Below are 112561 nucleotides of genomic sequence, written 5' to 3'. Positions count from 1 at the left end.
CACGGGCTAAAGTCGCGGCCATCTCGGCCGATGCAGTGGTGAAACGAATCGGCAGCAGCCTTCGTGCCTCACCACTAGAGAAAGCCCACGCATGTTCAACTCGCGTTTGAAGCAGGAGCTGGCCGCCCTGCGTGAAGAACTCGCCTCCGTAGAGGAGATCCGCGCCAGCCTGGACGAGGAGATGCTCGTGCTGTTCCTCGATCCCCGAGGGCGCATCGAGTCGGTGAACGCCAACTTCGAAAAGGAGATGCTCCACCGCGGCGAACAGCTCAAGGGCCGAGCCCTGCTGGACCTGATTCCCGATCACGTGCGCGGGCTGGACTTCCACCTGAAGGTGAAGCACGCCATCGAGCGCGGCGAACACCTGGCCGGGGTCATCCGCCTGCTGCGCGGGGATGGCGAGGAGGCCTGGCTGCGCTCGATCCTGCAGCCGGTGCACAACAGTGCCGGCGTGATCCAGCGCTTCTCGATCTATGCCAGCGACCTCACCCGCACCATCGAGAACTCCCGCGAGCACGAGAACCTGATCGAGGCGCTGCAGCGCTCTACCGCAGTGATCGAGTTCAACCTGCAGGGCGAGGTGCTCAACGCCAACGACCGCTTCCTCAACGCCATGGGCTACAGCCTGCCACAGATCCAGGGCAAGCATCACCGGATGTTCTGTGAGCCCTCCGAGTACAACTCGTCGCAGTACGAGGCCTTCTGGGCCAAGCTGCGCCACGGCGAGTTCGTCACCGGCCGCTTCAAGCGCATCGACAACCGTGGCCACGAAGTCTGGCTGGAAGCGTCCTACAACCCGATCATCGACGCCCACGACCGTCTCTACAAAGTGGTGAAGTTCGCCACCGTGATTACCGAGCAAGTGCACCGTGAGAACGCCGTCGCCCAGGCAGCGACCATTGCCTTCGATACCTCGCAGACCACCGACGACAGCGCGACCAAGGGTGCAGCCGTCGTGCAGCAGACCGTGGAAGTGATGCGCGAGCTGGCTGACCGGATGCAGGAAGCGGCGCAGGGCATCGAAGCGCTGGATCGCCAGTCCCAGGCCATCGGCGCGCTGGTGCAGAGCATCCGCAGCATTGCCGACCAGACCAACCTGCTCGCCCTCAACGCCGCCATCGAAGCCGCCCGCGCGGGCGATCAGGGGCGCGGTTTCGCGGTGGTCGCCGACGAGGTGCGCCAGCTCGCCTCGCGCACCAGCGCCGCCACCGAGGAGATCACCCGCGTGGTCGAACAGAACCAGCACCTGGCCGGCCAGGCGGTGGCGATGGTCGACCGCGGCAAGCAGCAGGCGGAACTGGGCCTGGAACTATCCGGCCAGGCCGGCACGGTAATCATCGAGATCCAGGACAGCGCCCAGCGCGTGGTCAACGCCGTCGGCCAGTTCGCCAATCAGTTGTCGACCTGAGGTGCTTCCCTGCGGCACGTCAACACGGCGTGCCGCTGCCTTCCCTAGGCTCCCGTCCGGCATTGCAGCTAGGCTCAATGCAGAAGCGCCCTCTCGCCTCTAAGGACGGTCCCATGAGCAATACCCCCCTCCCCGACGTTATCGATTACCTGCGGCTGCTGCCCGAGCGCGGTGGCTCGGACATGTTCTTCAGCGTGGGCGCACCGCCCCACCTGAAGGCCGAGGGCCACAGCCAGCCGGCGGACCAGCGCGTGCTTCAACCGGGAGAGGTGAAGACCCTGGCCAGGCAATTGATGTCGCCAGCCCAGGCCCAGGACTTCGAGCGCGACCTGGAGATGAACCTGGCGCTGAGCGTGCCGGACGTCGGGCGCTTCCGCGCGAACATCTACTTCCAGCGCGGCGAAGTGGCGATGGTGGTCCGCCTGATCAAGCAGGTGATTCCGGACGTCACCGCCCTCGGCCTGCCATCGATCCTCGACAAGCTGGCCATGCAGGACCGCGGGCTGATCCTGGTGATCGGCGCGGCCGGCGCCGGCAAGTCGACGACCCTGGCAAGCATGCTGGACTTCCGCAACCGCCACCGTTCAGGGCACATCGTCTGCATCGAGGACCCCATCGAGTTCCTCCACATGCACAAGAAATCGATCATCGACCAGCGCGAGGTGGGCCTGGATACCCACAGTTACGAGGATGCGCTGCGCAACGTGCTGCGCGAGGCGCCGGACGTGATCATGCTCGGCGAAATCCGCGATGCCGCCACCATGCAGCACGCGCTGCACTACGCCGAAACCGGCCACCTGTGCGTCGCCACCCTGCACGGCACCAGCTGCCGACACGCCATCGAGCGCATCACCCGCTTCTTCCCCGACGAGGCGCGCCCGCAGGTGCTGGCCGACCTGTCGCAGAACCTCCTGGCCCTGATCGGCCAGCGTCTGGTACCCGGCAGCCACCAGCGCCGCGCCGTGGCGGTGGAGCTGGTGCTGGGCACGCCACACATCCGCGGCATCATCCAGCGTGACGAACTGCCCGAACTCAAGGGCGCGGTGGAGCGCGCGCTGGAAAGCGGCATGCAGAGTTTCGACCAGAGCCTCTACAAGCTGGTGGAGGAAGGCCGGGTAAGCGTGGCCGATGCGCTGAAGTTCGCTGATTCGCGCACTGACCTGGCGCTGAAGATCAAGCTGGAGCGCGGCATGGACGACGACAGCGTCGGGCCGGTGTTCGGTAGTTGAGTAGACCCGGCTGCTTTTCGTAGGAGCGAGGGGGGACGCCCAGTTCTTGCTCGCGAACACAGCTCACCGGCGGGCACGGGGTAAAGCGGTTCGCGAGCAAGCTCGCTCCTGCAAGTTGTGGTGCGTGGACCTTGCAGGAGCGGGCCATGCCCGCGATCAGCGTCCGCTGTGACTTTCTACAGGACACCCTTGAGCAACGCCTCGATATCCACGCTCTGCGCCATCGCCCGGTTACCCGCATCGTTGGGATGCAGGTGGTCACCACTGTCGTAGGCCGGCAGCAACCGTAGCGGATGCGCGGGATCGCGCAGGTGCGCATCCAGGTCCACCACCCCGTCGAACTCGCCGCTCTCGCGAATCCACTGGTTCACTCGCTGGCGCAGCACTTCCTTGTTGGCCGCGTGGTAGTTCTCGATGGGCGACCCGGTGAGCGCACGCTCGAATGGCAGGAGGGTCGCGCCGACGATACGCACGCCGCGCACATGGGCCTGGCCGATCAGTTGCCGGTAGCCGGCGATCAGGTCCTCGTACTGCACCAGCGGATTGTTCGGCGCAAAGGTGCTGCCGGGCCAGGAAATGTCGTTGATACCCAGCAGCACGATGGCGACCTTCACGCCCGGCTTGCCCAGCACGTCGCGCTGGAAGCGCACCAGGGCGCTCTGCCCCATGCCGTCGGAGAGCAACCGCGCGCCGGAGATGCCGGCATTGATCACGCCTGTCCCACGGGGCGCCAGGCGCTGCGCCAGCACGTCCGGCCAGCGCTGGTCGCCATCGAGGCTCGCACCACGGCCGTCGGTGATGGAGTCACCCAGTACCGCCACGACCGGGCGCGGCTCGGGAGTTTCCACCAGCACATCGGCGAGGAACAGCCGCGCCTCCATCTTGCCGTCCGCCGGCAGTTGCGCCGCGTCGAGCTGCTCGCCCGACGCTCCGTAGACACGCTGCTTGCCGTCCCAGTGGAAGCTTGCGATGGCGGTCGGTTGCGGCAGATAGATCGACACCGCCAGTTCGCCCAGTGACGGCACGGACAGGTCCAGCGGATCGCTGAGCAGCTCAGCGCCCGGTGCGATGTAGGCCGTGGGCTGGCCGGCGAACGTCAGCCGCCGGCTCGGCCCGGCCAGCCGCCCGGCCGGCGCCGCCAGCGCCACGGCCGCACCGCCGATGGCCACCGGCTGGCTGCCATAGGCGTTGGACAGCACGATGCGCATGCGCTGCCCGCCCAGGCTGACCTTTACGGTTTGCCGCAACGTGTGATCGCCGATCACTGCCGGCACACCCAGCGGCAGCGGCACCTCCGTGCCCCAGGTACGTTGCGGGCTGGCGCTCCAGGTCGCCTGCCAGTGGCCTTCATCGGCCTGCGCCAGCGGCAGGACAAGGGCGATCAGGGCGGCGAGCAGCAGTCGGTTCATGGCATTCCTCGGTTTCGGTGACGGGTTGGTCACAGGCTGGGCCATTCCCATTCACAGCGGTAGACGGCATATTTGAAGACCCGTCATTCGATAAACGAATAGGACATGGATACGCTCAAGGCGTTGCACTGTTTTGTCCGCGCCGTGGAACTGGGCAGCCTTTCCGCCGTGGCCCGCGAGTCCGGCAGCAGCCAGCCGACGGTGAGCAAGACCATGGCCGCGCTGGAACGGCAGGTCGGCGCACAGCTGCTGATCCGCAGCACTACGCGTGTACAGCCCACCGAACAGGGCCGACGCTTCTACGAGCATGCCCGGCAGACCCTGGAAAGCTTCGCCGAAGGCGTCAGCGAGGCGCGTGGCGAGACCGAGCACGTCCGCGGCCGCCTGCGTGTCAGCGCGCCGGTGAGCCTGGGCGTGCTGCGCCTGAATGCGCTGCTGCTGGAGTTCATGCAGCGGCATCCGGACGTCGAGGTGGAACTGCTGCTCAATGACCGCTTCGTCGATCTCGCCGAGGAAGGCATCGACCTCGCCCTGCGCCTGGGCGGCGAGCTACCGGAGCAACTGATCGCCCGTCCGTTGGCCCGCTCGCCACGTTACCTGGTGGCCGCTTCGGCGTGGCTCGCACGCCAGCCCAGACTGAACCAGCCCGAGGACCTGCCACTGGCCGACTACCTGCGTTTCGCCTGGCTCGACGCCGGGCAGAACCTGCTGCTTCGCCACGCCGACGGCCGCGCGCTGAACCTTGCTACCCGCAGTCGCTACACGGTGAACAGCTCCCTGGCGATCCGCGAAAGCTACTGCCTGGGTGCCGGATTCGGGCTGACGCCGGCCTGGCTGGTCGCCGACCTGCTGGCCGACGGCAGCCTGCAGCGTCTGCTCCCGGACTGGCACGGACCTACCCAGGAGGCCAGTCTGCTGTATCCTTCGCGCCTTTTCCTGCCGGCCCGGACCCGCGCGCTGATCGATTTCCTCATCGAGCGCCTGCCGCGCCTGCCCGGTTTCGAGGCCCTGTAAGCCCCTGGTGAAGCGCAGCGACTATGCTGTTCGCCATTGAGCAGAACCGGCGCGCCCACCGACCGGTCGAACCCTGACATTCGCTCCCGAGGGACTTGCATGGGCAAGCAACACCTACCTTACGTGCTGGCCACCCTGGCCCTGCCATTGCTGCTGGCCGGCTGCTCCACGTCCGCCCGCAACCCGTGCGATGAGCCGCTGAGCGGCGAGACCTGCCGCCAGGAGCGCCTGCTCTACCAGAACGACATGCTGCAGGCGAAATTGCTGATCGCCAGTGGCGACCTGGCCAACTACGAGCTGGCCGAGGCGCTGCTCGCCCGCTCCCTCGAGAAGGACGTACGCGGCGAGGCGAGCTTCTACATGGCGCTGCTGAAGATCAAGGAAGGCCCGCAAGTCGACGAGGTGCTGGAGCTGCTGGACAAGGCCGCCGACGCAGGTCAGCCGTACGCCGTGGCGCTGCTCTACAAGATCTGGTCGGAGCCCTTCCTGGTGGAGCAGGCCGACCCGCAGAAAGCGCGGCAGTACCTGGACGACTACGCCAACCTGGACGTCGCCAAGAGCGGTTACCCGTCCTTCGAGAAGGCCACCGCGCTGGTCAACTCGCTGCTCAGCGAACCACCCGCCGTCGCCGGCCAGGCGGTACAGCCCTAGCCCTCGTCCGGCACCGGTGCGGCTGCCGCGAAGGTCTTCTCGCCTTCGTCCTTGCCGTGGGGCAAATGGTGTTCGATCACCGCGTTGAGCTCCGCGCCCAGCAGCAGCACTGCCGACGAAATGTAGAAATACAGCAACAGTACGATGATCGCGCCGACGCTGCCGTACATGGCGTTGTAGTCGGCGAAGTTCTTCACGTAGTAGCCAAAGCCCAGGGACGCGGAGATCCACAGCACCACGGCGAGCACCGAGCCGGGCGTGATGAAGCGGAACTTCTGCTGCACGTTGGGCGTGACGTAGTAGATGATCGCCACCGCCATCATCATCAGCAGCACGATCACCGGCCAGCGCAGGATGCTCCAGAGGATCACCACGAAATCCTCCAGGCCCACCTTGGCGGCAATCCAGCCCATCACCTGCGGCCCCAGGATCATCAGCGCGGCGATCAGCATCAGCATGGCCACCAGGCCGAAGGTGTAGAACAGCGACAGCGGGATGCGCTTCCACGCCGGGCGCGCCTCGCGCACGTCATAGGCGGCATTGAGCGCGATCATCAGCGAGCGCACCGCCGCCGAAGACGACCACAGCGCCACCACGATACCGATGGACAGCAGCCCACCCTGGCGCTGCTGCAACTGGTCGATCACCGGATTGACCTGCTCCAGGGCCTGGGCCGGCAGCACGTAGTCGGCCTGCTGGCGGAGGAAGTCGAAGAACTCCGGCAGGTGCAGGAAACCCAGCAGCGCAATGAGGAACAGCAGGAAGGGGAACAGCGAGAACAACCCCTGGTAGGCCAGCGCGGCAGCGTAGGTGGGCATCTCGTCGTCGAGAAACTCCTTCAGCGTCAGCCTGATCAGTTTCCAGGGCCCCAGACTGAGCCCGCGCATGTCCATGAATCGCATCCCGCACCGTCCTCCCGATGAGCGTCCCGCCCGCCGGCGGCTGCAGGATGGACCCGCGCAACGCCGGCAAAGTTGCAACAAAAGCGCGACGCAGAGCGCCCGCCAGGACAGACCATAGCCGCTGGCGGGGCGTGGAGGCCAGCGTGGGGACGGTTTCAGTCGGCCAGGCGATAGACCTTGGCGAAGCGCTCGGCCTTCACCACGCCGTAGTCGCCGGGGGCGTACTGCATGACCCAGTCGCCGGCCGCGCCGGTCAGACGGTCGCCGCCCATCGAACGCAGGAGGGAGAAGGGTTCATCCATGCGCCGGGCCAGCACCGGGCTCGGGATGTTGCGGTAGACACCCGGCTCACCGTGGGCGACGGATGCGTCAGCGGGCCGGTATTTCGGATCGAAGCGCTCACGGGAGACGACCCAGCGCTCGCCCGTTGCACCGCTGATGATCGCGTCGCCAACGGAATAGCGGTTGGGACCTTCGAGACTCATCAGCTCACCGGGCGCGGCAGCGAATTCGACGGTGACGGTTTCGTCCTTCACCACGCGTTGTGCAGCGGGGTCGGAGCGGAGGTCGAGTTGGGTCAGTTCGATCATGGCGGGAGAGCAAACCTGCGGTGAAAGGGGGGAGATGGCCGTGCGCAAGCCTACTCGCAAAAGAATCGCCGGGCGAGCAGCCAGCGGCCGGCGGTGCTCTACACTCACAGGCCATGAGCGCGCCATCAGCCTGTTCCCGGTCGAACCCGTCCAGGCCCTGGCTGTCGCACCTGCTGAACCCACGCCATCGCAGTACTCCCATCAGCCGTACAGGAACCTCCCATGCCGTTTGCCCGACTCGCCCTGCCCCTCCTGTTGCTCAGCAGCCTTGCCGTCCACGCCGACGACTCCCCTGACGAGGCGAAATTCCTCAAGGAATCGGCGGACTATTTCGACCAGGTGACCAAGTCCAACCTGCCGCGTCAGGTGGACAAGGTGACCACCCTCAACAGCGTGCAGCTCGACCCGGCGAAGAAGATGCTGTATTACCGCTACGCCATCGCCAACCTGCGCCTGGACGCCATGGACCTGGGTGCCCGCGCCAAGTTCGAGAACGGTCTGAAGAAGCAGCTCGAGGACACCACCTGCCAGCAACCCGACTTGCTGCAGCGCTTCCGCGAACACCACCTGAGCGTCACCCATGAATACACGGGCAGCGACACCAAGCCGCTCGCCAGCATCACCATCGACCCGCAGTCCCTGAGCTGCGCCAAGACCTGACACGTCACCGATGAAGAGCCGAGCCAATTACCACCAGGAACACGCCCAGCGCGCCGAGGCCGACGCCCAGCGCCTGCTGGCCGAGCGCGATAGCCTCGGCAGCCGCTGGCTGCCCTGGGTGGCCAGCGAGTTGTACCAGCTGAGCCCGCCGCACTACGCCAACATGGTGCGCCGCGAACTGGAGCGCCTGACCGCCGGCTGAACGGCCGCGCCTGTCGAGACTATGCTGAAGCTGTCAGCTCTCGGCCCGAGGGCATCCCGTTGGAGGAGAGGCTCATGAAAGGTCTCGACGCGAAGAAACAAGCGAAGAAGAAGCCGCTGAAAACCGCGCATGAAAAACGCATGGCCAAGCGGCAGAAGAAAACCGGCAAGTCGCTGCTGGGCACGCCTCAGCAACCGTCCTGAGGGCGCAACCCTCGTCTTGCGGATGGCCTCGGTGAGGGGCTGTCCGCTCACCTCTCTCCCCGAGACGCTGCAGGAGCTGGCCATGCGCGTGACCGCGGGCATGGCCAGCTCCTGCAAGTGTGTTCCAATGCGCCGCCCAGGCAGGTAAACGTGCGCGAAACCGATTCTGGTCAGACCAGCCCGGCGCGCAAATTCAGCAGCATCCGCTCGCCCTGGGCGAGGATCAGACCGCCCGCGCGATAACCGGCGGCGCCAATGCACAGGAAGCGTTCCGCCTCGCCCGGCTCCACCTGCTCGACCGCGCGACTGCCCGGGTGCCAGATGACGCTGCCGGCGCTGGTGTTCTTGTCGATGCGCAGGCGGCGTTGCCAGCCGGCATCTTCCAGGACCAGGGAACCCGTGTTGTAGAGCACCTGCTTGACCGCGCCACGCGGCGCCCAGGTGTTGGGCAGGCCGCTGGCCTTGCCTTCCAGCTCCATCCCGTGGACCACCGAGCGACGCAGCGAGCCTACGCGCCAGTACGGCTGCAGGGCGAAGCTGAACAGACAGTCGCTGTCATCCTCGTGGTAGCTGGAGAGTTCGATGTCCAGGTCCTGGCCCAGGCGCGCTTCCAGGCGCACGTGCCAGTCCTCGATGTCCAGTTGCCAGCTGACCACCACCTTGCTGTCGTCGGCCCAGGCATCGAGCATGCGCCACTCGCGCTGGCGCGCCCAGCCGTGCTGCGGCCAGTCGGCTTCCACCGGGTGGCTGCCGAACCAGGGCCAGCAGACCGGGATGCCGCCGCGGATCGGCGCGGTGCTCAGGCTCGGCCACTGGCTCGAACACCAGAGCAGCGGACGCGCACCGCGCGGCTGGAAGTGCAGCAGTTGCGCGCCCTGGCGGCTGAAGACGGCCTGGCACTGCGGATGATCGATGAGCAGCAGGTCGCGACGCTGGAAGCGCACCCAGTCGAAGGGGCGCTTGCCCCGCATGGAATGAAAAAAGCGCTGCAGCGGATGCTCGAGCATTGTCCGGATGTCCTGATCCAATCCCTGCCCGGACATTCCGGGGCGTGAAGATCTCTGTAGTTTCACTACATAGTATAGAAAAGGCCGCGATTCTAACCGCAAAGCCTAGTCAGACGCAGCGCCCGCGCCAATGAAAAAAGGCCCGTCGCAAGGACGGGCCAGGTTCGCACCCGGGAGCAGTCAGAAGCTGGACTGGATCTTCAGGCCGGCCACCACGGCATTGTTCACCTCGTCCACCCCGCCCGGATGGCGGATGTACTGCAGGTTCGGGCGCACGGTGAGCCAATTGGTCACGTGCACGCCGTAGTACAGCTCGGCGTTGTACTCGGTGTCCTGGATGGGCTGGTACAGCGGGTTGTCGTAGTCGTCGATGCCGTTGACCTGGTTGGCCAGGCGCTGACGATCCTGGACATCGTCATTGACGTGGATGCGCGCCACGCCGAAGCCGATGTCGTCCTTGGGCCGCGCGTCAAACGGGCCTTTGTAGACGACGCCGAGTTGCTGGTAGTTATCGACGGTGTTGGTGGCCTTGTCATGCACGGTGAAGTTGGCGAACAGGCTCAGGCCGCGGGACGCATCACCGTTGTGCGCGGTGACCTGCTGCTGCGCCACTACCCACCAACCGTGCTTGCCACTGTGGCTCTTGGCCGGCTCGCCGGTGAGCGCCTGGGGGTTGCCGTTGACGTCGTCGTACACGTCGTCGGCCTCAGCGGTGCTGTAGTAGTAGCCCAGACGGTATTCGCCGGGCAGTTGCTGGGCGCCGACCCTGGGCATCCACACCAGTTCCACCGGCAGGATGGTGCCCTTGGTGCCGCTGCCGTTGAGCTTGAAGCCGTTGCCGGTCTCAAGATTCGACGGGTTCTGGTTGTAGGCGCCGACCTGGGCGTACCACTGGTCATTGAAGTTCCACTTCACCCGGGCGGCCCACTGGCTGACCGGCCAGTTGTACCAGATGCCGCCGACCCAGTTGCCCACCTGCGAGCCGCAGAAGGCCAGGTTCTGGAAGTCGCAGGGGAAGCTGTTGAAGTCCTCGCCCTCGCCGAAGCGGCCGACCTTCACGTCCAGCGCGCCGTCGAAGTACTGCTGCTTGATCCACATCTGCGTCAGGCGCCAGGTCTGGCCGCGGCCCCAGACTTCCTGCACGGAGCTGAACTGCCCGGCGCGCGGGTCGCTGATGCGGTCGTTGGAGAGGTTGCGGCCGCTGCGCTCGGTGACCGTCAGCTGGAACTCGGTGGCGTCCCAGCCGAGGATTTTCTGCAGGTCCAGGTGGGTGCCCAGGGCGAACTGGTCGGAGTAGCGCGCGGTGGTGTGCTGGTCGTAGCCGCCGCCCAGGTTGCTGGCGGCCTCGCCGACATAGTCGAGCTTGAAGTCGTAGCCCTGCTCCAGCAGTTCGGTGCGCTTGCCGCCCCAGTCACCCAGGCCCCACTTGGACTCGGATGAAAAGGCATCGGCAGCGTGGGCGACGTTGCCCACGCAGCCCAGTGCGAGCAGGCAGCCCAGGGTTCGTGCTGCAGGCCGGTTCTTGTTGTTCTTGTGCATCTCCAGCGTCCTCGTTGTCGTGGTTTCTAGCGTAGTTACAGGCAGGGGTTGTTACAGGCAGGGGTTGCTTCAGGAATGCTTCTGCCGCGCCAGCGGCGTCACCTTGTTCGCACCGTCGCCGCGGGGCTCGGCGCGGAGGCGCTCGCCGCTCTGCGCGTCGAACAGCAACGCCCGGGTTGGATCGAAGCGCAGCTGCAGGGATGAGCCCGGCTGCGGCGCCTGGTCCGGCGCGAGGCGGCAGCAGACCTTGACGCCGTTGAGCGTGACGAAGGCCAGGGTGTCCGGGCCGGTGGGCTCGACCACCTCGACTTCGGCGCGCAGGTCGCTCGGGCCGTTGGCACCATCCAGGGCAAGCTGCACCTGTTCCGGGCGCACGCCGAGGATCAGCTCGCGGCCTTCGATGCCCCCGACATCCAGTTGCAGCGACAGCTCGCAACGGTCCTGGCCGCTGTCCAGCAGGCCAACCAGCCGCCCACCCTGCTGCTGCACCCGGAGCGGGATGAAGTTCATCGGTGGCGAGCCGATGAAGCTGGCGACGAACAGGTTCGCCGGGTCGTTGTAGATCTGCTGCGGCGTGCCGAACTGCTGGACGATGCCGTCCTTCATCACTGCCACCTTGTCGCCCAGGGTCATGGCCTCGATCTGGTCGTGGGTCACGTACACCGTGGTGGTCTTCAGGCGCTGGTGCATCAGCTTGATCTCGGTGCGCATCTCCACGCGCAGCTTGGCGTCGAGGTTCGACAGCGGTTCGTCGAACAGGTAGATCTTCGGCCGCCGCGCCAGCGCCCGGCCCATGGCCACGCGCTGCTGCTGGCCGCCGGAAAGCTGCGAAGGCTTGCGCTCCAGCAGGTGCTCGATCTGCAGCAGCTTGGAAACCCGCGCCACCTCGGCGTCGATCTCGGCCCTGGGCAGCTTGCGGATCTTCAGGCCGAAGGCGATGTTCTCGCGCACGCTCATGGTCGGGTACAGCGCATAGGACTGGAACACCATGGCGATGTCACGATCCTTCGGGCTCATGCCGCTGATGTCCTGGCCATCCACCAGGATGGCGCCGCCGGTCAGGTTCTCGAGCCCGGCGATGCAGTTCATCAGGGTGGATTTGCCGCAGCCGGAGGGGCCGACCAGGATCAGGAACTCGCCCGAATCGATCGACAGGTTGATCGATTTCAGGGTGTCCGCCAGGCCCGCGCCGTAGGACTTGTGCAGGTTGTGCAGTTCAAGGGTGGACATCGGTGCTTACCTCAACCTTTGACGGCGCCGGCAGTGAGCCCGCGCACGAAGTACTTGCCGGCCAGTACGTAGACCACCAGCGTGGGCAGCGCGGCAATCATCGCGGCGGCCATGTCGACGTTGTATTCCTTCACCCCGGTGCTGATATTCACCAGGTTGTTCAGCGCCACGGTGATCGGCTGGGCGTCGCCGCTGGCGAACACCACGCCGAAGAGGAAATCGTTCCAGATCTGGGTGAACTGCCAGATCAGGCAGACCATCACGATGGGCGTGGACATCGGCATCAGGATGCGCAGGAAAATGGTGAAGAAGCCGGCGCCGTCCAGCCGCGCGGCCTTCACCAAGGCATCGGGAATCGCCACGAAGTAGTTGCGGAAGAACAGCGTGGTGAAGGCCAGGCCGTAGATGCAGTGGACCATCACCAGGCCGGTGGTGGTGTTGGCCAGGCCGAGCTTGCCGAGGGTGAAGGACATCGGCAGGAGGATCACCTGGAACGGCAGGAAGCAGCCGAACAGCAACGCGCCGAAGAACAGCTGCGATCCACGGAAGCGCCACATGGACAGCACATAGCCGTTCATGGCGCCGATGAAGGTGGAGATCAGCACGCCCGGCACGGTGATCTTCACCGAGTTCCAGAAGTAGTCGCCCACCGCGCCCCAGGCCTTCACCCAGCCAATCACGGTAAAGACGTCCGGCAGCGCCAGCAGGTTGCTGTTCCTGATGTCCTCGGGCGACTTGAAGCTGGTCAGCAGCATCACCAGCAGCGGGATCACGTACAGCGCCACGGCGCCCCAGAGGGTCGCGTGCACCGCCAGGCGGCTGAAGCTGAGGGCGGGTTTGAGGGTCGCGTTAGTCATGGCGCTTGCCCCGCAGTTCGGAGTACAGGTACGGCACGACGATGGCCAGCACGGCGCCCAGCATCAGCATCGCGCTGGCCGCGCCCAGGCCCATCTGGCCGCGGGTAAAGGTGTGGGCGTACATGAACATCGCCGGCAGGTCGGAGGAGTAGCCGGGCCCGCCGGCTGTCATCGCAGCCACCAGGTCGAAACTCTTGATGGCGATGTGCGCGAGGATCATCAGCGCACTGAAGAACACCGGGCGCAGGCTAGGCAGGACGATGCGCAGGTAGATGGTCGGCAGGCTCGCGCCGTCCACCTGGGCGGCACGCACGATGGCCGGGTCGACTCCGCGCAGGCCAGCGAGGAACAGCGCCATGACGAAGCCCGAGGCCTGCCACACGGCGGCGATCACCAGGCAGTAGACGACCCGCTCCGGGTCCACCAGCCAGTCGAAGCGAAAGCCGGTCCAGCCCCAGTCGCGCAGCAGCTTGTCCAGGCCCAGGCCGGGGTTGAGCAGCCATTTCCAGGCGGTGCCGGTGACGATCATCGACAGCGCCATGGGGTACAGGTACACCGTGCGGATGAAGCCTTCGCGGCGGATGCGCTGGTCCAGCAGCACTGCGAGGAACACCCCGAGCGCCAGGCAGACGCCGATGAACAGGCCGCCGAACAGCAGCAGGTTCTTGCTCGCCACCCACCAGCGGTCGTTGTCCCACAGGCGCAGGTACTGGCTCATACCGGCCCAGGTATAGGCCGGCATGAAACGTGAATTGGTGAAGGACAGCAGCAGCGTCCAGCCGATGTAGCCGTAAACGCAGACCAGCACCACGAGCATGCTCGGGGCCAGCACCAGCTTCGGCAGCCAGGCCTGCAGTGCATCGAGCAGCGAAGTGCGGGGGCTGGCTGCAGGAGTGAAAGTCGGAGATCGGGTCGCCATCTGCTTTCTCGAGGATGAGTGAGCCCACCCGGGCTGCCGTGGCGGCCCGGAGTCGTTCTGTCGGAAGAGAGACCGACTCCGCGACGGAGCCGGCGAGCGCCTTACTGCGCGGCAGCCTGGATGGCGGCGCCCAGTTGCTGCGCGGCCTTCTGCGGGTCGGCGGCGGGGTCGTTGAAGAAGTTGGTGACCACGTCGAAGATCGCGCCCTGCACGTAGCTGGAGGCAGCCATGCTGTGGGCCATGCTCGGCACCAGGTTGTTGCTGGCGGAAGCGGCCTTGAAGTCCTTCATGGACTGCTGGGCGCAGCTGTCGAAGGGCGTCATGTCGACGTCCAGGCGCACCGGGATCGAACCCTTGTTCAGGCTGAAGTCCTTCTGGAAGGACGGGTCGAGCACCGCACGCGCCAGGTCTTCCTGGGCCTTGCGGTTCTCCGCATTGCTCAGCTTGAACATCACCAGGGAGTCGATGTTGTAGTCGAAGGCCTTCTGCGTGCCCGGGAATGGCAGGCACTGGTAGTCCTTGCCCGCCACCTTGCCGGCGGCGGTGAACTCGCTCTTGGCCCAGTCGCCCATGATCTGCATGCCGGCCTTGCCGTTGATGACCATCCCGGTGGCGACGTTCCACTCGCGGCCGGCGGCGTCGGCGTCGACGTAACTGTGCAGCTTCTTCAGCGCGGCGAAGACGTCGGCCATCTGCGCACCGGTGAGGGTTTGCTTGTCCAGCTCGACGAAGGCCTTGCGATAGCCCTCCGGGCCCATCTTGCTGAGCACCAGGTTCTCGAACAGCGTACCGTCCTGCCAGGGCTGGCTGCCATGGGCCAATGGCGTGAAACCGGCGGCCTTGAGCTTGTCGGCGGCGGCGAAGAGTTCATCGAGGGTAGTCGGCGGCGTGGCGCCTGCCTTCTTGAAGACATCCGGGTTGATGTACAGCCAGTTCACCCGGTGGACATTGACCGGCACGGCCACGTAGTCGCCCTTGTACTTCATGATCTGCGCGACTTGCGGGGGCAGCAGCTGATCCCACTTGCCTTCGGCGGCGACATTGTCGAGGTCGGCGAGCAGCCCCAGTTCGCCCCACTCCTGGATATCCGGCCCCTTGATCTGCGCAGCGGCCGGCGGGTTGCCGGAAACGGCGCGGGTCTTCAGCACGGTCATGGCCGCCTCGCCACCGCCACCGGCAACGGCGAAGTCCTTCCAGGTGTGCCCCTTGGCCTCGACGAGTTTCTTCAGGGTTTCGGCGGCGCGCTTTTCACCAGGAGACGTCCACCAGTGCAGTACTTCGACTTCACCGGCGTGAGCCAGCGTTGGGGAGAGACAGAAGGAGGAAAGACAGATGGCGGCCGACAGGCGACGGATCGCATTCATGGGGAGCACCTTGTTCTTGTTATTGGAGGCAAGTCTGCGCTTGCGATGGTCCGAGTCTATCCAAGGCATCTGGCCCTCCGGGTAACGAAGCGATGGTTGATTGTCACGAGGTGGTGACATTGGGGTGGGTTGAGCGTCGGGAAAATTGGGGATTGAAAAGCGTCTTGGAGCATTTTTTAAGCCTCTGCATTTCGGCCCACCACCCTCTCCCCCGCCCTCTCCCAGAAGGGAGAGGGAGTTGTCCTCTGCCGTGCCAGGTGTGCAGTTCGCCTGATGCGGTCGCAGCTTTCAACTACCAACGGGGGCCGGCTGACGCAGAGGCCTCGTCTAACTCCGAGCGGCCCCCTCTCCCTTCAGGGAGAGGGTTGGGGAGAGGGAAAAGCGTCCCCATCGATCGCCAGGCGTATTGCCTCCAGCACCGAATCCATCTTCAACAACACATCATGATTCCAGAACCGGAGCACCGTGAAACCCTTGCTCTTGAGCCAAGCATCACGCTCACGGTCGGTGAAAGAATCCAGATGCTGCCCACCATCCAGTTCGATGATCAACATGCGTTCGTGACAAATGAAATCGACGATGTAAGCCCCGATGACTTTCTGTCGGCGGAATTTGAGACCGAGGAAGCGGTGGGCGCGCAGGTGGTGCCAGAGAGCTCGTTCGGCTTCGGTCTGGTCGGTGCGGAGTTGTTTGGAGAATTGGGTGAGGCGGGATGACATTGGCGGAGCTCCAGAGGGAGTACTGCTGGAGGCTAGTGCCTCGGCCCACCACCCTCTCCCCAGCCCTCTCCCTGAAGGGAGAGGGAGCTTTCCGAGCCGCCTGTAGGCCCATGCGCTTGCGCAGACAACAGTGTCAGGCTGACTCGTTCGTTACCACTTGCTTCGAACAGTCCCCTCTCCCTTCAGGGAGAGGGTTAGGGAGAGGGGCGCAATAACCAGGCACTCCGGAGCGGCCGAGAGAAACCAACCGCCCTATTCCACCGCCAACCGCGGCAACCTCAACGTCACCCGCAATCCACCCTCACGGCGATTCTGCAGAGTGACTTCCCCTCCATGCGTATGCGCAATGTTGCGCGCAATGCCCAGGCCCAGCCCATAACCCTGCCCGCGTTCGGAGAGACGGAAGCGCGGCTCGAAGACTTTTTCCAGGCGCTGCTCCGGCACGCCGGGGCCCTGGTCGTCGACGTGCAGGACCACCGCGTCGGGATCATCCTCGATGCTCAGCTGGGCGCGACCGCCGTATTTCAGGGCGTTGTCCAGCAGGTTGCCGATACAGCGCTTGAGCGCCAACGGCTTGCCCGGATAGGGCTCCAGCGCCGCGCCCAGGACCTCGACGCGGCCATCGGCGATATAGGGCCCGGCGACGTATTGCAGCAACTGGTTGAGGTCCACCGGCTCGACGTTCTCGTGGATGTCGGTGTCCTTCACGCATTGCAGCGCGCCCTTCACCAGCAGCTCGAGTTCGTCGAGGTCGTGGCTGAACTTGTCCTGCGCCTGCTCGTCCTCCAGCAGCTCCACGCGCAGGCGCAGGCGGGTGATCGGCGTGCGCAGGTCATGGGAGATGCCGCTGAACAACTGGGCGCGCTCGTTGACGTAGCGGTCGATGCGCTCGCGCATGGTGTTGAAGGCGCGGGAGACCTCCACCAGTTCGCTCGCCCCGCTCTCTTCCAGCGGTTGTTCCTCGCCGCCCAGGGCGATGTCGCGGGCGGCGCGGGCCAGGCGCTTGAGCGGGCGGCTCTGCCAGTGCACCAGCAGGCCGGTGAACAGCAGCAGCAGGAGGCTGGTGAAGACGATGGAGATGACCTGCTGCGGTGGCAGGCCCTCGGGCTCCAGGGTGACATAGGGCGCCGGCATCAGGCTGGCGATGTACAGCCACTCGCTTTGGCCGATGCGGATCTGCGTGACCAGCACCGGCGGGTTCACCGGCTCCAGGGTCAGCGCGTAGTGCGCCCAGGAGCGCGGCAGTTCCTCCAGCTTCAGTTCGCCGTTGAACAGCCGCAGGTCGTCCGGGCTGACGAATTCGACCTGCAGCTCGACGTCCTTGCCCAGCTTCTGGTGCAGCACGTCCTGCACGATGTCGATCACCGCCTGCTTGTTGGTGGTGTCCGGCAGCGCGCGCAGGTTCAGCGGGCGTTCGTTGAGCGAGACGAAGAAGCGCGTGCCGCCCATGCTGCGCAGCTGGTCGAGCACCAGCGGGCGGTAGCCGATGGGCAACGAGCGGAAGTAGCTGACGCTGGCCGCCATGGAGTAGGCCAGGCTGCGCGAACTGGTGAGCAGGCCATCGCGCTGGCTGGTGCGCAGGTGGGAAATCCAGAACAGGCTCGACAGCCCCTGGGCGATCAGCACCGCCAGCAGGGTGAGCAGCAGCATGCGGCCGAGCAGCGAGCGCGGCACCAGGGCCCGGCGGCGGCGTTCACTCATGGCCGGCGAGGTGTGGGCGAACCTGGGCGGCCAGCAGGTAACCGCTGCCGCGCACGGTCTGGATCAGCCGCGCCGGTTTCTCGGTGTCGCGCAGGCGCTGGCGCAGGCGCGACACGGCCATGTCGACGATACGCTCCAGCGGCATCACCTCGCGGCCTCGGGTGGCGCTGGCGATGGTGTCGCGATCGAGTATCTGCCGGGGATTGTCGAGGAACAGCTTGAGCAGGGCAAAGTCGGCGCCGCTGAGGAAATGTTCCTCGCCGTCCTCGTGGAACAGTCGGTGGCTGATGGTATCCAGCCGCCAGTCGTCGAAGGCGATGACTTCGCCACCGCGGACCTGGGTGAACTGCGCGCGGCGCAACAAGGCCTTGATCCGCGCCAGCAGTTCACGGGGGCTGAAGGGTTTGCCGAGGTAATCGTCGGCGCCCAGCTCCAGGCCTACCACGCGGTCGGCCTCATCGGAACTGGCGGTGAGCATGATCACCGGCATGCAGGCATGGCGCTGGTGCGAGCGAATCCAGCGACACAGGCTGAAGCCATCCTCGTCGGGCAGCATCACATCGAGGATCGCCAGGGCGGCGTCCTCGTCGCACAGCGCGCGGCGGAAGCTCTCACCATCGGCCACGCTGCGCACCTGGAAGCCGGCGCGACTGAGGTAGGTTTCCAGCAGCTCGCGGATTTCCTGGTCATCGTCCACCAGCAGGATGGATCGGGCAGGCTGGTTCACTTCGGGCGTCCTTTGTTTTTGTTGTTTTCAGGGGTGAAACGCTAAGTCAGCCTTCGTTGCGTAGCGCCTGTTCCAAGGCGACGCCGGCGCCGAACAGGCCCGGATGATCCGCCGTCATGACCCACACCGGCACCGGATCGAGGTACGGCCCGCTGGTCTTGCCACGGGTACGGAACGCCTCGGCGAAGCCGCTGCGCTGGAAGCGTTCAAGGAAGCGCGGGACGATGCCGCCGGTGATGTACACGCCACCCAGCGCGCCGACCGTCATCACGGCATTGCCGGCGACCCGCGCCAGCCAGATGAAGAAGTGCTCCAGCACCGAGTCGGCGTAGGCATCGCCGGCCATGGCGCGCTCGCCGATCTCGGCGGCGGTGGCGCATTTCGGCTCCACGCCATCGAGCTGGCAGCTCATGCGGTAGAGGTTTTCCAGGCCGCTCCCGGAGAGCACACGCTCCGCCGAGACGTGGCCGTACTTCTCGCGCAGCAGTTGCCAGAGAGCGAAATCGCGCTCGGAGGTTACCGGCAGGTCGACGTGGCCGCCTTCGCAGGGCAGCACGTCCCAGCCGCCACCCGGCAACGGCATCAGGCTACCGACGCCCAGGCCCGTTCCCGGACCGATGATCAGCTTGGCGCGGCCTTCCAGCGCCTTGCCGGGGCGCACCTGCACCAGGTGCTCTTCCGACAGCCGCGACGCAGCCCAGGCCATGGTGCTGAAGTCGTTCACCAGCAGCAGGTGGCTCAGGCCCAGGTCAGCGCGGAAAGCGTCGCGCTTGATCACCCAGTGGTTGTTGGTGAACTTGAAATCGCCGGCGCCGACCGGCCCGGCACAGGCCAGGCAGACATTCTCGACGGCAGACAACGGCTGGCCTGCGCGCTGCAGGTAGTCGCGCACGGCGTCTTCCGGACGCGGGTAATCGGCGCACGCCAGGACCTGGATGGACTCGAGGACTTCACCGCGCCACAGGGCGAAGCGGGCGTTGGTGCCGCCGATGTCGCCGACCAGGGCGAAACCGTTGGAGGAGGACTGAGCATTGTTGGAGTTCATTGCGGGCTCGGGCCTGGAAGTGGGTTGGAAGGTGGCGGCGCGGGATCATGCCAGCATAGGACAGCGCCGGAAACGCCCCGTGCGACCGGCAGGCAGCCACGTCGCACGGGAGCGGGTCAGTTTGCGCCGTTGAGCTCGGCAGTGAAGCTGCAAGCCCCCTGCTCCGCCGGGCTGAAGGCATTGCGCATGAAGGCGAACAGTTCGCGGCCCATGCCAAGGTTATCAATGGCCGGGGTATCGACGAGCGGACGGGCTTCCCACTCCGCCGCATCCACCAGCACGCGCAGCTCGCCCGTGGTGCCGTCGACACGCACCACGTCGCCGTCACGCAGCCTGGCCAGCGGTCCGCCGTTGAGCGCCTCCGGGGACACGTGGATCGCCGCCGGTACCTTGCCGGAAGCACCGGACATGCGCCCGTCGGTGACCAGCGCCACCTTGAAGCCACGGTCCTGCAGTACGCCGAGGAATGGCGTGAGCTTGTGCAATTCCGGCATACCGTTGGCGCGCGGGCCCTGGAAGCGCACCACGGCGACCAGGTCACGCTCCAGTTCGCCGGCCTTGAAGGCGGCGGCCAGGCTCGACTGGTCGTGGAAGATGCGCACCGGGGCTTCGACGATCTGGTGTTCCGGCGCCACGGCGGACACCTTCATCACGCCGCGACCGAGGTTGCCTTCCATCAGGCGCAGGCCGCCTTCGGGAGAGAACGGCTTGTCGATGGGGCGCAGGATGTTCTCGTCCAGGCTCGCCGCCGGGCCTTCGCGCCAGACCAGCTTGCCACCATCGAGGAAAGGCTCCTGGATATAACGACGCAGCCCTTTGCCGACCACCGTCTGCACGTCTTCATGCAGCAGGCCGCCGTCAAGCAGCTGGCGGATCAGGAAGGACATGCCGCCCGCCGCCTGGAAGTGGTTGATGTCGGCCTGCCCGTTGGGATAGATGCGCGCCAGGGTCGGCACGACTTCGGAAAGGTCCGCCATGTCCTGCCAGGTCAGCTGGATGCCGGCGGCCTGGGCGATGGCCAGCAGGTGCAGGGTGTGGTTGGTCGAACCACCGGTGGCCAGCAGCGCCACCACCGAATTGACCATGGCCTTCTCGTCGATGATCTCCGCCATGGGCACGAACTGGCCGTTCTCCGGCGTCAGGCGCGCGGCCTGGCGTGCGGCTTCGCGGGTCAGCTCGTCGCGCAGCGGGGTGTTCGGGTTGACGAAGGACGCGCCCGGCAGGTGCAGGCCCATCACTTCCACCAGCAACTGGTTGGTGTTGGCGGTGCCATAGAAGGTGCAGGTGCCCGGCGCGTGGTAGGAGGCCATCTCCGAGGCCAGCAGCTCCTCGCGGGTCGCCTTGCCCTCGGCGAACAGCTGGCGTACCGCGGCCTTCTCCTTGTTGGAGATGCCGGTGGGCATCGGGCCGGCGGGCACGAACACCACCGGCAGGTGGCCGAAACGCAGCGAGCCGATCAGCAGGCCGGGGACGATCTTGTCACACACGCCCAGGCACAGCGCCGCATCGAACATGTTGTGAGACAGCGCAATGGCCGTGCCCATGGCGATCACGTCCCGACTCGCCAGGGACAGCTCCATCCCCGGCTCGCCCTGGGTCACGCCGTCACACATGGCCGGCACGCCACCGGCGAACTGTCCGACCGAGCCGATCTGCCGCAGGGCGTCCTTGATCAGTTCCGGGAAGCGCTCCAGCGGCTGGTGCGCGGAGAGCATGTCGTTGTAGGCGGAAACGATGGCGACGTTGGCCTGATTCATCAGCCGCAGCGCCTGTTTGTCGGAATCACCACAGGCCGCGACGCCGTGGGCGAGATTGCCGCAGGGCAGCGTGCCGCGGTGCGGGCCCTTGGTGGCGGCTGCCTTGACCAGGTCGAGGTAGCGCTGTCGCGTGGCCGCGCTGCGGGCCTGGATACGCTGGGTGACTTCAAGCACACGGGCGTGCATGGCAGCATTCTCCTACAGACTAACAGTTGTTGTTTTTACAACATAATCATCGATTACTAGGCGTTTACTTTTCTTCGATGGCGAAATTTAATGATTTTTACCACAACAAGAGAAAAGAGACGATATCCATGACGATACGCCTGGCAATCAACGGTTTTGGCCGCATCGGTCGGAACGTACTCCGCGCGCTCTACACGGGCCCCTACCGCCAGCATCTTCACGTGGTGGCGATCAACGACCTGGGCGACGCCGCGATCAACGCCCACCTGTTCCAGTACGATAGCGTCCATGGTCGATTCCCCGGCCGTGTCGAACACGACGCCGAAAGCCTCAGGGTAGAGGGCGACCGCATCGCCGTCACGGCCATCCGCAACCCGGCCGACTTGCCGTGGAAAGCCCTGGGCGTGGATATCGTGCTGGAGTGCACCGGTTTCTTCACCTCCCGCGACAAGGCCGCCGCGCACCTGCAGGCCGGCGCGCGACAGGTGCTCATCTCCGCGCCCGGGCAGGACGTCGACGCCACGGTGGTATTCGGCGTCAACGACGGCATCCTGTGCGCGGAACAGCGCATCGTCTCCAACGCCTCCTGCACCACCAACTGCCTGGCGCCGGTGGCCCAGGTGCTGCACCGCGCGCTGGGCATCGAGCACGGGCTGATGACTACTATCCACGCCTACACCAACGATCAGAACCTCTCCGATGTCTACCACAGCGACCCGTACCGGGCGCGCTCGGCCACCCAGTCGATGATCCCGACCAGGACCGGCGCCGCCGAGGCGGTGGGCCTGGTATTGCCGGAGCTGGCGGGCAAGCTGACGGGCCTGGCGGTGCGGGTGCCGGTGATCAACGTATCGCTGGTGGACCTCACGGTGCAGGTCGCCCGCGATACCAGCGCCCAGGAGGTCAACGCGCTGCTGGAGCGCGCCAGCGAGGGTTCGGCGGTCCTCGGCTTCAACCGCCAGCCGCTGGTCTCGGTGGACTTCAACCATGACCCGCGCTCGGCCATCGTCGACGCCAGCCACACGCGGGTGAACGGCCGGCTGGTGAAGGTGATGGCCTGGTATGACAACGAGTGGGGGTTCTCCAATCGCATGCTGGATACGGCGCGGGCGATGGTTCTGGCGCGGGGGTGAGGGCTGCGTCCACGTTCTGCCCTATAGAAAGCCAGCGCCGGGACTGCTGCATTTCCCTTTACCCCCCTCTCCCCAGCCCTCTCCCCAGCCCTCTCCCTGAAGGGAGAGGGGGCCATCTGAGTGGGGTCTGGAAACTGAGTCAGCCGGAAACGTCGTTTGCGCAGTGGGCGATGAAGCGACCGCGCTCGCCGAACAGTCCCCTCTCCCTTCAGGGAGAGGGTTAGGGAGAGGGCATACCACGGCGCGGCGCCCCAGGAAATGCCATTCAGCGATACAGCCTTTTCCCCTGCGCCTCCAGCACCAGCAGGCGCATGTCCGCCTCGGCCAGGATCGCCTCCTGGCCCAGGTGGTCGACGCGCTTCCACGCCTTGATTTCCTCGCGACTGCGGCCGCAGCCCAGGCAGATGCCCTCGTCGAACTCGCAGATCTTGATGCACGGACTCTTCACGGACTTCCTCTCGACTCGGTGGGTGAACGTCAGTGGACCTGCACAATGGACACCCGCGCGGCGCCAAGGTCCAACTCGATTTCCCCATCGCCGCCATCGACCCGGCCAATCGACGCGCTAGAATCCGCCGTCCACGCCGTCCACGCCGTCCGGCCTCGCTCATGCTCGCCCTCAAGCTCACCCTGGTTCCGCTGTTCCTGCTGCTGGTGTCCCTCTCCGGACGCTGGTGGGGACCGACTGTCGCCGGCTGCCTCGCCGCCCTGCCCGCCATCGCCGGCCCCATCCTCTACCTGATCACCGTGGAGCACGGCCGCGATTTCGGCGCCCAGGCCGCACTGCTGGCACTGGCAGCGATCTTCGCCTCGGAAGCGTTCAACCTCGCCTATGCCTGGCTGTGCCGGCGCCACGCCTGGCCGCTGGCGCTGAGCGGCGCGATGCTTACCTGGCTACTGGCAGCCTGGGGCCTGACGCAGCTCCCCGCTCAGCCTTTTTCAAGGGCAGCTGTCTGGGCGCTGATCGCCGCTGCACTGGGCGCGCTGACCAGCCAGTTGTTCATGCCCCGCGCCGAGCTGCCCGGCACGGTCGCTGCCTTGGGCCGCTTCGAACTGAGCCTGCGCATGCTCGCCGGTGCGCTGCTCACCCTGGCCGTCACCGCCCTCGCCGGCCGGGCCGGGCCGAGCTGGAGCGGCCTGCTGGCGGTGTTCCCGCTGCTCTCCATCGTGCTCTGCGTGTCGTCGCAGCGGCTGCACGGCGCGGGCTTCGTCATCGCCCTGCTGCGCGGCATGGTCACCGGGCGCCCGGCCTTCGCCGCGTTCTGCCTGTGGCTGGCGCTGCGCCTGCAGGACAACGACACCTTGCCCAGCTTCGCCGAGGCGGCGCTGCTGTCCGTAATGGTGCAAGGGGCGGTGCGCTGGCTGATCGGGCTCCGATCACGCAAGGCAGCCAAGGCCGCCTGAACGAAAAACGCCACGGCTGATCCAGCCGTGGCGTTTTCGTTTGCAGCAGCGCGTGTCGCTTAGAGCAGCGTGAAGCTCTGCTCCTTCACGTTGTCCGAATCCAGGCCGACGTAGACCTTGAACTCGCCCGGCTCCGAGGCGTAGCGCAGCTGGCTGTCGTAGAAGCGCAGGTCTTCCTCGCGGATCGGGAACTGCACCACCTTCGACTCACCCGGCTGCAGCAGGATCTTGCTGAAGCCCTTGAGCTCCTTGACCGGGCGGCTGATGGACGCGGCGACGTCGCGCAGGTAGAGCTGCACGGTGGTCTCGCCGGCGACCTTGCCGGTGTTCTTCACGGTTACGCTGGCGGTCAGCTGGTCACCCTTCTTCATCTTCGCGGCCGACATCTTCACGTCCGAGACGCTGAAGTCGGTGTAGCTCAGGCCGTAACCGAAGGGGTACAGCGGACCGTTCTGCGAATCGAAGTAGCGCGAGGTGTACTTGTTCGGGTGCTCGTGGTCGAACGGACGACCGGTGTTCAGGTGGTTGTAGTAGATCGGCACCTGGCCCACCGAACGCGGGAAGGTCATGGTCAGCTTGCCCGACGGGTTGTAGTCGCCGAACAGCACGTCGGCGATGGCGTTGCCGCCTTCGGTGCCGCTGAACCAGGTTTCCAGCACGGCGTCGGCGTTGGCGCTTTCCCAGCGCAGGTCCATCGGACGGCCGTTCATCAGCACCAGCACCAGCGGCTTGCCGGTAGCCTTGAGGGCCTTGAGCAGCTCGATCTGGCTCTGCGCGATGTGCAGGTTGGTCTTGCTCGACGCCTCGTGGGCCATGCCCTGGGATTCGCCGACCACGGCCACCACCACGTCAGCCATCTTCGCCTTCTCGACCGCTTCGTCGATCATGGCCTTCGGGCTGCGCGAGTCGACCTTCACGTCGTCGCTGTACTCGTTGAGGTATTTGACGATCTCCGGATCGTCGGTGACGTTGGCGCCCTTGGCGTAGAGCAGCGCAGCGTGGCCGCGGGTGGCGGCGCCCATGCCCTCGAGCACGGTCACGGCCTGGAAGGCCTTGCCGGCGGCGGACCAGCTGCCCATCACGTCGCGCTTGCTGTCGGCCAGCGGGCCGATCAGGGCGATCACGCCGTCACGCTTGAGCGGCAGCACGCCGCCCTGGTTCTTCAGCAGGACCATGCCCTTGCGTGCGATCTCGCGGGCGTCGGCGCGGTGCAGGCGCTCCTCGGCGTCGGTATCGACCGGGTCCTTGCCCTGCAGGTAGCGGTACGGGTCCTGGAACAGGCCCATGTCCCATTTGGCGGCGAGCACGTCACGGCAGGCGCGATCGATCTCGTCCTGGCTGATCAGCCCGGCCTTGAGCAGCTCGGGCATGTGCTTGCCGTAGAGGTCGTCGTTCATGTTCATCTCGACGCCGGCGTTGATCGCCGCCTGGGTGGCGTCGCGCTCGGTGGCGGCCACGCCGTGCTTGATCAGTTCCAGCACCGCACCGTGGTCGCTCAGGGTCAGGCCCTTGTAGCCCCACTGGCCGCGCAGCAGGTCCTGCAGCAGCCACTTGTTGGCGGTGGCCGGCACGCCGTTGATGCTGTTCAGCGAGACCATCACCGCGCCGGCACCGGCATCGATGGCGGCGCGGTACGGCGGCAGGTAGTCCTGGAACATGCGCTGCGGGCTCATGTCCACGGTGTTGTAGTCGCGGCCGCCTTCGCCGGCACCGTACAGGGCGAAGTGCTTGACCCCGGCCGTGATGGTGTCCGGCTGGTTCAGGCCCTTGCCCTGGTAGCCCTTGACCACCGCGGCGGCAACCTTGCTGGTCAACCAGGCGTCTTCGCCGAAGCCTTCGGAGACACGGCCCCAGCGCGGATCGCGGGCGATGTCGACGGTGGGCGAATAGGTCAGGTTGAGACCGTCGGCGCTGGCCTCGATGGCCGAGACGCGGGCGCTGCGCTCGATGGCGGCCAGGTCCCAGCTCGCCGCCAGGCCCAGGCCGATGGGGAATACGGTGCGATGACCGTGGACCACGTCATAGGCGAAGAACAGCGGGATCTTCAGGCGGCTCTTCATGGCCGCATCCTGCAGGTCGCGGATGCCCGGACGGACCACGGTGTTGAACACCGCCCCAGTAGTGCCCTCGGCGATTTCCTTCAGCAGTACCGGCTTGGGATGGTCCGGCCCGACGCTGACCAGGCGCAACTGGCCGATCTTCTCTTCCAGCGTCATGCGCTGCATCAGGCTGTCGAGGAAGGCTTCCTTGGACTGGCCGGCCAACGGCACGGCGGGCGCGTCAGCAGGCGCCTGGGCGGCGGAAAGCGAAGCGCTGCTCAGGCCCAGCAGAAGGCCGAGCCAGCAGATACGGCTGATTGGAGTTCTTTTCATATGGGTACTCAGCAGCCTGCGCGAGGCGCCAGGCCACTGTGGAATGTTGTCGAGAGACGTCGTCAGGGCGGTTGATCGGGCGGCATCCCCGGGTGTTGCCGCCGGCGCCTTGCGAACGCGGCACATAAGGTCGTCGCGCCGACGGCGGAAGTCAATCACCGAACGGCTGGAAAGCTTCGGTCAGATGCGCCAAAGGCTGGGCTCAATGGTCGCGATTGCGCGCGTTGAACGCCATTTCCTCGAGCATCGCTTCGCGCAGGGCGCGCTCTTCGTCCCACTCGTCTTCCTCGGGAGCGGACGGTACAGGGACCGGCGGTGGTGCGGCCGCTTCGGGCTCGCCTTGCGTTTCAGGCCGGGCGGACACGTCGGCCTCGCCCTGCAACTCGACCTCCGGCAGCGCATGCACGCCGCTGAAGTCGGCATCCACGCCGGTGTCTTCGTCGTCGCTCGGCGGGCGGTCGATCAGGTCGTCGAAGTCGGTCTTCAGGCCCTGCTCCATCTCGTCCAGCTCAGCGAGCAGGCTGCGGAAGCTGGTCTCTTCCTTCGGTTCCTCCGGCGGCGCGGGCTCCGGCTCCTCGCCGGCATCGCGCACGGCCTGGTCGGCCAGGGCCTGCAGCGACGGCGGCACATAGTCCTCGTCGTACTCCTCGGGGCTCGGCAGGCTGGCCACCGGCGCCATGTCCTCGAGGATCGGCTGCGGCTCGGGCTCCATCAGCTTCAGCTCGGCCAGCGGCGGCAGGTCTTCCAGGCTCTTGAGGTTGAAGTAGTCGAGGAAGGTACGCGTCGTGGCGAGCATCGCCGGGCGGCCGGGGACTTCGCGGTAGCCGACGATGCGGATCCACTCGCGCTCCATCAGCGTCTTGACGATCTGAGTGTTCACCGCGACGCCGCGGATCTCCTCGATCTCGCCGCGGGTGATCGGCTGGCGATAGGCGATCAGCGCCAGGGTCTCCAGCAGCGCGCGGGAATAGCGCTGCGGGCGCTCCTCCCAGAGCCGGCCGACCCAGGAGGCGAACTTCTCGCGCACCTGCAGGCGATAGCCGGTGGCGACTTCCTTCAGCTCGAAGGCCCGCCCGGAACAGGACAGGCTCAGCACCGCCAGGGCATCACGGAACTGCTGCGGCTCGGGGCGCTCGGCCTCCTCGAACAGCTCGCCGAGGCGATCCAGCGACATGGGCTTGCCGGCAGCCAGGAGGATGCCTTCGAGCAGGGTCGCCAGTTCTTGCGGGTCGGAGAGATTCATCGGGAGCTCGGGTCGGGGTTGAAGGTTTCGCCGTTCAGGCGGGAAAGCTACTCAAAGCGTGGCGCCAGGGCAACGCTGGCGGATCAGAGCGGCTCGTCTTCCGCCCCGCCGCCCAGCGCCTGGTCGAGCGCTGCCTCGCCTTCCGGGCCGTCGAAATGGCCGTCCTCGAAGGACAGCTCGGCCGGCGGTTCCTCGCGCGGCTCGAAGACGTCTTCGTCGCCCTCTTCCAGCGCGTCTTCCGACGTTTCCCCGAAGCGTGCGGCGCCCTCCTGCACTTCCGTGCGGGCGCGGACATGAATGGGCGCGAAGGCTTCGTTCTGCACCAGTTCCACCAACTGTTCCTTGACCAGCTCCAGCACCGCCATGAAGGTCACCACCACGCCGAGCTTGCCCTCCTCGACGCGGAACAGGCTGATGAAGGGCACGAAACCCTCACCTTTCAGGCGTTCGAGGATCTCGGTCATGCGCTCGCGGGTGGAGAGCATCTCGCGGGTGACCTGGTGGCTTTCAAACAGGTCGGCGCGGCGCAGCACCTCGGCCATGCACAGCATCAGTTCCTGCATGTCCACTTCCGGCAGCAACCGGCGCGCCCGCGCATCCGGCGCGGCGACGGTGGGCACCACGTAGTCGCGACCCAGGCGCGGCAGCTCGTCGAGGTCCTCGGCAGCCTTCTTGAAGCGCTCGTACTCCTGCAGGCGGCGGATCAGCTCGGCGCGCGGGTCTTCCTCTTCTTCCTCGGCCTCGGCCGAGCGCGGCAGCAGCATGCGCGACTTGATCTCGGCGAGCATGGCGGCCATCACCAGGTACTCGGCAGCCAGTTCCAGGCGCACCGACTTCATCAGTTCGACGTAGCCCATGTACTGGCGGGTGATCTCTGCCACGGGGATGTCGAGGATGTTGATGTTCTGTTTGCGGATCAGGTAGAGCAGCAGGTCGAGCGGGCCCTCGAAGGCTTCGAGGAAGACTTCCAGGGCGTCCGGCGGGATGTACAGGTCCTGCGGCATCTCCGTCAGGGCCTCGCCGTAGACGAGCGCCAGCTGCACCGGCACCTGGTATTCAGGGGCGGCGGAAGGGGCTTCCGGCTCGGTCAGGTCACTCATCGGCCACTCGTCAGGCGCTGGGATTCGAAGGCGGCATTATCCCTGCTTTTGCCGGTGGCGCGAGGGGCTTTTGGCTCAAGGGATGGGCGGTGTCACATCATTGGCAGGCCGTGCTCTAACAGAAAGCATCGCGGCGGAATCGGTTCGGTTCGGCAGCCCCCCATGTGCGGTGCTCCTTGCAGGAGCGCGCCAGGTGCACGATCGCGGGCATGGCCCGCTCCTGCACCATCAGTTGATCCGCACACCCGTCAGCGGTACGACAGCCCCATGGCATGCCGCACTTCCACCAGCGTCTCGCGCGCGGCCTCGCGGGCGCGCTCGGCGCCTTCGGCGAGGATGCTGCGCACCAGCTCGGGGTTGTCCTCGTAATCCAGCGCGCGCTCCTGGATCGGCGCCAGCTCGTGGAGGATCGACTCGATCAGCGGCCGCTTGCAGTCCAGGCAGCCGATCCCGGCACTGCGGCAGCCTTCCTGCACCCACTGGCGGCAGCCGTCGTCGGAGTAGATCAGGTGCCACTGCCACACCGGGCAACGTTCCGGGTCGCCGGGATCGCGGCGGTGCACGCGCGCGGGATCGGTGGGCATGCGCGCGATCTTTTCCTCGATGTCCGCCGGGCTGTCACGCAAGGCAATGGTGTTGTGGTGCGACTTGGACATCTTCTGCCCGTCCAGCCCCGGCATCTTCGGTGCGTGGCTGGTCAGGGTCTGCGGCTCGGGCAGCAACACGCGGCTGCTGCCCTCGAGGTAGCCGAACAGTCGGTCACGGTCGCCCAGGGTCAGGCTCTGCTGCTCCATGAGCAGCGCGCGGGCGGTTTCCAGCGCCTCGGCGTCACCCTGCTCCTGCCAGGCGCGGCGCAGGCTGCTGTAGAGCTTGCCGGTCTTCTTGCCCAGGCGGGCGATGGCGGTCTGGGCGCGGTCCTCGAAATCCACCTCGCCGCCGTAGAGGTGGTTGAAGCGGCGGGCGATCTCGCGAGTGAATTCGACGTGGGCGAACTGGTCCGACCCCACTGGCACCAGGCCTGCCCGGTAGATCAGGATGTCCGCGGCCTGCAGCAGCGGGTAGCCGAGAAAGCCAAAGGTGGAGAGGTCCTTGTGGACCAGTTTTTCCTGCAGCTCCTTGTAGGTCGGCACGCGCTCCAGCCAGGACAGCGGGCAGATCATCGACAGCAGCAGGTTCAGCTCGGCGTGCTCGGGCACCTGAGACTGGATGAACATCGTCGCGGCGCTGGGGCTGACGCCCACCGCCAGCCAGTCGATGGCCATGTCGCGCACGTGCTGGCGGATGCTGGCGGTCTCGTCGTACTCGGTGGTCAGCGCATGCCAGTCGACGATGGAGAAGTAACATTCGTACTCGTGCTGCAGTTTCACCCAGCTCTGCAGCACGCCGTGGTAATGCCCCAGGTGCAGGCGCCCGGTGGGGCGCATGCCGGATAGGACACGGCGCAGGGATTCGACGCTGGTCAAGCGATCAACCTCGCGGATTCAGCGATGGGACGAGGGAGTATAGCCAGCACGCCGGGCGTGTTCAGGCGTTGACCATGAAGGGTTCCGGGTCGCCGCAGCCGACGCGCACCACGACCGGATCTTCGTCGGTCAGGGCGATCACGGTGGAGGCCTCTCCGCCGCCGAAACCGCCGTCGATGATCAGGTCGACCAGGTGCTCCAGCGAATCACGCATCTCGTACGGATCGTTCAACGGCTCGCTCTCGCCGGGCAGGATCAGGCTGACACTCATCAGCGGCTCGCCCAGCTCCTCCAGCAGCGCCAGGGCGATCGGGCAGGCCGGCACGCGCAGGCCGATGGTGCGACGCTTGGGGTGCAGCAGCATGCGCGGCACTTCGCGGGTAGCGTTGAGGATGAAGGTGTACGGGCCGGGCGTGTGCGCCTTGAGCAGGCGGAACAGGCCGGTGTCGACCTTGGCGTAGAGCCCGAGCTCGGACAGGTCGCGGCAGACCAGGGTGAAGTTGTGCTTGTCGTCCAGCCGGCGGATGTGGCGGATGCGCTCCACCGCGGACTTCTCGCCGATGCGGCAGCCCAACGCGTAGGAGGAATCGGTGGGATAGGCGATCACCCCACCCTGCCGGACGATCTCCACCGCCTGCTTGATCAGGCGCGGCTGGGGATTTTCCGGATGGATCTGAAAGAACTGGCTCATGGAGTCTCCTTGATCCCGATGGCGTTCTCGGCGCTGGCAAAGCGCGGCCAGAGCGGCGGAAGGTCGTCCGGCACGCTCCGGTAAAGGCCCAGCTCCGACCAGTCGCTGGGGCCGTGGAAGTCGCTGCCGGCGGTGACCATAAGGCCGAACTCGCGGGCGAGAATGCTCAGCACGCCGACCTGTTCGGCCGGCTGCGGGCCGTTCACGACTTCGAGAGCATGACCGCCGGCGGCGATGAAGTCGGCCACCAGCTTGCGCCGCTTGGTTCGCGTGAAGTCGTACTGGTAGGGATGCGCCAGGCTGATCCAGGCACCCGCCTCGCGCAGCGTGCCGACGGCATCGGCGAGGCTCGGCCAGTGCTGCTTGACGTCACCCAGCTTGCCGGCGCCCAGCCACTTGCGGAAGGCTTCGGCGCGGTCCTTGACGTGACCCTGGCGCAGCAGGAATTCGGCGAAGTGCGGACGTGCCGGGGCGTTCTCGCTGTCACCCAGCTCGGCCTGGATCGCCCGTGCGCCCTCGAAGGCGCCAGGCATGCCCTTGGCTTCCAGGCGCCGGCCGATCTCGTCGGCGCGGGTCCAGCGGGCGCGATGCAGGTCATCCAGCGCCTTCACCAGCGGCTCGGCGGTCACGTCAAAGCCGTAGCCGAGCACGTGAATGGTCGCCCCGCCCCAGGTGCAGGACACCTCGACACCATCCACCAGCTCCAGCCCCAGCGCCTGGGCGGCGCGACGCGCCTCGGGCAGGCCGTCGAGGGTGTCGTGGTCGGTCAGCGCCAGCACGCGCACGCCGCGCCCATGGGCACGCTCGACCAGGGCCGTCGGGCTGAGCTGTCCGTCGGACGCGGTGCTGTGGCAGTGCAGGTCGACTCGCATGGGGCTTCCAGGAAATGCAGGGGATGGCGTTGTGTCGGAATGGATTTCTGTCGGGATAGCTTTCTGTATAGACGCTTCTGTGCCAACGCTCCCGCAGCAACGCATTGAAACCATGATCTGACGCAGCGTTGGGCGGATGACCCTTTCAGTTCATCCGCAGGTTGGTATTATGCCGGCTCTACTGGGCTCTGGCTGCCGTAATGAAGCAATTCATCGATTTCATTCCCCTGATTCTCTTCTTCATCGTCTACAAGCTCGACCCGCGCAACGTCGAACTCGCCGGCCAGAACGTCTCGATCGGCGGAATCTACAGCGCCACGGCCGTGCTGATCGCCGCGTCCGTGGTGGTCTACGGCGCCCTGCTGATCAAGCAGCGCAAGCTGGACAAGGGCCAGTGGGTGACGCTTGCCGCCTGCCTGGTATTCGGCGGCATGACCCTCGCTTTCCACAGCGAGACCTTCCTCAAGTGGAAGGCCCCGGTGGTGAACTGGCTCTTCGCCCTGGCGTTCGCCGGCAGCCACTTCATCGGCGGCCAGCCGCTGATCCAGCGCATCATGGGCCATGCGGTGCACCTGACCGACTCCCTCTGGGCGAAGCTGAACATCGCCTGGGTGCTGTTCTTCCTGATCTGCGGTTGCGTCCAACTGTTCGTCGCCTTCACCTTCCAGGACTACTGGGTGGACTTCAAGGTGTTCGGCAGCCTGGGCATGACCCTGCTGTTCCTGATCGGCCAGGGCGTGTTCCTGGCCCGCCACATGCACGATGAACCCACCGGCGAAAAACCCAAGGACTGACATGCTCTACGCGATCATTGCCCGTGATATCACCGCTTCCCAAGAACGCCGCCTGGCCGCCCGTCCCGCGCACATCGCTCGCCTGGAGCAACTGAAGGAAGAAGGCCGCCTGGTGCTGGCCGGCCCGCATCCGGCCATCGACAGCAACGACCCGGGCGCCGCCGGCTTCACCGGCAGCCTGATCGTCGCCGAGTTCGACTCTTTGGCCGCCGCCCAAGCCTGGGCCGACGCCGACCCGTACCGCGCCGCCGGCGTCTACGCTGACGTCGTGGTCAAGCCGTTCAAGAAAGTCCTGCCGTAACAGCGCGCGAGCTGTTGCACCCCGGGGCACGGAGCGCCGCGGGGCATCGCAGCCGGACAGCGCCGGGATGGCCATGGACGGCGGCACATCATCGAACAAGGAGTCCCGATGCGCCGTTTGCCCCTGCTCGCCTGCCTCGCCCTGCCGCTGCCCGCCCTCGCCGAAGAGCCCGTCACGGAGCAACCGGCGCAATCCGCTGTCCAAGCACCAACGCAAGCGCCGGCCGCCCACGCCGAACTGGAACAGCGCCTGGCCGACAGCGAACGGCAACGTGCCGAGCTGGCTGCGCAGCTTGCCAACCCGGATAACAGCCAGGATGAAGCGCGCATCGCCCGCCTCACCCAGGAGAATCAGCGCCTGAAGCTGCAACTGCGCGAGGCCCAGGCCAACCAGCCGCCGCGCCTGCTCAGCGAGCAGCAGACCTGGTACGCAACCGGTGCCGGCACCGCCCTGCTGGCGTTCGTCCTGGGCATGCTGAGCCGTGGTCGACGCCGCTCCCGACGCGAATGGATCAACTGAAAGAAGCCTCTTCATGAGTGAACTGCTGCTGATCGACGACGATGTCGAACTCTGCGAACTGCTGACCACCTGGTTGACCCAGGAAGGCTTCAGCATCCGCGCCGCCCACGACGGTGCGCAGGCCCGCGCGGCCCTGGGCAGCCGCGCGCCGGACGCCGTCGTGCTCGATGTCATGCTGCCCGACGGCAGCGGCCTGGAGCTGCTCAAGTCGCTGCGCAGCGACCACCCCGACCTGCCCGTGCTGATGCTGTCCGCCCGCGGCGAGCCACTGGACCGCATCCTCGGCCTGGAACTGGGCGCCGACGACTACCTGGCCAAGCCCTGCGATCCCCGCGAGCTGACCGCCCGCCTGCGCGCCGTGCTGCGTCGCAGCCATCCGACGCAACCTGCCGCGCAGCTGGAACTGGGCGACCTGGCGCTGAACCTGTCGCGCGGCGTGGCCAGCATTGGTGCCGAGGAGATCAGCCTGACGCTCTCCGAGAGCCGCATCCTCGAAGCCCTGCTGCGCCAGCCCGGCGAGCCGCTGGACAAGCAGGCCCTGGCGCAGCTCGCGCTGGGCCGCAAGCTGACCCTGTACGACCGCAGCCTGGACATGCACGTCAGCAACCTGCGCAAGAAGCTTGGCGGCCACCCCGACGGTCGCCCGCGCATCCTCGCCCTGCGCGGGCGCGGCTACTTCTACGCCCCCTGACCGATGCGCGCTTTCCGGCCCGGGCCGCTCTGGCCCGGGCTTTGGTAAAGATGCCAGCAGGGCTTCACGCAATCTTTACCGAAGCTTTACGTGGGACTGACCGCCCTTGACCTTGCGGTCCCTAGACTGGGCTCATCCGGTAACGACCGGCCCCAGAAAGGAGAAACACCATGCGCAAGACCCTGACCGCCCTGCTGATCGCCGCTGCCCTGCCGACCGTCGCGCTGGCGGCCACTCCCGCGCCGACCGACGCTCCGCCGCCCGCCCCGTTCATGAAAGACCATGGCCCGGGCATGCACGGCCAGCGTGGCGAACACGGCGGCCTGTTCCGCGAACTGAACCTGACCCAGGACCAGCGCCAGCAAGTCGGCAAGCTGATGGGCGATTCGATGAAGGATCGCCGCGCGATCACCGAGAAGTATTGGAACAAGCTGCCCGAAGCCGATCGCAAGGCCATGCAGGAAGAGCTGAAGGCCAATCGCGAGAAGTCCGAGGCCAGCATCCGCGGCATCCTCACTCCCGAGCAACAGAAGAAGTTCGACGAGCTGAAGAAGCAACGTGAACAGCGCAAGGCCGAGTGGGCGGAGTTCCAGACCTGGAAAGCCCAGAAAGACGGCGCCAAGACCAACTGATCACTCCAGCACGTGCAGGCGCCGGGTTATCCCGGCGTCTTGCCGTGGGGCCCTGACAACGGATAGACCATGCGGCTGAACAGGAAGACCATGCGTTCACTCTTCTGGCGGATCCTCGCTGCCTTCTGGCTTGCCCTGTTGCTGGTGGCCGGACTGTCGATCCTGCTGGGCCGCGCCCTGAACCAGGACACCTGGGTCATCGCCCGCTATCCCGGGCTGCACGACATCGCCAAGCAATGGACCCTGCTCTACGAGACGCAAGGCCCCGCCGCTGCGCAACAACTGCTGGAAAGCCGCCGGCAGCAATACGAGCTCTCGGTCCAGGTGCTCGACGAGACCGGCCAGCGCCTGGTCAACGGCACCTACCTGCCCCGCCCGCCGCGCCCCCGCGACAACAACTTCGACCGCAACGACATGCCGCGCTTCCCCTGGCGCCAGTTGAGCCAGGAATACACCAGCAGCCGAACCGACCAGACCTACCTGTTCATCTACCGCATTCCGCACCCGACACTGCAGGCCTGGCATCGCAGCAGCCTGCTCTGGCCGCTGAGCGCGCTGGGTATCGCCCTGGTGGTGCTGACCGTCTTCAGCCTGCTGCTGACGCTGTCGATCACCCGTCCGCTGAACCGCCTGCGCCGCGCCGTGCACGATCTCGGCCAGACCAGTTATCAACAGGACAGCCTGGCCCGCCTCGCCCGCCGTGGCGACGAACTGGGCGTGCTGGCCCGCGACTTCAACCGCATGGGCGCCCGCCTGCAAGGACTGATCGGCAGCCAGCGCCAACTCCTGCGTGACGTGTCCCACGAACTGCGTTCACCGCTGGCCCGCCTGCGCATCGCCCTGGCCCTGGCCGAACGCGCCGGCCCCGAGCAGCGCGCCGCCATGTGGCCGCGCCTGGAGCAGGAGTGCGACCGTCTCGAAGCGCTGATCGGCGAAATCCTCGCCCTCGCCCGCCTGGATGCCGAGCCGGGCCCGACCAGCCGCATCGAACTGCTGCCGCTGTTCGAGCGCCTGCGCAACGACGCACAACTGCTTTACCCGGAACAGAACGTCCAGCTCGACATCGCTCCGCAACTGGCTATCGACGGCTGGCCGGACATGCTCGAACGCGCCCTCGACAACCTGCTGCGCAACGCCCTGCGGTTCAACCCGGCGGAACAGCCGCTGGACGTGCAGGCCAGGGTCGATGGCGAACGCCTGCACATCAGCATCCGCGACCACGGCCCCGGCGCCAGCGAGGAACACCTGGCGCAATTGGGCGAACCCTTCTTCCGCGCCCCCAACCAGAGCAGCCCCGGCCATGGCCTGGGCCTGGCCATCGCCCGGCGCGCCATCGAGCGCCACCATGGGCGGCTGCGCCTGAGCAATCATCCCGAGGGCGGCTTCCTGGCCCGCATCGACCTGCCGCTGCGCCGCCAGGTCGCCTGAACCGAGCGCACTATCGGAGAGCAACCATGAACCTTCCTGTCTTCGCTGCCCCGATCCCCGCCTTGCAACAGCCCCTGCCGCCGGCCGCCCTGTTGCGCAGCGAGCCTTACGATGATCCGCAGTACCTGGTGCTGGCAGTAGAACTGGCGCGTCTCGCCGAGCAATGGCGTGCACGCTGGCCCGGCTTGCGCCTGAGCCTGCCGCGGAGCGGCACCTGGCCGCTGGAAAGCTGGCCGGATGCGCTGGGGGAAGCCCTCGGTTCCCTGCTGGATGGGGCCCTGGCGCAGCAGCCGCACGCTGCGCTGGAGCTGTCGCTCAGCTCAGCCCACGGTGAATTGCGTCTGGATCTGCAGGGCTATGATCCGCAGGCGCGGGCCTGGCTACCGGAAGCCCTGCCCCCGGCGCGGCGCCTGACTGCCTGGCAGGGCGGGCACCTGCTCTGGCGGGCCCGCAACGGAGGCTGGAAGGTTCGCCTGGAACTGCCGCTCAGCCCCGCCAGGCGCTGACGAACTCGGCCGGGTCCAGCGGTGCCGGGCGGCGCAGCTCGCCGACCGGTGTACCAAGGTAGATGAAGCCGACAATGCGCTCGTTCTCGGTCAGGCCCAGGCCCTCGCGCACCAGCGGATCGAACGCCATGGCGCCGGTGCGCCACATCGCTCCCAATCCTTCCACATAAGCGGCCTGGACGATGCCATGGGCGGCGCACCCCGCCGCCAGCCACTGCTCGATCTCCGGCACCTTGGGGTGATCCTGCAGGCGCGCCACGGCCACCACCAGCAGCGGTGCGCGCAGCGGCATGGCGCGGGCCTTGTCCAGCGCCTCGGGCTTGCCGTTCGGCTCATTGGCCGCCACCGCGCGAGCGAACAACTCACCCAGCGCCTTGCGCGCCTCGCCTTCCACGGTGAGGAAACGCCACGGGCGCAGCTGCCCGTGGTCCGGTGCGCGCAGCGCCGCGCGGAACATGCGGTCCAGTTGCTCGGCGGACGGCGCCGGCTCGCTCAGGCGGGCGTGGGACACACGGTTGAGCAACGCGTCGAGAGCCTCCATGGGCTGCCTCCAGTCAATCTCGAAAGCCGCCATTGTAGACGCAACGGGTTCGCATCTGCCCGGGAAAGACACCGCCCTCGCGCGCTGTCCCACTCGCCAGGAGGTCGGTGTTGCGCGGTTTACTCTCGGCAGACGGCAGGTAAAATGGCCGATTCCCATCGGATTCAGACCTCAGCGCATGGCCCTGCCGACACTACGCACCCTCGGATTCATCATCGGCATCTTCGTGATCACGCTGGCGGTCGCCATGCTGGTCCCCATGGCCACGCTGCTCTACTACGGCCGCGCCAACGAACTGCATCCCTTCATCTGGTCGGCGATCATCACCTTCACCTGCGGGCTGGGCCTGGTCATTCCCGGTCGCCCGGACCAGGTGCACCTGCGCCCGCGGGACATGTACATGCTCACCGTGTCGAGCTGGGTGATCGTCTGCTTCTTCTCCTCCCTGCCCTTCATGTTCGCCCGGCACATCAGCTTCACCGACGCGATCTTCGAGAGCATGTCGGGGATTACCGCCACCGGCTCGACCGTGCTGTCCGGGCTGGACAAGATGTCGCCGGGTATCCTCATCTGGCGCTCGCTGCTGCACTGGCTGGGCGGCATCGGCTTCATCGCGATGGCGGTGGCGATCCTGCCCATGCTGCGCATCGGCGGCATGCGCCTGTTCCAGACCGAATCCTCCGACCGCTCCGATAAAGTCATGCCGCGCTCGCACATGGTGGCCAAGTACATCGTCGGGGTTTACGTGGCCATCACCATCGCCGGCACCCTGGCGTTCTGGTGGGCCGGCATGGGGCTGTTCGACTCGCTCAACCACGCCATGTCGGCGATCTCCACCGGAGGCTTCTCCACCTCCGACCAGTCACTGGCGAAGTGGCACCAGCCGGCAGTGCACTGGGTCGCGGTCGTGGTGATGATCCTGGGCAGCATCCCCTTCGTACTGTATGTGTCCATGCTGCGCGGCAACCGCAAGGCGCTGATCCGCGACCACCAGGTACACGGTTTCCTCGGCCTGCTGGTGGTCACCTGGCTGGTGATGGGGACCTGGTACTCGGTGACCTCCAGCCTGCCCTGGTTCGACGCTTTCCGCATTGTCGCGGTGAACGTGACCTCGGTGGTCACCACCACCGGCTTCGCCCTGGGCGACTACAGCCTGTGGGGCCATTTCTCGATCATGCTGTTCTTCTACCTGGGCTTCATCGGCGGCTGCTCCGGCTCAACGGCCGGCGGCATCAAGATCTTCCGCTTCCAGGTGGCCTTCACCCTGCTGCGCGCCAGCCTCTACCAGCTGATCCACCCGCGCGCCGTGATCCGCCAGAGCTACAACGGCCACCGCCTGGACGAAGAGATCGTGCGCTCGATCCTGACCTTCTCGTTCTTCTTCGGCGCCACCGTCGGCGCCCTGGCGCTGGGCCTGTCGTTCCTCGGCCTGGACTGGATGACCTCGCTCACCGGCGCGGCCAGCACCGTGGCCGGCGTCGGCCCGGGCATGGGCCCGATCATCGGCCCGTCCGGCAACTTCGCCTCGCTGCCGGACGCCGCCAAGTGGCTGCTCTGCGCCGGCATGCTCGCTGGGCGACTGGAGATCATCACCGTGCTGGTGCTGTTCACCCCGGCCTTCTGGCGGCATTGATCGCTCCACCGTGAATGCGTCCTGCAAATCGGCATGCCGGCGGCGTCGACGTCCGGCCCAGCCCGTGCCGGTTACAGCTCCTCGCGATACTCTCCCGGCGTCTTGCCAAACCAGCGGCGAAAGGCGCGGAAGAAGTTACTCGGCTCCGAGAACCCCAGCAGGTAGGCGATCTCCAGCAAGGTCATGCGCGGCGTGGCGAGGTACTGCTGGGCCAGTTCGCGGCGCGTATCGTCGAGCAGTTGCTGGTAACTGGTGCCCTCTTCCTGCAAACGACGCTGCAGGGTGCGTTCGGAGAGATTGAGCGCCTGCGCTACGCTCTCGCGCTTGGGCTCGCCCTGGGGCAACAGGCGGCACAGCACCTGGCGTGTCTGGTGGCTGAAGCGGCTGCTGACGAAGCGCGCCAGGTATTCCCCGGCGAAACGGTCATGCAGGCGCGCCAGCTCTTCGTTGGCAGTAGGCAGCGGCGCACCCATGTCCTCGTGGGAGAACAGCATCGCGCAGTCCGCATGGCCGAAGCTCAGCGGCGCCTGGAACAGCTCGCGGTAGGGTTCGATATTCAGTGGCGCCTCGCCAGCCAGGCGCACTTCCAGCGGCCTGATCGCCCGCCCGGTGATCCAGCGCAGCATCGCAATGAGGCTGGCCAGCGAACACTCCGCGCTCTGCCGTGGCACCGGCAGCCGGTCGCCGTGGACCACGATGCGGTACAGGCAGCCCTCGGGCAGGCGACGGAAGGTCAGGTCGGCACCTTCGGCAATGATCCGCTGGTAACGCTCCAGGCGCTCGAAGCCCTCGCCCAGGTTGCGGCTCGACATCAGCGCATACCCCACCACGGGGAACGCCGGGGTGTGCACGCGGGCGATGTTCAGGCCGATGGCCGGGTTGCCGGAGAGCTCCACAGCACGGTTCCACAATCGGCTCATGGCGTCCTGCGGGAAGCGCGCATCGGGGTCGTCGAGGGCGGTGAAATCAAGCCCCAGTTCGGCGAACAGCGCGCGGCAGTCGAGGCCTTCCAGCGCCAGCGACTGGACGATCCCCCGCACCCAGCTCGACAGGGTCGTACGCTCAGGCATGCAATTTCTTCTGGTTATGGTGGTGATCCGCGCCGAACGGCCGGATAAGCCGGCGGCACAGGGGGATACTAAACTGGCCCCCTATGTCATCCGCAAGTCTGAAGGCACCGGCCTACACTGGCGCCATCACAACAACAGGAGGTGCGCCATGAGCACCCAGACCGCCGATCGGTTCCAGAGCTTTGCCGAGTTCTATCCGTACTACCTGCAGGAACACAGCAACGCCGTCTGCCGCCGCCTGCACTACGTGGGCAGCCTGCTGGTGCTGTCGATCCTCGCCTACGCCCTCGTCAGCGGGCACTGGCTGTGGTTGCTGGCCATGCCGCTGGCCGGCTACGGCTTCGCCTGGGTCGGGCATTTCGTGTTCGAGAAGAACCGCCCGGCCACCTTCAAATACCCGCTGTGGTCGCTGATGGGCGACTGGGTCATGCTCAAGGACGCCTTCACCGGGCGCATCCGCTTCTGAGCCAGTGAGCGATCAGCGCGCGGCGTTACGCAACGACGCGCGCTCGAAGAGCAGCGCCTGCACTTCCCCGCCAGCGTGCTGGGCGACGCGCCGCCAACTCGCGGGCACGTCGGGAATCTCCTGGTCGTTGTAGCGACTCATCACCAGCCACACGCGCCCTTCGTCGCGCGGCAGGTCGGCCAGGCGATCGACGAAACTGTGCTGGCGATCGTCGATCAGCGAACCGAAACCATACGCGCCGGGTCGCCCGGAAGAACCGTCGTCCGCCGGTGCGGTATAGAGCAGCGGCTCGATGCCGGTATGGTTGTAGTAACGGAACGCCAGGTACCAGAGGATATCGTCGACCACCACCCGGTCCCCCGCGCGGTAATGGGCGTTGACGTAGTCGACCATGCCGTCGAACTGCTCGTCCGGATCCGTTTCGAGGGCGCGCTCCAGACCCATGCCCTGCAGGCCGAGCAGTGTTGCCAGCATCACCGCCCCGAGCGCGCGACGCACCTCCATCAAGTGATCCAGCGCCAGTGCGAACAGCAGCGGCAGGCCGAGGGCGAATGCCGTCAGGTAGCGCTCGACGAACACCGGCGAGGCGAACGACACGCCATACAGCACCAGCAGCGGAAGACCGATGTAGAGCGCAACCAGTACGCCGACACGCTGGCGGCTGCGATCCTGGCGCAGCACCAGCAGCATCGCGGCGACCACCAGCAGCGGCACGCCCACCAGCAAGGGCCAGGACAGCTCGTTGCCATCGGACTGCGCCAGCCATTGCCAGAGCATCGAGGGCACGGAGCGGCCATCCACCGGCGGCTCCCATCCCACGTCCCCTCCGGCGACCAGCACCGCCATGTGCCGGACCAGGTCCAGCAACCCGGGCAACCACGGCAGGAACAGCACGAGGATCGCCAGGTTCGCCAGCCACCAGTCGCGGCGGCGCAGCGGACTGCCCGGCAGCGTCGCCAGCCAGGCCCAGTGCACGGCCAGGCCGAACAGGCTGAAATAGTGGGTGTAGAACGCCGCCGCCATCAGCAGCGCATACGCCAGCAGGTGGCGCCGCTTGCCCTCATCCAGCCAGTAGAGCAAGGCCAGGGTCGCCGCCAGCAGCCAGCAACCGAGCAGTGAATACATGCGCACTTCCTGGCTGTAGCGCACCGCGGTGGGCAACAGTGCCAGCAGCAGGACGGCAAGCGCGGTGGCGCGACGACTGGCAGTACGCCAGGTCAGCCAGCCACCGAGGAAGACCGCGAGCGTGCCGAATGCTGCGCTGAACAGGCGCAGCGACAGCACACCCTCGCCAAACAGCCCGACCCACAGGTGCAGCAAGTAGAAATACAGCGGCGGATGCACGTCGCGGGCGGCGTGCTGCCAGAGTTGCAGCGGCGAATAGCGGGCGAGGAACAGGCTGGAGCTTTCATCGCCCCACATGGCCGAGCCAGTCAGTTCATACAGGCGCAGAGACAGGGCGAGCGCCAGCAGCGGGAGGAACCACCACTGGCGCAACAGGGCAGACAGGCTCGGGGAAACGCGGGAAGACATCACAGCCTCGCAGGGAGAAACGTCCGTGCCGCTGAGTGTATGCCAGCCGCGCCCGGCTTACCGCCGGATCAGCAGTTCCCGGGCGCGTGCCTGGTCCTCCGGCGTCAGCTCGGCGAGCAGTTCCACCTCGCCGGCGATCAGCGCCCCCACCGGCACGCCATCGCGATAGAGCACACGGTTGCCGCTCACCGCCGGCACCTTGCGTCCCGGCAGCAGCGTGCCGGCAAGATTCAATGGATCGACCGCCGACACCACCACCCACTCGCCACTCGCCTCCCGCCGGCGCACCTCGCGCAGCAGGCCGACAGCCTCGGGCAGGGCGAACTGCTCGCCGGTCAACCCGGCGACGAAGCGCCCACCGCGGATTTCCCCTCGCGCCTCCAGGCGATGGTAGACCCGCAGCAGGACACGCCACGGCGGCAGCCAATCGGCTTCGCGGTCGAGCAGGCGCCAGCAGATCACGCCGTAGCGGCGCAGCAAGGTCATGGCGACATGTTCGAGGACTTCCGCCGGCAGACGCGCGCCCGGCTCCAGCGTGGAGCGACGCAGCAGCGCCCAGCGCCCGGCATCGGCCATGCCGAACAGCGGCGCTCGCGAACGGCGTTGCGGGTGGCGCCTCGCGGCCGGAATCAACAGGGCGCGCAGGCCGGCAAAGCTATCGGCATTCACCCGCCCTGCCGCCACCAGCTCGCCCAGCACGGTCTCCAGCTCCGTGCGCAGCAGGTGGCTGTCGCTGGCCAGCTCCTCGAAGAAGGAGGCGCCGTGCTCCTTGAGCACTTCCAGCACCTTGCTGGCCTTGGCGGACAGCTCCGTTTCCGCCTGCCCCGCACTCAGCACGCTCCATGGCGCCATCTGCGCGCGCGGCAGCAGCACGATGGGCGAGCTCTTCAGCGGGCCGCCGCGGCCCTTCGCAGCGGTTCGGCCCGGCAGGCGCGCCCAGACGATACGGCCGGCGCGGCACAGGTCGTCCAGCCAGTTGATGCCGTAGTCGGCCACGCGGCTGGGCAGGATGTCGCTTTCCCAGGCGCCGGCGGCGGCCTGGAAGCCTTCCAACTGGCTGAGCACGCCTGCCAGTGACTCCGCCCCGCGCGCCCGCGCTCCGCTGGAGACGCGCTGCCAGTCGAACAGGAAGCGCATGAAGTCCGCCCGCGCCACCGGCTCGATTTCCCGGCGCAGGCGCTTGACCGTGTAGCGATGGATACGCGCCAGCAGGTGACGCTCGCACCACTCTTCCTCGCTCGCGCCCGGGGTGAAGCGGCCGCGCAGCACGTAGCCCTCGCGCTCCAGGCTGGCGAGGGCGAAGCCGGTATCGCCGGTGGCAATGCCCAGGTCATCCGCCAGCTCACGCAGCAGGCGCGGGCCGAAACCGGTCAGGCGCGCCCGCACCAGCTCCACCTGCGCCTCGTCTGCCGCACAGGGCTCCCTCAGGGCCGGCGGCAGGTCGAGCAGCGGTTTCATCGCCACCTGCGGGTGCAGCGCGAGCCATTGACTGAGCCGCTCCGCCGCCACCCACACCGCGCCGGATAACAGCTCCAGGCGCGTTGCCCGGCCCGCCTTGGCCAGCGACTTGAGCAGGAAGGGCCAGCCCTCGTTGGCCCGCGCCTCGCTGTCGCGAATACCTCCCAGAGCGCTCAGTGCCTCGTGCATCTCGTCGGCGTCACGGGCCTCGGGCCAGGCCTCGGCGCGCACCGCCTCGATGGCGTCGGCGTCCAGCGCGCCGAGGTCGTCGGCGCTTTCCGGATCGGTCCAGCGGCGGCGCTGCACGGCCTGGGTGCGACGCTCCTCCAGCGGCGCGTCGTCGAGGAACGCGTACGGGCTGGCGGACAGCACCTCCGCCGCCAGCGGCGACGGCGCCGGCAGGTCCCGTGCCAGCAGGGTCACCGCACCGCTTTCCATGCGCCGCAGCAGGTCGAGCCAGCCTTCACTGTCCATCGCTTCGTGCAGGCAGTCGTCGAGGGTCTGCGCCACCAGCGGGTGGTCGGGAATCTCACGCTCGCCAACGATGTTCTCCAGGCACGCCACCTGGTCGGGGAACACCGAGGCCAGCAGGTCTTCGCTGCGCATGCGCTGCAATTGGGGGGCGACCTTCCGCCCACCGCTGTAGCGCGGCAAGGCCAGCGCGGTGGTGGCGTTCCAGCGCCAGCGCACGCCGAACAGCGGCGCGTCGAGCAGCGCCTGGATCAGCACCTGTTCGGCGCTGTTGGCATGCAGGTAGCGCCACACCTCGTCCAGCGGGAAGCTGTGGCTGGTCGACAGCGAGAGGATGATCGCGTCCTCGGTGGCGGCGGCCTGCAGCTCGAAGTTGAAGGTGCGGCAGAAGCGCTTGCGCAGCGCCAGGCCCCAGGCACGGTTGATGCGGCTGCCGTAGGGCGAATGGATGACCAGCTGCATGCCGCCGGACTCGTCGAAGAAGCGCTCGAGGATCAGCGTCTTCTGCGTCGGCAGCGCGCCGAGGGCATGGCGCGCGCGGGCCAGGTACTCCACCAGCTGCCGCGCCGCCGCGTCGTTCAGGCCGAGCAGTCCCTGCAGCCAGTCGATGGCCCGTGCCAGCGGTTCGGGGTCGTTCTCGCCCTGGGCCAGCAGCTCGTCCAGCCGGCCGCGCAGGCGCGCGACGCTGAAGGACAGCTCGTCGGTGCGTCCCGGCGCCTCGCCGAGCCAGAAGGGAATGTTCGGCGGCTGGCCCTGGGCGTCCTCGACGCGCACGCGGCCCGGCTCCACGCGCAGGATGCGATAGGAAATATTGCCCAGCTGGAACACATCGCCGGCCAGGCTTTCCACCGCGAAGTCCTCGTTTACCGTGCCCACGGTCAGGCCCTGCGGCTCCAGCAGCACGGCATAGTCGCCGGTATCGGGGATGGTGCCGCCGGAGGTCACGGCGGTGAGCTTGGCACCACGCCGGCCGCGCAGCCGCCGATGCACGGCATCGAGGTGCAGGTAGGCGCCACGCTGGCCGTTACGGCTGGTGTAGCCCTCGGCCAGTGTGCGCAGCACGGCATCGAATCGCTCGCGAGCAAGGTCGGCGTAGGGTTGCGCGCCGGTGAACAGTTGGAACAGCGCGTCCTCGCGCCATTCCTGGCAGGCCACCTCGGCGACGATCTGCTGGGCCAGCACGTCCAGCGGCGCGCGGGGAATGGTCAGCGCATCCAGTTCGTTCTGCCGCACGCTGTCGAGCAGCGCCACACACTCGATCAGGTCATCCCGCGAGGTCGGGAACAGCCTCCCCTTGGGCGTGCCGCCGACGCTGTGGCCGGAGCGTCCGACGCGCTGCAGGAAGGCGGCGATGGAGCGCGGCGAGCCGATCTGGCAGACCAGTTCGACGTCGCCGATGTCGATGCCCAGTTCCAGCGAAGCGGTGGCCACCAGCACCTTGAGTTGCCCGGCCTTGAGCCGCCGTTCGGCGCCCAGGCGCAATTCCTTGGACAGGCTGCCGTGGTGCGCCGCGACCCAGCCGGCGCCTATGCGCTCGGCCAGGTGCCGGGTGACCCGCTCGGACAACCGCCGGGTGTTGACGAAGACGAGGGTGGTGCGGTGCTCGCTGGCCAGCTCGGCCAGGCGGTCGTAGACCTTGTCCCAGAAATCATGGGACATCACCGCTTCCAACGGCGCGGCGGGTACCTCCAGGTTCAGGTCGCGCTGGCGGCTGTAGCCGATGTCGACGATGCGGCAGGCCTGATGACGGCCCACCAGGAAAGCTGCCACCGCCGAGAGCGGCTTCTGCGTCGCGGACAGCCCGATGCGCACCAGCGGCGCTTCGCACAGCGCCTGCAGGCGCTCGAGCGACAGCGCCAGATGGCTGCCGCGCTTGCTCGCGGCCAACGCGTGGATTTCATCGACGATCACGCTGCGGGCGCCGGCCAGCATGGCGCGCCCCGAATCCGAGCCGAGCAGCACGTAGAGCGATTCAGGCGTGGTCACCAGGATATGCGGCACCTGCTTGCGCATCGCATCGCGTTCTTTCGAGGTGGTATCGCCGGTACGCACGGCGGTGCGGATATCCACCTCCGGCAGGCCCATCTCGACCAGCGCGGCGCGGATGCCGGCCAGCGGTTCTTCGAGGTTGATGCGGATATCGTTGGACAGCGCCTTGAGTGGCGAGACGTAGACCACCGTGGTGCGATCGGGCAAAGCACCGCCGTTCTCCAGCCCTTCGCGGACCAGCGCATCGATGGCCGACAGGAAAGCCGTGAGCGTCTTTCCCGAGCCGGTTGGCGCTGCCACCAGCGTTGATGCCCCAGCCTGGACCGCAGGCCACGCCTCGACCTGCGCCTGCGTCGGTGCCGGGAAATGCGCCCGGAACCAGCCGGCCACCGCCGGGTGGAAGGCGGACAGCACATCGGCTCGCTTGGCGCGGAAAGAGGTTCGGGAAGCGGTCATGCAGACCAATATGGTGGTGCGCGAAGCCCGTCACAAGGACCGCTGATCGCGCCTCGCCGCCGGCCGCGCCAGCCGTTACTCTTCCCCCATTCACCCGGCGGAAGTACACCGATGAGCGACCGTGATCGCGACTATTACTGGGAGCAGGTCAGGCGTCAGAACACGCAGAAGCCGCCCGAGAACCCGAAACGCAACTGGCGGATGCTGGTGAAGCCGCTGCTGTGGCTGCTCATCCCGCTGCTGCTGCTCGCCGCCGGCACCGCCCTGTGGCGCAATCCGGCCAACCAGCTGTGGCTTCACGAGCGCTGGGTGCTGCTGCAGATTCGCCTGGGCATGCCCCCTGACGGTCTGCAGACGACACCCGCAGCCTCGCCTTACAGCGACAGCCCGCGCAAGCTGGCCGACTGCATCAAGCCGGGCAACGTGATCGATGACGACGTGCGGGCCTGCGTGAAGGGGTACCGGCCGAAGACCTGGTGAGTGGCCGCCGGCGGCCCTGCGACGAATGGAAGGCATGACGGTTCGCTCCGCCGTATCGGCTTTTGTAGGAGCAAGCTCGCTCCTATGAAGAGCTGACCAACGCCTCAGGTCTCCTCGTTCTGCCCCAGCCCATGCATCCGCAGCTTGTTGGCGATGGTCGTATGCGACACCCCCAGCCGCTTGCCCAGTTGCCGACTGCTTGGATGCTCCCGGTACAACCGCTCCAGCACCGCCTTCTCGAAACGGCCGATGATGGCGTCCAGCCCGCCGTCCAGGGAGAAATCCCCCAGCGGATGCGGCGCACCATAATCCGGCAGGCGGATGTGCTCAGGGCGGATGGTGCCGCCCTCGCACAAGGAAACCGCCTGGAACAGCGCGTTCTCCAGCTGCCGCACGTTGCCCGGCCAGTGGTAGCGGCCGAGGCGATCCAGCGCCTGGGGCGACAGCTTGGGCAGCGAGCAGCCGATCTGCCGGCTGGCCTGGTCGAGGAAGTGCTCCACCAGCGGCTCCAGGCCGTCCAGGCATTCGCGCAGCGGCGGGATGTGCAGCGACAGCACGTTGAGGCGGTGGTACAGGTCCTGGCGGAACTCGCCCTTGGTACAGAGCTCGGAGAGGTCCACCTGGGTCGCGCAGATCACCCGCACGTCCAGGTACACCTCCTCGTCGCTGCCCACGCGGCGGAAGCAGCCGTCCTGCAGGAAGCGCAGCAGCTTGGCCTGCAGGCGCGGGCTCATCTCGCCGACGCCGTCGAGGAACAGCGTGCCGCCGGCGGTCAGCTCCAGCAGGCCGAGCTTGCCTTCCGGGCGCGCGCCTTCGAAGGCACCGGGGCCGTAGCCGAACAGTTCGGTCTCGGCCATGGATTCGGGCAGGCCGGCGCAGTTCAGCGCCATGAACGGCGACTGTCCGCGCGGGCTGGCCAGGTGACAGGCGCGTGCCAGCAGCTCCTTGCCGGTGCCGGTCTCGCCTTCGATCAGCAGCGGCGCGTCCAGCGGCGCCATGCGCCGCGCCTCGCGAACCACCGCGGCCATCACCCGCGAACTCTGGAAGATGCTGTCGAAGCCGCGCAGCTCCAGGCGGCGGACATTGTAGATGCGCTCACCGACGCGGTCGGCACGGTGCAGCGTGAGCACGGCGCCGGCCAGCGCTTCGCTGTCGTCGTGTTCGGTCTGCAATGGCGCGATGTCGGCAAGGAACACATCCCCCTTCACCTTCACGCGCAGGCCGTTGATGCGCGCCTTGTTGGCCCGCACCAGTTCGGGCAGGTCGAGGTCCTCGACGTAGCGCGACAGCGGGATGCCCGGCACTTCGTCGACGCGCACGCCCAGCAACTGCGCGGCGGCGCGGTTGCCGGCGACGATCTGCCCGGCCATGTCGATGGACAGCACCGGGAACTCCAGCGCCGCCAGCAGCGCATTCAATTCCAGGTGGCGACGCTCGCTGGGCATCAGGCCGACGCGCTTGACCCCGAACACGCCGGGCACCGCTTCGAGCTTGGGCTTGAGCGACTGGAACTGCAGGTTGATGAGGTTCGGGCAAAGCAGGTAGATGGCGTTGCCCTGCTCGCCACCGACTTCGCCGCGGTTGACGTTGATGCCGTAGTCGACCAGCAGGTTGAGGATGTCACGCAGGATGCCGACGCGGTTCTGGCAGTGCACTTTGATACGCATGGCGGGCCCGTGGTTGTCGTTGTGGTGGGCGCTCCGGCGCGGTTTTTCACGCATCAGCCGGAAATTACCGTCAAGAATATGTGACAGATCACCGCACCTTCAAGCCATGGCCGGATGCCTGCGCCGCCAAGCGTAATCATTTCTTTACGGATTACCCCGCTTGACGCGTTCCAGCGCAGCGCCAGGGGGGCTGTTCGGCGGCACGCATCGCGCTATTGGTGAGTCATCACAAGAACAGGCAGCTCAACGCCGGAGGCTCCATGAAGACAACGCAGTACGTGGCCCGCCAACCTGATGAAGACGGTTTCATCCACTACCCGGAAACCGAGCATCAGGTCTGGAATACCCTGATCACCCGCCAGTTGAATGTGATCGAGGGCCGCGCGTGTCAGGAATACCTGGACGGCATCGAACAGCTTGGTCTGCCCCATGAGCGCATCCCGCAACTGGGCGAGGTCAACAAGGTGCTCCAGGCCGCGACTGGCTGGCGCGTAGCGCGGGTGCCGGCGCTGATCCCCTTCCAGACCTTCTTCGAACTGCTGGCCAGCCAGCAATTCCCCGTCGCCACCTTCATCCGCACCCCGGAAGAGCTGGATTACCTGCAGGAGCCGGACATCTTCCACGAGATCTTTGGCCACTGCCCGCTGCTCACCAACCCCTGGTTCGCCGAGTTCACCCACACCTACGGCAAGCTCGGCCTGGCCGCCAGCAAGGAAGAGCGCGTGTTCCTCGCGCGACTCTACTGGATGACCATCGAATTCGGCCTGGTGGATACCTCGCAGGGCCTTCGCATCTACGGCGGCGGCATCCTCTCGTCGCCCAAGGAGACGGTCTACAGCCTCTCCGGCGAGCCCGAGCGCCAGGCCTTCGACCCGCTGGAGTGCATGCGCACGCCGTACCGCATCGACATCCTGCAGCCCCTGTATTTCGTGCTCCCCGAGCTCAAGCGTCTGTTCGAACTGGCCCATGAGGACATCATGGCGCTGGTGCGCGACGCCATGCGCCTGGGCCTGCATGCGCCGAAGTTCCCGCCGAAACAGGCCGCCTGATCCGCTGCAATCGATCCCATCTGTGCCTAGGATGAGACGTGCTCGCGAGCCTAAGATGGTTCGCGAGCGCACTCCTATGCCACCCCACGACAAGGAGAACCTTTCATGACCGCACTCACCCAAGCCCATTGCGAAGCCTGCCGCGCCGACGCCCCGAAGGTGTCCGACGACGAACTGGCGGTGCTGATCAAGCAGATCCCGGACTGGAACATCGAAGTCCGTGACAACCACATGGAACTGGAGCGGGTCTTCCTGTTCAAGAACTTCAGGCACGCCCTGGCCTTCACCAACGCGGTGGGTGCCATCGCCGAGCAAGAAGGCCACCACCCCGACCTGCTGACCCAGTGGGGCAAGGTCACCGTCACCTGGTGGAGCCACGAACTGAAGGGCCTGCACCGCAACGACTTCATCATGGCCGCGCGCACCGACGAGTTGGCCGCGACAGCAGAGGGACGCAAATGAGCCATTTCGCCAAGGTCACCCGCGTACCGGGCGACCCGATCCTGGGCCTGCTCGAAGCCTACCGGGCGGACCCCAACCCCGCACGGCTCGACCTTGGCGTGGGCGTCTACAAGGACGCCCAGGGCCTTACGCCGATCCCCCGTGCGGTGAAGCTTGCCGAACAGCGCCTGGTGGATACCGAGACCACCAAGAGCTATGTCGGCAGCCACGGCGATGCCCTGTTCGCCGCACGCCTGTGCGAGCTGGTGCTGGGCGTCACCTCGCCGCTGCTGGCCGACTCGCGCGCCGACGCCACGCAGACGCCCGGCGGCACCGGCGCGCTGCGCCTGGCGGCGGAGTTCATCGCGCATTGCCTGCCGGGCAAGCACATCTGGCTGAGCGACCCGACCTGGCCGATCCACGAGACCCTGTTCGCCGCCGCCGGCGTGCCGATCAAGCACTACCCCTACGTCGGCGCGGACAACCGCCTCGACGCGGACGCCATGTTCGCCATGCTGGAGAAGATTCCCCAGGGCGACGTGGTGCTGCTGCACGCCTGCTGCCATAACCCCACCGGTTTCGACCTGGATCACCAGCAGTGGCAGCGCGTGCTGGAGATCGTCCGCCGCCGCGAGCTGCTGCCACTGCTGGACTTCGCCTACCAGGGCCTGGGCGACGGACTGGAAGAGGACGCCTACTCCGTACGCCTGCTGGCGCAGAACCTGCCGGAAGTGCTGATCACCAGCTCCTGCTCGAAGAACTTCGGCCTCTACCGGGATCGCGTCGGCGCGCTGATCGTCTGCGCCGAGAACGCCGACAAGCTCACCGACATCCGCAGCCAGCTGGCGCTGTTCGCCCGCAACCTGTGGTCCACCCCGCCGGCCCACGGCGCCGAAGTGGTCGCCACCATTCTCGGCGACCCGGAACTGAAGAACCTCTGGCTGGACGAACTGGACGGCATGCGTGGGCGCATCGCCGAACTGCGCATCGGCCTGGTGGAAGCCCTGCGCCCCCATGGGTTGGCGGAGCGTTTCGCGCACATCGCCATCCAGCGCGGCATGTTCTCCTACACCGGCCTGCAGGCCGAGCAGGTACGCATCCTGCGCGAGGAGCACAGCATCTACCTGGTGAACAGCGGCCGCGCCAACATCGCCGGGCTCGACGGTGAGCGGCTGGATCACCTGGCGGCAGCCATCGCCCGCGTCTGCCGCTGACGACGCATTCTTCCCCCTCGACCGGCCGTAGAGCCGGTCTTTTTTTGATCAGTAATCGTCGCGCTTGCGGAACGCCCAGCGCCCCGCCAGGCCGGTGAAGCTGGCCACCAACACCACCAGGATCCAGAAACCCTCCGGGTCGCTGGAGAAAGGAATACCGCCGACGTTCATGCCGAAGAAGCCGGCGATGATATTGATCGGCAACGCCAGCACCGTGACCACGGTGAGGGTGAACAGCGTGCGGTTGCTCTGCTCGTTGATCTTCGCGGCGATCTCTTCCTGCAGCAGCTTGATGCGTTCGCCCAGCGCCGTGAGGTCGTTGATCACCAGGGAAAACTCCTCGGTGGCCTCGCGCAACACGCGCACATCGTCCTCCGTCAGCCACACCGGTGGGCGGTTGAGCAGACGCATCAGCGAGCCTGGCTCCAGCGCCAGCAGGCGCTGCAAACGCACCAGCACGCGGCGCATGCCACCCAGATCGGCACGGCTGGCAGAGAGGCGTGAGGACAGCAACTGGTCCTCGATGCGGTCCACGCTGATGCTGGTCTCACGGACGATGCGGGTGAGGATTTCGCCCTGGTCGCGCAGCAGGTGCACCAGCAGTTCCAGCGGCGAGTTGAAGCGCTCGCCGTGCTTCACCGAGGAGCGCAGCGTATCCACCGAGCGCAGCGGCTGCGCGCGGGCAGTGATCAGCAGGCGGCCACGGGCGCAGACCCAGAGGGTGGCGACGTCCGAGGACATGCGGCTGCTGAAGTCGAACACCACGTCGTTGACCACCGCCAGCAGCGCGCCGTCCACATGCTCGATGCGCGTGGAGCGCGAGCCTTCGCGCAGGGTCTCGAAGAAGTAGTCGGGCAGTTCCAGGTGCGACTTCATCCAGCGCTCGCAGGCCGCGTGCGCCAGATTCAGGTGCAACCAGAGGAACTCGTCCGCCGCGCGGGGTTCCTGCAGGCGCTGCAAGGCGATCGGCGAATCGATCTCAAGCCCGGGTTGGTCGGGGCGAAAGCTGAAGCCATACAACAGGCCGAACAGATCGGAATCCTGATGGCTCTGGACAATGCTGTGGTTCATGGAACTCCGCGCACGCAGGTGGGAGGTGCGTGTAGGAACGAGGGGGACGCCTGGTCCTTGCTCGCAAACCCGCACGACACGGGCTATTCGCGAGCAAGCTCGCTCCTTCCAAGAGCAGAACAGGCCCGCCCCTTGGTGTTATCAGACGTCCATGAAAGGCAGATGACAGCCACGTGTCAGCCGAACAGGCCCGCGACGGTGCGCTCGCCTAGCGCCGGGCCGATGCTCATGCCCACGCCGGTGTGCATCAGCACGGCAGTGATGCCGTCGGCGGCCTGCAACACCGAGAACGGCCCCGGCCCGCGCGACCCGTACACGCCCTGCCAGCGCTCGACCACGTCCACGCGCATGCCCAGGGTGTCCTCGGCCAGCGCCAGCATCAGCCGGTCGACGGACTCGGCGTTGAACGGCGCGGCATCGCTGCCGTAGTGGTGGGAGTCGCCGATGATCAGCTCGCCGTGGGGCGTCGGGCTGACCAGCAAGTGAATGCCCTGCTCCTCCAGCTCCGGCGTCTCGCGGCGAATCTGCTCGCGCACCGCCTCGGCCTCGGGCAGGTCGGAGAAGGCGCCGTAATGCACGCAGCTCAACCCGGTGAGGATCGAGTGGGCAAGACCGAAGTCGACCTGCGGGCGGGCACGCAGCATCTGCAGGCGGCACACCTGCGGCTCCAGCGGCGCGATGACATCAGCCAGCAGTGTCTGGTAATCGTGGCCCGAGCAGACGATCACCTGTCCCGCTGTAAAGGTGCCTGCGGTGGTGCGCAGCACACCGGTGTCGACGTCACGCACCAGGGTGGAGAAGTGGAACTCAACGCCGTGCTCGCGGCGCAGATAATCGATCAGGCTCGGCAGGGCCTCGCGGGAATACAGTTGCTGGTCGTCGAAGCCCAGCAGCGCGGCGCGATGGTGGCGGAAGTAGCCCTGGTAGAGGTCGTTCAGTTCGCTGCCGCGCAGCAGGCCCACGCGGTAGTCCAGCTCCCGGGCGCGACCGGCGCAGAAGGCTTCCAGCAGGTGCTCCTCGGCTTCGCTGCGGGCGAACAGCAGCGAGCCATTGCGCCGCAGGGAAAACCCGGCGCCTTCCGCCCATTGCGCCCAGATCGGCCGGCTGGCACGGGCCAGCTCCGACATCACGCCCGGCGGCTGGCCGGTGACCAGCGCCTGGCCGAAGTTGCGCACCGAGGCGCCCAGGGGCGTGGCGGTGCGCTCGAAAACACGTACGGAGAGGCCGCGGCGGGCGGCGGCGTAGGCGTGGGAAAGGCCGAGGATGCCGGCGCCGACGATGGCGACGTCGCAGTGGGTGTGGGTCATGGGATCAGTTCCTTACGCGCAGAAGTGCAGAAGAGCCCCTCTCCCTAGCCCTCTCCCTGAAGGGAGAGGGAACTCTCCTCTGCCGAGAAAAGTTCCGAGTTCATCCTGGTACTTCAAGTGCAACCTTCAGAACGGATGCACCCTGGCCGCGCAGTGCTTCCCTCCAGGGGTCCAGGACTGCGCCAACATCGAACCAACACACCGATCAGCCCCCTCTCCCTTCAGGGAGAGGGTTGGGGAGAGGGAGCCGCCAGCGTAGAACCTTACTTCTGCGCAACTTTCTCCGACTTGCCGTCGTAGCGCTTGCGCCACTCGGCGAGGATCTCGTCGCGGTTCTTCGAGGCCCAGGCGAAGTCGTTCTTGATCAGGCGCTGTTCGTAGTCGGCCGGCAGTTCGGTCTGCGGCTTGGCGATACCCGGCTGGGCCAGCACGGCGAAGTTTTCCTTGTACAGTTCCATCGCTTTCGGGCTGGCGGAGAAGTCGGCGAGTTTCTTCGCGGCGGCTTCATGCTGGGTGCCCTTGACGATGCCGGTGGCTTCGATTTCCCAGCCCAGGCCTTCCTTGGGCAGGACGATGTCCAGCGGCGCGCCCTGGCGCTTGAGCTGCACGGCCGGGTATTCGAAGGAGATGCCGATCGGGAATTCACCGGCGGCGGCCAGCTTGCACGGCTTGGAGCCAGAGTGAACGTACTGGCCGATGTTCTCGTGCAGCGCGTCCATGTAGGCCCAGCCCTGCTTCTCGCCGAAGGTCTGCAGCCAGGCGGAGACGTCGAGGAAGCCGGTGCCCGAGGAGGCCGGGTTCGGCATCACGATCTTGCCCTTGTACTCGGGCTTGGTCAGGTCCTGCCAGCTCACCGGCTTCTCCAGACCCAGCTTCTCGGCCTCGACGGTGTTGAAGCAGATGGTGGCGGCCCAGACGTCCATGCCAACCCACGCCGGCGGGTTGGCCGGGTCGCGGTAGTTCTTGCCGATGGCGTCCAGGTGCTTGGGCGCGTACTTCTCCAGCATGCCCTGCTGGTCGAGGATAGCCAGGCTGGAAGCCGCCAGGCCCCACACGGCGTCGGCCTGCGGGCGATCCTTCTCGGCCAGCAGCTTGGCGGTCACGATGCCGGTGGAATCACGCACCCACTTGATCTTGATGTCCGGGTTCTCGGCTTCGAAGGCCTGCTTGTAGGCAGTCAGCTGTTCCGGCTCCAGGGCGGTGTAGACGGTCAGCTCGGTGTCGGCGGCGTGGACCTGTGCAGCGAAACCGGCCACCACGGCGGCGGCGAGGGCAAGACGTTTGAACATGTGGAGCTCCTTGGCAGTGTTTTTTCCCCGCGCGGAGGCGGGTTTTGTCAGGGGTTGAGCCCTCGGGCAAACGAGGGCGACAGCGTCCAGCGGTGTTACGGGTTCGCGCCCTTCCTCCAGGCCTGGGAGCGGCGCAGCAGGCCGCGCGAGGCGCCGGCCAGCAGCAGCGACACGGCCGCGGAGGTGAGCAGGATCAGGGTGGACATGGCGGCGGCGCCGCCGACGTTGCCGGAGTCGTCCATGTTCAGCACGGCGACGGCGGCGAGGATGGTGTCCGGGTTGTAGAGGAAGATCGCCGCCGAGACTGTGGTCATCGCCGAGACGAACAGGTAGCGGGTGATATCCAGCAGCGCCGGCAGGCAGATCGGCACGGTGACGCGCAGGTAGTGGCGCCACAGCGGCATCTTCAGCGACAGCGCGGCGGCCTCGAACTCACCATCGAGCTGGCGCAGCGCGGCGGTGGCGGTCATCTGAGCGGTGGTCAGGTAGTGGGCAATGGTGCACACCACCAGCAGCGCCATGCTGCCGTAGAACACATGCAGCGGGTTGCCCGGCAGGTTGAAGAAGAACACGTAGCCCAGGCCCAGCACGAGGCCCGGCACGGCCATCGGCACGAAGCACAGCATGCGCAGCAGTTGGCTCAGCCAGCGCTGCTCGCGGGTCTTCTCGATCAGGTAGGCGCCGGTGAAGATCAGCGCGCTGCCGATGATCGCGGTGCACGCGGCCAGGGTCAGGCTGTTGCGGTAGGCCAGCCAGCCGCCGCCGGCGGTGGTGTTGAAGTCGTAGTGGTTCAGCGACAGCGAGAGGTTGTACGGCCAGAACTTCACCAGCGAGGAGTACACGGCCATGCCCAGCACACCCAGCAGCACCGCGCTGATCAGCACGACGATGGCGAGGAAGGCACCGTCGCGGCGACGCGACGGCTTGGGATGGTAGACCTGCGCGCGGCCACTCATGGCGTCGCCCTGGCGGCGGCGCAGCCAGGTGTCGACGGCGAAGCTGAGCAACGCCGGCAGCAGCAGGATCATGCCGATCTGCGCGCCACGGCCGAACTGCTGCTGGCCGACCACCGCCTTGTAGGCTTCCAGCGCCAGTACCTGGTAGTCGCCGCCCACCACGACCGGCACGCCGAAGTCGGTGATGGTCAGGGTGAACACCAGGCAGAAGGCAGCGAACACGCCCTGCCGGGAGGCCGGCCAGGTAATGCTGCGGAAGGCCTTCCAGGGCCCGGCGCCCATGCTCGAGGCGGCGTCGAACAGGCGTGCATCGGCCAGCGACAGCGCCGACAGCAGGATCATCAGCGCATGGGGGAAGGTGTAGATGGCCTCGCCGAGGACGATGCCCCAGAAACCATAGATATTGTCCGGCAGCAGATGGCGCAGCAGGCCCTGGTTGCCGAACAGGTAGATCAGCGCGATGCCCGGCAGCATCGACGGCGCCAGCAGCGGCAGCAGGGAAATCCCGCGCCACAGGCCCTTGGCCGGGATCAGCGTGCGTTGCAGCGCGTAGGCGAACAGGTAGGCCGCCGGCACGACGATGCACGCCACGCTCAGCGAAATCTTCAGGCTGTTGCCCAGCAACCAGTGGAAGTTGTCGCTGCGCAGCAACTCGCCCATGGCGGCCAGGCCGCCGCCCTGCCCCGCTTCGCCGCTGAAGCCACGCCAGAAGATGGCCAGCAGCGGCATCAGCACCGCAAGGGTGAGCAGGAGCAGCAGCAGGACCTTGCCGCCGCGGACGAACAGGCGATCACCCAGATCGCCGCGAATTTTGCCAACGGACAGCACCGGGCTGTGCTTCACCACGGCTTCCATCTCAGGCGAACACCTGCAGGCTGCGGGGCGGCAGCGACACCCAGATGTCCGGGGCGCCCAGGCGCGGCATGTCCTCGGGCGCCAGCTCGGCGAGCAGCGCGTGGCCTGGCAGTTGTTCCAGCTCGAAGCTCATGCGGCAGCGATTGCCGAGGAAGGTGATCTCGCGGACCTGCGCACGGAACAGGTTTTCCTGGTGCACGGCAGGGTTCACGCTGATCGCTTCCGGGCGGCAGAACAGGCGACCCGAGGCACTGGGCGCCTGGCTGTGCAGGCGCAGGTTGAGGCTTCCAACGCGGGCATGGCCATCGCTGCCACGCTCGAACGGCAGCCAGTTGCCCTGACCGACGAACTCGGCAACGAAGGGCGTGCTCGGCGTGCTGTAGATCTCCTGGGCGGTGCCGTACTGCTCGATACGCCCGTGGTTCATCACCGCGATGCGATCGGCCATCAGCATGGCCTCGTCCTGGTTGTGGGTGACCATCACGGTGGTGATGCCCAGGCTCTTCTGCAGTTGGCGAAGTTCGCCGCACAGGTGCTCGCGGACGCGGGCGTCCAGCGCCGACATGGGTTCGTCGAGCAGCAGTAGCGACGGGCTCGGCGCCAGCGCGCGGGCCATGGCGACGCGCTGCTGCTGGCCGCCGGAAAGCTGGCCGGGGTACTTCTTCTCGCTACCGGTCAGGCCGACCAGTTCGAGCATCTCGGCGACGCGGCGGCGGGCTTCTTCCTTACTGGCATTGGTGAGGCCGTAGGAAATGTTCTGCTCCACCGTGAGATTGGGGAACAGCGCGTAGGACTGGAACAGGATGCCGTAGTCCCGCGCCTGCGGCGGCAGGTTCGACACATCGCGCTGGCCCAGGTGCAAGGTCCCCTCGTCCTGCTGTTCCAGGCCGGCGATGCAGCGCAGCAGGGTGGTCTTGCCGCAGCCGGAGGGGCCGAGCAGGCAGACCAGCTCACCGGCCTTGACGTCCAGCGACACGCCGTCGAGGGCGACGAACTGGCCGAAGCGCTTGCGGATGTGACGCACGCTGAGCGGCGTGCCGGCGACAGTGGGATGCATGGCGGTACCTCGTTTTCTTGTGGTCCACGCCGCGTGAGCTGCGGCGTGAAGGAACGAAGTCCATGCTAGGGAGCGATTGAGACGGCACTATTGCTAAAGGGCCAAGTGCGCCGATAGATCCATAGGCAAATTTTGGTATGGGGGCGAATTTTTTTGGGAAGTGGCGGCGTAGAGCCCGGGCTCCTGCAGGGAGTGAACCTCTACGATTGGGCGAGTGCCAGAAACGCACTCGGCAACCGCGCCTGCCGCCGATCCTTCAGGCAATACAGGTACTCGTCGATCCGGCTTGCGCCCTTGATCTCCAGCACGCACAGCTGCGGGTTATCCGGCACTTCCTGGCGGGCAATGATGCTCACGCCCAGGTTGCGGATCACCGCCTCGCGGATCGACTCGCGGCTGCCGATCTCCAGCATCGAGGCTGGCACCACGCCCGCCTGCTGCAGCATCGCCTCGGTCAGTTGGCGAGTGGTGGAGCCCGCCTCGCGCATCAGCAGACAGTGCTGGCGCAGGTCGCCCAGGTTGACCGACTGCAACGCCGCCAGCGGATGGCTGCGGTGCACCGCCAGCACCAGCGGGTCGCTGCCCAGCACCACGCGGGTCAACCGCGCGTCGTCCACCTGCTGCGAGGAAGCCGCCAGGTCGACCCGGCATTCGATGAGCGATTCGAGCACTTGCTGGGAGTTGCCGATCTCCACCGAGACCTCGATTTGCGGAAAGCGCTCGCGGAAGGTCTTGATCAGCCCGAGCACGTAATAAGGAGAGGTGGCACCGATGCGCAGCGCGCCCTGCATCTGCCCGCAGTTGCGCAGGTAGAATTCGATGTCCGCTTCCTGCTGCAGCAGCGCCTCCACCATCGGCAGCAGGCGCACACCCTCGTCGCTCAGGGTCAGGCGACGGCCGCCGCGGTAGAACAGCTCCACTGCGTACTGGGCTTCCAGGTTGCGGATCTGGGTGGTCACGGTCGGCTGGCTGAGCCCGAGTTTCTTCGCGGCCTGGGTGATGCTGCCCAGCTTCGCTACCCGGTAGAACGCCTTCAGTTCCGCGCTCAACATCGACCAATCCACCTTTTCGCAAAATTCATCAACAATTTTCCCCCGCGCTGCCGGCAAACCGGCGCCAGCCCTCTGGCGACGCGGGCTCCAGCCAGGCGACAAAAAACCCTAAAAGGTCAATGTACCTGACCTGTATCACTGGCAACACCGATTGCGGCTGGACAGCCCGGAATTGAGCGACTTTCATTGCCCTTGGAAAAATCCCACACGGAAACCGAAGGCGGCCCCACAAGAGCGCGCCCAAGGAGCAATTGATGAAGTACAAAGTCACCATGGTTTTCGGAACCCGTCCGGAAGCCATCAAGATGGCCCCCCTCGCGCGCGTCCTGCGCCGTACTCCGGAAATCGAGCTGCGCATCTGCTCCACCGGCCAGCATCGCGAGATGCTACAGCAAGTGCTGAACTCCTTCGAACTCGAGGTCGACGAAGACCTCGACGTCATGACCCAGGGCCAGACGCTGAACAGCCTCTCCCTGCAGATGATGGGCAAGCTGGATGACAGCTACGACCGCCATCGCCCGGATATCGTGCTGGTCCACGGCGATACCACCACCAGTTTCATCGCCGCCCTGACCGCCTTCCACCGACAGATCCCGGTGGGCCACGTCGAGGCCGGCCTGCGCACCGGCAACATCCACCAGCCGTGGCCGGAAGAGGCCAATCGCCGCCTGACCGCGGTGATCGCCGACCTGCACTTCCCGCCGACCAAGTCCTCGCGCGACAACCTGCTGCGCGAAGGGGTGAACATCGACCAGATCGAGGTCACCGGCAACACGGTGATCGACGCCCTGCTGTGGATGCGCGAGCACCTGCACGAGACCAACTGGACCCCCGCGGCCGACTCACCGCTGGCGAAATTCACCGGCGACCGCCGCGTGGTCCTGATCACCGGCCACCGTCGGGAGAACTTCGGCAAGGGTTTCGAGCGCATCTGCCTGGCCCTGGCCGAGCTTGGCCAGCGCTTCCCGGACGTGGACTTCGTCTACCCGGTGCACCTCAACCCGCAGGTGCAGAACGCCGTCTACGGCCTGCTCTCGGACAAGCCCAACATCCACCTGATCGCGCCGCAGGACTACCAGCACTTCGTCTGGCTGATGGACCGCGCGTACATCATCCTCACCGACTCGGGCGGCATCCAGGAGGAAGCCCCGGCGCTGGGCAAGCCGCTGCTGGTGCTGCGCCGCGTCACCGAGCGTCCGGCCGTGCTGGAAGGCGGCACCGTGGTGCTGGTGGGGACCAACACCGGGCGCATCGTCAGCGAAGCCAGCCACCTGCTGCGCGACGAGGAAGTCTACGAGCAGATGAGCCGGGTATTCAGCCCCTACGGCGATGGCCATGCCAGCGAGAAGATCGTCGCCCGGCTGCTGTCCTGGTTCGGTGAATCACGCACGCCAAGCGAGTTCGAATGAGCCTCGAACTGGTCGACATCCTCACCTACGTTCTCTATGCCCTGAAGTACCTGGCGATCATCCTGGCCGCGCTGATGTTCCTGCTCGGCCTGGATGACCTGTTCATCGACCTGGTGTACTGGGGTCGGGTACTGGTGCGGCGCTTCCGCATCTACAACCGTTTCGACCGGGCCGACGAGGAGCGTCTCTTTGCCGCGCCGGAAAAGCCGCTGGCGATCATGGTGCCGGCCTGGAACGAGGTCGGCGTGGTGGGCGAGATGGCGCGCCTGGCGGCCTCCACCCTGGACTACGAGAACTACCAGATCTTCGTCGGCACCTACCCCAACGACCCGCAGACCCAGGCGGACGTCGACGCGGTATGCCTGCACTATCCCAACGTGCACAAGGTGGTCTGCGCCCGCCCCGGCCCCACCAGCAAGGCCGACTGCCTGAACAACATCATCGACGCCATCCTGCGCTTCGAAGCCGACGCCAAGATCGAATTCTCCGGCTTCATCCTGCATGACGCCGAAGACGTGATCTCGCCCCTGGAACTGCGGCTGTTCAACTACCTGCTGCCGGCCAAGGACCTGATCCAGATCCCGGTGTACCCCTACGCCCCGGAGTGGACCGGCTTCACCGCCGGCCATTACGTCGACGAGTTCGCCGAGAACCACGGCAAGGATGTGCCGGTGCGCGAAGCGCTGACCGGCCAGGTGCCCAGCGCCGGCGTCGGCACCTGCTTCAGCCGCCGCGCCATCGCCGCGCTGCTGGAGGACGGCGACGGCATCGCCTTCGATGTGCAGAGTCTCACCGAGGACTACGACATCGGCTTCCGCCTCAAGCAGAAGGGCATGAAGTGCATCTTCGCCCGCTACTCCATCACCGACCCGCAACTGGCGCTCAAGAGCACCTGGGTGCCGGGCATGGACCGGCGTTTCTCCCAGGTCATCTGCGTGCGCGAGCACTTCCCGCGCACCTGGCAGCACGCCATCCGGCAGAAATCCCGGTGGATCACCGGGATCGTCTTCCAGGGTACGCGCAACCTGGGCTGGAGCAGCAAGACCATGCTCAACTACTTCCTCTGGCGCGACCGCCGGGGGTTGATCGCCTACCTGCTGAGCTTCCTGGTCAACCTGCTGTTCCTGGTGCTGATTACCATGTGGCTGATCACCAGCCTGTCGCCCAACGCCTGGCGCTTCCCGTCGATCCTCGAAGGCAGCCAGTTGCTGGTGGTGTTGCTGTTCCTCAATGGTCTGATGCTGCTCAACCGCCTGTTCCAGCGCTTCTGGTTCGTCACGCGCTTCTACGGGATCTTCGAGGGACTGCTGTCGGCACCACGGATGATGTGGAGCAACTTCGTCAACTTCTTCGCCAACCTGCGTGCGCTCAAACAGGTCATGGAGATGGGCGACTCGCGCCGGGTGGCCTGGGACAAGACCACCCACGAATTCCCCGCCCTCGCCGGCCCGCAGCGCACCCCCCTGGGGCAGCGTCTGAAGGAAAAGGGGCTGATCACCGAGGAGCAGCTGCAATCGGCCCTGACCAGTCCGGTGCGGCGGCGCCTGGGCCGCGAGCTGCTGCTGCGCGAGCTGATCACCAGCACCCAGTTGGTCGAGACCCTGGCCGAGGAGCTGGGCGAGGAATGGGCCCCGCTCAACCCCTTCACCCTCGACGAGAAACTGATCGAAGCGCTGCCGCGCAAGCTCGCGCTGCGCTACGCAGTGCTGCCGGTGGCCATCGAGGGCGACACCCTGGTGCTGGCCAGCGAACAGCAGATCAGCCAGGTCTCCCTCGGCGCCATCAGCCGCCACCTCAAGCGCCCGGTACGCGGTCGACTGGCGCCCCAGGGCCGCGTCACCCTGGGCCTGCGCCACTGGTACGGCGGACGCCACCAGACCGACGAGACCCGCGCCATCGTCGAGGTACTCAGGCAACGCCAGGGTGACGATACCCTGATGGAGCGCCTCTGCGGTCACGTCGTGATGTTCGGCGCCTTGCTGCAAGTGCGCGGAATGGTGCCGCCGAGCCTGTTCAACCAGGCCCTGATCGACTTCGACCCGGAGCAGGACTCCCTCGGCGAGCACCTGATCAAGCGCGGCATCATCACCCAGCAGGTGCTGGAGGAAGCGCTCAAGGAACAGGCCAGCGAACAGCACGAGGCCTATCGCATCGCCCAGGAGGCCGTGTGAAACCGCAACATCCCCTGCTCTACGGCCTGATCCTGGCGAGCATCGCCGCCCCGCTGGCGCACGCCGCCGATGACCAGCTCACGGAGTTCCAGCGCTTCCGCAGCTTCCCTTACCTCGACAAGGGCTACAAGGAAGCGAAGAAGAACAACTGGGCAGAAGTCGAGCGCCTGATGCGCCACCTGCTCGACCGCGTGCCGAACAACACCGAGGCACGCGCCTTGCTGATCCAGTCCCTGACCAAGCAGCAGCGTTTCGAGGACGCCGAGAAGGAAGCCCAGGCGCTGGCCGGCACTGACGCCGGCGCCCAGGCGCTGACCGAACTGCGCCTGGACCTGATCGAAAACGGTCCGCCGCCGGAAGCCCAGGTCAACCAGTGGCTGGCCCACACCAGCAACGCCAACGAGCGTGTACGGCTGTGGCAGGCCTACAGCCTGCGGCTCGGCCAGACCCAGGGGCCGGCGAAGGCGCTGGAATGGCTGAGCACCCTGCCGCCGGGCAGCGACGGTCGCGTACTGCGTGAAGCCCGCGCCAACTGGGCCGAACGACTGCGCGACTGGGATACCACCATTGCCCAGCTCGCTCCGCTGGCCGCCGCCCACCAGCTCGCCGCCGATGACTGGCGGCGCCTGGCCAACGCCTATGCCCAGCGCCTGGAGGAGAAGCCGCTGGAGCAACTGCTGCAGCAGGCACCCGACGCCAACGCCGAACGCCAGGCACGCCTGGCGATCATCGACCGCGCCATCGCCGTCTCGCAGACCGACGTGGCCAAGCGCTGGTTGCTCAGCCTGCCCGAGCAGGACCGCCGCGACCCGACACGCCAGGCGCAATTGCTGGAAGTCGCCCGCGACAGTGCCGACGCGCCCCTGGTGACCCAGCTCAGCGACGAGCAGAACCGCCCCTGCCTGGAAACCACCGAATGGCTGTCACGCCACGACCAGGCGGATGCACTGGCGAAGCTGAAGCAGTGCAAGCCTGAGGAAGACCCGAAAACCTGGCTGGTGCTCGCCCAGCGCCTGGACGCCACCGACCTGCTGGAAAACACCCGGCTGCCCGAGCCCTGGGACACCGCCCGGCGCGACCAACTGGTCGATAGCTGGCGCCGCCAGGGCCGCACCGACCTCGCGCTGGCCTGGCTGTCGCGCCAACCCCAGACACCCGACACCGTGCTCCAGCGTGCCGAACTGCTGCAGGCCCGGGGTCGCACCGGCGAGGCTGCGGCGCTCTGGGAACAGCGCTACCGCCAGACCGGAGACCTCAAGGCGCTGGATCAGGCGACCTACCTGGCCCTCAACGCCGGGCGCACCGAGCGCGCCAAGCAACTACTCGAGAGCGCGTACGATCGGCGCGGTGGGAACCTTCCGCCGTCACTGGTGCAACGCCTGGCCAGCATCCACGCGCGCAGCGATACGCCGCTGGACGTCGCCCGCATCGAAGCCCTGCTGCCCAAGGCCGACCCGGTCTCGCGCGGCTACCTGCTCGGTCGCCTGGCCGAAGCCGGACGCTGCGACGCCCTGCAGCGCTACCTGAGCCCCGACTCGAACACTCCCGGCGAGCTGCGTGCACTGGGTCGCTGCGCCATGCCCGCGCGCCCCGGCGAAGCGGTGGTCTATTACCAGGCCGCTGTCGCACAGGGCGACAAGGACAGCCAGTTGCCGCTGGCCTATGCGCTGGAAGCCGCCGGTGATCCCGCGGGTGCCCTGCGCCTCTTCAACGCCCTGCCCGCCAGCGACCTCAACGACAATGCCCGCATGACCGCCAGCAGAGCGGCCCTCGTCACCGGCGATAACGTTGCCGCCGAGCGCTACTGGCAACAGGCGAAGAAAGGCAGCGCCGACGACTGGGCACTGGGTGCCAATATCGCTGATGCCCGTGGCGACTACCCCGAAGCCCTTGCCCGTCACCGCGAGGCACTTCAGCACGAACCCAACGGCCAGCATTTCTACAATGCCGCCGGCAGCGCGCAGAAGGCCGGCGACAAGCAACAGAGCAAACTCTGGCTGGCCGAAGCAGTACGTCGCGAGCCGGACAACCCACGCTTCCGCGCCGACTACGGCATGCGCCTGGCCGGCACCGACACGCCGGAAGAGCGCCGCACTGCAATCCCCTATCTGGAGCGCGCCACCCGCGACTACCCCGAGGACTTCCGCCTGGGCGAAACGCTCGCCTGGCGCTACGACGAAGCCGAAGACAGCTTCGCCGCCCGCCGTGAGCTGCGCCGGGTGATCGACCTGGAGCAGGACCCGGTGGCCGCCGACGACGAGTACGGCAGCCTCGAAGCCCGACGTTTCCGCCAGCGCCGCGCACACCAGGTGATGTCCCAGCGCGACAACCTGACCATCGCCAGCACCTGGTCGCCCGCGGGCGTCACCACGGTGCCGATCCTCAATGGCGACAACCAGACCGGCAGCCACCGCCGCGCCCAGTCACAGAACCTGCAGACCTTCATCTGGGACCACGCGCTGGGCGAGGAGCCGACCCGCAACGGCAGCACTCTGTCGGTGTACGGCCGGGCAATCGCCGGCAACGAAGGGCGCAAACAGTACACCCAGACCCTCGCCGCCGGTTTCGGCCTGCGCTACAAGCCCTTCGGCGACTACAACCTCAACCTCTACAGCGAGCTGTACAAGCAGAACACGGTGAAGAACGACGGCGATGCCGAAGACGCCTTCGACGGTATTCGCTGGCACGAGATCGGCACGCCGGAGAAATTCGAACGCTATGTCCGCCAGCGCGACAAGTACGGCCAGACCTCCACGGACTTCCTGCTGCGCGCCACCGCCTCGTTCCTCGACCAGGGCGAGTACCGCAACGACTGGCGCGTGGACGAGAACGACTGGGATGAACGCTTCCTCTACACCGACTTCGCCTGGTGGACCCACGCCGGCGATCACCAGTGGGTCTCGCGCTACCAGCAAGGCCACACCTGGAAGCTGCCGGTGGACTCGCCGCAGACGATCATGCCCTACGGCTTCGCCGAGTTCTCCGCGCAGGACCCGAGCAACGACTGGCGCCAGGACCTGCGCAGCGGCGTCGGCATGCGCTGGCAGTACTGGTACGGCGACGACCGTTACAACGCCTACCGCGCCCATGTCACCGTGCGTACCGAGTACCAGCTGGGCCTGGGCGGCAATCTCTATGAAAAGGCCAACGGCTGGCTGGTGGGACTCGAGGTGAACTTCTGATGCGCCGCCTGACTTTCGCCCTCGCCCTGCTCTTCGCCGCCGCCGTACACGCGGATGACCGCCTGTTCTACCAGCCACTGAATGTCGATGCCTCGTTGAGCGATGCGCAGTGGCAGCAGATCTGGCGCGCCAGTGCGGCCCAGGGGGCGAAGACCCTGATCGTGCAATGGACCGCCTATGGCGACTCCGACTTCGGCGGCGCCGACGGCTGGCTCGCCCGCTCCCTGAAAAGCGCCCACGACAACGGCCTGCAACTGGTGCTCGGCCTGTACATGGATCCGGCCTACTACCAGCGCCAGAGCGAACTGGACACGCCCGGCCTGGAGGCGTACTGGCAGCACCAGCTCGGCCGTTCCCTGGCCCAGCAACGGCAGATCAGCGAGCACGTGAAGCTGCCGGTCGCCGCCTGGTACCTGCCGATGGAACTGGACGACTGGCACTTCCAGGCTGCGGAGCGCCGACAGGCCCTGCAACGCCAGCTCAAGGACTTCGCCGGCCAGTTGAAGGCGCCGCTGCAACTGAGCGCCTTCTCCGGCGGCAAACTGGCACCACAGGTGTACGGCAATTGGCTGGGGCAGATCGCCGGGCTCGGCGTGCAGGTCTGGTGGCAGGACGGCGCCGGCACTGGAGCACTTCCCGAGCGCGTGCGCCAGGCCTACGCGGCGGCGCTGCCCTGCTCGGTCGGCATCGTCCGCGAAGCTTTCCGCCAGACCAGCGCCGCCGGCCAACCCTTCCACGCAGAGCCTGCCGCACCCTCCGCGGCTTCCAACGGCTGCCACGCCAGCGCCGTGTTCGAGGTGCGCTACCGGCCCTGGGGCAAGCCATTGCTGGACAACCAGCGCGCTCATCCCAGCGCCCCCGCAACGCCCTGAAACAACCGCCCGAGAACACGTCCCGCGCCCCTGCACGGGGCGTGGCGAGTTCAGCTATGCTCGCGCGAGCGACCCCACACTCGCACAGGGCGGTTCATGTTCAAGACCATTGAATCCGAAGTACTCAAGCAAAGCGTGCCGGCCGGGATCAGGGCCGAATTTCTCCAGCATGACTTCGAACGACTCCACGCTTTCTGCCTGTTGGTATTCAGCGTCAGCATCGCCATGTGGCTGCTGTTCGATCTGATCGTCAGCTTCCAGGCCGGCCAGGGTTTCACCTGGATTTCGGTAGCCTTCCTCGGTGCGTTCTTCGTCATCACGGTCGTGACGACCTTCGTGCGCAAGGCAGTGCATTTCTACTGGCTCAACCTGGCTTTCGTCTTCGTCTTCTGCCTGGGCGCCCGCCTGGTGATCGACGGCGTTCCCGAAGCTGTTCGCCAGACCTGGCTGGTGATCGCCGCGGCAACCGTCCTCTACAGCGCAACCGCCATGCCGCTCAACAACCCCGCCTTCTACTCGGTCATGGCGGTGACCTGGGTCTTCCTCAATCCCCTGCTCGGCGATGTACCGGATTTCGACGCGCGCCGCAGTCTGCTGGTCTGCTACCCACTGTTCATCAGCGCATTGTCGATCTACATCTTCAATCACCTGAGCAAGGCCAAGCTCTATAACTACGCCATGGCCCGTCTGCTGATGGATCAGGCCTACCTCGACGTGCTCACCGGTATCCCCAACCGCCGCTCCTTCATGACCCGCGTCGGCCAGCGCCTGCCCGAGGACGGCGAGCAGCGCTACCTGGTGATGATCGACATCGATCACTTCAAACGGGTCAACGACACCTACGGGCATGATATCGGCGATGAGGTACTGACCCGCGTCGCGCGCGCCATCAAGCAGGAAATGCAGGACTTCGAATTCGCCCGCCTCGGCGGCGAGGAGTTCGGCCTTTACCTCTGGGGCATCAGCGTGGAGGATGCGCAATCGCGGGTGGAGCAATTGCGCAAGGTCACCGCCGAACTGCCCGGCACACCCAACGTCACCATCAGCATGGGTCTGGCCCATCTCGCTGCCGACGGAACCTTGAGCCAGGCGCTGATCAAGGCCGACCAGGCGCTGTACGACGCCAAGCACAATGGCCGCAACCGGGTGACCTATTCGCCCTGAGCCACACCCGGACACGAAAAAGGCCCGCTGATGCGGGCCTTTTCGTGCTGGTGTCCCGGAGAGGGGTCGAACCTCCAACCTTCCCCTTAGGAGGGGGACGCTCTATCCAATTGAGCTACCGGGACAATCGGGTCGGCATGTTAACCATCGACAAGCGATTTGTCATGCCGCCGCCACCGGCGCAGTCCATAATTTCGCCGTCAGCCGGAGAAACGACATGACCACAGACGACAGCGCCCTGCCCGACTCCCCCTTCGCTACCTTCGATGTGCGCGTCGCCACGGCTGATGATGCGGGCGCCCTCGCTCCGCTGCTGCAGCAACTGGGGGCGCGCGATCCGTTGCCCGACGCTGCGCTGCTAGCCCTCGCCCTGAGCAACCAGCAGCCATCGCGGGTGACGCTGATCGCGGAACGCGACAGCGTGTTGCTCGGTACCTGCACTCTGCACCTGATCGAGCACATTGCCCACGGCTTCGCCCGCTCGGCGATCCTCGAGGACATGGTGGTGGACGGTCGCGCACGCGGACAGGGTATCGGCCAGGCACTGATCGGCCGGGCCGTGGAATGGGCGCGTGACTGGAAGTGCTACAAGCTGGCGCTCTCCAGCCACCAGGACCGGGAAATGGCGCACCGTTTCTATGCGGCGATGGGTTTCGCACCCCATGGCGTCAGCCTGTCCCTGGCGCTGGACTGACCTCAGCTGGCCTGGGCGCCCGGCGGGGCAAGCAGGTCCAGCAGGCGGCCAACCGTGACATCCAGGGAGACCGAGTTGTCCAGCACCACCAGCGGCCCGGGCAGGCCATCGGCAAAATGCGCATTGCGCGCCAGGCGCGCTTCGATCTCCGACGGCGTCTCCCGACCGCGCTTGAGCAGGCGCTGGCGCAGCACATCCGTATCGACCTTCAGCAACACCGCAATCAGTTGCGGATAGCGGCGGCGCGCCTCGGGCAGGTACTTGCGTGAACCGTTGACCAGCACATCGTGGCCGGCGGCGAGCCAATCGTCGATCTCGCGAGGAATGCCGTAATGCAGACCATTGGCCTGCCAGCTCATGGCGAAAGCCCCGGAACGCTCCAGGTGGACAAATTGGTCGACGCCCACCGGATGGGCGTCTTCCCCTTGCGCCTCGGCGGAGCGGGTGATGACGCGCCGGACGATTCGGCAATCCATCGCGGCAAGAGGCGCGCTGGCGGCCTGCAATACGCTGTCCTTGCCGGAACCCGACGGGCCCATCAGGTATATCAGTCTGCCTGGGGTCATAAGACTCTCGGTACGTCGGCGGCTCGACGCTACTTCATTTCTGATCCGCGGGGCGGATAATACTCCGCCCCTTGTGCGATATCAGTGAAAACACGATATCGATGCCCCGTGGAGCCGATCCTCTCTGACTCGCCGTGATTCGCTGTGCAATCATTGCAGCCCGCGACGAAATGCCCTCGACCAACTGCCCAACGGCAGGCAGGCGTACAGCACCTATCGACTACGCTGACGGATATGGGCGCATCGCCAGCTTTCCCTCTAACTCCCATCCAAAGAAGGGTCTGCCTAGGCGGTCTCATTTCGGACGATTGGTGCTGGCATTTAGCCTTCACCCGAGACACAATATGCCGAAGGTTTGACGTCAAGTTATTGGATTATTTTTCAAAAGCTTTGACGACGCGCTGAACGGCCACTGGAAATCGCTGTCAAAGGGCCTGAACCAACGCTGACCCATGGCATCGGCCTCCCTGACTTACAGGTTTAAAGTATGCGCCCATTGAAACAGGCAACCCCCACCTACTCCAGCCGTACCGCTGACAAGTTTGTCGTACGTCTGCCCGAAGGCATGCGTGAGCGTATCGCCGACGTCGCTCGCAGCCACCACCGCAGCATGAACTCCGAGATCATCGCGCGTCTCGAACAGAGCCTGCTGCAGGAAGGTGCCCTGCAGGACAACCTGGGCATCCGCCTGGACAGCCCGGAGCTCAGCCTGCACGAACGCGAACTGCTGCAGCGCTTCCGCCAGTTGACCCATCGTCAGCAGAACGCGCTGATCGCCCTGATCGCGCACGATGCCGAGATGGCACAGAACGACGCCTGAGTCGTTTGCTACCCCCGAAACAGCCGGCCTCGAGCCGGCTTTTTCATGCCTGTGATTCCCGGATCCGAGGCACAAAAAAGCCGCCCCGCGGGCGGCCTTTCGACGGAGCAGGCATTACATCAGGAACAGCGTGGCCAGTCCGAGGAAGATGAAGAAGCCACCGCTGTCGGTCATCGCGGTGATCATCACACTGGAGCCCATGGCCGGATCACGCCCCAGGCGTAGCAGGGTCATCGGGATCAGCACGCCCATCAACGCGGCCAGCAGCAGGTTCAGCGTCATGGCGCCGGTCATTACCGCACCCAGCTCCCAGTTGCCATACAGATAGAAAGCGACCAGGCCGATCACCCCACCCCAGACCAGGCCGTTGACCAATGCCACACCCAGCTCCTTGCGCAGCAGACGATTGGCACTGCTGGTCTGGATCTGGTCCAGGGCCATGGCGCGGACGATCATGGTGATGGTCTGGTTGCCGGAGTTGCCGCCGATGCCGGCTACGATGGGCATCAGTGCGGCAAGCGCCACCAGCTTCTCGATGGAGCCTTCGAACAGGCCGATCACCCGCGAGGCGATAAAGGCGGTGACCAGATTGGTGGCCAGCCAGGCCCAGCGGTTGCCAACCGATTTCCAGACCGAGGCGAAGATGTCTTCCTCCTCGCGCAGACCAGCCATGTTCAGGACTTCGCTTTCACTTTCCTCACGGATCAGGTCGACCATCTCGTCGATGGTCAGACGGCCGATCAGCTTGCCGTTCTTGTCCACCACGGGGGCGGAAATCAGGTCGTAGCGCTCGAACGCCTGGGCAGCGTCGTAGCCATCCTCGTCGGGGCTGAAGGTTACCGGATCGGTGGCCATGACTTCCGCCACGTCCTTGTCCGGATCGTTCACCAGCAGGCGCTTGATCGGCAGCACGCCCTTGAGCACCCCGTCGTAGTCGACGACGAAGAGCTTGTCCGTATGCCCGGGCAGTTCCTTCAGGCGACGCAGGTAACGCAACACCACTTCCAGGCTGACGTCATCGCGGATGGTGACCATCTCGAAGTCCATCAACGCGCCGACCTGGTCTTCCTCGTAGGACAGCGCCGAACGCACGCGCTCGCGCTGCTGGGCATCGAGGGTTTCCATGAGCTCGTGGACCACATCGCGCGGCAGTTCCGGTGCGAGGTCGGCGAGTTCGTCGGCGTCCATGTCCTTGGCCGCAGCAAGGATCTCGTGATCGTCCATGTCGGCGATCAGGGTTTCCCGCACGGAGTCGGATACTTCGAGGAGGATGTCGCCGTCGCGCTCGGCCTTGACCAGTTGCCAGACCGTCAGGCGGTCATCCAGAGGCAGCGATTCGAGGATGTGGGCGATGTCGGCCGGGTGCAGTTCCTCCAGCTTGCGCTGGAGTTCCGCCAGGTTCTGGCGGTGCACGAGGTTTTCGACGAGGTCATGATGCTGGCCTTCCTGACGGTGCGTCAGGTCTTCCACCAGCTTGTGCTTGTGCAGCAGGTCGACCACCTGGTTGAGGCGGTCCTGCAGGCTTTCCTGCGGCTTCTTGGCTTCTACTTCGGTCATAGCACGCTCCACCCCCAGTGGCAGAACGGGCCAGAGGGGATCAATACATCAGGTCGTGTGTACGCAATCGGGGTTCTGAGTAACTACTGGGTAAGTCCATGGTGGTGTCCCATGCGCCCATCGAGGGCAGATGCGGGAAATGATAACACTCCGGGGTGTAATAGGCGTTACAAAATGGCGGCTAGAACAATCGCTTGCAGGCGAAAGTTCACTGCCGAATCACTGCCCGGTTCGACGCCCGAAAGCTCCCACAGGACACCCGGCTACGCCTGACAATCTCCCCGCCTAGGCTGCACGCAGGCCCGCCATCACGGAGGAACCCATGCGCCTGCCTGCCCTGCTCTGCATTCTCCTGGTGCCACTGGTACCGACCAGCGAAGCCGCCTCGGTGTTCCGCTGCACGGCCGCCGACGGCAGCGTGCTGTTCAGTCAGTATGGCTGCCCCGTGGAACGTCAGCAGGAAATCCAGGAAGCGCACAATCCGCCCCCAGGAAGCGGCGAACCGGTACCAATGGCGACGCCGAAGGAATCGACACCACGACGGCCACTCGCGCACCGCAAAGACCAAGGCAAGGAGGCCGAGCGAGCATCTGTCGTGGTCGTGGGTGAACAGCAGAACGGCTGCGGCAACCGCGTTACCGGCAATGCGCGGCGCAAGGCGATCATCGAGGGACGGATCAGGACGGGCATGACCCGCAGCGACGTAGAGAGCGCACTGGGAAGGCCCGACCGGGTCAGCCAGCACAACGAGACGCTGCGCTATCACTATGAGGCGGACCGGAAGCACGGCGCGCGAACCGTGACCTTCGATGAGGACGGCTGCGTGATGGGCAAGGCGAAGCGATGAGCACGGGGATTTTTCGAAGGCAAATAAAAAGGGCCTGCATTTCTGCAGGCCCTTTCGGTATATGGCGCACTCAGGAGGATTCGAACCTCCGACCGCTCGGTTCGTAGCCGAGTACTCTATCCAGCTGAGCTATGAGTGCGTCGTTGGCGAAGTTTAACCAGATTCACCAACTGGTTGCAGCTATTGGCTTTTCAGCCCTTTCGCCACTGAAGCCCCGCTTTCGCGTTGCCTCTTGTATGGCGCACTCAGGAGGATTCGAACCTCCGACCGCTCGGTTCGTAGCCGAGTACTCTATCCAGCTGAGCTATGAGTGCGCTGATGAGGGCGCAAATTCTAGTGAGATTTTTCTGACTTGTCAACAAGTTTTTTCAATCTTTTCAGTCACTTACGTAACCGGACAACCCATCACACCAGAGGATGCAATGGCGGAGAGGGGGGGATTCGAACCCCCGACACCCTTTTGAGGTGTACTCCCTTAGCAGGGGAGCGCCTTCGGCCACTCGGCCACCTCTCCGCAACACGGGGCGCATGATATCCATGTTTTCCCCGTTTGCAAAGAAAAATTTTAGAAAAATTAATGGTTTGGTTCTTGGTCTTTCTCTTTCTGGATGCGCTGGTAGATTTCCTCACGGTGCACAGCAACTTCCTTCGGCGCATTCACACCGATACGCACCTGGTTCCCTTTGACGCCCAGTACAGTCACGGTGACGTCATCACCGACCATCAGGGTCTCTCCGACCCGGCGAGTCAGAATCAGCATTCCTTTCTCCTTACGTGTTACGGGATAAGCAGTCTGCAAAAAAGAAATGGTGGCAGATTCGCATAGATCAAGGGCACGAATCCTTCACCCAAGTATTGACCAGTCCTGCCGGAAAGAAAGTTCCTGTCAGGCAGTCAAAAACGACAAAAGGCGCGGGGTAGCCGCGCCTTTCGGTATATCTCCCCTTACTCGCCCTGTCGGGCCGGGGCGTCGAGTTCGAAAGCGGTGTGCAGCGCACGGACCGCCAACTCGAGATACTTCTCTTCGATGACCACCGACACCTTGATTTCCGAGGTGGAGATCATCTGGATGTTGATGGTTTCCTTGGCCAGGGCTTCGAACATGCGACTGGCAACACCGGCGTGGGAGCGCATGCCGACACCGACGATCGACACCTTGGCGATGTTGGTGTCGCCAGTTGCTTCACGCGCACCAATGGTGGTGGCGGTCTGCTTGAGGATTTCCAGGGCGGCCTGATAGTCGTTGCGGTGCACGGTGAAGGTGAAGTCGGTGGTGTTATCGTGCGCGACGTTCTGCACGATCATGTCGACTTCTACATTGGCGGCACTGATCGGGCCGAGAATCTTGAAAGCAACGCCGGGGGTATCCGGTACGCCACGGATGGTCAGCTTGGCTTCGTCGCGATTGAAGGCGATGCCGGAGATGATCGGCTGTTCCATGGATTCCTCTTCATCAAGGGTAATGAGGGTGCCCGGACCCTCCTGGAAGCTGTGCAGCACGCGCAGCGGGACGTTGTACTTGCCGGCGAACTCCACCGAACGGATCTGCAGCACCTTGGAACCGAGGCTGGCCATTTCCAGCATCTCTTCGAAGGTGATCTTGTCCAGGCGGCGCGCCTGCGGCACCACGCGCGGATCGGTGGTGTAGACGCCATCGACGTCAGTGTAGATCTGGCACTCGTCAGCTTTCAGCGCCGCAGCCAGGGCCACGCCCGTGGTGTCGGAGCCGCCGCGGCCGAGAGTGGTGATGTTGCCCTGCTCGTCCACCCCCTGGAAGCCTGCGACCACGACCACACGACCTGCCTTCAGGTCCGCACGGATATTGGCATCGTCGATGCTCAGGATACGCGCCTTGGTGTGGGAGCTGTCGGTCAGGATACGAACCTGGTTGCCGGTGTAGGATACCGCCGGCACGCCGCGCTTCATCAGCGCCATGCTCAGCAGGGCAATGGTCACCTGCTCGCCGGTGGAGACCATCACGTCCAGCTCGCGCGGGATCGGTTGGTCCATGATCTGTTTTGCCAGACCAATCAGGCGGTTGGTCTCCCCGCTCATGGCGGACACCACTACGACGATGTCGTCGCCCGCTTCACGGAATTTCTTCACCTTCTCAGCTACCTGCTCGATTCTCTCGACGGTGCCGACGGAGGTCCCTCCAAACTTCTGTACGATCAAAGCCATTTCAAAAGCCGCCTGATTCCTGAAGGGCGCCCATTAAACATGCATCACCGCATGCTGCCAAGGCCCGCCGGACGCGCTGCGGGCCCCGTATTTCAGGGCCTTTAGAGGCCCTGTTCGACAAACTTGACTGCCAGCGCCAGAGCTTCGTCCAGCTTGCCGGCATCCACACCACCACCCTGGGCCATGTCCGGGCGACCACCGCCTTTCCCACCCACGGCCGCAGCGGCCTGCTTCATCAGATCGCCAGCCTTGAGCTGGGCGGTCAGGCCCTGGGTCACGCCGGCGACCAGCACGACCTTCTCTTCGAACACGCCACCCAGCAGGATGACCCCGCTGCCCAGCTTGTTCTTCAGTTGGTCGACCAGCGCCAGCAGCGCCTTGCCGTCCAGACCGTCGAGACGCGACGACAGCACCTTCACGCCACCGACGTCCACGGCGGAGCCCGCCAGGTCGTCCCCGGCAGCGCTGGCGGCCTTGGCCTTGAGCTGCTCCAGCTCCTTTTCCAGCTGACGGTTGCGCTCGATCAGGCCGGAGAGCTTGTCCAGCAGGTTGTCACGACTGCCCTTGACCAGGCCGGCCGCTTCCTTGAGCTGCTCCTCCGCACCATTGAGATAGGCCAGCGCAGCACCGCCGGTAACCGCTTCGATACGGCGCACGCCGGAAGCCACGCCGCCTTCGCTGGTGATCTTGAACAGGCCGATGTCGCCGGTGCGGGATACGTGGGTGCCGCCACACAGTTCGACGGAGAACTGGCCGCCCATGCTCAGCACGCGCACCTGATCGCCGTACTTCTCGCCGAACAGCGCCATGGCGCCCTTGTTCTTGGCGGACTCGATGTCGGTCTCTTCGGTCTCAACCTCGGAGTTCTTGCGGATCTCGGTATTGACGATGTCTTCCAGTTGCTTCAGTTGCTCGGGCTTGATCGCCTCGAAGTGGCTGAAGTCGAAGCGCAGGCGCTGGCTATCGACCAGCGAGCCCTTCTGCTGGACGTGATCGCCCAGTACCTGGCGCAGCGCAGCGTGCAGCAGGTGGGTAGCGGAGTGGTTCAGCGCGGTGGCCTGGCGCACGGAAGCGTCGACCTCGGCCTTCACGGCAGCACCAACAGTCAGGCTGCCCTGGGCAACCACGCCGTGGTGCAGGTGAGCGCCGCCAGCCTTGGTGGTGTCGCGCACATCGAAACGCACACCCGCCGCTTCGAGGTAACCGCTGTCGCCCACCTGGCCGCCGGACTCGGCGTAGAAGGGAGTCTGGTCGAGGACGACCACGCCCTCCTCGCCTTCGCCCAGTTGCTCGACGGCCTTGCCGTCCTTGAACAGGGCAATGATCTGGCCGGCGCCGGAAACGCCCTGGTAGCCGAGGAAGCGGGTGTCACCATCCACTTTCACCAGGCTGTTGTAGTCCATGCCGAAGGCGCTGGCGGAACGGGCGCGCTCACGCTGGGCCTCCATCTCGCGCTCGAAGCCTTCCTCGTCGAGGGTCAGGCTGCGTTCGCGGGCGATGTCGTTGGTCAGGTCGACCGGGAAGCCGTAGGTGTCGTAGAGCTTGAACACCACATTGCCGGGAATGACGCTACCCTTGAGCTCGGCCAGGTCCTGCTCGAGGATCTTCAGGCCCTGTTCCAGGGTCTTGGCGAACTGTTCTTCCTCGGTCTTCAGCACGCGCTCGATGTGCGCCTGCTGCTGCTTGAGCTCGACGAAGGCCTCGCCCATCTCGCCGACCAGCGCGGCAACGATCTTGTGGAAGAAGGTGCCCTTGGCGCCCAGCTTGTTACCGTGGCGGCAGGCGCGACGGATGATGCGGCGCAGCACGTAGCCACGGCCTTCGTTCGACGGCAGCACGCCGTCGGCGATCAGGAAGCCGCAGGAACGGATGTGGTCGGCCACCACTTTCAGCGACGGTGCGTCGTCGTTGGCGCAGCCGATGGCGTCGGCGGACGCCTTCAGCAGGCTCTGGAACAGGTCGATCTCGTAGTTCGAGTGGACGTGCTGCAGCACGGCGCTGATGCGCTCCAGGCCCATGCCGGTGTCCACGCTCGGCGCCGGCAGCGGGTGCATGACGCCGTCCGCGGTGCGGTTGAACTGCATGAAGACGTTGTTCCAGATCTCGATGTAGCGGTCGCCGTCCTCTTCCGGCGAACCGGGCGGGCCGCCCCAGATGTCGGCGCCGTGGTCGAAGAAAATCTCGGTGCACGGACCGCACGGGCCGGTATCGCCCATCGCCCAGAAGTTGTCCGACGCATAGGGCGCGCCCTTGTTGTCGCCGATGCGGACCATGCGCTCGGCGGGAATGCCGACTTCCTGGGTCCAGATGTCGTACGCCTCGTCATCGCTGGCGTAGACGGTGACCCAGAGCTTTTCCTTGGGCAGGTTCAGCCACTTGTCCGAGGTCAGGAATTCCCAGGCGTAGGTGATGGCGTCGCGCTTGAAATAGTCGCCGAAGCTGAAGTTGCCCAGCATTTCGAAGAAGGTGTGGTGACGCGCGGTGTACCCGACGTTTTCCAGGTCGTTGTGCTTGCCGCCGGCACGCACGCATTTCTGGCTGGTGGTGGCGCGGGTGTAGGCGCGCTTTTCCAGGCCCAGGAAGCAGTCCTTGAACTGGTTCATGCCTGCGTTGGTGAACAGCAGGGTCGGGTCGTTCGCGGGGATCAGCGAACTGGACGCTACGCGGGTGTGCCCCTTCTCTTCGAAGAAGCGGAGGAAGGCTTCACGGATTTCAGCGCTTTTCATAGGTTCTTCCACGGAAAAATGCGGCCACGAATCGCCGGCAAAGGGCCGCATTATATCGGCCCCGCATCAAGGTTGTAGTGTCTTTGCGCGATAGTTAACCCCTATCGCGCAATAATTTCTGTCAGGAACGACGAAAGGCGGCAAAAGCTTCGACGATATGCGGGATATCAGCGCTTTTCACATCGAGGTGGGTCACCAGACGCAGGCGTGCCGCCGGGCTGACGCGAATGCCGCGTTCAGCCAGGTGCTCGCCCAGCGCACCGGCCTGCTCACCGATGCCGACGTAGACCATGTTGGTCTGCACCGGCTCGATGGCGTAGCCCAGTTCCGCCAGGCCACGACCCAGCGCTTCGGCATGGGCGTGGTCTTCGGCGAGACGTTCGACCTGGTGGTCCAGCGCATGCAGGGCAGCCGCTGCCAGGCCGCCTGCCTGGCGCATACCGCCGCCGACCATCTTGCGCAGGCGCCGCGCCCGGCCGATCAGCTCGGCATCGCCACAGAGCACCGAGCCCACCGGCGCACCGAGGCCCTTGGACAGGCACACCGAGACGGAATCGAAGTGGCGGGTGATCTCGCGGGCGTCCACGCCCAGTTTCACCGCTGCGTTGTACAGGCGGGCGCCGTCCAGGTGCAGCGCCAGGCCGCGGCGGCGGGTCATTTCCCGCGCGGCGGCCAGGTAGGCCAGCGGCAGGACCTTGCCCTGCATGGTGTTTTCCAGCGCCAGCAGGCGGGTGCGGGCGAAGTGGAAATCGTCCTGCTTGATCGCCGCCTCGACCCTGGCCAGGTCCAGCGAGCCGTCGGCCTCGCCATCGATAGGCTGCGGCTGGATCGAGCCCAGCACAGCGGCGCCACCGCCTTCATATTTATAGGTGTGCGCCTGCTGGCCGACGATGTACTCGTCGCCTCGCCCGCAATGGGCCATCAGCCCGAGCAGGTTGCTCATGGTGCCGGTGGGCACGAACAGTGCGGCGCCGAAGCCCAGGCGTTCGGCGAGGGTCGCTTCCAGGCGGTTCACCGTCGGGTCTTCGCCATAGACATCATCGCCCAGCTCGGCCCGCGCCATCGCCTCGCGCATACCGGCGGTGGGCAGGGTCACGGTGTCACTGCGAAGGTCGATGATGGACATGGCAAGGCTCCTCGGGCATCAGGCGGAAAGGCCCGATGCTAAGCGCTCGCCGGAGGGGAAACAAGGCGCGCGATGGCCGCGCGCCGGGGACATCAGAGTTCGGTGGGAACCACCAGAATGCCGGCGCGCAGGCCGTTCTTCACCCGCGGGTTGGGGAAGATGATCCGCGCGCCCTGCTCTTCCACGATCCAGCGGGTGCCGCCGATGTCCTCGGCAAGCAGGAAGCCATGGTCCAGCTCGGTGAAGTTATCCACCGCGTCATCCAGGTGCAGGCGGAAGTGGTCGCTGTGCTTGATCACTTCGCGGGAGACGGCGAACAGCTGCAGGCCGTCGATCTGCGCGCCGCCCGCTTCCTGGCCGCTGATCACGCCCTGCAGCATGGCCTCCAGGCGATCCAGGTTCACCCCCTGGTTCTGCCCGAACGGACGGGCCTTGCCCAGTTCCAGGGTGAACGCCTCAGCACCGAGGTGGCTGTAGGTGTAGGCGCTGAACGTGATGCCCGGCTTGCTTTGCAGCAGCACGGCGTCGATGCCGGCACTGCGCAGGCGCGCCAGTTCCTCGCGGGAATGCTCGCGGCCGCTGGCCCAAGGGTAGAGCGCGAACTGCTCGATCTTCGAGCCGCGGATGGCGGTGTGCAGATCATAGTGCAGGCGCGATCGCCCTTCACGGGCGAAGAACGCCGCGGCCAGACGCTCCAGCTCTGCCGCGCGCAGGGCCTCGTTGCCGCTGCCCTCCTCGTGGCGACCGCAGAACAGGCGGTTGATGTCCTGTTCCAGATAACGCTCGCCGCGGCGCATGGCCTCGGGATTGCCGAGCAGGAACAGCACCCGCGCCACCGGCTTCAGTTCGCCACGGGCAATGCGGTGTACCAGGTGGTCGAGCAGCTCGATGGGGGCTGTCTCGTTGCCGTGGATACCGGCCGAGAGCAGCAGGTCGCGACCATTGTCGCGCGCCACCGGCGGCGTGATTTCGAGGGCGCCTTCGGCCAGCCAGTGCAGACGAGTGCCGTCGGCGGTGAGCTGGATCTTTTCCGTCGGCTCACGACCGGCGAGGGTCAGTTCGAGCAGTTTGCCCAAAGCTAGCATGCGGACGCCTCCATCATTGCCCGCAGCCGGAGCGGCCGCGGGCTCCGCGATCAGTGGTGGTGGTCACATCCACAGTCTGGACCATGTTCATGGACTTCGGCGGCTTCCAGTTCAAGGCTCAGGCCCAACTGGTTCACCGCCTGCGGGCGCACCACCAGCAGCGGGATCTCGGCGTCGTCTTCATGGGAGTCGGCGTAGATCACCAGGCCGCCCTTGCCGTCGGCCTCCAGCCACAGCTCGCGCCCTTCCAGGCGGATGGCCAGGCGGGCGGTGTGGGTCTCACGGCGCTCGCCCTTGTTGTCTTCGAGAATCAGCGGGAGGCTTTCGGTCATGTCAGTTACTCAAATCTGCTGGAAGGGATAAACCGAGCCCAGTTTAAGGATCTGGCTCAATTCATCCAACGCCGTCCGGCACTCGACGAGCAGCTGCGGATCGGCCAGGTCGGCTTCGGCCAGGCGGTCGCGGTAGTGCTTGTCGACCCAGGTGACCAGGGTGTCGTGCAGGGTCGGGGTCATGATCACGCCCGGATTGACCGCCGCCAGCTCGGCCTCGTTCAGCGCCACGCGCAGGCGCAGGCAGGCGGGGCCGCCGCCGTTCTGCATGCTCTGCTTGAGGTCGAACACCTTCACCTCGCGGATCGGGCCATCCTCGGCGGTCAGGCGCGACAGGTAATTCCACACGCGCTCGTTCTTGCGGCACTCCTCCGGAACGATCAGCAGCATGTTGCCGTCCGCGCGAGAAAGCAGCTGGCTGTTGAACAGGTAGGACTTCACCGCGTCCTCGACCGTGACCTGGTCGCGCGGCACGCACACGGCGCGGAAGCGGCCGCCACGACGACCCAGCTTGTCGTGCAGCTCGGCCAGTACGCGCTCGGTGTCGAGGAAGGCGTCTTCGTGGTGGAACAGCACCTCGCCGTTGCCGACCGCGATCACATCGTTGTGGAACACGCCCTGGTCGATCACCGCCGGATTCTGCTGGGCATAGACCACGCCGTCATCGCTCAGGCCGTGCAGACGGGCGACCGCCTGGCAGGCTTCCAGGGTCTGCCGCGCCGGGTAGCGCTGCGGTGCGGGGAAGCGACTGTCGAAGGCGCTGCGACCGAACACGAAGAACTCGACGCCGGCTTCGTCATAGGATTTGCAGAAGCGTGTGTGGTTGGCCGCACCCTCGTCGCCGAACTGAGCGACTGCCGGCAGCGCGGCGTGGTGGGCAAAGTGTTTCTCATCGCTGAACATCGCCGCGAGGATGCGGCTGGTCTGCGGATGCTCGATGGAGCGGTGGAACTTGCAGTTCAGGTTGGCGGCGGTGAAGTGCACGCGGCCATCGGCGGTATCGGCGCCGGGGCTGACAGTAGCCGCGTTGGCGGTCCACATGCAGGACGCCGAGCTGACGGCGGCGAGCAGCGGCATGGCTTCCTTGGCGGCCTTGGCGATCACCTCGGCGTCTGTGCCGGAGAAGCCCAAGGCGCGCAGCGAGGCCACGGCCGGACGTTCCTGCGGGGCGAACACGCCCTGCTTGAAGCCCATCTCCATCAGCGCCTTCATCTTCGACAGGCCCTGCTTCGCCGCTTCGCGCGGGTTGGACGCCGCCTGGCTGTTGCTCTGCGAAGCGACGTTGCCGTAGGACAGGCCGCCGTAGTTGTGCGTCGGTCCGACCAGACCATCGAAGTTCATTTCATAGGCGGTCATCACAGGCTCACTCCCGGAGTCAGGGTTGCAGGCAGGCTCAGGCTGTCGCTTTCCAGCGAGGCGACCGGGTACGCGCAGTAGTCGGCGGCGTAGTAGGCGCTCGGGCGATGGTTGCCGGAGGCGCCGATGCCGCCGAACGGCGCGCTGCTGGCGGCGCCGGTCAGTTGTTTGTTCCAGTTGACGATGCCGGCGCGGCTCTCGATGAGGAAGTCCTCGTAGCGCTCGCGGGAATCCGACAGCAGGCCGGCGGCGAGGCCGTACTGGGTGGCGTTGGCTTCGCGCACGGCGGCGTCGAAGTCGGCATAGCGGATCACCTGCAGCAGCGGGCCGAAGAACTCTTCGTCCGGACGCTCGCTGACGGCGGTCACGTCGAGGATGCCGGGGGTCAGCAACGCGGCGGTGGCCAGCGGCTGGGTCATGGCCAGCAGCGGCTTGGCGCCCTTGGCCAGCAACTGTTCCTGGGCCTTGATCAGGTGCTGCGCGGCGGCCAGCGAGATCACCGAGCCCATGAAGGGCGCCGGCTGTTCGTCGAAGCGACCGACCGTGATGGTCGAGGCCACCGCCACCAGGCGTTCGATCAGCGCGTCGCCCCAGGCGCCCTGCGGCACCAGCAGGCGGCGGGCGCAGGTGCAGCGCTGGCCGGCGGAGATGAAGGCGGATTGGATGATGGTGTAGACGGCGGCGTCCACGTCCTTCACCTGATCGACGATCAGCGGGTTGTTGCCGCCCATCTCCAGCGCCAGGATCTTCTGCGGGCGACCGCCGAACTGGCTGTGCAGCAGGTTGCCGGTACGGCTGGAGCCGGTGAAGAACAGGCCGTCGATGTCGTCGTTGCCTGCCAGCGCCACACCGGTATCGCGGGCGCCCTGCACCAGGTTGATCACGCCGGCGGGGATACCCGCCTCGATCCAGGCCTGCAGGGTCAGCTCGGCGACTTTGGGGGTCAGCTCGCTGGGTTTGAACACCACGGTATTGCCTGCCAGCAGGGCCGGCACAATGTGGCCGTTGGGCAAGTGGCCGGGGAAGTTGTAGGGACCGAATACGGCCACCACGCCATGGGGCTTGTGTCGCAGCACGGCGGTGGCATCGGCCAGCGGACCGCTCTTCTCGCCAGTACGTTCACGGAAGGCCTGGACCGAAATGGCGACCTTGTTGATCATGCTGGTCACTTCGGTGGCGGCTTCCCACAGCGGCTTGCCGGTCTCCTCGCCAATGGCGCGGGCCAGTTCCTCGGAACGGCCCTTGAGGGCTGCGGCAAAGCGTTCGAGCACGGCGATACGCTCTTCCACCGGGCGACGGGCCCAGGCAGGGAAGGTATTGCGTGCGGCGGCGACAGCGGCGGCGACCTGCTGCTGCGAGGCGGCGCGACCGGACCAGACCACGGCCTGGCTGACCGGGCACAGCGATTCCAGAGGCTCGCCTTCGCCTGCCAGCCACTGGCCGGCAATGTAGTGGGTATTCATCATCAGGCTCCCCTGACGCCGGGCGGCGTCAGTTGCGTTTTCCGGAGAGGGGCACCGCGCGGACCGAAGCCCCGGCGGACAGACGCAGGCGCTTGGCGGTCTGCGCATCGACCACCAGCGAGCCGGCGGCCAGGCGCGCCGGGGCCGCGGTGATGCGGCATTCCTCGCGCTTGCGGTTGTGGATCAGGTAGGGCTCGGCGTCGTCGCCCGGCGTGCCAATGGCCAGCACGAGGTTCTGACTGTCGGCGATGGCGCGAATCTTCTCGGTCGGCGCCTCGATGGCGGGGCCGGCGTCGAAGATGTCGACGTAACCCTGGTAGCTGAAGCCCTCGGCCTTGAGCATGGCCAGCGCCGGCTCGGTGTCCGGGTGGACCCGGCCGATCACCTCACGCGCGTCCTCGGAGAGGAAGCAGCTATAAAGGGGGAACTTGGGCATCAGCTCGGCAATGAAGGCCTTGTTGCCCACACCGGTCAGGTAGTCAGCCTGGCTGAACTCCATCTTGAAGAAATGCCGACCCAGGCTTTCCCAGAACGGCGAGTGCCCGGCAGCGTCGGACATGCCGCGCATCTCGGCAATCACCTTGTCACCGAACAGTTCGCGGAACTCGGCAATGAACAGGAAGCGCGCCTTGGACAGCAGCCGGCCGTTCAGGCCCGCGCGGTGGTCGGCATGCAGGAACAGCGAGCACAGCTCGGACTGCCCGGTGAGGTCGTTGGCCAGGAACAGCGTGGGGATCTCGCGGTGGATGCCCAGCTCCTGGGAGGCGCTGACGGTGAGGCCGACGCGGTAGTTGTACCAGGGCTCACGCAGGCCGACGGCGCCGGCCACGGCGGAGATACCCACGACCTTGCCGCTATCGTCTTCGAGGACGAACAGGTAGTCGGCGTCGGCGCGCTCGGCTTCACCACGGAAGGCCTTCTCGGCCCAGTTCACGCGGTGTTGCAGGCGCTGCTCGTTGGCCGGCAGCGTGGTGAGACCGGTGCCGGTGCTGCGCGCCAGGTCAAAGAGAGCCGGCAGGTCGGCGCTGGTTACGGGACGGACGATCATGCTCTCTCCCCTCAGATCGCAACCAGGCGCACGCTGGCGCCCTCGCCGATGCCCAGGGCATCGGCGGTTTCCTGGTTCAGGGTGACGGGCTTGCCCGGCACCCAGTCGAGTTCGGCAACGACAGCACGGAAGTCCTGCAGCTGACCATTGGTGACGAGGTAGCCGCGGTTGCCCTTGCCGCCTTCGCCGATGCGCACCGGCACCTGCCGGCTCTGCGCGATGGAGCGGATGCTGCTGGTACGCGCATGCAGTGCGGGGCCGCCGTCGAAGATGTCGACGTAGTTGTCGGACTCGAAACCGTCGCGCATCAGGATGTCGAAGGTGATCTGCGCACGCGGGTGAACCTGGCCCATGGCTTCCTGCGCGTCGTCCGGCAGCAGCGGCACGTAGATCGGGTAGTGCGGCATCAGTTCGGCGAGGAAGGTCCGGCTCTTCAGCCCGGATAGCTTCTCGGCCTCGGTGTAGTCGAGGTCGAAGAAGTTGCGCCCGATGGCGTTCCAGAACGGCGACTGGCCCTGGTCGTCGCTGTAGCCGACGATCTCCACCACCACTGCGTCGGCGAAGCGCTCCGGATGGCTGGCCATGAACAGCAGGCGGCCACGGGAGTTGAGCTCGGCGATCGGCGTGTTCACCAGGTCGCGCTCGACGTAGAAGCTGGTCAGCAGGCTGTTGCCGGTAAGGTCATGGCACAGCGACAGAACGTGGATCTTGTTGTGGATCTTCAGCTCGCGGGAAGCGTGCACGAAGGTCTCGTTGCGGAAGCTGTAGAACGGTTCGGAGAAGCCGGCCGAGGCGACGATAGCCGAGCAGCCGACCAGGCGGCCGGTCTTGCTGTCTTCGAGCACGAAGAAATAGCTTTCTTCACCGTTGAAACTCACCTCGGCGGCGAACGAAGCCTCCGAAGCGAGGATCTTCTCGCGCAGACGTTCCGCGTCATCCGGCAGCGACGTGACGCCGATCGGGCTGTCCGCGGCGAGACGCTGCACTTGCTGCAGGTCGGCCACTTGGGCGGGGCGCATCACCAGCATGGCGTCACTCCTCTAACCAGACAAAAGTTCGTGATTCTTGGTTTCTGATTCGCGGGCGCGACACAGCCTGTGCCGCGCTCATCAGGGCATTTTCGGAAACCGGCCGGGACGATCCGGCCGGTTGAGCGGCGAAGCGCGGGCCTCGCCGATTCAGCGTAGCCGGGGGATCAGCCGCGGGTCAGCTTGGCGATGGCGCGCTCGAGGCGATCCAGGCCTTCGTCGATGTCGGCGTCCGGGATCACCAGGCTGGGCGCGAAGCGCACCACGTCCGGACCGGCCTGCAGGACCATCACGCCTTCCTTCTCGGCGGCGTTGAGCACGTCCTTGGCCTTGCCCTTGAAGGCATCGTTGAGCACCGCACCGATCAGCATGCCCATGCCGCGTACCTGGGTGAAGATGCCGTACTCGGCGGCGATCTTCTCCAGGCGGACCTTGAAGCGTTCATGTTTGGCCTTCACGCCTTCGAGCACTTCCGGGGTGTTGATCACGTCGAAGGCCGCACCGGCGACGGCGCACGCCAGCGGGTTGCCGCCGTAGGTAGTGCCGTGGGTGCCGACGACCAGGTGCTCGGCGATCTTCGCGGTGGTCAGCATGGCGCCGATCGGGAAGCCGCCGCCCAGGCCCTTTGCGCTGGAGAGGATGTCCGGGTTCACGCCGTAGTACTGGTGGGCGTAGAGGTAGCCGATACGACCGAAGCCGCTCTGCACTTCATCGAAGATCAGCAGCGCGTTGTTCTCGTCGCACAGCTTGCGCACGCCTTCCAGGTAGGCCTTGTCCGCCGGCAGCACGCCGCTCTCGCCCTGCACCGGCTCGATGATCACGGCGCAGGTCTTGTCGGAGATGGCCGCCTTCAGGGCTTCCAGGTCGTTGAACGGGATGTGCGTAATGCCCTCGACCTTCGGGCCGAAACCATCGGAGTACTTGGCCTGGCCACCGACGTTGACGGTGAACAGGGTACGGCCATGGAAGCTGTTGACCATCGAGATGATCTCGTACTTCTCGGGGCCATGGACGTCGTGGGCGTAGCGACGCGCCAGCTTGAGCGCGGCCTCGTTGGCCTCGGCGCCGGAGTTGGCGAAGAACACGCGCTCGGCGAAGGTGGCGTCGATCAGCTTCTTGGCCAGGCGCAGGGCCGGCTCGTTGGTGAAGACGTTGGAGACGTGCCAGATCTTGCCGGCCTGCTCGGTCAGCGCCTGCATCAGCGCCGGATGGGTATGCCCCAGGGAGCTGACCGCGATGCCGCCAGCGAAGTCCACCAGCTCTCGGCCGCTCTGATCCCAGACTCGGGAACCCTGGCCACGCACCGGAATGAAGGCAGCCGGCGAATAGTTGGGAACCATGACCTGGTCGAAGTCGGAGCGTTGGACCTGAGCGTGCGGAGCGGACATCGGTGTTCTCCTGCCTGGTTGAGGCGGCTATCGATGAATGGATTGTAGGGACGAACAGCGGGCCGTCATTGCCGCCATGCGACAACTTCTTATAGCGCCAACCCGCGAATTGCCGAGGCTTACGGAAATGCGACAGAAAGCGTCGGGAAGGCGCAGTGTAAGGCTTGCGGCGAAGCTGGAATACGTGCGGCACGAGAAAATCTGCCGCGCTCCAACTGCCAAGCTAACACTCGCTACCTACAGATGGAAAAACCATGCTGATCAATGGAATCGAATACGGGATTCAATTCGCCTCCGACGTAAATCCACGAGACGGACTGGGACTGGAGTGCTGCATCAACAATGTGCCGATTCTGGAAATATTCCGGGACGATGAAAACAAGCGGTACGTCGTGAATCTGTTCCAGCAAGACGTTCCGCTGGAAGTTCTCGAGGCCCTCATCCCCACGGCACGGGCGGAGTTAGGCGATTTCGTACCGTAGGCCGGATCAGCCGTGCTCGGCAATCACCGGAACGGCTTCGGCAACGCCCTGCCCGCGGCGCTGGTTGCGGTCTTCGCGCGGGGTCACGCCGAAGAAGTTGCGGTAGGCGCTGGAGAAGTGCGGGCCACTGGAGAAGCCGCAGGACAGGCCGATCTGGATGATCGACTTGCTGGTCTGCATGAGCATCTGCCGCGCGCGGTTCAGGCGTAGCTCCAGGTAGTACTGGCTGGGCACGCGGGTCAGGTACTGCTTGAAGATACGCTCCAGCTGGCGGCGCGAGACGCACACATGCTGGGCGATCTCGTCGGTGGTCAGCGGCTCCTCGATGTTCGCCTCCATCAGCAGCACCGCCTGGGTGAGCTTCGGGTGGCTGGAGCCGAGACGGTTCTTCAGCGGGATGCGCTGGCGTTCGGAGCCTTCGCGGATGCGCTCCACCACCAGCTCCTCGGAGACCGCACCGGCCAGTTCGGCGCCATGGTCGCGGGACAGCACGGCCAGCAGCAGGTCCAGCACCGCCATGCCGCCACAGGCGCTCAGGCGATCACGGTCCCATTCGAACAGGTGGTTGGTGGCGATGACCTTGGGGTAACGCTCGGTGAAGTCGTCGTGCCAGCGCCAGTGCACGGCGGCGCGGTAGCCGTCGAGCAGGCCCAGCTGCGCCAGCGGGTAGATACCAGCGGACAACGCGCCGATGCTGACGCCGCTGCGCGAGAGCTGCTTGAGCGCGCTGGCCAGCGGCGCGGAGACTGCCTGCGGAACCTCGTCGGCCACCAGGAAGATGCGCTGGCACTGCTCCAGCACGCCGTTCCAGGCCTGGCCCGGCAGGCGCCAGCCATCGGCCTCGGCCACCGGCTCGGCACTCATGAACACCGGTTCGTAGAGCGCCTCGGGGTGCAGCCGGCGGGCGACCCGCAAGGCCTCCTCGGCCAGACCGAGGGTCAGCGCCCGCGTGTGCGGCCAGAGGAGGAATCCGATGCGTTGTGCGGTCATGCGGTCAGGTCACCAGGCGACTGTAACGGACAGCTTACTTCAAGCTGCCGGAAAGGAACTGCTTGAGGCGTTCGGATTGCGGATTGGCCAGGACTTCCTTCGGGCAGCCCGCCTCTTCCACCAGGCCCTTGTGCAGGAACACCAGCTGGTTGGAAACCTCGCGGGCGAAGCCCATCTCGTGGGTCACCACCACCATGGTGCGGCCTTCCTGGGCCAGGTCCTGCATCACGCGCAGGACTTCGCCGACCAGCTCGGGGTCGAGCGCCGAGGTCGGTTCGTCGAACAGCATGACTTCCGGCTCGACCGCCAGCGCACGGGCAATGGCCACGCGCTGCTGTTCACCACCGGACATGTGCGCGGGATAGGCATCCTTGCGGTGCGCCACGCCGACTTTCGCCAGGTAGTGCTCGGCCTTCTCCAGCGCTTCTTTCTTCGACACGCCCAGTACGTGGACCGGCGCCTCGATGACGTTTTCCAGGGCGCTCATGTGCGACCACAGGTTGAAGTGCTGGAACACCATCGACAGGCGCGAGCGCATGCGCTGCAACTGCTTGGCGTCGGCAGCCTTGAGCGCGCCGTCCTTGTTCGGCACGAGCTTGAGCTCTTCGCCGTTGAGCAGGATCTTGCCGGCGTGGGGCTGCTCCAGCAGGTTGATGCAGCGCAGGAAGGTACTCTTGCCCGAGCCGGAGGAGCCGATGATGCTGATCACGTCGCCCGCCTTCGCCGCCAGGGAGACGCCTTTGAGCACCTCGTGGGTGCCGTAGCGCTTGTGCAGGTCCTGGATTTCCAGTTTGTACATGGTGTCGGTTCTCGAATTCAGTCGTTGATCAGCCGGCCCTTGCGGAACGGCTCACGCCCGGCCACCTTGGCCAGCCAAAGCCCTGGCTGGGCATAACGCCCACGCTCGATGGCGAACAGCACGCCGGAAGTACCGGCGCGAACGGTGCTGACCTGGTCGTTCAGCGGGTCGACCACCTCGAACAGCGGGTCGCCCTTCTCCACCCACTCCCCCGCCTTGCGCAGGAAACTCACTACGCCAACGTGGGGTGCATAGAGGTATTCGGTGCCTTCGAAGGGCATGCCTTCGCAGCACTCGGCCGGGGCCGCCGGCCAGTTGCCGGCGATCAGGCCCTGCTCGGCCAGGAAGCCGAGGATGGCTTCGCAATTGTCCTGCGCCTGATCGACGCGGGTATCGCCTACGCCGCCCAGTTCGACGGTGGTCGCCAGGCACGCCAGCGGAATCGCCGCCTGCGGGAAGGCCTGCGCCAGGCGCAGCCAGGGCAGCGAGCAGGATTCGTCGAAGGAACTGCCGCCGGAATCTTCGGCGAGCAGCGCCACGCCGGCCTTCAGGCGTGCGGCCAGGGATTTCCAGCGCGGCCAGTGCTGCGGAATCGCATAGACGTGGATGGCGGCGTCGAAGTCGCAGTGCAGGTCGAGCACCACGTCGGCGTCGCAGGCGTGGCGCAGCAGGATGCGCTGCATGCCCTGCAGCTCGGACGACGCCGGCGGCAGCGCATCGAGGCCGTCACGCATGGCCTGACGGATCAGCTCGACGTTGGCGGCTTCAGCGGTGCCCAGCTGGTCGCCGACGCGCTCGGCGACCAGGGCCGACAGCTCGACGAAATCACGGTTGAAGTTCTTCCCGCTGCCGAACTCGAAACGCCCCAGGTGACTGGCCTGCAGGGTCTGACCCAGGCCGATGGGGTTGGCCACCGGTACCAGTTCGACGACGCAGTTCAGTTGACCGCGCGATTCCAGGTCGGCCAGGCGCTGCTTGAGTTCCCAGGCGGTGCGCATGCCCGGCAGCTCGTCGGCATGCAGGCTGGACTGGATGTAGACCTTGCGCGAGCCCTTGCCGTAGCGGAACACGCTCAGTCGGCGCTCGCTACCCAGGCTGCTCCACGGCAACAGATGATCGATACGTTCCACGGTCTTTTCCTCAGTGCTTGCGCGGCGCGAGATAGGCCAGCCAGCGGCGCTCGGCCAGCTTGAACAGGCGCACCAGGGTGAAGGTCATGATCAGGTAGAAGATGCCGGCGGTGATGAACGCCTCGAACGGCAGGTAGTACTGCGAGTACACGGTGCGCGCGGCGCCGGTGATGTCCACCAGGGTCACGATGGACGCCAGGCTGGTGGTCTGCAGCATCATGATCACTTCGTTGCTGTACTGCGGCAGCGCGCGGCGCAGCGCCGAGGGCAGCAGGATGCGGCGGTACATCTTGATCCGCGACATGCCCATGGCCTTGGCGGCTTCGATCTCGCCGTGCGGCGTGGCGCGGATGCTGCCGGCGAGGATCTCGGCGGTGTAGGCGCTGGTGTTGATGGCGAACGCGGCGCAGGCGCAGAAGGTGGCGTTGGACAGCAGCGGCCACATGGCGCTTTCACGCACGAACTCGAACTGCGCCAGGCCGTAGTAGATGAGGAACAGCTGCACCAGCATCGGGGTGCCGCGGATCACGTAGGTGTATAGCCAGGCCGGCAGGTTCACCGCCGGGTTCTTCGAGCAGCGCATCAGCGCCAGCGGCACCGCCGCCACGAGGCCGAAGAACAGCGAGATCGCCAGTAGCTTGAGGGTCACCAGCAAGCCGCTGAAGTAGAGCGGCAGGCTGTCCCAGATGACGGAAAAATCAAAGATCATTCGAGGGCTCCCGGTCTCAAAGCTCGGCGACTTTCACGCCGACCGAATAGCGGCGTTCGAGCATGCGCAGCAGTACCAGGGAGACGGTGGTGACCGCCAGGTACAACGCCGCCACGGCGAGGAAGTAGGTAAAGGGTTCGCGGGTGGCGTCCGAGGCCTGCTTGGCCTTGAACATCATGTCCTGCAGACCGACCACGGAGATCAGGGCGGTAGCCTTGACCAGCACCAGCCAGTTATTGGTGAAACCGGGGATGGCCAGGCGGATCATCTGCGGCACCTGGATGCGGAAGAACACCTGCAGCGGGCTCATGCCATAGGCGAAGCCGGCCTCGCCCTGCCCTTTGGGAATGGCCATGAAGGCGCCACGGAAGGTCTCGGACAGGTAGGCACCGAAGATGAAGCCCAAAGTGCCGACACCGGAGGCGAAGGGGTTGAGGTCGATGTAGTCCTCATAGCCGACCATCGGCGCGACCCAGTTCACCGCGGCCTGGCCGCCATAGAAGATCAGCAGGATCAACACCAGGTCCGGCACGCCACGAATCACGGTGGCATAGAGGTCGCCGCACCAGGCCAGCCATTTCACCGGCGACAGGCGGATGGCCGCACCGAGCAGGCCCAGCGCGATCGCCAGGGCCATCGACAGCAGGGACAGCTGAAGCGTCAGCCAGGCACCATCGACGATGGTGGCTCCGTAGCCATTGAGCATAATTTCGTACCTCGTGAAACCGGACGCCGCCCGCAACGACACGGACGCTCAGGGCGAGCACGATTGCAGGCTCACCCCCAATAAAAAAGTGGCACAAACTTCAGGAACAGGCCTGGGTTTGCGCCACTTCTGGACGTGGATCAGTTCTCGCCGTAGACGTCGAACTTGAAGTACTTGTCCTGTACTTGCCTGTACTTGCCGTTGGCACGGATGCCGGCGATGGCCGCGTTGAATTTCTCGGCCAGGGCGGTATCACCCTTGCGCACGGCGATGCCGGCGCCACCACCGAAGTACTTCGGATCGTTGTATTCCGGACCGACGAAGGCGTAGCCCTTGCCGGCGTCGGTTTTCAGGAAGCCGTCGTCGAGGTTGACCGAGTCGGCCATGGTCGCGTCGAGGCGGCCGGAGACCAGGTCCATGTTGGCTTCGTTCTGGGAGTTGTAGCGCACGACTTCGATGCCGGCCGGAGCCAGCACGTCGGTGGCGTAGCGGTCATGGGTGGAGGCGCGCAGCACACCGACCTTCTTGCCCTTCAGGTCCGCCAGCGGATCGTTCAGGGTCACGCCCTGCTTCATCACGAAGCGCGCGGGGGTGTGGTAGTACTTGTTGGTGAAGTCGACGGACTTCTTGCGCTCGTCGGTGATGGTCATGGACGAGAGGATGGCGTCGATCTTGCGAACCTTCAGCGCCGGGATCAGGCCGTCGAACTCCTGCTCGACCCAGGTGCACTTGACCTTCATCTCTTCGCACAGGGCATTGCCGATATCCACGTCGAAACCGGCGAGCTTGCCGTCTGGAGTCTTGAAGGAGAACGGCGGATAACCGGCTTCGATGCCGATGCGGACCGGCTTGTCGTCAGCGTGGGCAACCAGGGACAGCGCGGACAGGGCCAGCGCACCGAGAAGTGCAAACTTCTTCATCAGTAACTCCTTCGAGGGTAGGACTTCGATTGGCAGGAGAAAGGGGTTGGCCCAGGCTGCCCGTGCAGAAGTGAAGGTTATTGTTCGTCTGCGCATTGCCGGCGCGATTCTTGTGAAAAGCGCGCCTACCGGGGTGAGCGGCATTCTAGCGACAGCCCCGGAGCGGTTATTTCTTCAATGCGACAAGTAATTATAGAAGCGCTGGAGACGGAGCCCCGGCGGCTTGACGGCGCGGAGTTTACGTGATCTGAAAGCGGATAGTAAAACCCATTTTACCTGCAGTAATCGGGCCACAAATATCCAATATCAGGCTCCACGCGGGGTGCGCGATATTGACTCATTCCGAGCGGACAGAAAAGACGCACCACAGGCGTGCAAAATGTTTCCTGGCGCCTCATTTTGTCGCGGGGAAATGTTACCGACGGGAGGGAAACACACTGTAGGAGCGAGTGATCGCAGTCAGGGCTCACTCTGACGATCTGCTCGCTCGTACAGCCCAGCCAAACGCCGGAGTGCACTTCGTAGAACCGAGGGGGGACGCCTGGCCCTTGCTCGCGAACCGCACCCCACCGTGGCCGGAACTGATGGGTATCGCTGCGCTCCACGCCATCCTACGTTCGTGCTTCGCGACGGCTTCGGCGTATAAAAGAGCAGAAATGAAAAACGCCCCGGCAAGCGGGGCGTTTTTTTCGGCAGGCGGCGGATCAGGCCGCGCGCATGGCCTGGTGCGTGTCGATCAGGTGCTGCACCACACCCGGATCGGCCAGGGTGGAGATGTCACCCAGCGAATCGTACTCGGCCGTGGCAATCTTGCGCAGGATGCGGCGCATGATCTTGCCCGAGCGGGTCTTCGGCAGGCCGGGCGCCCATTGGATCACGTCCGGGGTAGCGATCGGGCCGATTTCCTTGCGCACCCAGGCACGCAGCTCCTGGCGCAGTTGCTCGTTGCTTTCCTCACCGGCATTCAGGGTGACGTAGACATAGATGCCCTGCCCCTTGATGTCGTGCGGTACGCCAACCACGGCAGCCTCGGCCACTTTCGGGTGTGCGACGAGGGCGCTTTCGATCTCGGCGGTGCCCATGCGGTGGCCGGAGACGTTCAGCACGTCGTCCACGCGACCGGTGATCCAGTAGTAGCCATCCTCGTCGCGACGGGCGCCGTCGCCGGTGAAGTACATGCCCTTGAAGGTCTTGAAGTAGGTGTCCACGTAGCGGTCGTGGTCGCCGTACAGGGTGCGCGCCTGGCCCGGCCAGGAGTCGAGGATCACCAGGTTGCCCTCGGTGGCCCCTTCCAGGATGTTGCCCAGGTTATCCACCAGCGCCGGCACCACGCCGAAGAACGGCTTGGCAGCGGAGCCCGGCTTCAGGCCGTGAGCGCCCGGCAGCGGGGTCATCAGGCAGGCGCCGGTTTCGGTCTGCCACCAGGTGTCGACGATCGGGCAGCGCGACTGGCCGACGGTCTCGTAGTACCACTGCCAGGCTTCCGGGTTGATCGGCTCGCCCACCGAACCCAGCAGGCGCAGGCTGGAGCCGTCGGCGCCTTCGACCGCGGCCTTGCCCTCGGCCATCATGGCGCGAATCGCGGTCGGTGCGGTGTAGAGGATGTTGACCTTGTGCTTGTCGACGATCTTGGCGACGCGGGAGATGTCCGGATAGTTCGGCACGCCCTCGAACAGCACGGTGGTCGCGCCGTTGGCCAGCGGGCCGTAGACGACGTAGGTGTGACCGGTGACCCAGCCGATGTCGGCGGTGCACCAGAAGACTTCGCCCGAACGGTAGTCGAACACGCGCTCATGGGTCAGCGAGGCGTAGACCAGGTAGCCGCCGGTGGTGTGCAGCACACCCTTGGGTTTGCCGGTGGAGCCGGAGGTGTAGAGGATGAACAGCGGATCCTCGGCACCCATTTCCTTCGGCGCGCAGGTGGAGCCGGCGACCTTCATCAGGTCCTCGAACCACACGTCGCGGTGCTGGTTCCACTTGATCGGGGAGCCGGTGCGCTTGCAGACGATGATCTTCTGCACGCTGTTGGTTTCCGGGTTGGTCAGCGCGTCGTCGACGTTGGCCTTGAGCGGGGTCTTCTTGCCGCCGCGCAGACCTTCGTCGGCAGTGATCACGACCTTGGAACGGCAGTCGATGATGCGGCCGGCCAGGGCTTCGGGAGAGAAGCCGCCGAACACCACGGAGTGGATCGCACCGATGCGGGCGCAGGCCAGCATGGCGACCACGGCCTCCGGGATCATCGGCATGTAGATGGTCACCACGTCGCCACGGTGCACGTCCTGGCCGCGCAGGGCGTTGGCGAACTTGCAGACCTGCTCGTGCAGTTCGCGGTAGGTGATTTCCTTGTGCTCGGAAGGATCGTCGCCTTCCCAGATGATGGCGAGCTGGTCGCCGCGCTCGGCCAGGTGGCGGTCGAGGCAGTTGTAGGAGAGGTTCAGGGTGCCGTCGGCAAACCACTTGATGTCCACGTGATGGTCATCGAAGGAGGTCTGCTTGACCTTGGTGAACGGCTTGATCCAGTCGATGCGCTGGGCCTGTTCGCGCCAGAAGCCGTCGGGGTTGACCACCGACTGCTGGTACAGCTTCTTGTAGGTGGCCTCGTCGGTCAGAGTGGTCGCGGCCACTTCGGGACGCACGGGGTACACGGATGCCGCAGTCATGGCGTTTTACCTCGGTGAAGAGTGTTGTTTTTGTTGGCCTCAGTTGTAACGGCGACACCCTTCCCCGAACCATACGACCATGGTCTTACCAATCGTTAGTCGTAGTGATGAGCCCCATAAGCCGTTGTTTTGGCAATGGACTCACGGGGCCGCGACAACCTGTCACATACCAAGGGCGTGGGGCAGCGCAAGGGAAATGTAGGGCACGTAGGTCACCAGGATCAGGAACAGCAGCAGGATCATCAGCCACGGCAGTGCCGCGCGGATGGTCGAGCCCAGCGGCAGGCCGGTGACCGCTGAGGTGACGAACAGGTTGAGCCCCACCGGCGGGTGCACCAGGCCGATCTCCATGTTCACCACCATGACGATCCCCAGGTGGATCGGGTCGATGCCCAGGCGCATGGCGATGGGGAAGAAGATCGGTGCGAGGATCAGCACGATGGCCGACGGTTCCATGAAGCTGCCGGCCACCAGCAGCACCACGTTGACCATCAGCAGGAAGCCGATCGGCGTCAGCCCCTCCTGCATCACCCACTCGGTGATCTGCTGGGGGATCTGCTCGGTGGTCAGCACGTGGGCGAAGAGCATGGCGTTGGCGATGATGAACATCAGCATGATGCTCAGCCGGCCGGACTCCACCAGCACCTTGGGGCAATCGCGCAGGCGCATGTCCTTGTAGACGAACAGCGCGACGAAGGCCGAGTAGACCGCTGCGACCGCCGCCGCTTCAGTCGGCGTGAACAGCCCGGAGTAGATGCCGCCGAGGATGATCACCAGCAGCAACAGTCCCCAGCCGGCACGGCGCGCGGCGGACAACCATTCACGCAGGCTGGCGCGCGGCTGCGCCGGGAGCTTCTTCACCCGCGCGACGATGTAGATCACCACCATCAGGATTACGCCCAGCAGCAGGCCCGGCACCACGCCGGCGACGAACAGCTTGCCCACCGAGGTCTCGGTGGCGGCGGAGTACACCACCATGACGATCGACGGCGGGATCAGGATGCCCAGGGTGCCGGCGTTGCAGATGATCCCGGCGCCGAACTCGCGGGGGTATCCCGAACGCACCATGCCGGCCACGGCGATCGAGCCCACGGCCGCCACGGTCGCTGGCGAGGAACCGGACAGCGCGGCGAACAGCATGCACGCCAGCACCGCCGCGATCGCCAGTCCACCCCGAATGTGGCCGACGCAGGCGTTGGCGAAGTCGATCAGGCGGCGAGCCACGCCGCCGGTAGTCATGAAGGCGCCGGAGAGCAGGAAGAACGGGATCGCCAGCAGCGTGTAGGCCTCGGAGGTCTCGAACAGCTTGATCGCCAGCGAACGCACCGAATCCGGACTGAACAGCAGGATCGTCAGTGCGCCGGACAGGCCCAGGGAAATGGCGATGGGCACACCGATGAACATGAAGACGAACAGCAGGAGGAACAGGATCATCACGGTCATGGACGGCTCTCCGCGGCTTCTTCACCGGCCAGCTTCGAGGCTTCCGCCGCCTCGTCGGCAAGGCCCAGGCCGAGCTGGCGACCGCGCAACAGGTTGACGAGGATTTCCAGGTAACGCAGGACCACCAGGCCGAAGCCGATGGGCACGATCACCGCGATGTACGCCTGGAGGATGCCGAAGTGGTCGAGGTCTTCCGCGCCGATACCGGCGATGAACAGGGTCTTCACCCAGTCGAAGCTGGCGACCATGAACAGCCCGGCGTAGCCCAGGCAGCAGAGGCAGGCGAGTACGCCGATGCAGCGCTGCACCGGGCGTGGCGTCAGTCGCACCAGCGCATCCACGCCCAAGTGGCCGGCGGTGCGCACGCCATAGGCGATGCCGAAGAAGATCAGCCAGCCGAACAGCGCCTTGGTCAGCGCGTTACTCCAGGACATGTCCTGGGCGACGCCGAGTATCGCGTCGCCGATGGCGTAGAACGGCCCCTGCAGCGACGGCAGGCGGTCGCCCAGGTCATAGAACAGGGTGAAGACGTTGGTCATCACCACATAGACGAAAGTCACCAGCGTCATGGCCGCCAGCAGGAAGGCAATGGCGCCCTCCTCGACGTGATTCCAGACGCGCACGAATCGATTCATCGAACGTTCTCCACAACGAAAATTATCCACAACGCGGCATCGCCACGACGCCCGCCAGCCGGCGGGGTCGGACGGATCAATGGGAACGGTTGGAAGCTTCGGCGGCCTGGAGGAAATCGGCGCCGACGTTGTCGCGGAATTTCTGCCACACCGGCTGCATCGCCTCGCGCCAGTCGGCGCGCTGTTGCGCAGTGAGCGGGTGGATCTCGCTGGTGCCGCTGGCGAGGATGCGCTGGCGGGCGTCGCGGTTCAGGCGCTCGGCTTCCTGATTCACCTTCACGGTGACCTCGGCCATGATCGTTTCCAGCTCGGCGCGCAGGTCCGGCGGCAGGCCGTTCCAGAACGTCGCGTTGGTGATCACCATGTAGTCGACCAGGCCATGGTTGGACTCGGTGAAGTACTTCTGCACCTCGTTGACCTTCTGACTCTCGTAGTTCGACCAGGTGTTCTCGGTGCCATTCACCACGCCGGTCTGCAGGCCCTGGTAGACCTCGGCGAAGGACATCTTGCGGGAGATCGCGCGCAGCTCGCGGAACTGCTCGTTGAGCACGTCGGAGGCCTGCACACGGAACTTCAGTCCGCGCGCATCGCCGGGTTCGAGCAGCAGACGGTTGGCCGAGAGCTGCTTCATCCCGTTGTGCCAGTAGGCCAGTCCGAGGATGCCCTTGCCCTGCATGCTGGTCAGCAGGCTCTGGCCCTGCGGGCTGCGCTGGAAGTTGTCGACGGCATCGATGTCGTCGAAGAGGAACGGCAGGTCGAAGATCTGCACCTTCTTCGTGTACTGCTCGAACTTGGCCAGGGACGGCGCGAGCATCTGCACATCGCCCAGCAGCAGCGCCTCCATCTCCTTGCCATCGCCGAACAGCGAGGAGTTCGGGTAGACCTCCACGCGCACCCGGCCGGGCAAGCGCTCCTCGGCCAGGCGCTTGAACATCAGCGCACCCTGCCCCTTGGGCGTGTTCTCCGCGACCACGTGGGCGAACTTGATCACTATCGGTTCACTCGAAGTCCGCGGCTCACTGGAAGTCTGCGGTTCACCGGCGGCCTGAATGGCAGAAGCGCAGGCCAACGCCAGGACGGCGAGCAACGCCCGCCCCATGGTTCCAAACATCGCGTCACCCTCAATTTGTTCTTGTGCTTGCGAGGTGAGCCTGGCGACAGGCTCGCGAGGAGACTGACGCAAATGTCAGCGTTCGGAGAATTCGTCTTTTCCCAAAGCCGCGTTCGACAGAGCGGAACGCAGGCCGCAAAAAAAACACACCCGGCAGAGGCCGGGTGCGGGGGATTCACACGCTCAAGGCGGCGGGGCGCCGCGTCAGACGGGCAGTCGCGTGCGGTGCGCGAGCATCATCCGCTCGTGTTCCTCGAGCATGCCGGGCACGCAGTCGCGGAGGAACTCGACCCAGGTGCGGATCTTCGCATCAAGGTACTGGCGTGACGGGTACAGCGCATAGACGTTGAGGTGGAACAGGCTGTAGTCGGGCAGTACACGCACCAGGCTGCCGTCCTTCAGGCCCTGCACGGCGGAGTACACCGGCAGCGCACCGATGCCCATGCCGGCACGTACCGCCTCGGTCATGGCGTCGGCGGTGTTGACCTGGAAGTGGGTCTGGTTGATGCCGACCATTTCCTGGCCGTCGGGACCATCGAACAGCCACTTGTCCAGCGACATCACCGAGTTCACCAGGCGCAGGCAGCGGTGCTCGGTCAGCTCGACGAGCTTCTTCGGCATGCCATGGCGCGCCACGTACTCGGGCGAAGCACAGAGCACGCTGTAGGTCTTGCCGATGCGCTTGGAGACGAAGCCCGAGTCCGGCAGCTCCTGCGCGATGACGACGGAGATGTCGTAGCCCTCGTCGAGGATGTCGGTGATGCGATTGGCCAGGGTCAGGTCGAAGGTGACTTCCGGGTAGATCTCGCAGTACTGCGAAATCGCGCGGATCAGGTAGTGCTGGCCGATACCGGTCATCGCATGCACCTTCACCTTGCCGTGGGGCCGGGCGTGGGCGTCGCCGGCCTCGGCCTCGGCTTCCTCGATGTAGCCGAGGATCTGCTGGCAGCGCTGCAGGTAGCGCTGGCCGGCTTCGGTGAGGGCGATGCGGCGGGTGGTGCGATGCAGCAGGCGGGTGCGCAGGTGCGCTTCGAGTTTGGCCACCGTCCGCGAGACATAGGCGGTGGTGAGGTCCATGCGCTGGGCGGCGGCGGTGAAGCTGCCGGTCTCGGCGACACAGACGAAAGCACGCATGTTGTGCAGCAGGTCCATCATTTCTCCTGAGAGCCTGTCCACGCCACGGCGGGCGGCCTCTGCAACGGCGCTCGAACGAGCAACGCCTTGTTACAGATTCATGACAGGCGGCGAATTGTCGCATACCTGTCGCAACGGGATTATTGCTCTTTCAGGCAACAATAATTCATCCAACCGTCAGCTTATCCTGCCCCCCGGCGCACTTCTAGAATCGCCCTCCCCAACGCGGTCTCCCGCAACGCCCCAGGACAAGCAGCCGTGCTCCGCCTTTCGTGCAACGTGCTTCCACCCCGTCGCTCCACCTTCCAACTACAGGGTTCCGAAAACCCGATCCAGCCCGACCACCGCCTGCCGAGATAAGCCTGATGAGCAGTCTGTCCGTGCGCCTGCCCAAGGCCGCCGCGGTGCGCTTCGCCCTGTCCGACTGGGCGCACACCGACGGCGTCACCTGGATGTTCATCCTCAAGACGTTGATCACCGCCTTCGCGGCATTGTGGCTGGCCTACCGTCTGGAGCTACCCCAGCCCAACACCGTGCTGGTGAGCGCCTTCATCGTGCTGCAGCCGCAGAGCGGCCAGGTGCTGGCGAAGAGTTTCTACCGCATCCTCGGCACGCTCGCCGGGCTCACGGTGATGGTCACCTTCATCGCCCTGTTCGCCCAGGAGCGCGTGCTGTTCCTGCTCTGCGTGGCCATCTGGGTCGGCCTGTGCACCGCCGGTGCGGCGCGCTATCGCGACTTCCGCGCCTACGCCTGCCTGCTGGCCGGCTACACCGCCGTGATGATCGGCATCCCCGCCACCCTGCACCCCGAGGGCGCCTTCATGCAGGCGCTGTGGCGGGTGATCGAGATCACCCTGGGGATTCTCTGCACCGGCGTGGTCAGCGCCGTGGTCCTGCCGCAGACCAGCACCGCCGCGCTGCGCAACGCGCTGAACACCCGTTTCGGTGACTTCGCCGGACTCGCCAGTGCCGGGCTCAACGGCACGCTGGATCGCGAGCGTTTCGAGCAGGCCAGCGCGCGCATCGCCGCCGAAGTGGTGGGGCTGGAAAGCCTGCGCAACGTCACCGCCTTCGAAGACCCGCACATGCGCCTGCGCAGCGGTCGCCTGGCGCGCCTGAACAGCGAATTCATGCAGCTGACCACGCGCTTCCACGCCCTGCAGCGCCTGCTTGAACGGCTGCGCGAGCGCCAGGCCAGCAATGTACTGGAAGTGCTGATGCCGTGCCTGATCGACGTCAGCGAACTGCTCTCCAGCTGGCACGGTCGGCCGCTGAGCGAAGCGGATGCCGAACGCCTGAGCGTGCAGCTCGAACTCTGCAAGCACCACCTGATGCCGCGCATCCGCGAAGCCCGCGCCAGCCTCGGCCACACCTGCCCGAGGGAAGCCGACCAGCTGGATTTCGAGACCGCCGCCGAGCTGCTCTACCGCTTCGCCGACGACATGCACAGTTACGCCCAGACCCACGCCTCGCTGGCCGCGCACAAGCACGAGCGCGAGCAGTGGAAGGAGCGCTTCACCCCCAAGGCCAACGCCCTTGCCGCCGCCGTCGCCGGTTTTCGCTGTGCACTGCTGGTGATCGTCGGCGGGGTGTTCTGGATCGAAACCTCCTGGCTCAGCGGCGCCACCTTCGCGCTGACCTCGGTACTGATCGCCGCCCTCTCCTCCGCCTCGCCCAACCCCAAGCGCCTGTCATTGCAACTGACCCTCGGCACGCTGCTCGGCGCCACGCTGGGCTTCATCCTGACCTTCCGCGTGCTGCCGCATATCGATGGCTTCCCGCTGCTGTGCTTCGTGCTCTCGCCGGTGTTCGCCGTCGGCGCCTTCCTGATCACCCGGCCCAAGTGGAGCGGCTACGGTGTCGGCCTGCTGGTCTGGTTCTGCATCGCCTCGCTGCCGGCCAACGTGGCGCGCTACGACGCCTACACCTTCATCAACGAATACCTGGCGATGCTGCTGTCGATGGGCATGGCCGTGGTCGCGGCGATCGTCATCCTGCCGCCGAACCGACCGTGGCTGTGGGAGCGCCTGGAAGCCGAGCTTCGCCTGCGCGTGGTGCGGGTGATCAGCGATCCGCTGAAGGGCCTGTCGTCGAACTTCGAGAGTGGCACGCGCGACCTGCTGAACCAGGCCTATGGTTTGTCCACGGGCCGCCCGGACGTGCAGCGGCGCCTGCTGCGCTGGACCTTCCAGGTGCAGGAGATCGGCCTGTCGATCATCGAATTGCGCCGCGAGCAGGAGGCCCTGCCGACGGAGCCCTGGTACGCCGAACGCATGCCCTGGCGCCGCGCGATCCGCGCCCTGGGGCGGGCGCTGATCCGCCTGTTCATCCAGCCCAGCGAAAGTAACCGCCAGCGCGCGCTGGCAGCGGTGGAGCACGCCATCCATGCGACACGCACCACGGATGATCGTCGCCCGCCGCACTTCGACTCCTCGCCCCTGCGCCGGGTGTGCAGCTACCTGCACTTCATCCGCACCTCGCTGCTCGACCCGCAGTCGCCGCTGCGCGATTGAGAGCGGCGGGTTCGCGAGCAAGAACTGGGCGTCCCCCTCCCTGCTACAGCTCCGGCATAGGCCGGACCGCTCTTCGTAGGAACGAGCTTGCTCGCGAACCGCACGGAACAGTGCGGCACTCCCCTGCAGGAGCGGGCCATGCGCGCGATCGCGGGCATGGCCCGCTCCTGCAACGGCGACATGTCTCGATATTCCATGTACGACGCCCAAGTCCTGCGGTGTTATGCAATGCCTGAGATCGGCGCGCGGCACAGCGTCGCTCCTATGCTTCCTGCAATCACGCCGAAAACGCTTCCGACCTGCGACACCCCGCCGCAAGACCACCCCTGAAACCCACGCCACACCTGGATTGTTGCCTCTGAGTACGAAGTCTTGTTGGCGCCTGGATATATGACTCAGGTCAGGCAAATCCTATTATTTCCGTGCTGTTACAGCGCGCGCCGCAACACCACCCAAGACCCATCATCATTTCCCAACGCTTCCCGATGCAGCCATGAGCTGAACGTCACGGGCCCGTCACGTCCGGACTCCGGGAACAAGGCAGGTAAATTCATGAAAGCTGTAGTCATCCTGGCCATGCTGGGCTTCTCTTCGCTCGCCCTCGCCGAGCAGGTGAACGCCGCCGGCCAGGCACCAAGCGCGGCCGTGGAGCAGTACACCTACGACATGAAACTGGACGTCGCCCACGTCATCTCGACCACCGACGTATCCAACGAATGCGGCATCGTGCCGGCGCGCATGACCTACGAAGACTCCCAGGGTCAGCGTCACACCGTCGAATATCAGGTGTGGGGCAACGGCTGCTCCGGCGGCTAAGCGATTTGCGCATTCCCGCCGCGGCCCACGCAGCCCCGGCGGGAATGCCACTCTCCGTCTACGGCTGCAGGGCCGCCTTCGCGATGTTGCGACTGTGCGCCCCGAAATGCCGGATCAATTGCAGAATCTGCTCATCCAATGCCTCATCGTGCCGGAACGGCGCCGGTGAGTTCCCCGCACTGAAATCCCCTGCCGGTGCTTTCTCGCTGTCCAGCCAGTGGCCGATCGCCGCGTCGAACGCCGCCGCATGGGCATGGGATTCGCTCGCCACCACCTCGCGCAGATACTCCGTCGAATACGGCGGATAAGTGCCATCCGTGCTCACATCGGCGTAGGCCGCCAGCAAAGGCGACTGGCCACCCAGGCGCAGCGTCTCGCGCAGCCAATCCAGCTGATAACGCTCCACGCCCGTATGCCGGTCCGCCACGCGCTGGATCGCCGCCTGCTTGTCGGCATCGAAGCCCGCCATGGACTTGCCCGCCGTCCATAACATGCTGGTGGTCGTTTCACCCGGCAGTGGCGTCGAGTGGTAGGGCTGGGTCATGTCCTGGATGTAGTGCATCGCCCAGCCCAGGAAGCGGTAGCCCCAGTACGGATGGCCCTTCTCGAAGGCGAAGCGCGCCAGGCCGTAGAACTGGTAGGCGCGCCATTCCGGCCAGTTGCGCTCCAGGTACGGGGCGCCGGTGTAGATGATCGCGTCCTCATGGTAGAAGCCCATGTGGAACGGCGCCTGCGAGCTGAACTCGTAGCGTGGGTCGCCAAACGGCTGCACGCCGAAGCCATAGCGCTGGCCGGCTTCGCCGGGGTTGTCGCTGAACAGGTTGATGTCATGACCGAAGTCAGGCTCGTCGGCGGCGCTGGCCAGCACGTCCAGCGCGGGGATCTTCTCCCCTGCCTGCAACTGCACGAAGCGCCACGGGTTCCAGCCGGACAAGTTGCGGAACACCAGCACATCCGAAGGCTGCAACGCGACATGCTTCTGCAATTCACTGCTCGGCAGTTCGCCACCGGGCGGCGGCTGCACGACGGTCGCCAGCTTGATCTCGGGGTTCAGGCGCAGCGCCATGAGGAATGCCTTGCGCGGGTCGTCGCGACCATCTTCGGTCAGGCGCAGATCGTCCGGGCGCGGCGGGTACTGGCGGAAGTGCTCGCGAGCATAGGCCTCCTGCTCATCCAGCAACGTCACCAGGCCGGCGCGCTGCTGGCTGATGAAGCTTTCCAGCGGCTCCACCTCGACCTCCGGCGCCTGGGCAACTGCCGGCAATTGCCGCAGGGCAATGTAGCTGCCCAGGGTGTGATTGGACCAGGCCCAGAGGCTTTGTGGCAGGACCAGCAAGCCCGCCAGCAGGCAGGTGGAAAGTCGCTTCATCGGCTCTTCGCTCTTGTTTGGCAGTGCAATGCGGAAAATTCCGACGCAGCCTAACAATCCACAGCCGCGCCGGCACTGTCGAAGCTTGCCAGCGCGTGTCACCGATAACGCCACGGCTGACGATCATCAATGGCACGAACCGTCCCAGCCACTACACTTGCCCGGCATGGAAAGGCACCGGTTGCGCGCGCGTGCCGGCCACTCGAAATAAGGGCGTCCCCATGCTGCAGTCCGTTTCACCCAAGCAAGACCTCCCCCTCAAGCCCGATCCAGCCGAACCTCGTAGCGGCGTCCTCGCCCCCTTCAGCATCGCTGCGTTCCGCATCATCTGGATCTGCAACCTGTTCGCCAACCTGGGCACCTGGGCGCAATCGGTCGCCGCCGCCTGGGTGGTCACCGAGGCCCACGCCAGCCCGCTGATGGTGGCGATGATCCAGGTCGCCTCGGCGCTACCACTGGTGTTGCTGTCGATCATGTCCGGCGTACTGGCGGACAACCACGACCGCCGCAAGATCATGCTGGTCGGCCTGACGGTAGAGCTCTCAGGCGCCGCGCTGGTGACGGTGCTGGCGTTCATGGGCTACCTCGACCCGCTGATGCTGATCGTGTCGATCCTCTGGCTGTCGCTGGGCAGCTCGATCACCATCCCCGCCTGGCAGGCGGCGGTGAACGAGCAGGTACCGCCGCGCATGCTCGGCGACGCGGTGCTGCTCAACAGCGTCAACTACAACGTCGCCCGCGCCGTCGGTCCGGCCATCGGCGGCCTGCTGCTGTCGGCCACCGGGGCCTCCTGGGTTTTCCTGTTCAACTGCATCTGCTACGCCTCGCTGATCTGGGCGATCTGGCAATGGCGCCGCGACGTGCCCAAGCGCACGTTGCCCCCGGAGCACATCTTCGAAGGCGTGATCGCCGCGCTGCGCTTCACCCAGTATTCCAGCGTCACTCGCCTGGTGATGCTGCGCTCGGCGGTGTTCGGTCTCTCCGCCAGCGCCGTCTGGGCGCTGCTGCCGCTGCTGGCGCACCGCAACCCGGACGGCAGCGCCTCGGTCTACGGCTACATGCTCGGCGCCCTGGGCCTGGGCGCCATCGTCGCCAGCACCATGGTGAGCAAGGCGCGGCAATGGCTCGGCAGCAGCCGGCTGATCAGCTTCGCCGCCGCCACGCTCGCGGTGGTCATGCTCATCCTGGGCTGGGTCGACAACCTCTGGGTGATCTTCCCCGCGCTGGTGCTCGGCGGCGCCTGCTGGATCGCCGCCGTGGCCACCTACAACTCCGCGGTGCAGATCCTCGTGCCCGACTGGGTCAAGGCGCGCGCCCTGGCGCTGTACCAGACCGCAATCTATGGCGGCCTGGCAGCGGGCTCGTTCCTCTGGGGCCACTTCGCCGAGACCATGGGTGTGCAAGGTGCACTGATCGCCGCCGGTTGCCTGCTGCTGGTCTCGGTGGCGCTGCTGTACAACTCGCGCCTACCGGAATTGAATTCCGACAGCATCGCCCGAGCGCCGGGCGGCGTGCCGGGCCAGCCGACCTTCGTATTCAACCCCGAGCGTGGCTCGGTGCTGGTGTCCATCGAGTACCGGATTCCCGCCGAGCGCACCCGCGACTTCGTCCGCGCGGCCAAGCCACTGCGTCGCCTGCGCCTGCGCAATGGCGCGGAACGCTGGGCGCTGTACCGCGACGTGAGCAACCCGGAAATCTGGCAGGAACTGTTCCTGGTGGACAACTGGATCGGCCACCTGCGCATGCTCGACCGCCTCACTCTTGAGGACAAGACGATCATCGACAACGTCACCAGCCTGCATGCTGGCGATGCACCGCCCGTGATCCGCCACGGCGTCAGCTACGAGTCGGGCAGCTACGAGGCGCCGCCGGAGACGCTGGGCTAGCGACGGACAAACAAAAACGCCTCCCGGTCAGGGGAGGCGTTTCGGGTGACACGGACGGCTTATTGCGCCGCCGGCTTCTTGCGCTTGAGCGGCGCCAGGCCGTCCTGGCTCACGACCTTCGACGGGCCGGATTTCGGCTTGGCAACGGACTTCTTCTTCGCCGGTGCCTTGCTGCCGGACTTCTTCGCATCGTCCTTTTTCTTCTTGGTGCCGGCTGCCTTGCCCGACGCCTTGACCTTCTTCGGCCCCTTGTAGGTGCCCTTCAGCTCCTTGATGGTACGCAGCTCGAAGCGCAGCTTGAGGTAACGCTCGATGCTCGACATCAGGTTCCAGTCGCCGTGGCCCACCAGCGAGATCGCGGTACCGGCGGCGCCCGCGCGACCGGTGCGGCCGATGCGGTGCACGTACTCGTCGCCACGGCGCGGAATGTCGAAGTTGATCACCAGGTCCAGACCGTCGACGTCCAGGCCACGGGCAGCCACGTCGGTGGCGACGAGGATCTTCACCGCGCCCTGCTTCAGGCGCTCGATGGCCAGCTTGCGGTCCTTCTGGTCCTTCTCGCCGTGCAGCACGAAGACCTTGTGGCCGGCGGCGACCAGGCGACCGGTCAGGCGGTCGGCAGCCACGCGGGTGTTGGTGAAGACGATGGCCTTCTCATAGGTCTCATTGCTCAGCAGCCACTGCAGCAGAGCTTCCTTGTGACCGACGTCGTCGGTCAGGATCACCTGCTGGCTCACATCCTCGTTCAGCTCGCTGACACGGTTGAGCTGCAGGTTCTCCGGCTCGCGCAGGACCTTCTCGACCATCTCGTGCAGACCGCTGCCGCTGGTAGCGGAGAACAACAGGGTCTGGCGCTCCGCCGGACACTGTGCGGCGAGCTTGAGCACATCCTCGGAGAACCCCATGTCGAGCATGCGGTCGGCTTCGTCGAGGATCAGCACTTCCACGTCCCCCAGCGGCAGGTTGCCGGCGTTGAACTGCTCGTTCAGGCGGCCCGGGGTGCCGATGATGATTTCCGGGTTCTTGCGCAGGCGCGCGCCCTGCACCTTGAAGTCTTCGCCGCCGGTGATCAGGCAGGCCTTGATGTAGGTGAACTGGGCGAAGCGCTCCACTTCCTTCAGGGTCTGCTGGGCCAACTCGCGGGTCGGCAGCAGGATCAGCGCGCGAGCGCCGCTCTTGGGCTTCTCCTCGGCGAGCAGGCGATGCAGCAGCGGCAGCACGAAGGCCGCGGTCTTGCCGCTGCCGGTCTGCGCTGTCACCCGCAGGTCGCGCCCCTCCAGGGCCTTCGGAATGGCCGCAGCCTGAACCGGGGTCGGCTCGGTGAAGGACAACGAATCGAGCGCCTTGAGCAGACGTTCGTGGAGGGCGAATTGGGAGAACAAGGCAGACCTCGATATCACGTAAAGACCAAATAGCTGCATAGCTTAATGTTTGCCGAGCCGGCGTGCTGGAAATATTGCCGGCGAAGCCTGTGCAGGCCCTCCGCGTCAATAACCCGACAAACGTACCGACGCCCGGCGAAAGGCGATGCCATGCTTTGATGGGCCTGACAAAAAGGAGAATACAGGTGCCATCGACTCTCATTTATTACGTGGCCGCCAGCCTCGACGGCTACATCGCTCGACCCGACGGCAGCGTGGACTGGCTCGAAGGCTACGGCGGCGAAACCGACGACCACGGCTACAACGCCTTCTACGCCAGCATCGACGGACTTCTCATGGGCCGCGCCACCTACCTGTTCTGCCTGAAGCAAGGCGAATGGCCCTACCCGGACAAACCCGCGCTGGTCATGACCCGCTCCAACCATCTGCCCAGGGCCGCGCCACAAGTGGAACTGGAGCACTACACGCCAGTGGACGCCCTGGCCTCGCTGGAGGCGCGCGGCTGCGAGCGTATCTGGCTGGTGGGCGGCGGCAGTCTGGCGGGTAATTTCCTCGCCGGAGGGTTGCTCGACGAGGTGATCGTCAGCATCATTCCGCACCTGCTCGGCGCCGGTATTCCCCTGTTCAGCATCGGCCTCGAGCAACGCCTGCAGCTGCTGGAGCAGCGCAGCTTCCCCAGCGGCATCGTGCAGATGCGCTACCAGGTTCTGAAGGAAACGCCCTCGCCATGACCCTCGCCATCATCCGTATCGCCGCCGCCTGCCTGCTCGATGACGCCGGGCGCCTGCTGCTGGTGCGAAAGCGGGGCACCCAGGCCTTCATGCTGCCCGGGGGCAAGCACGAACCCGGCGAGACGTCCGTCCAGGCGCTGCTGCGCGAGCTGGGTGAAGAGCTCGACCTGCATCTTGAGAGTTCCGCCCTGACCCCGCTCGGCCACTTCCAGGCCAACGCCGCCAACGAGCCGGACATGCGCGTGGATGCGCAGGTCTTCATCGCTACCCTGCCCCACGCCGTCCAGCCGGCCGCCGAACTCGAAGAGCTCGCCTGGCTGGTTCCCACGGGTGATTACCCACACAACCTCGCCCCGCTGCTGCGCGAGCAGGTGCTTCCCGCTCTGCTTGCCTATCTGGGCTGACTCGTTCAGCTCAAATACCTGCATTTCGTCGGGTTTTTCCTTAAGAAGCCTTAAGTAACTGGCGGCGGGCCAGCAAGCCGGCGGCGTGCTTTCGCTCACCTGAAACACCCGGTTTATAGGGCTTTGGGCTATAAGGTCAGGCCATGACCAGACAGTCCGGGCACATGTCACGCAAAGTCCGGAGAGTCACAAGAGCAACGGCGGAATCGACAAACGGTACGAACTGTCATGAAAACTCGTTCAGAATGCGTGGAATTTTTGAGCGGACCAAAGGAAACCACGCCGACAACAATGGCGATCCAGCGGAGTCTGGGCGATATCAACCAGCAAGAAGACATGCCGAATGCGAAGTACCCTTTTGACATGCCTTTCCATAGGCTTGGCGACTTTCTTGGTCGCCACCGAGGCTACCGCCTCCTCCAAGATCACGCGCACCTATCACCCGGCCCCGGTTGATCTGCGTGTCCCGGTCCAGGGCAGTGCCCTGCTGACCTTCAACGCCAAGACGGTCAAACCGACCAAGAGCGAGGCGCATCAGGTTACTCAGCGTGCCTACAGCATGATCGGCACGCCTTACCGCTGGGGCGGCACGTCACCCAAGCGCGGCTTCGATTGCAGCGGCCTGGTGAACTATGTGTTCCAGAACGTCGACGAAGTCGATCTGCCGCGTACTGCGCAGCAGATGTTCAGCATGCGCGGCAATTCGAAAGTCGACCGTGGCGACCTGCAGCCCGGCGACCTGGTGTTCTTCCGCATCCACAACCGCCGCAATGTCGACCACGTCGGCATCTACGTCGGTGACAACCAGTTCGTCCACGCGCCGCGCCGCGGCCAGAAGGTCCGCGTCTCCGACCTCAGTGGCGACTACTGGAAGAAGCACTACACCGCCGCCCGCCGCATCCTCCCGGAAACCCTGGCCAAGGCTGATACCGGTCGCCGCTTCGACTGATCACCAGCGCTCTCCCCTGGCGGGAGAGCGCTTCCCTCTCGCCCTTCGCTTACAGGCCGCGACGCGCCTGACGACGCAGGAGTCGCGCGCTATCCCAACCGGTCAGTAGCACGGCGATCCAGATCGGCCCATAGGTCCAGATCTGCGCCGGGTTGAACGCCTCGCCCAGGAACAGCACGGCGATGGCGAACAGCAGCACCGGCTCGACGTAGCTCAGAATCCCGAACAGCCCCATCGGCAGCAGCCGGCTGGCCGCCATCATGGCGCCGAACGCCAGCGCGCTGATCAATCCCAGCAGCGGCAGCAGCGCCCACAGGCGCGGTACCTCCTCCAGCACCTTGCCGCTATCGGTTATCCACAGGGTCGCGAGGGCGAACGGCAGCAGCACGATCATCTCGAAGACGAAGCCCGACAGCGAATCCACCGCCATCTTGCGGCGCAGCATGAAGTACGGCGGATAGCCCAGCGCGGTGATCAGGGTGAACCAGGAGAACGCGCGAGTCAGCCATAGCTCGTGCAGCACGCCCGCCAGCGCGAAGGCAACGGCGATGGCCTGCAGCGTGGTCAGGCGCTCGCCGTAAAACACCCGGCCGCACAGCACCATGGTCAGCGGCAACAGGAAGTAGCCCAGCGACAGCTCCAGCGTGCGCCCGACCATGGGCGCCCAGATGAACACGCCCCACTGGATCAGCATCATCGCCGCTGTCAGCGGGAAACACGCTAGCAGCCACGGCTCGCGCAACAGGCGCCGGCCAGCGTCGCGCAGCACGCCGCCCTGGCGGGTGAACAGCACCAGCAGCAGGACCATGGGAATCGACCAGACCACCCGGTGCGCGATCACCTGGATGCTGGTCAGCGGCTCCAGCGAATGGATGTAGCCCGGCAAGGTCACGAACAGCACGGAAGACGCCAGGGACAGCGCTACGCCACGCCCGGAGATGTTCATGCGAGGCGCTCCTTCTGACGGCGCACGCCGAAGCGGTTGACGCCCAGCGACGCGACGATCACCGCACCGCCCAAGGCCAGGCGCGGCAGGTCAGCGGCCTCGTTCCAGATCAACAGGTTGATCAGCAGGCCTACCGGCACGTGCAGATTGTTCATCACCGCCAGGGTGCCGGCATCCACCAGCGTGCCGCCCTTGTTCCACCAGAACTGCCCCAGCGCGGTGGCCAGCAGGCCCATCCACACCAGTACCCCCCACTGCAGGTCGGTGGTCGGCAGCTTTTGCGGATTGCCGAACAGCAGCCAGCCCGGCAGCGCGATCAGCAGGGCGCCGACGAAGAAGTAGCCGAAACGACGGTATTGCGGGATGTCCGAGGGATAGCGCTGCACCAGATGCTTGTAGAACACCTGCCCGGCCGCGAAGGTCGCGTTGGCCAGTTGCAGCAGCAGGAAGCCCTGGACGTAGTCGCCGCTGACGCCGTCATAACGGATGATCCCGGCGCCCAGCACTGCCACGGCAGCCGCCAGCAGCGCCCAGGCGTTGAAGCGACGGTTCAGCGCGTCGTCGATGAGCGCCACATGCAGCGGCGTCAGTACGGTAAACAGCAGCACTTCCGGCACCGTCAGCACGCGGAAGCTCTGGTAGAGGCAGACGTAGGTAATACCGAACTGAAGCGCGCCCGCCAGCATCACACCAGCGATGAAGCGCGGATTGACGCCGCGCCAGCGCGTCAGCGGCAGGAACACCAGGCCGGCCAGCACCACACGGGTCAGCACGGCGAAATAGCTGTCGACCTGCCCGGCGAGGTATTCGCCGATCAGGCTGAAGGAGAACGCCCAGAGGACGGTGACGAAAAGCAGGTATGGCATGGAAAAGGCGACCGGAACGGGGCAGGCAACATAGCGCCAGTCTCAGCCTAGAGAAAGCACTGCGCGCCCGCGCCCTGCGAAGGGCAGAAACGAAAAAGGGCGACCGAAGTCGCCCTTTTCCTTGGATGGTGAATCAGGGATTAGCCCTGGTTCTCCATCTGAGCACGGATCAGATCACCGATGGTGGTCGGACCAGTAGCTTCTACGTCTTGCTTGTGACGCAGTTCTTTCATCGCATCTTTCTCGTCATCAACGTCTTTCGACTTGATGGAGAGGGAGATGACGCGGCTCTTGCGGTCGATGCTGATGATCTTGGCTTCGACTTCTTCGCCTTCTTTCAGAACGTTGCGAGCATCTTCAACGCGGTCACGGCTGATTTCGGAGGCTTTCAGAACGCCTTCGATTTCGCCGCCCAGGCTGATGACAGCGCCTTTGGCGTCAACTTCCTTCACGGTACCGCGAACGATGGTGCCCTTCTCGTTGAGCGAGGCGTAGTTGGAGAACGGATCGTCTTCCAGCTGCTTGATGCCCAGGGAGATGCGCTCACGCTCCGGATCAACGGAGAGGATGACGGTTTCCAGCTCGTCGCCCTTCTTGAAGCGGCGAACGGCTTCTTCGCCAACTTCGTTCCAGGAGATGTCGGACAGGTGAACCAGACCGTCGATGCCGCCTTCCAGGCCGATGAAGATACCGAAATCGGTGATCGACTTGATGGTGCCGGAGATCTTGTCGCCCTTGTTGAAGCGGCCAGAGAAGTCTTCCCACGGGTTGGACTTGCACTGCTTGATGCCCAGGGAGATACGACGACGCTCTTCGTCGATGTCCAGAACCTGAACTTCCACTTCGTCGCCAACCTGAACGACTTTCGACGGGTGGATGTTCTTGTTGGTCCAGTCCATTTCGGAGACGTGTACCAGGCCTTCCACGCCCTCTTCCAGCTCGGCGAAGCAGCCGTAGTCGGTGAGGTTGGTGACGCGTGCGGTAACACGGGTGCCTTCCGGGTAACGGGCTTTGATGGCAACCCATGGGTCTTCGCCCAGTTGCTTCAGGCCCAGGGATACGCGGTTGCGCTCGCGGTCGAACTTCAGAACCTTGACATCGATCTCGTCGCCAACGTTGACGATTTCCGACGGATGCTTGATACGCTTCCAGGCCATGTCGGTGATGTGCAGCAGACCATCGACGCCGCCCAGGTCAACGAACGCACCGTAGTCGGTGAGGTTCTTGACGATACCTTTGACCTGCTGGCCTTCCTGCAGGGATTCCAGCAGAGCTTCGCGCTCGGCGCTGTTCTCGGCTTCCAGCACGCTGCGGCGGGAAACGACAACGTTGTTGCGCTTCTGGTCCAGCTTGATGACCTTGAACTCGAGCTCTTTGCCTTCCAGGTGAGTGGTATCACGCACCGGACGCACGTCGACCAGCGAACCCGGCAGGAACGCGCGGATGCCGTTGACGTCAACGGTGAAGCCACCCTTGACCTTGCCGTTGATGACGCCTTTGACCACTTCGTCGGCAGAGAAAGCAGCTTCCAGAACGATCCAGCTCTCGGCACGCTTGGCTTTTTCGCGGGACAGCTTGGTTTCACCAAAGCCATCTTCTACCGCGTCCAGCGCAACGTGGACTTCGTCACCCACATTGATGGTCAGCTCGCCCTGTTCGTTGTAGAACTGCTCGACCGGGATGACGCCCTCGGATTTCAGACCGGCATGGACGGTGACCCAGTCACCATCGATGTCGACCACGATGCCGGTGATGATTGCACCCGGCTGCATGTCGAGGGATTTCAGACTTTCTTCAAAGAGTTCTGCGAAGCTTTCGCTCATGTCTATACCTGTAGTCAAAGGCTTGTAAGCCCGATTCCGCGCCACCAGCGAACACGGTCAAGTGATGAAAAAGAAGCCAGCAGGATCAAGACTGGTATCCTGCCGGCCCCCTGTTGCACCCGCCGAAACGGATGCTCCACATTCAGATTTTAAGGGAACGCTTCGCTCAATATGGGCGAAACCCTCCCGATACAAGGTCTGGAATGGTAGCAACGGATGCGGGTTGCGTCAATCCGCGGTCCTGGCTCCCAATGCTCTTCGCGACGCCAACCTCATTGTTCTATTTTCGCCCAGCGCCGACGTCTCGGAGTGCCGCCCGTCAGTTCCTTCCTGCGGAGCTGCCCTCAGGCATCCCTACCCGAAAAGAAAAATCCCCGGCACGGCCGGGGATTTTCGTCCGCCGATCGGTTAGTCAGCCAGGCCCAGGCGCGAAACCTCGGCGAGGATGCGCTCCACCACTTCATCGATGCTCATCGAGGTGGAATCGACCAGAATGGCGCCCTCGGCCGGCTTCAGCGGAGCGACAGCGCGCTGGCTGTCACGCTCGTCCCGGGCGCTGATTTCCTCGGCGAGCTGCGCCTGGTCGCTGTCGATACCCTTGTTCTTCAGTTGCAGGTAG

The 112561-nt window shown here is 65.7% G+C and carries 98 protein-coding genes, 4 tRNA genes and 2 pseudogenes (1 of these 104 cut by a window edge); 38 read left to right on the top strand and 66 right to left on the bottom strand.

From position 1 onward, the window contains the following. Window positions 1-91 precede the first annotated feature (91 nt). From AC1ZV1_RS09680 to AC1ZV1_RS09670, 3 genes and pseudogenes are all read left to right on the top strand, one after another. Window positions 92-820: pseudogene (locus tag AC1ZV1_RS09680) on the top strand (PAS domain-containing protein); the annotation flags it as partial. 9 nt (window positions 821-829) lie between these two features. After that, a complete protein-coding gene (locus AC1ZV1_RS09675) occupies window positions 830-1408 on the top strand; it encodes a methyl-accepting chemotaxis protein (protein WP_484297534.1) in 579 nt (192 codons plus the stop codon). Window positions 1409-1521: 113 nt separating this feature from the next. After that, window positions 1522-2637, top strand: a complete 1116-nt coding sequence (locus AC1ZV1_RS09670; protein WP_484296514.1) for a PilT/PilU family type 4a pilus ATPase — start codon at window positions 1522-1524, stop codon at window positions 2635-2637. Window positions 2638-2813: 176 nt separating this feature from the next. Here AC1ZV1_RS09670 and AC1ZV1_RS09665 read toward each other — a convergent pair whose 3' ends face one another. Further along, a complete protein-coding gene (locus AC1ZV1_RS09665; protein ID WP_484296513.1) occupies window positions 2814-4046 on the bottom strand; it encodes an SGNH/GDSL hydrolase family protein in 1233 nt (410 codons plus the stop codon). Window positions 4047-4151: 105 nt separating this feature from the next. On the opposite strand from AC1ZV1_RS09665, the gene AC1ZV1_RS09660 reads away from it, so the two are divergent. Together AC1ZV1_RS09660 and AC1ZV1_RS09655 are read left to right on the top strand one after the other, a co-directional pair. Further along, a complete protein-coding gene (locus AC1ZV1_RS09660; protein WP_484296512.1) occupies window positions 4152-5060 on the top strand; it encodes a LysR family transcriptional regulator in 909 nt (302 codons plus the stop codon). 99 nt (window positions 5061-5159) lie between these two features. Further along, window positions 5160-5711 carry a hypothetical protein gene (locus AC1ZV1_RS09655; protein WP_484296511.1) on the top strand — a complete coding sequence of 184 codons (552 nt, stop codon included), beginning with the start codon at window positions 5160-5162 and terminating at the stop codon, window positions 5709-5711. Here AC1ZV1_RS09655 and AC1ZV1_RS09650 read toward each other — a convergent pair. Further along, the gene (locus AC1ZV1_RS09650) at window positions 5708-6613 is read right to left on the bottom strand and encodes a YihY/virulence factor BrkB family protein (RefSeq protein ID WP_484296510.1); all 906 of its coding nucleotides are present in this window, start codon (window positions 6611-6613) and stop codon (window positions 5708-5710) included. The two genes, AC1ZV1_RS09655 and AC1ZV1_RS09650, sit on opposite strands and share 4 nt — an antisense overlap. A 155-nt stretch (window positions 6614-6768) precedes the next feature. Further along, entirely contained in the window at window positions 6769-7203 is a 435-nt protein-coding gene (locus AC1ZV1_RS09645) for a PGDYG domain-containing protein (RefSeq protein ID WP_484296509.1), read from the bottom strand. Between the two features lie 222 nt (window positions 7204-7425). Between AC1ZV1_RS09645 and AC1ZV1_RS09640 the strand changes: the two genes are divergently transcribed. The 3 genes from AC1ZV1_RS09640 (at window position 7426) to AC1ZV1_RS09630 (ending at window position 8268) form a co-directional block, all read left to right on the top strand. After that, window positions 7426-7863: a hypothetical protein gene (locus tag AC1ZV1_RS09640; protein ID WP_484296508.1), complete on the top strand. Its 438-nt coding sequence runs from the start codon at window positions 7426-7428 to the stop codon at window positions 7861-7863. 10 nt (window positions 7864-7873) lie between these two features. Continuing rightward, on the top strand, window positions 7874-8065 hold the full coding sequence (locus AC1ZV1_RS09635) for a hypothetical protein (protein ID WP_484296507.1): 192 nt from the start codon (window positions 7874-7876) through the stop codon (window positions 8063-8065). A gap of 74 nt (window positions 8066-8139) precedes the next feature. After that, window positions 8140-8268, top strand: coding sequence for a hypothetical protein (locus AC1ZV1_RS09630; protein WP_017516671.1), 129 nt, complete (start codon window positions 8140-8142; stop codon window positions 8266-8268). Window positions 8269-8438: 170 nt separating this feature from the next. On the opposite strand, the gene AC1ZV1_RS09625 is transcribed toward AC1ZV1_RS09630, so the two are convergent. The 11 genes from AC1ZV1_RS09625 to edd form a co-directional block, all read right to left on the bottom strand. Next, window positions 8439-9275, bottom strand: coding sequence for an aldose epimerase family protein (locus tag AC1ZV1_RS09625; protein ID WP_484296506.1), 837 nt, complete (start codon window positions 9273-9275; stop codon window positions 8439-8441). A gap of 180 nt (window positions 9276-9455) precedes the next feature. Then, window positions 9456-10814, bottom strand: coding sequence for a carbohydrate porin (locus AC1ZV1_RS09620; RefSeq protein WP_484296505.1), 1359 nt, complete (start codon window positions 10812-10814; stop codon window positions 9456-9458). A 69-nt stretch (window positions 10815-10883) separates the two neighbouring features. Continuing rightward, window positions 10884-12044 (bottom strand): ABC transporter ATP-binding protein, encoded by a 1161-nt coding sequence (locus AC1ZV1_RS09615; RefSeq protein WP_484296504.1) that lies wholly within the window; start codon window positions 12042-12044, stop codon window positions 10884-10886. Between the two features lie 11 nt (window positions 12045-12055). Further along, complete coding sequence (locus AC1ZV1_RS09610; protein ID WP_484296502.1) at window positions 12056-12901, bottom strand: carbohydrate ABC transporter permease; 846 nt, start codon at window positions 12899-12901, stop codon at window positions 12056-12058. Further along, window positions 12894-13820, bottom strand: a complete 927-nt coding sequence (locus AC1ZV1_RS09605; RefSeq protein ID WP_484296501.1) for a carbohydrate ABC transporter permease — start codon at window positions 13818-13820, stop codon at window positions 12894-12896. The genes AC1ZV1_RS09610 and AC1ZV1_RS09605 overlap by 8 nt, the downstream gene beginning before the upstream one ends. 101 nt (window positions 13821-13921) lie before the next feature. Then, complete coding sequence (locus AC1ZV1_RS09600) at window positions 13922-15184, bottom strand: ABC transporter substrate-binding protein (protein WP_484296500.1); 1263 nt, start codon at window positions 15182-15184, stop codon at window positions 13922-13924. Between the two features lie 353 nt (window positions 15185-15537). Further along, window positions 15538-15903 carry an endonuclease domain-containing protein gene (locus tag AC1ZV1_RS09595; protein WP_484296499.1) on the bottom strand — a complete coding sequence of 122 codons (366 nt, stop codon included), beginning with the start codon at window positions 15901-15903 and terminating at the stop codon, window positions 15538-15540. Window positions 15904-16155: 252 nt separating this feature from the next. Beyond that, a complete protein-coding gene (locus tag AC1ZV1_RS09590) occupies window positions 16156-17577 on the bottom strand; it encodes an ATP-binding protein (RefSeq protein WP_484297533.1) in 1422 nt (473 codons plus the stop codon). A gap of 19 nt (window positions 17578-17596) precedes the next feature. Then, entirely contained in the window at window positions 17597-18331 is a 735-nt protein-coding gene (locus tag AC1ZV1_RS09585) for a response regulator (protein ID WP_081518033.1), read from the bottom strand. Window positions 18332-18377: 46 nt separating this feature from the next. Then, a complete protein-coding gene (locus AC1ZV1_RS09580) occupies window positions 18378-19376 on the bottom strand; it encodes a glucokinase (protein ID WP_484296497.1) in 999 nt (332 codons plus the stop codon). Window positions 19377-19492: 116 nt separating this feature from the next. Further along, window positions 19493-21319, bottom strand: coding sequence for a phosphogluconate dehydratase (edd, locus tag AC1ZV1_RS09575; protein WP_484296496.1), 1827 nt, complete (start codon window positions 21317-21319; stop codon window positions 19493-19495). Window positions 21320-21447: 128 nt separating this feature from the next. On the opposite strand from edd, the gene gap reads away from it, so the two are divergent. After that, the gene (gene gap / locus AC1ZV1_RS09570) at window positions 21448-22452 is read left to right on the top strand and encodes a type I glyceraldehyde-3-phosphate dehydrogenase (RefSeq protein WP_484296495.1); all 1005 of its coding nucleotides are present in this window, start codon (window positions 21448-21450) and stop codon (window positions 22450-22452) included. Between the two features lie 265 nt (window positions 22453-22717). Here gap and AC1ZV1_RS09565 read toward each other — a convergent pair whose 3' ends face one another. Then, window positions 22718-22900 (bottom strand): DUF1289 domain-containing protein, encoded by a 183-nt coding sequence (locus AC1ZV1_RS09565; RefSeq protein ID WP_253442973.1) that lies wholly within the window; start codon window positions 22898-22900, stop codon window positions 22718-22720. Between the two features lie 32 nt (window positions 22901-22932). Between AC1ZV1_RS09565 and AC1ZV1_RS09560 the strand changes: the two genes are divergently transcribed. Continuing rightward, window positions 22933-23856, top strand: a complete 924-nt coding sequence (locus AC1ZV1_RS09560) for a hypothetical protein (protein WP_484296493.1) — start codon at window positions 22933-22935, stop codon at window positions 23854-23856. Between the two features lie 59 nt (window positions 23857-23915). Here the strand turns inward: AC1ZV1_RS09560 and bglX are convergent, their stop codons facing one another. The 6 genes and pseudogenes from bglX to AC1ZV1_RS09530 all read right to left on the bottom strand — a co-directional run bounded on the left by bglX (window position 23916) and on the right by AC1ZV1_RS09530 (window position 31597). After that, on the bottom strand, window positions 23916-26213 hold the full coding sequence (gene bglX, locus AC1ZV1_RS09555) for a beta-glucosidase BglX (protein ID WP_484297532.1): 2298 nt from the start codon (window positions 26211-26213) through the stop codon (window positions 23916-23918). A 217-nt stretch (window positions 26214-26430) separates the two neighbouring features. Continuing rightward, window positions 26431-27471 carry an SMC-Scp complex subunit ScpB gene (gene scpB / locus AC1ZV1_RS09550; RefSeq protein ID WP_484296492.1) on the bottom strand — a complete coding sequence of 347 codons (1041 nt, stop codon included), beginning with the start codon at window positions 27469-27471 and terminating at the stop codon, window positions 26431-26433. A gap of 212 nt (window positions 27472-27683) precedes the next feature. Beyond that, window positions 27684-28442, bottom strand: a pseudogene (locus AC1ZV1_RS09545) (segregation and condensation protein A); the annotation flags it as partial. Window positions 28443-28819: 377 nt separating this feature from the next. Beyond that, window positions 28820-30034 carry a tryptophan--tRNA ligase gene (locus tag AC1ZV1_RS09540; protein WP_484296491.1) on the bottom strand — a complete coding sequence of 405 codons (1215 nt, stop codon included), beginning with the start codon at window positions 30032-30034 and terminating at the stop codon, window positions 28820-28822. Window positions 30035-30095: 61 nt separating this feature from the next. Continuing rightward, the gene (locus AC1ZV1_RS09535; RefSeq protein ID WP_413350860.1) at window positions 30096-30725 is read right to left on the bottom strand and encodes an L-threonylcarbamoyladenylate synthase; all 630 of its coding nucleotides are present in this window, start codon (window positions 30723-30725) and stop codon (window positions 30096-30098) included. Then, window positions 30722-31597, bottom strand: coding sequence for a PHP domain-containing protein (locus tag AC1ZV1_RS09530; RefSeq protein ID WP_484296490.1), 876 nt, complete (start codon window positions 31595-31597; stop codon window positions 30722-30724). The genes AC1ZV1_RS09535 and AC1ZV1_RS09530 overlap by 4 nt, the downstream gene beginning before the upstream one ends. 200 nt (window positions 31598-31797) lie before the next feature. Here AC1ZV1_RS09530 and AC1ZV1_RS09525 point away from each other — a divergent pair, with 200 nt between their 5' ends. The 7 genes from AC1ZV1_RS09525 to AC1ZV1_RS09495 all read left to right on the top strand — a co-directional run bounded on the left by AC1ZV1_RS09525 (window position 31798) and on the right by AC1ZV1_RS09495 (window position 36468). After that, window positions 31798-32391, top strand: a complete 594-nt coding sequence (locus AC1ZV1_RS09525) for a septation protein A (protein ID WP_484296489.1) — start codon at window positions 31798-31800, stop codon at window positions 32389-32391. 1 nt (window position 32392) lies between these two features. After that, entirely contained in the window at window positions 32393-32692 is a 300-nt protein-coding gene (locus tag AC1ZV1_RS09520; protein WP_045210143.1) for a YciI family protein, read from the top strand. Window positions 32693-32800: 108 nt separating this feature from the next. Further along, complete coding sequence (locus AC1ZV1_RS09515; protein ID WP_484296488.1) at window positions 32801-33211, top strand: SH3 domain-containing protein; 411 nt, start codon at window positions 32801-32803, stop codon at window positions 33209-33211. A 13-nt stretch (window positions 33212-33224) separates the two neighbouring features. Next, window positions 33225-33902, top strand: coding sequence for a response regulator transcription factor (locus AC1ZV1_RS09510; RefSeq protein ID WP_484296486.1), 678 nt, complete (start codon window positions 33225-33227; stop codon window positions 33900-33902). Between the two features lie 170 nt (window positions 33903-34072). Beyond that, complete coding sequence (locus AC1ZV1_RS09505; protein ID WP_484296485.1) at window positions 34073-34534, top strand: Spy/CpxP family protein refolding chaperone; 462 nt, start codon at window positions 34073-34075, stop codon at window positions 34532-34534. 90 nt (window positions 34535-34624) lie between these two features. Next, window positions 34625-35962, top strand: coding sequence for a sensor histidine kinase (locus AC1ZV1_RS09500; protein ID WP_484296484.1), 1338 nt, complete (start codon window positions 34625-34627; stop codon window positions 35960-35962). A gap of 26 nt (window positions 35963-35988) precedes the next feature. Next, on the top strand, window positions 35989-36468 hold the full coding sequence (locus tag AC1ZV1_RS09495) for a hypothetical protein (RefSeq protein ID WP_484296483.1): 480 nt from the start codon (window positions 35989-35991) through the stop codon (window positions 36466-36468). Here AC1ZV1_RS09495 and AC1ZV1_RS09490 read toward each other — a convergent pair. Then, the gene (locus AC1ZV1_RS09490) at window positions 36449-37009 is read right to left on the bottom strand and encodes an NAD(P)H nitroreductase (RefSeq protein WP_484296482.1); all 561 of its coding nucleotides are present in this window, start codon (window positions 37007-37009) and stop codon (window positions 36449-36451) included. The two genes, AC1ZV1_RS09495 and AC1ZV1_RS09490, sit on opposite strands and share 20 nt — an antisense overlap. A 178-nt stretch (window positions 37010-37187) precedes the next feature. Between AC1ZV1_RS09490 and AC1ZV1_RS09485 the strand changes: the two genes are divergently transcribed. Beyond that, window positions 37188-38642 carry a TrkH family potassium uptake protein gene (locus AC1ZV1_RS09485; protein ID WP_484296481.1) on the top strand — a complete coding sequence of 485 codons (1455 nt, stop codon included), beginning with the start codon at window positions 37188-37190 and terminating at the stop codon, window positions 38640-38642. A gap of 71 nt (window positions 38643-38713) precedes the next feature. Here the strand turns inward: AC1ZV1_RS09485 and AC1ZV1_RS09480 are convergent, their stop codons facing one another. Then, window positions 38714-39712, bottom strand: a complete 999-nt coding sequence (locus tag AC1ZV1_RS09480) for an AraC family transcriptional regulator (RefSeq protein ID WP_484296480.1) — start codon at window positions 39710-39712, stop codon at window positions 38714-38716. Window positions 39713-39860: 148 nt separating this feature from the next. Between AC1ZV1_RS09480 and AC1ZV1_RS09475 the strand changes: the two genes are divergently transcribed. Beyond that, the gene (locus AC1ZV1_RS09475) at window positions 39861-40178 is read left to right on the top strand and encodes an Mpo1-like protein (protein WP_081518014.1); all 318 of its coding nucleotides are present in this window, start codon (window positions 39861-39863) and stop codon (window positions 40176-40178) included. 12 nt (window positions 40179-40190) lie between these two features. On the opposite strand, the gene AC1ZV1_RS09470 is transcribed toward AC1ZV1_RS09475, so the two are convergent. Both AC1ZV1_RS09470 and AC1ZV1_RS09465 read right to left on the bottom strand, forming a co-directional pair. Continuing rightward, a complete protein-coding gene (locus tag AC1ZV1_RS09470) occupies window positions 40191-41711 on the bottom strand; it encodes a glycosyltransferase family 39 protein (protein ID WP_484296479.1) in 1521 nt (506 codons plus the stop codon). A 57-nt stretch (window positions 41712-41768) separates the two neighbouring features. After that, window positions 41769-46085, bottom strand: coding sequence for a DEAD/DEAH box helicase (locus tag AC1ZV1_RS09465; protein ID WP_484296478.1), 4317 nt, complete (start codon window positions 46083-46085; stop codon window positions 41769-41771). A gap of 111 nt (window positions 46086-46196) precedes the next feature. Here AC1ZV1_RS09465 and AC1ZV1_RS09460 point away from each other — a divergent pair, with 111 nt between their 5' ends. Continuing rightward, the gene (locus AC1ZV1_RS09460; protein WP_484296477.1) at window positions 46197-46565 is read left to right on the top strand and encodes a hypothetical protein; all 369 of its coding nucleotides are present in this window, start codon (window positions 46197-46199) and stop codon (window positions 46563-46565) included. A 104-nt stretch (window positions 46566-46669) separates the two neighbouring features. On the opposite strand, the gene AC1ZV1_RS09455 is transcribed toward AC1ZV1_RS09460, so the two are convergent. Continuing rightward, window positions 46670-48232, bottom strand: coding sequence for a sigma-54-dependent transcriptional regulator (locus AC1ZV1_RS09455; protein WP_484296476.1), 1563 nt, complete (start codon window positions 48230-48232; stop codon window positions 46670-46672). A gap of 260 nt (window positions 48233-48492) precedes the next feature. Here AC1ZV1_RS09455 and phhA point away from each other — a divergent pair, with 260 nt between their 5' ends. The 3 genes from phhA to AC1ZV1_RS09440 all read left to right on the top strand — a co-directional run bounded on the left by phhA (window position 48493) and on the right by AC1ZV1_RS09440 (window position 50936). Then, window positions 48493-49281, top strand: coding sequence for a phenylalanine 4-monooxygenase (gene phhA, locus AC1ZV1_RS09450; RefSeq protein WP_484296475.1), 789 nt, complete (start codon window positions 48493-48495; stop codon window positions 49279-49281). 105 nt (window positions 49282-49386) lie between these two features. After that, window positions 49387-49743, top strand: coding sequence for a 4a-hydroxytetrahydrobiopterin dehydratase (locus AC1ZV1_RS09445; protein ID WP_484296474.1), 357 nt, complete (start codon window positions 49387-49389; stop codon window positions 49741-49743). Beyond that, a complete protein-coding gene (locus tag AC1ZV1_RS09440) occupies window positions 49740-50936 on the top strand; it encodes an amino acid aminotransferase (protein ID WP_484296473.1) in 1197 nt (398 codons plus the stop codon). Before AC1ZV1_RS09445 ends, AC1ZV1_RS09440 begins: the two co-directional genes overlap by 4 nt. A 48-nt stretch (window positions 50937-50984) precedes the next feature. Here AC1ZV1_RS09440 and AC1ZV1_RS09435 read toward each other — a convergent pair whose 3' ends face one another. The 6 genes from AC1ZV1_RS09435 to AC1ZV1_RS09410 all read right to left on the bottom strand — a co-directional run bounded on the left by AC1ZV1_RS09435 (window position 50985) and on the right by AC1ZV1_RS09410 (window position 58523). Continuing rightward, window positions 50985-52007 carry a transporter gene (locus AC1ZV1_RS09435; protein WP_484296472.1) on the bottom strand — a complete coding sequence of 341 codons (1023 nt, stop codon included), beginning with the start codon at window positions 52005-52007 and terminating at the stop codon, window positions 50985-50987. A 176-nt stretch (window positions 52008-52183) separates the two neighbouring features. Next, window positions 52184-53314 (bottom strand): TIGR03364 family FAD-dependent oxidoreductase, encoded by a 1131-nt coding sequence (locus AC1ZV1_RS09430; protein WP_484296471.1) that lies wholly within the window; start codon window positions 53312-53314, stop codon window positions 52184-52186. A gap of 263 nt (window positions 53315-53577) precedes the next feature. Then, window positions 53578-54603 (bottom strand): putative 2-aminoethylphosphonate ABC transporter substrate-binding protein, encoded by a 1026-nt coding sequence (locus AC1ZV1_RS09425; RefSeq protein WP_037012373.1) that lies wholly within the window; start codon window positions 54601-54603, stop codon window positions 53578-53580. Between the two features lie 95 nt (window positions 54604-54698). Beyond that, the gene (locus AC1ZV1_RS09420; protein WP_484296470.1) at window positions 54699-56414 is read right to left on the bottom strand and encodes a putative 2-aminoethylphosphonate ABC transporter permease subunit; all 1716 of its coding nucleotides are present in this window, start codon (window positions 56412-56414) and stop codon (window positions 54699-54701) included. A gap of 1 nt (window position 56415) precedes the next feature. After that, window positions 56416-57471 (bottom strand): putative 2-aminoethylphosphonate ABC transporter ATP-binding protein, encoded by a 1056-nt coding sequence (locus tag AC1ZV1_RS09415; protein ID WP_484296469.1) that lies wholly within the window; start codon window positions 57469-57471, stop codon window positions 56416-56418. A 200-nt stretch (window positions 57472-57671) separates the two neighbouring features. Continuing rightward, the gene (locus AC1ZV1_RS09410; RefSeq protein WP_484296468.1) at window positions 57672-58523 is read right to left on the bottom strand and encodes a LysR family transcriptional regulator; all 852 of its coding nucleotides are present in this window, start codon (window positions 58521-58523) and stop codon (window positions 57672-57674) included. Window positions 58524-58777: 254 nt separating this feature from the next. On the opposite strand from AC1ZV1_RS09410, the gene wecB reads away from it, so the two are divergent. From wecB to AC1ZV1_RS09385, 5 genes are all read left to right on the top strand, one after another. Next, on the top strand, window positions 58778-59932 hold the full coding sequence (gene wecB / locus AC1ZV1_RS09405; RefSeq protein ID WP_484296467.1) for a non-hydrolyzing UDP-N-acetylglucosamine 2-epimerase: 1155 nt from the start codon (window positions 58778-58780) through the stop codon (window positions 59930-59932). Further along, window positions 59929-62103, top strand: coding sequence for a cyclic di-3',5'-guanylate-activated glycosyltransferase NfrB (gene nfrB / locus AC1ZV1_RS09400; RefSeq protein ID WP_484296466.1), 2175 nt, complete (start codon window positions 59929-59931; stop codon window positions 62101-62103). Before wecB ends, nfrB begins: the two co-directional genes overlap by 4 nt. Next, window positions 62100-65285, top strand: a complete 3186-nt coding sequence (locus AC1ZV1_RS09395) for an NfrA family protein (protein WP_484296465.1) — start codon at window positions 62100-62102, stop codon at window positions 65283-65285. The genes nfrB and AC1ZV1_RS09395 overlap by 4 nt, the downstream gene beginning before the upstream one ends. Continuing rightward, the gene (locus AC1ZV1_RS09390; protein WP_484296464.1) at window positions 65285-66157 is read left to right on the top strand and encodes a DUF4434 family protein; all 873 of its coding nucleotides are present in this window, start codon (window positions 65285-65287) and stop codon (window positions 66155-66157) included. Before AC1ZV1_RS09395 ends, AC1ZV1_RS09390 begins: the two co-directional genes overlap by 1 nt. A 96-nt stretch (window positions 66158-66253) precedes the next feature. Then, window positions 66254-67321 carry a GGDEF domain-containing protein gene (locus AC1ZV1_RS09385; RefSeq protein WP_484296463.1) on the top strand — a complete coding sequence of 356 codons (1068 nt, stop codon included), beginning with the start codon at window positions 66254-66256 and terminating at the stop codon, window positions 67319-67321. Between the two features lie 48 nt (window positions 67322-67369). Here the strand turns inward: AC1ZV1_RS09385 and AC1ZV1_RS09380 are convergent. After that, window positions 67370-67446, bottom strand: a tRNA-Arg gene (locus AC1ZV1_RS09380). A gap of 92 nt (window positions 67447-67538) precedes the next feature. Here AC1ZV1_RS09380 and AC1ZV1_RS09375 point away from each other — a divergent pair. Then, the gene (locus AC1ZV1_RS09375) at window positions 67539-68015 is read left to right on the top strand and encodes a GNAT family N-acetyltransferase (protein ID WP_484296462.1); all 477 of its coding nucleotides are present in this window, start codon (window positions 67539-67541) and stop codon (window positions 68013-68015) included. A 2-nt stretch (window positions 68016-68017) separates the two neighbouring features. Here the strand turns inward: AC1ZV1_RS09375 and phnN are convergent, their stop codons facing one another. After that, window positions 68018-68581 (bottom strand): phosphonate metabolism protein/1,5-bisphosphokinase (PRPP-forming) PhnN, encoded by a 564-nt coding sequence (gene phnN / locus AC1ZV1_RS09370; RefSeq protein ID WP_484296461.1) that lies wholly within the window; start codon window positions 68579-68581, stop codon window positions 68018-68020. Window positions 68582-69068: 487 nt separating this feature from the next. Between phnN and amrZ the strand changes: the two genes are divergently transcribed. Next, window positions 69069-69401 carry a transcriptional regulator AmrZ gene (gene amrZ, locus AC1ZV1_RS09365; RefSeq protein WP_017517196.1) on the top strand — a complete coding sequence of 111 codons (333 nt, stop codon included), beginning with the start codon at window positions 69069-69071 and terminating at the stop codon, window positions 69399-69401. A 114-nt stretch (window positions 69402-69515) separates the two neighbouring features. Here amrZ and mgtE read toward each other — a convergent pair whose 3' ends face one another. Further along, entirely contained in the window at window positions 69516-70958 is a 1443-nt protein-coding gene (gene mgtE / locus AC1ZV1_RS09360; RefSeq protein WP_484296460.1) for a magnesium transporter, read from the bottom strand. A 322-nt stretch (window positions 70959-71280) separates the two neighbouring features. On the opposite strand from mgtE, the gene bamE reads away from it, so the two are divergent. Beyond that, on the top strand, window positions 71281-71805 hold the full coding sequence (bamE, locus tag AC1ZV1_RS09355; RefSeq protein ID WP_484296459.1) for an outer membrane protein assembly factor BamE domain-containing protein: 525 nt from the start codon (window positions 71281-71283) through the stop codon (window positions 71803-71805). Between the two features lie 62 nt (window positions 71806-71867). Here the strand turns inward: bamE and AC1ZV1_RS09350 are convergent. The 14 genes from AC1ZV1_RS09350 to AC1ZV1_RS09285 all read right to left on the bottom strand — a co-directional run bounded on the left by AC1ZV1_RS09350 (window position 71868) and on the right by AC1ZV1_RS09285 (window position 85538). Beyond that, window positions 71868-71944 (bottom strand) — tRNA-Arg (locus tag AC1ZV1_RS09350). A gap of 98 nt (window positions 71945-72042) precedes the next feature. Continuing rightward, a tRNA-Arg gene (locus AC1ZV1_RS09345) sits at window positions 72043-72119 on the bottom strand. A 109-nt stretch (window positions 72120-72228) separates the two neighbouring features. Beyond that, window positions 72229-72319 (bottom strand) — tRNA-Ser (locus AC1ZV1_RS09340). Window positions 72320-72379: 60 nt separating this feature from the next. Then, the gene (gene csrA, locus AC1ZV1_RS09335) at window positions 72380-72565 is read right to left on the bottom strand and encodes a carbon storage regulator CsrA (protein WP_003085981.1); all 186 of its coding nucleotides are present in this window, start codon (window positions 72563-72565) and stop codon (window positions 72380-72382) included. A gap of 185 nt (window positions 72566-72750) precedes the next feature. Next, a complete protein-coding gene (locus AC1ZV1_RS09330) occupies window positions 72751-73986 on the bottom strand; it encodes an aspartate kinase (protein ID WP_081517979.1) in 1236 nt (411 codons plus the stop codon). 101 nt (window positions 73987-74087) lie between these two features. Then, window positions 74088-76712, bottom strand: a complete 2625-nt coding sequence (gene alaS / locus AC1ZV1_RS09325) for an alanine--tRNA ligase (RefSeq protein ID WP_484296458.1) — start codon at window positions 76710-76712, stop codon at window positions 74088-74090. A 121-nt stretch (window positions 76713-76833) separates the two neighbouring features. Further along, window positions 76834-77838: a low-specificity L-threonine aldolase gene (ltaE, locus tag AC1ZV1_RS09320; RefSeq protein WP_484296457.1), complete on the bottom strand. Its 1005-nt coding sequence runs from the start codon at window positions 77836-77838 to the stop codon at window positions 76834-76836. A gap of 92 nt (window positions 77839-77930) precedes the next feature. Beyond that, complete coding sequence (gene astE / locus AC1ZV1_RS09315; RefSeq protein WP_484296456.1) at window positions 77931-78923, bottom strand: succinylglutamate desuccinylase; 993 nt, start codon at window positions 78921-78923, stop codon at window positions 77931-77933. Between the two features lie 50 nt (window positions 78924-78973). Further along, entirely contained in the window at window positions 78974-79255 is a 282-nt protein-coding gene (locus AC1ZV1_RS09310; RefSeq protein ID WP_054907334.1) for a hypothetical protein, read from the bottom strand. Between the two features lie 9 nt (window positions 79256-79264). Next, window positions 79265-80611, bottom strand: a complete 1347-nt coding sequence (gene astB / locus AC1ZV1_RS09305; RefSeq protein ID WP_484296455.1) for an N-succinylarginine dihydrolase — start codon at window positions 80609-80611, stop codon at window positions 79265-79267. Further along, the gene (gene astD, locus AC1ZV1_RS09300) at window positions 80611-82077 is read right to left on the bottom strand and encodes a succinylglutamate-semialdehyde dehydrogenase (protein WP_484296454.1); all 1467 of its coding nucleotides are present in this window, start codon (window positions 82075-82077) and stop codon (window positions 80611-80613) included. The genes astB and astD overlap by 1 nt, the downstream gene beginning before the upstream one ends. A gap of 25 nt (window positions 82078-82102) precedes the next feature. Then, window positions 82103-83122, bottom strand: coding sequence for an arginine N-succinyltransferase (gene astA / locus AC1ZV1_RS09295; protein WP_484296453.1), 1020 nt, complete (start codon window positions 83120-83122; stop codon window positions 82103-82105). Window positions 83123-83133: 11 nt separating this feature from the next. Continuing rightward, the gene (gene aruF / locus AC1ZV1_RS09290; protein WP_484296452.1) at window positions 83134-84150 is read right to left on the bottom strand and encodes an arginine/ornithine succinyltransferase subunit alpha; all 1017 of its coding nucleotides are present in this window, start codon (window positions 84148-84150) and stop codon (window positions 83134-83136) included. Between the two features lie 167 nt (window positions 84151-84317). Then, complete coding sequence (locus tag AC1ZV1_RS09285; protein ID WP_484296450.1) at window positions 84318-85538, bottom strand: aspartate aminotransferase family protein; 1221 nt, start codon at window positions 85536-85538, stop codon at window positions 84318-84320. Window positions 85539-85792: 254 nt separating this feature from the next. On the opposite strand from AC1ZV1_RS09285, the gene AC1ZV1_RS09280 reads away from it, so the two are divergent. Then, window positions 85793-86020 (top strand): hypothetical protein, encoded by a 228-nt coding sequence (locus tag AC1ZV1_RS09280; RefSeq protein WP_484296449.1) that lies wholly within the window; start codon window positions 85793-85795, stop codon window positions 86018-86020. Between the two features lie 6 nt (window positions 86021-86026). On the opposite strand, the gene argR is transcribed toward AC1ZV1_RS09280, so the two are convergent. The 11 genes from argR to AC1ZV1_RS09225 form a co-directional block, all read right to left on the bottom strand. Continuing rightward, a complete protein-coding gene (gene argR / locus AC1ZV1_RS09275) occupies window positions 86027-87010 on the bottom strand; it encodes a transcriptional regulator ArgR (RefSeq protein ID WP_484296448.1) in 984 nt (327 codons plus the stop codon). Between the two features lie 34 nt (window positions 87011-87044). Continuing rightward, a complete protein-coding gene (gene aotP, locus AC1ZV1_RS09270; RefSeq protein WP_015476463.1) occupies window positions 87045-87809 on the bottom strand; it encodes an arginine/ornithine transport ATP-binding protein AotP in 765 nt (254 codons plus the stop codon). 17 nt (window positions 87810-87826) lie between these two features. Then, a complete protein-coding gene (locus tag AC1ZV1_RS09265; RefSeq protein WP_484296447.1) occupies window positions 87827-88939 on the bottom strand; it encodes a succinylglutamate desuccinylase/aspartoacylase family protein in 1113 nt (370 codons plus the stop codon). A 10-nt stretch (window positions 88940-88949) separates the two neighbouring features. Further along, the gene (locus tag AC1ZV1_RS09260) at window positions 88950-89648 is read right to left on the bottom strand and encodes an ABC transporter permease (protein WP_017517950.1); all 699 of its coding nucleotides are present in this window, start codon (window positions 89646-89648) and stop codon (window positions 88950-88952) included. A 16-nt stretch (window positions 89649-89664) separates the two neighbouring features. Further along, on the bottom strand, window positions 89665-90354 hold the full coding sequence (locus AC1ZV1_RS09255; RefSeq protein WP_484296446.1) for an ABC transporter permease: 690 nt from the start codon (window positions 90352-90354) through the stop codon (window positions 89665-89667). 140 nt (window positions 90355-90494) lie between these two features. Beyond that, window positions 90495-91274, bottom strand: coding sequence for an ABC transporter substrate-binding protein (locus tag AC1ZV1_RS09250; protein ID WP_484296445.1), 780 nt, complete (start codon window positions 91272-91274; stop codon window positions 90495-90497). 704 nt (window positions 91275-91978) lie between these two features. Beyond that, window positions 91979-93934 (bottom strand): acetate--CoA ligase, encoded by a 1956-nt coding sequence (gene acs, locus AC1ZV1_RS09245; protein ID WP_484296444.1) that lies wholly within the window; start codon window positions 93932-93934, stop codon window positions 91979-91981. 162 nt (window positions 93935-94096) lie between these two features. Further along, window positions 94097-95377, bottom strand: coding sequence for a C4-dicarboxylate TRAP transporter large permease protein DctM (gene dctM, locus AC1ZV1_RS09240; protein ID WP_484296443.1), 1281 nt, complete (start codon window positions 95375-95377; stop codon window positions 94097-94099). Next, window positions 95374-96012 (bottom strand): TRAP transporter small permease, encoded by a 639-nt coding sequence (locus tag AC1ZV1_RS09235; RefSeq protein WP_484296442.1) that lies wholly within the window; start codon window positions 96010-96012, stop codon window positions 95374-95376. The genes dctM and AC1ZV1_RS09235 overlap by 4 nt, the downstream gene beginning before the upstream one ends. Window positions 96013-96088: 76 nt before the next feature. Then, on the bottom strand, window positions 96089-97111 hold the full coding sequence (locus AC1ZV1_RS09230; protein WP_484297531.1) for a TRAP transporter substrate-binding protein: 1023 nt from the start codon (window positions 97109-97111) through the stop codon (window positions 96089-96091). Window positions 97112-97327: 216 nt separating this feature from the next. Continuing rightward, window positions 97328-98275 carry a LysR family transcriptional regulator gene (locus tag AC1ZV1_RS09225; RefSeq protein WP_484296441.1) on the bottom strand — a complete coding sequence of 316 codons (948 nt, stop codon included), beginning with the start codon at window positions 98273-98275 and terminating at the stop codon, window positions 97328-97330. 347 nt (window positions 98276-98622) lie between these two features. On the opposite strand from AC1ZV1_RS09225, the gene AC1ZV1_RS09220 reads away from it, so the two are divergent. Continuing rightward, window positions 98623-100770, top strand: coding sequence for an FUSC family protein (locus AC1ZV1_RS09220; RefSeq protein ID WP_484296440.1), 2148 nt, complete (start codon window positions 98623-98625; stop codon window positions 100768-100770). A gap of 552 nt (window positions 100771-101322) precedes the next feature. Beyond that, complete coding sequence (locus AC1ZV1_RS09215; protein WP_484296439.1) at window positions 101323-101586, top strand: DUF2790 domain-containing protein; 264 nt, start codon at window positions 101323-101325, stop codon at window positions 101584-101586. Window positions 101587-101644: 58 nt separating this feature from the next. On the opposite strand, the gene AC1ZV1_RS09210 is transcribed toward AC1ZV1_RS09215, so the two are convergent. Then, window positions 101645-102955: a phospholipase gene (locus tag AC1ZV1_RS09210; protein ID WP_484296438.1), complete on the bottom strand. Its 1311-nt coding sequence runs from the start codon at window positions 102953-102955 to the stop codon at window positions 101645-101647. A 221-nt stretch (window positions 102956-103176) separates the two neighbouring features. On the opposite strand from AC1ZV1_RS09210, the gene AC1ZV1_RS09205 reads away from it, so the two are divergent. Further along, window positions 103177-104841, top strand: a complete 1665-nt coding sequence (locus AC1ZV1_RS09205) for an MFS transporter (RefSeq protein WP_484296437.1) — start codon at window positions 103177-103179, stop codon at window positions 104839-104841. A 59-nt stretch (window positions 104842-104900) separates the two neighbouring features. Here the strand turns inward: AC1ZV1_RS09205 and AC1ZV1_RS09200 are convergent, their stop codons facing one another. Continuing rightward, entirely contained in the window at window positions 104901-106238 is a 1338-nt protein-coding gene (locus AC1ZV1_RS09200; RefSeq protein WP_484297530.1) for a DEAD/DEAH box helicase, read from the bottom strand. Window positions 106239-106408: 170 nt separating this feature from the next. Between AC1ZV1_RS09200 and AC1ZV1_RS09195 the strand changes: the two genes are divergently transcribed. The 3 genes from AC1ZV1_RS09195 (at window position 106409) to AC1ZV1_RS09185 (ending at window position 108307) form a co-directional block, all read left to right on the top strand. Then, window positions 106409-106954, top strand: coding sequence for a dihydrofolate reductase family protein (locus AC1ZV1_RS09195; protein WP_484296436.1), 546 nt, complete (start codon window positions 106409-106411; stop codon window positions 106952-106954). Further along, entirely contained in the window at window positions 106951-107358 is a 408-nt protein-coding gene (locus AC1ZV1_RS09190) for an NUDIX hydrolase (protein WP_484296435.1), read from the top strand. The genes AC1ZV1_RS09195 and AC1ZV1_RS09190 overlap by 4 nt, the downstream gene beginning before the upstream one ends. A gap of 343 nt (window positions 107359-107701) precedes the next feature. After that, window positions 107702-108307 (top strand): C40 family peptidase, encoded by a 606-nt coding sequence (locus AC1ZV1_RS09185; protein WP_484296434.1) that lies wholly within the window; start codon window positions 107702-107704, stop codon window positions 108305-108307. A 49-nt stretch (window positions 108308-108356) separates the two neighbouring features. Here the strand turns inward: AC1ZV1_RS09185 and rarD are convergent, their stop codons facing one another. The 4 genes from rarD to cmk all read right to left on the bottom strand — a co-directional run. Continuing rightward, the gene (gene rarD, locus AC1ZV1_RS09180) at window positions 108357-109253 is read right to left on the bottom strand and encodes an EamA family transporter RarD (protein WP_448679834.1); all 897 of its coding nucleotides are present in this window, start codon (window positions 109251-109253) and stop codon (window positions 108357-108359) included. After that, window positions 109250-110119: a carboxylate/amino acid/amine transporter gene (locus AC1ZV1_RS09175; RefSeq protein ID WP_484296433.1), complete on the bottom strand. Its 870-nt coding sequence runs from the start codon at window positions 110117-110119 to the stop codon at window positions 109250-109252. Before AC1ZV1_RS09175 ends, rarD begins: the two co-directional genes overlap by 4 nt. A 140-nt stretch (window positions 110120-110259) precedes the next feature. Continuing rightward, entirely contained in the window at window positions 110260-111942 is a 1683-nt protein-coding gene (gene rpsA, locus AC1ZV1_RS09170; protein WP_045210085.1) for a 30S ribosomal protein S1, read from the bottom strand. Between the two features lie 408 nt (window positions 111943-112350). Continuing rightward, on the bottom strand, window positions 112351-112561 hold the 3' end of the coding sequence (cmk, locus tag AC1ZV1_RS09165) for a (d)CMP kinase (RefSeq protein WP_484296432.1). 479 nt of this gene lie beyond the right edge of the window; 211 of the gene's 690 nt are visible here — the last part of the coding sequence; its start codon lies off the right edge, out of view; it ends in the stop codon at window positions 112351-112353.

It is taken from the genome of Pseudomonas sp. BB438 (assembly GCF_057180225.1).
Note: the sequence above shows the minus strand (reverse complement) of the source record. Positions and strands in the feature narration are given on the sequence as shown.

Excerpts from the sequence above, each read along its gene's own strand:
- AC1ZV1_RS09670 (WP_484296514.1), top strand. The coding sequence starts at position 1,522 with ATGAGCAATACCCCCCTCCCCGACGTTATCGATTACCTGCGGCTGCTG.
- AC1ZV1_RS09665 (WP_484296513.1), bottom strand. The coding sequence starts at position 4,046 with ATGAACCGACTGCTGCTCGCCGCCCTGATCGCCCTTGTCCTGCCGCTG.
- AC1ZV1_RS09660 (WP_484296512.1), top strand. The coding sequence starts at position 4,152 with ATGGATACGCTCAAGGCGTTGCACTGTTTTGTCCGCGCCGTGGAACTG.
- AC1ZV1_RS09655 (WP_484296511.1), top strand. The coding sequence starts at position 5,160 with ATGGGCAAGCAACACCTACCTTACGTGCTGGCCACCCTGGCCCTGCCA.
- AC1ZV1_RS09650 (WP_484296510.1), bottom strand. The coding sequence starts at position 6,613 with ATGCGATTCATGGACATGCGCGGGCTCAGTCTGGGGCCCTGGAAACTG.
- AC1ZV1_RS09645 (WP_484296509.1), bottom strand. The coding sequence starts at position 7,203 with ATGATCGAACTGACCCAACTCGACCTCCGCTCCGACCCCGCTGCACAA.
- AC1ZV1_RS09640 (WP_484296508.1), top strand. The coding sequence starts at position 7,426 with ATGCCGTTTGCCCGACTCGCCCTGCCCCTCCTGTTGCTCAGCAGCCTT.
- AC1ZV1_RS09635 (WP_484296507.1), top strand. The coding sequence starts at position 7,874 with ATGAAGAGCCGAGCCAATTACCACCAGGAACACGCCCAGCGCGCCGAG.
- AC1ZV1_RS09630 (WP_017516671.1), top strand. The coding sequence starts at position 8,140 with ATGAAAGGTCTCGACGCGAAGAAACAAGCGAAGAAGAAGCCGCTGAAA.
- AC1ZV1_RS09625 (WP_484296506.1), bottom strand. The coding sequence starts at position 9,275 with ATGCTCGAGCATCCGCTGCAGCGCTTTTTTCATTCCATGCGGGGCAAG.
- AC1ZV1_RS09620 (WP_484296505.1), bottom strand. The coding sequence starts at position 10,814 with ATGCACAAGAACAACAAGAACCGGCCTGCAGCACGAACCCTGGGCTGC.
- AC1ZV1_RS09615 (WP_484296504.1), bottom strand. The coding sequence starts at position 12,044 with ATGTCCACCCTTGAACTGCACAACCTGCACAAGTCCTACGGCGCGGGC.
- AC1ZV1_RS09610 (WP_484296502.1), bottom strand. The coding sequence starts at position 12,901 with ATGACTAACGCGACCCTCAAACCCGCCCTCAGCTTCAGCCGCCTGGCG.
- AC1ZV1_RS09605 (WP_484296501.1), bottom strand. The coding sequence starts at position 13,820 with ATGGCGACCCGATCTCCGACTTTCACTCCTGCAGCCAGCCCCCGCACT.
- AC1ZV1_RS09600 (WP_484296500.1), bottom strand. The coding sequence starts at position 15,184 with ATGAATGCGATCCGTCGCCTGTCGGCCGCCATCTGTCTTTCCTCCTTC.
- AC1ZV1_RS09595 (WP_484296499.1), bottom strand. The coding sequence starts at position 15,903 with ATGTCATCCCGCCTCACCCAATTCTCCAAACAACTCCGCACCGACCAG.
- AC1ZV1_RS09580 (WP_484296497.1), bottom strand. The coding sequence starts at position 19,376 with ATGAACTCCAACAATGCTCAGTCCTCCTCCAACGGTTTCGCCCTGGTC.
- edd (WP_484296496.1), bottom strand. The coding sequence starts at position 21,319 with ATGCACGCCCGTGTGCTTGAAGTCACCCAGCGTATCCAGGCCCGCAGC.
- gap (WP_484296495.1), top strand. The coding sequence starts at position 21,448 with ATGACGATACGCCTGGCAATCAACGGTTTTGGCCGCATCGGTCGGAAC.
- scpB (WP_484296492.1), bottom strand. The coding sequence starts at position 27,471 with ATGAATCTCTCCGACCCGCAAGAACTGGCGACCCTGCTCGAAGGCATC.
- AC1ZV1_RS09535 (WP_413350860.1), bottom strand. The coding sequence starts at position 30,725 with ATGAGCCAGTTCTTTCAGATCCATCCGGAAAATCCCCAGCCGCGCCTG.
- AC1ZV1_RS09530 (WP_484296490.1), bottom strand. The coding sequence starts at position 31,597 with ATGCGAGTCGACCTGCACTGCCACAGCACCGCGTCCGACGGACAGCTC.
- AC1ZV1_RS09525 (WP_484296489.1), top strand. The coding sequence starts at position 31,798 with ATGAAGCAATTCATCGATTTCATTCCCCTGATTCTCTTCTTCATCGTC.
- AC1ZV1_RS09520 (WP_045210143.1), top strand. The coding sequence starts at position 32,393 with ATGCTCTACGCGATCATTGCCCGTGATATCACCGCTTCCCAAGAACGC.
- AC1ZV1_RS09515 (WP_484296488.1), top strand. The coding sequence starts at position 32,801 with ATGCGCCGTTTGCCCCTGCTCGCCTGCCTCGCCCTGCCGCTGCCCGCC.
- AC1ZV1_RS09510 (WP_484296486.1), top strand. The coding sequence starts at position 33,225 with ATGAGTGAACTGCTGCTGATCGACGACGATGTCGAACTCTGCGAACTG.
- AC1ZV1_RS09505 (WP_484296485.1), top strand. The coding sequence starts at position 34,073 with ATGCGCAAGACCCTGACCGCCCTGCTGATCGCCGCTGCCCTGCCGACC.
- AC1ZV1_RS09500 (WP_484296484.1), top strand. The coding sequence starts at position 34,625 with ATGCGTTCACTCTTCTGGCGGATCCTCGCTGCCTTCTGGCTTGCCCTG.
- AC1ZV1_RS09495 (WP_484296483.1), top strand. The coding sequence starts at position 35,989 with ATGAACCTTCCTGTCTTCGCTGCCCCGATCCCCGCCTTGCAACAGCCC.
- AC1ZV1_RS09490 (WP_484296482.1), bottom strand. The coding sequence starts at position 37,009 with ATGGAGGCTCTCGACGCGTTGCTCAACCGTGTGTCCCACGCCCGCCTG.
- AC1ZV1_RS09485 (WP_484296481.1), top strand. The coding sequence starts at position 37,188 with ATGGCCCTGCCGACACTACGCACCCTCGGATTCATCATCGGCATCTTC.
- AC1ZV1_RS09480 (WP_484296480.1), bottom strand. The coding sequence starts at position 39,712 with ATGCCTGAGCGTACGACCCTGTCGAGCTGGGTGCGGGGGATCGTCCAG.
- AC1ZV1_RS09475 (WP_081518014.1), top strand. The coding sequence starts at position 39,861 with ATGAGCACCCAGACCGCCGATCGGTTCCAGAGCTTTGCCGAGTTCTAT.
- AC1ZV1_RS09470 (WP_484296479.1), bottom strand. The coding sequence starts at position 41,711 with ATGTCTTCCCGCGTTTCCCCGAGCCTGTCTGCCCTGTTGCGCCAGTGG.
- AC1ZV1_RS09465 (WP_484296478.1), bottom strand. The coding sequence starts at position 46,085 with ATGACCGCTTCCCGAACCTCTTTCCGCGCCAAGCGAGCCGATGTGCTG.
- AC1ZV1_RS09460 (WP_484296477.1), top strand. The coding sequence starts at position 46,197 with ATGAGCGACCGTGATCGCGACTATTACTGGGAGCAGGTCAGGCGTCAG.
- AC1ZV1_RS09455 (WP_484296476.1), bottom strand. The coding sequence starts at position 48,232 with ATGCGTATCAAAGTGCACTGCCAGAACCGCGTCGGCATCCTGCGTGAC.
- phhA (WP_484296475.1), top strand. The coding sequence starts at position 48,493 with ATGAAGACAACGCAGTACGTGGCCCGCCAACCTGATGAAGACGGTTTC.
- AC1ZV1_RS09445 (WP_484296474.1), top strand. The coding sequence starts at position 49,387 with ATGACCGCACTCACCCAAGCCCATTGCGAAGCCTGCCGCGCCGACGCC.
- AC1ZV1_RS09440 (WP_484296473.1), top strand. The coding sequence starts at position 49,740 with ATGAGCCATTTCGCCAAGGTCACCCGCGTACCGGGCGACCCGATCCTG.
- AC1ZV1_RS09435 (WP_484296472.1), bottom strand. The coding sequence starts at position 52,007 with ATGAACCACAGCATTGTCCAGAGCCATCAGGATTCCGATCTGTTCGGC.
- AC1ZV1_RS09430 (WP_484296471.1), bottom strand. The coding sequence starts at position 53,314 with ATGACCCACACCCACTGCGACGTCGCCATCGTCGGCGCCGGCATCCTC.
- AC1ZV1_RS09425 (WP_037012373.1), bottom strand. The coding sequence starts at position 54,603 with ATGTTCAAACGTCTTGCCCTCGCCGCCGCCGTGGTGGCCGGTTTCGCT.
- AC1ZV1_RS09420 (WP_484296470.1), bottom strand. The coding sequence starts at position 56,414 with ATGGAAGCCGTGGTGAAGCACAGCCCGGTGCTGTCCGTTGGCAAAATT.
- AC1ZV1_RS09415 (WP_484296469.1), bottom strand. The coding sequence starts at position 57,471 with ATGCATCCCACTGTCGCCGGCACGCCGCTCAGCGTGCGTCACATCCGC.
- AC1ZV1_RS09410 (WP_484296468.1), bottom strand. The coding sequence starts at position 58,523 with ATGTTGAGCGCGGAACTGAAGGCGTTCTACCGGGTAGCGAAGCTGGGC.
- wecB (WP_484296467.1), top strand. The coding sequence starts at position 58,778 with ATGAAGTACAAAGTCACCATGGTTTTCGGAACCCGTCCGGAAGCCATC.
- nfrB (WP_484296466.1), top strand. The coding sequence starts at position 59,929 with ATGAGCCTCGAACTGGTCGACATCCTCACCTACGTTCTCTATGCCCTG.
- AC1ZV1_RS09390 (WP_484296464.1), top strand. The coding sequence starts at position 65,285 with ATGCGCCGCCTGACTTTCGCCCTCGCCCTGCTCTTCGCCGCCGCCGTA.
- AC1ZV1_RS09385 (WP_484296463.1), top strand. The coding sequence starts at position 66,254 with ATGTTCAAGACCATTGAATCCGAAGTACTCAAGCAAAGCGTGCCGGCC.
- AC1ZV1_RS09375 (WP_484296462.1), top strand. The coding sequence starts at position 67,539 with ATGACCACAGACGACAGCGCCCTGCCCGACTCCCCCTTCGCTACCTTC.
- phnN (WP_484296461.1), bottom strand. The coding sequence starts at position 68,581 with ATGACCCCAGGCAGACTGATATACCTGATGGGCCCGTCGGGTTCCGGC.
- amrZ (WP_017517196.1), top strand. The coding sequence starts at position 69,069 with ATGCGCCCATTGAAACAGGCAACCCCCACCTACTCCAGCCGTACCGCT.
- mgtE (WP_484296460.1), bottom strand. The coding sequence starts at position 70,958 with ATGACCGAAGTAGAAGCCAAGAAGCCGCAGGAAAGCCTGCAGGACCGC.
- bamE (WP_484296459.1), top strand. The coding sequence starts at position 71,281 with ATGCGCCTGCCTGCCCTGCTCTGCATTCTCCTGGTGCCACTGGTACCG.
- csrA (WP_003085981.1), bottom strand. The coding sequence starts at position 72,565 with ATGCTGATTCTGACTCGCCGGGTCGGAGAGACCCTGATGGTCGGTGAT.
- AC1ZV1_RS09330 (WP_081517979.1), bottom strand. The coding sequence starts at position 73,986 with ATGGCTTTGATCGTACAGAAGTTTGGAGGGACCTCCGTCGGCACCGTC.
- alaS (WP_484296458.1), bottom strand. The coding sequence starts at position 76,712 with ATGAAAAGCGCTGAAATCCGTGAAGCCTTCCTCCGCTTCTTCGAAGAG.
- ltaE (WP_484296457.1), bottom strand. The coding sequence starts at position 77,838 with ATGTCCATCATCGACCTTCGCAGTGACACCGTGACCCTGCCCACCGCC.
- astE (WP_484296456.1), bottom strand. The coding sequence starts at position 78,923 with ATGCTAGCTTTGGGCAAACTGCTCGAACTGACCCTCGCCGGTCGTGAG.
- AC1ZV1_RS09310 (WP_054907334.1), bottom strand. The coding sequence starts at position 79,255 with ATGACCGAAAGCCTCCCGCTGATTCTCGAAGACAACAAGGGCGAGCGC.
- astB (WP_484296455.1), bottom strand. The coding sequence starts at position 80,611 with ATGACCGCCTATGAAATGAACTTCGATGGTCTGGTCGGACCGACGCAC.
- astD (WP_484296454.1), bottom strand. The coding sequence starts at position 82,077 with ATGATGAATACCCACTACATTGCCGGCCAGTGGCTGGCAGGCGAAGGC.
- astA (WP_484296453.1), bottom strand. The coding sequence starts at position 83,122 with ATGATCGTCCGTCCCGTAACCAGCGCCGACCTGCCGGCTCTCTTTGAC.
- aruF (WP_484296452.1), bottom strand. The coding sequence starts at position 84,150 with ATGCTGGTGATGCGCCCCGCCCAAGTGGCCGACCTGCAGCAAGTGCAG.
- AC1ZV1_RS09285 (WP_484296450.1), bottom strand. The coding sequence starts at position 85,538 with ATGTCCGCTCCGCACGCTCAGGTCCAACGCTCCGACTTCGACCAGGTC.
- AC1ZV1_RS09280 (WP_484296449.1), top strand. The coding sequence starts at position 85,793 with ATGCTGATCAATGGAATCGAATACGGGATTCAATTCGCCTCCGACGTA.
- argR (WP_484296448.1), bottom strand. The coding sequence starts at position 87,010 with ATGACCGCACAACGCATCGGATTCCTCCTCTGGCCGCACACGCGGGCG.
- aotP (WP_015476463.1), bottom strand. The coding sequence starts at position 87,809 with ATGTACAAACTGGAAATCCAGGACCTGCACAAGCGCTACGGCACCCAC.
- AC1ZV1_RS09260 (WP_017517950.1), bottom strand. The coding sequence starts at position 89,648 with ATGATCTTTGATTTTTCCGTCATCTGGGACAGCCTGCCGCTCTACTTC.
- AC1ZV1_RS09255 (WP_484296446.1), bottom strand. The coding sequence starts at position 90,354 with ATGCTCAATGGCTACGGAGCCACCATCGTCGATGGTGCCTGGCTGACG.
- AC1ZV1_RS09250 (WP_484296445.1), bottom strand. The coding sequence starts at position 91,274 with ATGAAGAAGTTTGCACTTCTCGGTGCGCTGGCCCTGTCCGCGCTGTCC.
- acs (WP_484296444.1), bottom strand. The coding sequence starts at position 93,934 with ATGACTGCGGCATCCGTGTACCCCGTGCGTCCCGAAGTGGCCGCGACC.
- dctM (WP_484296443.1), bottom strand. The coding sequence starts at position 95,377 with ATGACCGTGATGATCCTGTTCCTCCTGCTGTTCGTCTTCATGTTCATC.
- AC1ZV1_RS09235 (WP_484296442.1), bottom strand. The coding sequence starts at position 96,012 with ATGAATCGATTCGTGCGCGTCTGGAATCACGTCGAGGAGGGCGCCATT.
- AC1ZV1_RS09230 (WP_484297531.1), bottom strand. The coding sequence starts at position 97,111 with ATGGGGCGGGCGTTGCTCGCCGTCCTGGCGTTGGCCTGCGCTTCTGCC.
- AC1ZV1_RS09225 (WP_484296441.1), bottom strand. The coding sequence starts at position 98,275 with ATGGACCTGCTGCACAACATGCGTGCTTTCGTCTGTGTCGCCGAGACC.
- AC1ZV1_RS09220 (WP_484296440.1), top strand. The coding sequence starts at position 98,623 with ATGAGCAGTCTGTCCGTGCGCCTGCCCAAGGCCGCCGCGGTGCGCTTC.
- AC1ZV1_RS09215 (WP_484296439.1), top strand. The coding sequence starts at position 101,323 with ATGAAAGCTGTAGTCATCCTGGCCATGCTGGGCTTCTCTTCGCTCGCC.
- AC1ZV1_RS09210 (WP_484296438.1), bottom strand. The coding sequence starts at position 102,955 with ATGAAGCGACTTTCCACCTGCCTGCTGGCGGGCTTGCTGGTCCTGCCA.
- AC1ZV1_RS09205 (WP_484296437.1), top strand. The coding sequence starts at position 103,177 with ATGCTGCAGTCCGTTTCACCCAAGCAAGACCTCCCCCTCAAGCCCGAT.
- AC1ZV1_RS09190 (WP_484296435.1), top strand. The coding sequence starts at position 106,951 with ATGACCCTCGCCATCATCCGTATCGCCGCCGCCTGCCTGCTCGATGAC.
- AC1ZV1_RS09185 (WP_484296434.1), top strand. The coding sequence starts at position 107,702 with ATGCGAAGTACCCTTTTGACATGCCTTTCCATAGGCTTGGCGACTTTC.
- rarD (WP_448679834.1), bottom strand. The coding sequence starts at position 109,253 with ATGAACATCTCCGGGCGTGGCGTAGCGCTGTCCCTGGCGTCTTCCGTG.
- AC1ZV1_RS09175 (WP_484296433.1), bottom strand. The coding sequence starts at position 110,119 with ATGCCATACCTGCTTTTCGTCACCGTCCTCTGGGCGTTCTCCTTCAGC.
- rpsA (WP_045210085.1), bottom strand. The coding sequence starts at position 111,942 with ATGAGCGAAAGCTTCGCAGAACTCTTTGAAGAAAGTCTGAAATCCCTC.